Source organism: Chloroflexota bacterium (assembly GCA_009840625.1).
GTDB lineage: Bacteria > Chloroflexota > UBA11872 > UBA11872 > VXNJ01 > VXNJ01.
In genome coordinates this window covers 1-115,343 of record VXNJ01000009.1, presented here as the reverse complement: position 1 = coordinate 115,343, position 115,343 = coordinate 1, and the positions used below count along the sequence as shown (strand labels likewise).

Genomic DNA, 115,343 nt, shown 5'->3' with positions numbered 1-115,343 from the left:
ACCCAAGCGCTTCACCAGCCCTGCGCGCCGGTGCGGGGTAAATGACTGATCAGGCGCCGTTAAAGACGTGGGGGTACTTGAGCCCGTTGCCGGTGGAGAGCAGCACGACCCGCTCGTCGGCGTCGATGGCACCGGAGTCGAGCAGGGACTTGAGCGCCGGCAGCAAAGCCGCCGCTTCCGGGCAAAGCAGCAGCCCTTCGCGTTCGGCCATTTCCCGCACGGCCCCGGCCAGTTCCGAGTCTTCGACCGAAATCGCGACCCCGCCAGTCTCCTTGATGATCCGCAGCACCAGGCGATGGCCGTAGGGCAGCGGAACCAACAAGCCGGCCGCCAGGGTGTAGGGGGACTCGGGGGCCTGGGCGGTGCTGTGACCGGCCTCGTAGGCGGTCACGATCGGGTCGCAGCCGCTGGCCTGAACGGCCACCAGGCGCGGCATTTTTCGCCCCGTTAGCCAACCCAGACGGGCCATTTCGAGGGCCGCCTTCCAAATTCCGATCAGTCCCACGCCGCCGCCGGTCGGGTACAGGACGACATCCGGCATCTGCCAGCCGAAGAATTCGGCCAGCTCGTACCCCATCGTCTTCTTGCCCTCGATCCGGTAGGGCTCCTTAAGGGTCGATCCCTCGAACCACCCGTTGGCGGCGGCCCGTTCGGACATGAGCTTCCCGGCGACTGAGATCGGGCCGTCTACCTCGACCACTTCGGCACCGTAGGCGCGGCACTCGGCTTTTATCGGGTCGGGGGTGAAGCGCGGCATCGCCACGTGGGCGGCTATCCCGGCCGGCGCTGCGTACGCGGCCAGGGCGCTGCCGGCGTTGCCGGCAGTCCCCATGGCGATGTCGCGGATTCCAAGTTCGCGGGCCCGTGAGTAGGCGGCGGCAGCTCCGCGGGCCTTGAACGTTCCGGTGGGGTTGGACCCCTCGTCCTTCAGCCAGAGTTCCTTGAGGCCCAGTTCGCCTGCAATCCGGCGCAGCCGCAGGGTGGGGGTCGATCCCTCGCCGAGATCGACGATGTTGGCCTCTCGGCGGACCGGCAGGACCTCGCGGTAGCGCCACATCCCGCGCGGGCGGCGCGAGATTTCGGTGCGGTCGAGCCCCGAATCTTCGAGAGCGTACTCGGCCAGCCACGATCCGCCGCAGTCCGGACAGACCGTCTGCACGCGGTCGGCCTCGCCCTGACGACCGCATTCGCAGCAGACAAGGTGCGAGAGCAGTGACCCGGTTTCTATCGACCCTGCTCCCGCAAGCTGGCCAGGACCGGCAAGGGATTCGGATCGGCCCAGGCCTGGTAGAAAACGGCCCGGTCGGCCGCAAGATCGCCGGTCAGATCGGCGCCCTGGCCGAAACCGCGGACCAGAAGGTCGCGACCGTCGAATTGCTCCTCGGCGTAGTCGGCGAAAAACTTTTCCAACATCCGGCGCATCGAGGCAATCCGCGCCTGCTGGTCGGGGTGGTAGAAGAGATTGCTTCGCTCGCCGGGATCCTCCTGCAGGTCGAAGAGTTCGCAGGGGCCGAAGTCATAGCGGTGGATGTATTTCCAGCGCCGGGTGCGGATCATGCGCGTCCCGCCGAACTCGTCGAAGACCACCACCGCGGCATGATCGTCGGGCTCATCGCCCTGCAGCGCGGCCGCCAGGCTCTTGCCCGGAAGGTTCACTCCCGCCGGGATCGGCAGCCCCAGGTAATCGAGCAGTGTCGGGTACATGTCGTAGTTGGAGTGGAGGCCTTCGAACACCCGGCCGGGCTCGATCGTGCCGGGCTGGGAGAAGATGCAGGGCACCTTAACCGAGGTCTCGTACATGTTGAAGGGGAAGGTTCCGTTTCCTTTCCCCCAGACCCCGTGGTGGCCGAAATTGAACCCGTTGTCGGAGCAGAAGACCACCAAGGTGCGTTCGCGCAGGCCCAGTTCCTCGAGCGTGTCGATGATCCTGCCCACGGCAAGGTCCATAGCGGTCACGGCCGCAAAGTAGCCCTTCAGCATTTCGCGGCCGCCCTTAAATTCCGTCGGCGACCCGGCCATCCAGGGATGCGGCTCCTCCTGCGGGCAGGACTCAAACGGGCAGTCGTCGTAGGAATCGACGATCTCCTGTGGATGCCCGTACCACGGGCTGTGGGGGGCGGTGTAGTGCACGGAAGCGTAGAAGGGGGCGTCGCCCTGCGCGCTGGCCCGGATGAATTCAATCGCGTCGTCGGTGAAGATGTCGCTCGCGTATCCCGGCGCGATGTGGCGTTCGCCGTCGCGCACCATCTCCGGGTCGATGTAGGACCCGCCGCCGAAACGGCGGAGGTTGTGGCGCGCGAAGCCGTGGCGGGGAAGTTCCTGCTCGCCAAGGTGCCATTTACCCGATAGCGAGCATGAATAACCATTGGCCGCCATCACGTCCACGTAGGTGGTGCGCCCCGACAGCAGCGCCGGGGGCATCTCGTTGCTGGCGTCGCCCCGAACCCAGTCATGCACGCCGTGCTGGGAGTTGATCAGGCCGGTCAGGTATGTGGCCCGCGACGGCGAGCACACCGGTGAGGCCACGAAGAAATTCTCCAGGCGAACCCCCGAGGCCGCCAGGCGGTCGAGATTGGGAGTGCGAATTTCGTCGTTGCCGTAGCACCCCAGCGCCCAGGTTGCCTGGTCGTCGGTGAGGATGAAAACCACGTTGTCGTTAGCGGGCATGAGTCCTCGGCGCCGAAATGCGGATCAATGCAGATTTTTCCATATGCGCAATCCCCGTATGGGGCCCAATCACGTTAGCGCCGGCTAAATCGGCTTAAACCACTGCTAAGTCCCTTGCCGGTTTAACCGGGCAACATCTGACAAGTGGAAAACGCGGCGGAGGGCGCGGCAGGAGCCGGGTATTTGCCGCCGCGAAGAGATCGGAAAACTCCATCAAGCGACGGGAGCAGGAGTGAGCAAGCAGGACGCTGGACGGGGCCTCGGGCCGCTGTCGGAGGACATGCTGGATGGGCTGAACCAGCAGATATCAAACGAATTTGCAGCCGAATTTGCATACCTGGCGATGGCCGGTTGGTTCGACAACGAGAGCCTGCTCGGTTGCTCAGCGTTCATGGAGGCGCAGGCTGCCGAAGAACGGGGCCACGCGTTGCGGCTCTATGAATACGTCCTGGATCGGAACGGCCGGATCGTGATCGGCCCTGTCGCGGCCGTGTACGGCGACTTCAGCGGCGCGGTCGATGCCTTTCGCACCGCTTTAAGCAATGAAGAAGGCGTTTCCGAGTCCATAAAGCGGCTGCACCAGATGGCGCTGGACGAGGGTGACAGCCCGACCGCCGTTTTTCTGGAATGGTTCCTGACCGAACAGGTGGAAGAGGAAAAGACGTTCGACGATATCGTCCGCCGGTTCGAACTGGCCGGCGACAACGCGGCGGCGCTGCTGGTGCTGGATATCGAGTTGGGCGGCAAGGCCGGCGGGGAGGACTAGTCCGGAGCGGCGCCGGAGTCCGCGTCGCTCGGCGCCGACGCGCTCGGATCGCGCATGAAGCGCACCGCCAGGATGCGCGGGCCGCTGGTGCGGGTCACCATCACCAGCCAGCCGCGGTAGGAAAAGAACGCGCCTTCGTCGGGGATCGCCGACAGCTGATTGATCACGAAACCCGCGACGGTGTCGAACTCGCCCTCGGGAAGCTCCAGATCCAGCGCTTCGGCAAGTTCGCTGGCGCGGGTCAATCCGGTTGCGGTCCAGTTGCCGTCGTCGAGTTGCCGCAGATCGGCCGAATCGTCGGCCGACTGGTCGGCGAGGTCCCCCACCAGTGCCACTGCCAGGTCCTCGGTGGTGACCAGCCCGGCAGCGTCGCCGTGTTCATCGACCACGAGCAGCATCTCGGTTGCCGAAGCGCGCATCATGGCCGGGAGTTGGGCGACCGGTGCGTTCTCGAACACTGCCGGCAATTGCGAGATTGCCGGACGCGGTAGCGGAGCGCCCCAGTCACGGGCGCTGAGCCGATAGAGGTCGACTACGTCGACCAGTCCGACGATGTTGTCGGCGTCGCCTTCCCAGAGCGGGAAGCGTGAATAGCCGCTGCGTTGCGCCATGCGGGCCAGCTGCATGGGCGTGGACGAAACGGCGGCCGCGACCATCTGCGGTCGCGGCGTCATCGCCTCGCGCACGCGCATACCGGAAAAGGTAAGCGCCCGCTCAAGCATTTCCAGTTCGGGTTCGTCCAGTTGGCCCTCGGCGCTCAGGTCGGCCACGATGAATTCCAGGTCATCGCGCGAATAGGCGATATCGACTTCGTCTTCGGGTTCGATACCGAACATTCGCACCACCAGGTTGGCGGCCCCGTTCAGGACCCAGATGATCGGGCGAACTGCGTTGGCGAAGAACCGGAAGGCCACCGCCAGGGCCAACGCCACCCCGGTCGGGCGGGTCAGCGCCACGTTCTTGGGCAGAATTTCGCCGAACACCATGTGCAGGGCGGTGACCAGGGCCAGCGCGGTTGGCAGCGCGATGAGGTGCAACGTCGCCGGCTCCAGTTCCCATACCTGGCCGATCGCAAGCTCCAGGAGAAAGGCCACCGCCGGCTCGGCCACGAACCCCAGCGCGATCGATGCGACGGTGATCCCCAGCTGGGCACCGGCCAGCATCAGGGAGAGCTCCTTGGCCGATTTCTGGGCCATGCGTCCGGCCCAGGACCCGCGCTGGGCCAATTCGGCCAGGCGCGGCCGATCGGCGGTGGTGACCGCAAATTCGGCCGCCACGTAAAACGCGTTAAGGCAAAGCAGCGCCGCCGCCAGGACCAGGGCCAGGATCGGGTCGATCACGGCGCCACCGGCGGAGTCACCGCCACCCTTGTGATCTGCATTCCGTTGGTGGCCAGCACCTCGAATCGCCAGGCGCGGTATTCGAGGACGTCGCCGGCCGCCGGAATGCGCTGGAATTCCATTAGCAGGAACCCGGCCAGGGTCTCGTAGGGACCGGGCGGAAGGGTGAAACCGGCCGCCTGTTCGCACTCCAAAGCCGTCGCCAACCCGTCCAGGCGGACGGTTCGTCGGGCCAGTCCGTCCGAGGAACCGGCGCGCCCGATGAGCAGCGGCAGCAGCGCGTCCTCGATGGTCAGGACGCCGGCCATGACGCCGTGTTCGTCCAAGGCCACGGCCATCGGGTTCTGCTGGCGACGCATTCGCAGCAGGACCGAGTAGACGGGCGCGGTCGGCGGGGTCGCCAGGATCGGCTGCATGTAGAGACGGACCGGAAAACTGGCCAGGTCGTGGCGGGCGATCGAAAGCAACGCCCTTGCCGTTACAACCCCAAGGACTTCTTCGCTGCCCCGCATCAGCACCGGTATGCGCGCCACGCCGTGCTGGCTCACGACCCGAGCCAAGTCGGCCATCGTGGCATTGTCGGGGAGCGAAATGACATTGCTGCGCGGGGTGAAAACATCCCGCACCAGCAGCGAGTCAAAGGCCACCACCGCCTCGGCGAAACGAGACGTGCTAGAGGGCAGCGAGCCGGCCCGCGAGGACCAGCGGATCGCCCGCAGCAGGTCGGCGGAATTGCGGACCCCGGCCAGCTCATCGGATGGCTCCATCCCGACCACCCGAATGCACAAATTGGCCAGGTAGTTCAGCAGCCAAACCAGCGGCCGGGTCAGGCGGTTCGACAGGCCCAGCAGCGGGGCCAGCAGCAACGTCATCTGCACTGGCCGGGCCAGGGCGAAGTTCTTCGGCACCAGTTCGCCCATGACCATCTGAATGAATGAAAGCAGCACCAGCACGGCCAGCGACCCGATCGCGAAGGTGGCCCCGGAACCGGCGCCGATTCCGGCCTCGCCGAGATATTTCTCGAGCGCAGGGGCAAAAAGCAGTTCGGCGACGAACCCAAGCGCCAGCGAAGTCACGGTGATGCCGAGCTGGGCCCCGGAGAGTTCGTAGGCCAGGTTGCGAAGTCGCGCGGTGGCGCTGCCGGCGCGGCGGTCACCGTCTTCGGCACGCTGCTCAATGCGGTAGCGGTTCACCGCGATGAGTGCGAACTGGGCTCCGGCGTACACGCCATTGACGGCAATTAGCAACAGCGCCAGGGTGACGCCGACGATGATCTCTATTGGCGAACCGCCCTGCTCAGGTGCCGGACCAAGAGTGAAAAGCCAATTTGACTGGCCCAAATTCTCGCCTCGCGCCGAACCCCCGGCCCAAAAAGCCAAAATCGGTGGCGACCCTGACCCCGATCGGTTTCCGTATGCCCAAGCGCCCCAACATCCTCTGGTATTGCTCCGATCAGCAGCGCTTCGACACCATCGAAGGACTCAACAACGAACACATACACACGCCGCGGTTGAAACGGTTCATGGACACTGCGGTCACGTTCACCCACGCGCATTGCCAGACCCAGATTTGCACTCCCAGCCGGGCCAGTTTTCTCACCGGCATGTACCCGAGCGCGCTCGGGGTTCTGGGCAACGGTAATCCCTACTTTCCGCCGGAACACTCCTCTCGCCTGATCACGCGGGTGCTGGCCGGGGAGGGCTTCGACGTCGGCAACGTCGGCAAGCTGCACCTGGCCGGCGCCGGCGGCGGCGCCGAGCAGCGTACCGACGACGGCTACCGCTACTTCCAGTATTCGCACTCGCACAAGGGCCCGGACCTGCCTTTCCACGACTATGCCGACTGGATCCGTTTGCAAGGCAGCGATCCGGCCGGGTTGATACCCGGCGATTGGGGCGGCCAGGCCAGTTACCGGCGCGGTGCCGAAGTCAAGTCTTTCGGAGGCCTTTTCGAGCCGACCGCCGAAGCCGACAACGTTCCCCCTCACCTGCACCAGACCCATTGGTGCACCGAAAAAGGGATCGAATTCATCAACGCCAACCGCAACGTCGACCAGCCCTGGATGCTGACGTTGAACCCGTTCGATCCCCACGCGCCGTTCGACGCCCCCTACGAGTACTACCGGCGCTACGATCCGGACGAGCTCCCGGGTGCCCACTTCCGCGAATCGGACATCGCCCACCAGCAGCGTCTGGTCGACGCAGGGATCGATTTCCAGTCCAAGCCAAAGCATCCACGCGAATGGGACCACCGCAAGGTCCAGGCTTCCTACTACGCCATGATCGAGCAGATCGATCACGAATTCGGCCGCCTGCTGGACCACCTGGAAGCAATCGGCGAGCGCGATAACACGATCGTGATCTTCACCTCCGATCACGGCGAGGCGCTCTGCGACCACGGCATGATCCTCAAGGGCTGCCGATTCTTCGAGGGCCTGGTCCGCGTGCCGCTGATGATCTCCTGGCCGGGCCGCTTCGCCGGGGACAAGATCTGCGAAGGCCTGGTCGAGCTGACCGACCTGGTCCCCACCCTCTACGAGGCGCTGGGGATGGAGGTCCCCTATCACGTGCAGGGCAAGTCGCTGCTGCCGGTGCTTGAGGGCGCGGACGATGGACGCGACCATCGCGACTACGTTCGGACCGAGTTCTACGGGGCGATCAACCACGCCGACCAGACCCACGCGACCATGTACCGCACCCGCCGCTGGAAGCTGGTCACCTACCACGGCAAGGACGTGTGCGAGCTCTACGACCTGGAGTCCGACCCCTGGGAGCACGAGGACCTCTCGCGCGACCCCGCACACGCCGCGGTCCTGCAGCGGCTGTTGCGCGAGGCCTACGACGCGCAGGCCTATGCCCGGACCAACCCGGTGCCGAGAACCTTCTCCTTCTAACCGGGCATTCGGCGGCGGTCCAGCATGCTCAGGATCGAACACGCGCACAAGCGGTTCGGCCGGATCCACGCCCTGCGCGGCGTGGACCTCGAGGCCGGCGCCGGGAGAGTCCTCGGGCTGCTGGGACCGAACGGGTCCGGCAAGACCACCGCGATGCGCGCGATCTTCGACCTTGTGTCCCTGGACCGGGGCCGGGTCACCTGGCGGGATCGGCCGATCGGCCGGCGGCAGCTGCAGCGCTTCGGCTACATGCCGGAGAACCGCGGCCTCTATCCGCGCGCCAAGGTGGGCGAGCAGCTAATCTACCTGGGCCGGCTGCGCGGAATGGACCGCGAGTCGGCCGCCGCCGCGGCCGGCGACTGGCTGGCGCGGCTGGGGCTGGCCGACCGTTCGGATACCCCGCTCGAGAACCTCTCCAACGGCAACCAGCAGCGGATTCAGCTGGCCGCGGCCCTGCTGCACGACCCCGAGCTGGTGGTCCTGGACGAACCGTTCGCCGGACTCGATCCGCTGGCCACCGAAACGCTTTCCGAACTGGTGCGCGATCGCGCCGCCGCCGGCGCGGTGGTGATCTTCTCGTCCCACCAGCTCGACCTGGTCCAGGACCTGGTAGACGACGTTGCGATCGTTGACGCCGGCCACCTGCTTCGATTCGGCCCGGTCGATCGGATCCGATCCGCATCGGCCTACCGGCGCCTGCGGGTCGAGCTGGCTGAACCGGCCGGGCGCTGGTGGGGCCGGATAGCCGGCGCTGAGCTGGTGGCCGCCGACGAGGGAGCGGTGGGCCTGCGGGTCGGCGCGGACCTGGACCTGGAATCCGCGCTCGCGGCGGCGCTGGAGGCCGGACGGGTGATTGAATTTGCCTACACCCGGCCGTCGCTCTCCGAGGTATTTATGGAAGCGGTGCGCGGACGGGACCTGGACGATGGGTGACCTGCGCGGCATATGGTACGGCGTCCGGGTCGTGGCCGCCTACGAACTCGCGCAGCGCCTGCAGAGCCGGCGTCGACTCGTCACCCTGGCGGTGTTGCTGGCGCTGTTGATCGGCGTGCCGTTCGCCCTGGCGCGGTTCCTGGCCCCGGAGCTGCCGGACGAATTCGAAATCGAGGAACTGGCGGTGGGCCTTTCGGGATCGTCGGCAGTGTTCATGTTCGTGGCCATCACGCTGTTTGCCAGCGACGTGCTCAATTCGGTCGTCGCCGACAAGAGCAACCGCGTGATCGAGGTCCTGCTTTCGAGCCTGCGCCCCTATCAGCTCATGGCCGGCAAGATCCTAGGCGTCGGAGCGTACGGTCTAGTCAGCTTTTCGGTCCTGGTGGGAGCGGTCGCCATCTCGGCCGGCTTGATCGTCCCCTCCAGCCTCGGAATCCGGCTGACCGTCGACGCCGGGTCGGCCTGGATCCTCCTGCTGACGATCTTCTGGTTCGTCGTCGGCTACTTCCTCTTCGCGGCCCTTTACGCCGCGCTGGGGGCCACCGTCTCCAGGATCGAGGACGTGAACCAGGCCGTTCTGCCGGTCACCCTGGTCTCCGTGGTGGTGTACCTTGTCGCCTACATGCTGGTGATCACCCCGCTGGGCGAGACGGGGTGGGGTCGGGCGCTGGCGATGCTGCCGATGCTGTCCCAGTTCGCGGTCCCCGGGCTCGTGCTGAGCGGGGCCCTGTCGTGGCCGCTGGCGCTGCTGGCCGGCGCGATCAACGTCGCCGCCCTGCCGCCGGCGATCTGGTTCGCGGGCCGGGTTTATTCGGGCTCGGCCCTGGCGGTCGGGGCCCGGGTTCCTCTGCTGCGGGCTTGGCGCGGACAAATCGGGCCCGACTGAGCCGAACGCCGGCATTCGCGGATTGGTCGATTTCCGGCCAGGGAATAAGCGCGGCCGAATCGGGAATCAGAATCTCTCCCCGAATGCCCCCGACCGAATCGTAGGGACATTGAGGGGGGCGGGCAGCTGCCAGCACCCGGGAGTCAAAACTTGTAAGCACTAACTGCTGGCCGGGGTCTGCCAGATAGGTCAATGAAGCCATGGCAAGGGCGTCCAGGGTCCGAACCGACACCGGGGATGGTGCCATGGCGCGGCTGAGGACGTACGGGTTCAACTCCAGCAATCCTCCGCCGGGGCGGAAGCCTGGCTGGCTAGGTTGCCACCCCGATCAGGTCACCGGCGTCGTCGAAGGCAAAGCGCTCGGATGACCCGGTTCGCTCGGCGCGACCTTCGGACTCGAGCTGATCGGCGACCGGCTCGCTGGCCCAGAACTCTTCGAGCTCCATCGTGTTGCGGATGCGGGCCATGCGCGGTGTTCCGCGATTGGCCAGACGCGAAGCCGCGCTTACCGCAACTTCCAGGGTCTCGGCATCGGTCGGGAAGTTCATCGGAATTCGCGACCCTGAAACGACCAATGAGGTCGTACCGTTGATGTAGGTCTGGTCCGGGTCCATCGCCTCGACCAGCTTGCCGGAGACGAAGTCGGCCATCCCGATCCCGGTGGCGTTCCCGCCCGACTCCTCGGTCAGGCGCAGCGTCGCCAGGTAGTGGTAGTCGGGCAGTTTTTCGCCGAAACTCTGCAGCCGCCAGAGCCCGACGACGTTCGTGTCCATCCCGGCCCCGGAGATGTTCTTGCCCATTTCGTCGACGACCAGGAGCTGCAGCTGGTCGATCGGCAGGCGCGGCAAGAGGCGCTTGGCCGCAACCAGCAGCCGGCGGTCGGTGGCGTGAAACTGGTCGGGCGCAACCACCTCGCAGTGCGCCGGTTGGTCGTAGGCGTTCTCGACCAGGGCCACGCCCAGCAGCAGGCGGCCGTAGTCGATCGCGACCTGGGCCCCTTCCGGGATGGTCTCCGCCAGACCGGTCTCGTGAATCCGCTCGGCGCCGATCTGCTTGCCGAGTCCGACCGAGGTCATCTTGCAAAGGCCGCTCTCGATCTCGCCCTTGAAGTCGGTGTGCGGCTTGACCCGGCCGATAACTACCACGTGATCGGCGCTGTAGGCGTTGGCGTCGCCGAAGAAGGTCTGCCCGCTGGGACCGCGTCCCAGCTCGATGACTTCCATGGTGGCGCGAACCGGCGCTCCCACGGAAGCCAGGGTTATCCCGTATTCGGCCAGCACCGCCTCCTGGCCGGAAGCGGTTGCCCCTCCGTGGCTGCCCATTGCCGGAACGATGAATGGTTCCAGTCCCGCCCGGTCGAGTTCGCTGACGATGCTGCGAACGACCTTAACGATTGGGGACACGCCCCGGCTGCCGACGCCGATGGCGACCGTTTGACCGGGCATCGCCTCACTGTCGGCGAGCCGGGCGCGCAGCTGTTCGCGCAAGCAGGCTTCCAGGTCGGCGATATGGGCGCCGTCGAGTTGCTGGCGCATCTGGATCAACTGGGGCCATTGCATCGCGGTCAATCCGCCTTCCTCACAAGAAACCGATTAACGGGATCCGACGCCGCGCCGCAATTCGGACTACTGGGACCCTTCGGCCAACACTCTTTCCGGCGGTTCGCGCAGGTCCCAGATTAGTCGCGTCCAACTAAGCATCGTCAGCAGGTAGTGGGTGATGTCGATCTCGTACCAGTAGAAACCGTTGCGCTCGGCCCCCGGGTAGCGGTGGTGGTTGTTGTGCCAACCCTCGCCGAGAGTCAGAAGGGCCAGGAAAAGGTTGTTGCGCGAGTCGTCGTCGGTCTTGAACCTTTGGCTGCCCCACATGTGGGATCCCGAATTGATCATGTAGGTCGTGTGCATCAGGGCAACCGTGCACCAGACGAAGCCGAACACGAAGAACTGCGCGGCGGTCGCGCCGGACCCGGGAAACGCGTACTCGAACCAGAACCCGAACCCGATCACGAAGGCGGCGTAAAAAAGCGCCCCCAGCGGGTAGGCGTTCTCAAGCCAGCGTAGTTCGCGGTATTGCGAGAGGTCCTTGACCCGGTCCCAGCGGGTGTCGTTGCGGTCGTCCTCGGTCAGCCAGCCCACTTGCGCCCACCAGAAACCGCCCTTGCGGGGGGAGTGGACGTCGGACTCGTCGTCCGAATGGGAGTGATGGTGGCGGTGATGGCCGGCCCACCAGAGCGGACCCTTCTGCATCGAAATCGTTCCCAGCAGACCCATCACGAACTGGAACGGGCGCGATGTCTTGAAGCTGCGGTGCGAGAAATAGCGGTGATAGAAACCGGTAATGAAGAAAACCCGCGCCCAGAATGCGAGCAGCGTAAACACCACGACCGGCCAGCTGATGCCGGTGAAAACCGCGCTCAGCACGCTGACGTGCAGCAGGAAGAACGGGAAGTTGCGCTTCCAATACCCCTTCGGTTTGGGACGCGGCTTCCAGAAGAACTTGCGCTTTTGGTAGCTGGCTGGCCCTGCGGACAGCGATTCTTGCGCCATGTTTCCCCTTGAATTACGGCTTGGGAGCAACTTGCCGAGGCGGCGCTGCGGGCGCTGCCCGATTCTAGGTCAGGCCGGCCGGCTGGCCCTTGATTCAGGCTCGCGTGCGCTGCAACAGGAGTTGGACGTCGCGAATTGAACGCGCCTCGAACGCGCCCGCGCACGAGGAGAGGTAGAAATCCCACATCCGGATGAAGCGGTCGTCGAACCCTATTTCGCGGACCTGCGGCAGCACGGCAAGGAACCGCTCCCGCCATTCGAGCAGGGTCCGCACGTAGTGCGGTCCGATCTCGCGTTCGTGCTCGATGCTCAAGTCTCCGCCCGAGCGTTGCAGCGACTCGTCGATCTCGGCTACCGCCGGCAGGATCCCGCCCGGAAATATGTACTTGGAGATCCATCCGGAGGCGCGCAGGGCGTTGTCGCGGCCGGAGTCGGGAATCGCGATGGTCTGCATCAGCATTTGACCGCCGGGCCGCAGAGTGCGCGCGCACACGGCGAAGAATTCGTCCCAATATTCCTTGCCCACCGCCTCGAACATCTCGATCGAGACGATGTGGTCGAATTCGCCGGCGACATCGCGGTAGTCGCAGTATTCAATCGAAATCTGCCCTGACAATCCCGCCGATTCGACCCGCTCGCGGGCCAAGCGCTGCTGCTCGTGCGAAATCGTTATCCCGGTTACGCGGCACCCGCGGGTCCGGGCGGCGTGGATCGCAAACCCGCCCCAGCCGCATCCGATTTCCAGCACGTGGTCGCCGGGACCCAGCCCCAGGCGCTGGCATATGGCTTCGAATTTGCGCGACTGACCGGCCGCCAGGTCGTCACCGGGTTCGAATATCGCGCATGAATAGGCCAGGGTGTCCGCGTCCAGGAATAACCGGAAGAATTCGTTGCCCAGGTCGTAATGGGCGTGAATGTTCTTCTCGCTGCCGGCGCGCGAATTAGCGCGGCGGCGGTGCCGGGCCAGATCGATAACGCGCTGGCCAAGTGAGAGCGGTCCGTCGAGCCGCATAGCGGCGGTGTTTTGCAAGGCTGCCGCGATGAGCCCGGGCAGGTCGTCGGTCGACCAATCCCCGTCCATGTAGGACTCGCCGGCCCCGGTCGTGCCGCCCTGAACGATGCGCAGGAACGCCCTCCGGCGATGGACGGTGATTCCGAACTCCCGCCCGCCGGCCGGCCCGAACCGGCGCCGGTCGCCGTCGGGGAGTTCTAGCACCAGCTGCGAACCGCGCCAGCGCGCCAGCGCCCGGCACAGCAGCGATTGGGCCAGGGACTCGAGCAGGTTCATGACGGTGGTTCGGGCAGGTAGAGCGCTTTGAATTTCCGTTCCAGGTATTCGAGCAAAGGCTCGGCCGACAGCTCCTGGCCGAGCTCTTCCCGGGCCAGTTGGGTGGCGTTCCATTTTGACCCGTGGCGGTGGACGTGCTCGCGCATCCAGGAAAGCAGACCGGAGTATTCGCCCCGCCGGCAATCGGAATCGATCGCAGGATCGGAGGAGAGCGCCGCTTCGTAAAGCTGGGCGGCGAGCAGGTTGCCGAGCGTGTACGTGGGGAAATAGCCCATCGCGGCCTGCGACCAGTGAACGTCCTGGAGGCACCCGCGGGCGTCATCGGGAGGGGTGACGCCGAGCATCTCCTGCGACAACTCGGCCCAGCGGTCGGGAACGTCGGCCGCGACCAGGCAACCGGCGATAAGGTCCTGTTCGATCTCGAACCGCAGGATCACGTGCAGGTTGTAGTGGAGCTCGTCGGCCTCGACCCGGATGTGACCGGCCCCGACGCGGTTGACGTCGCGATAGAGCTGTTCGGGGGTTACCGACGCGAAGCGCCCCGGAAAGTGCTCGCGCAAGTTTCGGAGCAGGTGGTCGCTGTAGGGCCGCGAACGCCCGACCAGGTTCTCCCAGAGGCGCGATTGCGACTCGCAGACCACCAGCGATTCGCAGTCGGCCAGCGCGGTGCGCGACAGCGCGACCGGGACCCCCTGCGAATGCATGGCGTGTCCGGCCTCGTGGATTGATGCAAAAAGGGCCATGCCCAGGTAGTCGTCCTCGGTCCGCAGCGTGACCCGGACATCGCCGGCCCCGACCGAGACCGCGAACGGGTGGATCGTGAGGTCCTGGCGCCCGCGCCCGAAGTCGTAGCCCAGCTCCTTTATCACCGCGCGGGTGAGCGCCACCTGCCGGTCGGGGTCGAATTCCCCGTGCAGGACGGTGCGCGGGTCCGAATCGAGTTCCGGCCCGATGTTTTTCAGGAGCGCCGACAGCCGCTGGCGCAAAGGCGCGAACAGCTCGTTGACGCGCGCGGTCGTCATGCCCGGTTCGTAGAGGTCAATCAGCGCGTCGTAGGGGTCGTCTTCGTAACCCAGGTACTCGGCCTTGCGGCGCTGCAGCTCGATCAGGCGCTCGAGGTTCGGCGCGAACAGGGCGAAATCGGATTCGGCGCGGGCGCGACTCCATACGCCGACCGATTCGGAGGCTGCGCGGGCCAGCTCGGCTACGAATTCGCCCGGCAGGCGAATGGCCTGCTGGCGACGGCGATGGGCGACTCGGCTAGCGGCCGCCGAATCATCGTCGGCAGTGTCGGCGGCGGCCTGCAGCAAAGCGCCGTATTCGGCGTCGACGGTCCGCTCGTGGATCAGGGTTTCGATCGTGGCAATCTGGTGACCGCGGGCTTCCAGCCCGCCGGCCGGCATCTTGGTCCGCTGGTCCCAGTAGAGGAGCGAAAGAACGTATCCGAGATCGGCCAGTTCGGCCGAGCGGGCGGCAAGATCCGGGGCGGCGGGATCGTGGGCCATGGTCAATCCAGGTGGGCAGTTGGTGCAGAGGGCCGGGGATCTGCGGCGACCACCGGTCGCGCCGCCGCCGGTCGTGGCTGGAACGCATTGCGCGGACGGCCCACCATTATCTTGAAACATGTGCCCGGGAACGGTGGCCGGGCGACATTGAAGGCGGCGTGCCAATGCTTCTCGGATTCAGGTTTCCCCGGCGCTGGTTTCCGTACCGGCACCGGCCGGGCCAGGCGATGCCGACGCAGATCATGCGGGAGGTTTTTGGCTGGGCGGCGGCGGCCGGATTTTCAGGTTGCGAACTCTCGACCGCCCATCAGGACTTTCCCGGGTTTTCCGACGGCCAACTGGATACCGTGGCCGGTCTATTGGCCGACGCCGGGCTCAAGGCCGCGGCCTACAACCCGGGCGGATTTCGCCTTCACGGGGACGGGGGCGATCCCGCGGCCCGGACGAGGGAGTTGGTCGGGTCGGCCCGGATCGCGGGCCGGTTGGGAGCGCCAACGATCAACTTGACCCTGCCCGGTCCGGGAACCGGCGGCGGTCCGTCCGCCGTCCCGTCCGAGTACCTGGTGGGAGCGCGGCATCCGCTGGGCAGCGGGCGGGGCCGTCCGCCGTCAGAAGCGGCCGCGCTGGCCCTGTCCCTGGGCGAACTGGCCGATGCCTGCGCCGATAGCGGGATCGACGTATCGCTCGAAATACACCAGAACTCCTACATCGAGGACTCGGATGCGGCGCTGTCCCTGCTGGGGCGAATCGACCGTCCCAACGTGGGCCTGAATCCCGACTTGGGAAACATCCTCTGGGCGCGGGCGATTCCTTACGAGAGCCACGAAGAGGCGATCGAGCGTCTGGCCCCGCACGCGATTTACGTGCACATGAAGAACCTGCGGCGGGTTTTCGTGGCCGGGCTCGACCGGGCCGCGTTCGTTAGGACCTCGCTGCTGGAGCGAGGTGACATCGACTGGCGCTGGGCTCTAAGCGTGCTCAACGCCGCCGGGTTCCGAGGGTTCCTGACGTTCGAGGGCGACTACGCCGAAGGCTGGGATTTTCGGCGGGCGATGGAGCGCAATGCCGAATACGTGAGCGGACTGGTCGCCGATCTCGAGTAGGCCCGCCGGCCCTACATTGAGAGCGTCGGGCGGGCGCAGCTAGACGAGGGCGTACAGCTGGCGCACCCGTTCGAATTCGATCGCGGCCGGTCCGCCGGTCGACTCCACCGCGGCCGCACCGGCCGCCGATCCCCAGCGGCAGGCTTCTTCGAGCGGCCGCCCGGCGTTGACTGCAGCCAGCAGGCCGCCCGCGAAAGCGTCCCCGGCGCCGATCGGGTTGCGTTCCTTTACCGGCGCCGCCGCGATACGCTGCGGGTCGCGGCGGCCGGGGCTGTACAGGTCGAGCCCTTCGGCGCCGTGCTTGACGATTACGTGGCCGGGGAAGATTCCGCGAAGGCGGTGCATGCGCATTTCCGGCCGCTCGCCGAGGACCAGGCCCCATTCGTAGCGGGAACCGATCAGCACGTCGACGGCCCGTTCGAGTTCGGCCAGCTCGTTGAAGTTGAGCATGTCGTCGCCGGCCTGGCCGATGTCGAGCGCGACGAGCCCTCCGTGGTCGTGGGCGATGACGGCCAGTTCGATCACGCCGGGGGTTATCGGGCGCGTGACCGATAGATTGAGTCCCGAAAACAGGACCTGGCCGCGGGCCCAGGCGCGCGGGACCGCATCGAGTTCGATGTGCTCGCCGGGAAAGAAAAAGGCCTGCCGCAGTCCTTCGGTGGAGTTTGCGATCACGTGGGTGCCGGTGGACTTGTTGCCGGTAGGGGCGAGTTCCACGTCCCCGTCCGCAAACGCCGACCGCAATGTTTGTCCCAGCAGGTCGACCCCGACCGGGCCGGCCAGCCGGGTGGAGCCGCCGATCGCGGCGCAGGCCAGCGCGGCGTTGCCGGCGGTCCCGGCGGCGATCAGCCGGGCCGGTTCCCGGTGCCAGACGTCCGAACGGGCCGAAAACTCGGCTTCGGCGATCGGAAACCGGTCCAGACCGGTAATCGAAATGTCACAGACCAGCGAGCCGACGCACAGGGCCGGCCTTCCGCTGGCGGGTACCAGCACCGCGCCCTGGCCTTAGCGCACCCCGGGAGCCGTCATCGGCGTCGGGTCCAGCGCCTGGTCCAGTTCCGCCTGGCTCAGGTCGGTCAGCCGGCGGGCGACCTGCGGTATCGACTCGCCGGTCCGCACCGCCTCTTTGGCTATTTCGGCCGCCTTGGCATAACCGATGCGCGGGGCCAGCGCGGTTGCGAGCATGGTGTTGCGCTCGAGCCAGTAGGCGAGCATTTCCTCGTTGGCTTCGAGGCCGGCGACGCAGCGTTCGGCGAACACGTCTGCCCCGCTGGCCAGGATCTGGATCGACTGGCAGAGGTTGAACGCGATCACCGGCATCATGACGTTCAATTCGAGTTGGCCGGCCGCCGCCGCGTGCGTGATAGTCGCGTCGTTGCCGTAGACCTGCAGGCAGATCATGTTCAGGCATTCGGCCATGACCGGATTGACCTTGCCCGGCATGATCGACGATCCGGGCTGTACCGCAGGCAGGCGCAGCTCGTCGAGTCCGGTCCTGGGCCCGGAGCCGAGCAGCCGGAAGTCGTTGGCGATCCGGGTCAGGTCTACCGCCAGGTCGCGCAACGCCCCCGACAGCCGGGCAAAGCGCGCCATCGACTGCATTGAATAGAACAGATTCGCTGACGGTTGCAGCTCCAAGCCGGTGATTTCACCCAGTTCGGCAACGACCGCGCGCTGGTAGCCGGTTTCGGCGTTCAGACCGCTGCCTACCGCGGTGCCGCCGATGCTCAGTTCGGCCGCCGCCGCGGCCGCCCCGGCGATTGCCGGCCGGTGGCGGCGGATCGCTTCGGCGTAGGCGCCGAACTCCTGCCCCAGGCGGACCGGAGTCGCATCCTGCAGGTGGGTCCGTCCGGTCTTTACATAATCGGCCCAATCGGCGGCCCGCGCCGCCAGCTCGTCGGCCAGCTTCTTAAGGGCCTGGTCCAGACCGGGCAGCATTTCCAGCGCCGCCAGGGCGATCGCGGTGGGAATCACGTCGTTGGTGGACTGGGCCATGTTGACGTGGTCGTTTGGGTGTACCGGCGCGTATTCGCCGCGCCGGGCGCCGAGCAGCTCGTTGGCGCGGTTGGCCAGCACCTCGTTGGCGTTCATGTTGTGCGACGTTCCCGCCCCGGCCTGGAAGACGTCGACCACGAACTGGTCGAGGTGCCGTCCCTCTTCCAGCAGCTCGTCGGCGGCGGCGACGATCGCGTCGGCCAGGCGCGGTTCCAGGCGCCCGCTCTGGCGGTGCACCTGCGCGGCGGCTTTCTTGATCGCGACCGTAGCCCGGACGAAAGCGGGATGCGGCGCCAGGCCGGAAATCGGGAAATTGGACCGGGCCCGCTCGGTCTGAATTCCCCACAGGGCCTGATCGTCAACCGCCAGTTCGCCCAGCGGGTCTTTTTCGGTTCGCATACGGTTACGCCAATCCATCCCGGCCAATCAGATTCTGAGGATAGAAGCCGCCGGCGGCGGAATCACGGTGCAAGTTGCCACGCGGCTGCCGGCGCGGGCGATCAGACCGCCAGTCGGACCACCAGCGCGGAGACGAGGAAAAAGGCTATCGCGGCGGCGACCGTGAACCGGTACAGGACCAGGTCGAGACCGCGGCGGGTCGCCCGGAAGCTGTCCGATTGCCCGAATGCCGAGCCCAGCCCGGTGCTGGAGTTCTGCATCAACACGGCGCCGACCACGGACACGGCCAGCAGGATCTGGATTATCTGCAGGACAGATTCCAAGAGGTGACCTCGGTTATTTGACGGGTGCGCAGGGATTCTAGGCCGGCCGGCTGCGCAGCCAGCCGATGCCGTCGTACAGCGCGGCGGGGTCGCCGAATCCCCCGGCTTTGGTGACGATCGGCAGACCGTCGCCGGTGCCCCCGGAAAGGACCGCTCCCGGGATCCCAGGCTGGATTTCTCCGGCAATCGTGATCGAATCGACGGCCAGGTGGTCGACCGCGATCGCCGCAGTCTCGCCGCCGGTCAGCACGAACCCGGTCCGGCCGCCCGCCGCCAGCGCGCCCGCCACCGTTCCGATCCATTCGATGATCCGGGTCACCAGCGACCCGTCGATTGACGAGCCGACGTGCCCGGGATGGGCGATCCAGACCCCGTCGCGGTCCAATTGGCGGCTAGCTTCGGCCAGCGCCCGGCGGGCGGCCCCCGACCGGCCCAGGTCGGGCCGAAACGGCGTCTGGCCCAGCAGGCCGGCAGCGACATCGACCTGCCGCGCGGTCTCGGCGGTAAACGATCCGGCGATCACCGCCACGCGTTCGCAGGCCGGTCGCGGCAGGGGCGCAATTCCCTCGGCGCGACCCGGGTCGAGGTGGTCGGCCAAACCGGCGGAACCGGCCACCAGGCGGTCCAGGCCGGCCAAAGCGGCGGCGGCGGCGATGTTGGCGAGATCGGCGTCGCTGGCCGCGTCCGGCACGATCACCCGGTTGCCGGCCGCGACCTGGTTTTCAAGTTCGCGGGCCAGCTCGGCCGGCTCCATTCGCACCGAATCAAGCGGTATGCCGCCGGCCCGCAACCGGCTGTTACGGGCAATCGATTCGACTATGTCGGCGCCGGCCGTGGTCCGCGGCGGCCTGCCCCCCAATTCCGTAACCACCGTTTCCACGCCGGCGACCAGCAGTCTGCCATTGACCACCGTCCGGCCCTGCCGGGGGTACGCGGGACTGAGGACGCACGCGGCGGCTCCGGTCACCGCGAACATGGCCTCCAGTTCACTGGCCACGTTGCCGCGCATGGTCGAATCGATCTTCTTGTACACGCGCCGCGCCGACCGGCTTGGTCCCCGGGCCAGGTCAAGAACCTTGGCCCGCGCGCTATCGGGATCGTCGGCGCGCGAACGTGATGAGAGAACCAGCACCCCGGAACGGTGGCCGGCCCCCGCCGCGGTCGAAAACACCGTCCGGTGACCGCGTTTGGCGAACTGCAGCCCGCAGTCCATGGCGCCGGTGAAATCGTCGGCGACGACGAGCCACTCATACGCGGTCGTCGGCGCGACGCGGTTTGCTACCGGTCGTTCCTTACCGGATTGGACAGCACGCCGATCCCGCCGATTTCGATGTCCACCACGTCACCGGCAACGATCGGCGCGACGCCGGCCGGAGTGCCGGTCGCGATCACGTCGCCCGGCAGCAGCGTGGCGGTGCGCGAAGCGTCGGCCACCAGGTAGGGCACGTCGAAGATCAGGTCCGAAGTTGAAGCCGACTGCCTAACTTCCCCGTTCACCCGGGTGGCGATCGCCAGGTCGAACGGGTCAAGGTCGGTTTCGATCCAGGGGCCGAACGGGAAGAAGCTGTCGAATCCCTTGCCCCTGAACCACTGCGATTCGCGGCCCTGCCAGTCGCGCGCCGAAACGTCGTTGCCGCAGGTGTAGCCGAGGACGTAGTCGAGAGCTTCCGACTCGGACACGTTGCGCGCCCGCTGGCCGATTACCACCACCAGTTCGCACTCGTGCTCCACGTGGTCCGAAATCTTCGGCAGAAGGATCGGGTCGCCGGGATTGGCGATCGCGGTGTGCGGCTTTAGGAAGAACATCGGAAACTCCGGCGCCGCCATGCCGGTTTCGGCGGCGTGGGCTGCGTAGTTCAAGCCCACGCAGATCACCTTCCGCGGTTCGCAGGGCGCCAGCAGGTCCACCGCCTCCAGCGGGCCAACCGGCCTTCCGGCCGTGCAATCGCCGTAGGGGTCGCCGTCGAGCGCGTGCACGCTCCCGTCGACCAGGGTTCCCCAGGCCGGGCCGTCTGCGGCGCGGTAACGAAGAATTCGCATCTCAGGATTGACCTCCCACCAGGTCCCAAGCGTTCAGGAGTTGCAATGCCGCTTCGCTGGCCCCGTTCGGGTCGGCGGCCAACAGCCCGCCGGCGCAGCCGGGCAGCGTGCGCAGGTATGAGTGCCGGATCGCCGCATTCACCAGGCGGGCTGCGAACCGGTCGTCCTCGGACAACTCGCGGCCGATGACGACGAGCGTGCGCGCGGTGATGTGGCCGAGCAGATGGTACAGATCGGTCTTTGCCAGCGACCGGCTCAATGCCACCGCGCAGTCCCGGTCGGCGGCGGTTGCGATCTCGGCCGCGCGGGCCAATTTGTCGGCGGGAAGGCCGGGATAGAGGTGCTTGCCCAGGTACTGGGACAGCGAGTCCGTTTCCCAGTCGATATCGGCAAGCTCCTCGGTCGCTTTGTCGGCCGGCTCCGAGTCCAGGGTGATGGGGTTGGGTTCGAATAGCACCAGTTTGAACACGAGCGATGGGTAACGGGCGGCCAGGCTTATGGCTACCGAGGCGCCGGCCCCGGATGCAAGCACGCTGCAGCGCTGGATTTCGGCCCCGTTTATCGCGGAGCGGATTTCATCGGCCAGGGCGTGGACGGTGCAGCCGGTCGAAGACTTGTCCGAATTCCCGAAACCGCGCAGGTCGAATCCAAGGACTCGGAACGTTTCGTCGAAGCAGGGCAGGGCTTCCTGCCAGCTGGCGGAGCTGCCTAGGAACGGGTGCAGCAGGATCACCTTGTGGATCCCTTCGGGGTTCTGCTCGGTGTAGAAGTAGCGCGAGCCCCGGCAGCGAATCTCAGGCACCGTCCGGCTCCTCCAGCAATCCGATGAACGGCAGGTTGCGCCACTCCTGGTCGAGGTCGAGGCCGTACCCGATCAGGAAACCGGGTTCGGCCCGGATCCCGACGTAGTCGACGCTGAATCCCGCGTCGTCCCGGATGCGTTCCAGCAGGCAGCAGGTCCGCAGCGACGCTGGACCGAGGGACTTCAGATACGAGACCGTCTGGTCGATGGAATAGGCCGTGTCCGAAATGTCATCGACCACCAGAACGTGGCGCCCGCGGACCGGACCGGTCAGATTCAGGGTCTGCTCCAATACCCCGGAAGACTGGCGGCCGAAATAGCTTTTCTGGGCCAGGAATTCGAGCTGCAGCGGGAAGTCGAGTTTTCGGACCAGGTCGGCCGCGAACATGAATGAGCCCTTGAGAAGCACAACCACTACCGGGTTCAGCTCGGCAAGGTCGGCGGTCAGCTGACCGGCCAATCGCTCGATCGCGGCTTCGATCTGCCGGGCCGAGTAGCGAACGCCGACCCTATCGCCGTATCCGCGACTCAATCCTTTTAGCGCCCCTGGCCGAACCGCTGCGCCAGCGCGCGGGCAATGTCGGCGGTCAAGCGTTCTGCCCAGGCCGCCCCGCGCTCGAATTGCGCGATCGGGTTCACGACTTTCTCCTCGACTACCGATTCGATCCGGGCCGAGGCGTTCTCGACGGTGCGGCGGTGGCGCCGCAGACTGCGCCGCGTAAGGGCGGTCGCTTCAACGATCGAAACCGAGGCGATCACCGCCACAACCGACAAGGCCACCAGCAACACAAGCTGGATGGCGACCAGGATGATTAGCGCGACGCTGGCCGCGTCGGACATTATTCGCGACTACGCGGACGGCGCTGGCGGCGGGCGAATCGCGACCTGATCATGGCCTCGGCGTCGTTGGCTGCCTGCTCGGCATTTGACTTAAACGTCGCCAACCGTTCACCGACTTCGCTGACCGAGCGGCCGCGCCGCACACCCAGCATCACAGCCGCCAATACATTCCCGAGGACGAACCCGATCAGTCCGCCCAACATTGCGTACAACATAGGTTTTCACCGGTTCATCTCCGGCGGAGAAAAATGCCAAGTACTTGCTGCAGCGCGGTGGTGGATAGGATCGTCCGCAATGCCGATCCGGCCCGCGATTCGACCGTCGTATTGACGACCGATTCGAGCGTGGACGCGGTTTCTGCCAGGCTTTCGACTATCGGCAAAAGCTCGCGTCGGAGCATGTTGACGAAACGCCAAAGGACGGCGACCGTGATCAAGGCGGTCAGTGTCGAGAGCACGGCAACTGCCGCGAGCACGATCACCGCCGCGTCTCTGACCTCGCCCAACGTCAAGTTGGCGACCCCCGTCCAATTCGTTTGATCCACCGGCGCAATACCAGCTTGTACAGCGCCGGCCGCAGCCTTGTCCAGGCTGTCTCCACTCGGTGCCTGTCCGCCGGGTTCAGGCCACCGGGGCCGTAGATCGACCTTGCGTAGTGCTGGGCGATAACTTCTGGCGGGCGTAGTCCGGGGGCGTCTTCCCAGGGGCCGTCAAGAGTCGCTGATTCGACCAAATCGGCCACCTGTATGGCAGATTCCAGCGGAGTTTTGGCCGCCGAAAAATTATATCCGCCCCGCCCGGCCAGTCCGAGCATGGAGCGGTAGATGGAGGCGGTTCGCGAAGCCGACGACTGCAATCGCGACCGCAGCCAAAGCCCGATCGGAATCACCAACGCAAATCCTGCCACGCTGGCCCCCACCGCGATCACGACCGGAAGGACCGCGCCCAACTGGGTGGTAAGGCGCTGCAAAAGGAACTCGTCCTCCGGCGCCAGCTCTTCAAAGTCCTCGAACTCAAGGCTGTCCAGGAGATCCGAAAAGTCGATTTCCGACGGGTTTTCAATTACCGGGTTTGCCGCACCGACATCGGTGCCGAGGCGGGCCACCGGGGCGCGGTACCCCGACGGCTCGAAGGGAACCCAGCCGTACCCGGGGAAAAATACCTCGGCCCACGTGTGGACTTCTTCGGGCCCCGCCACCCAGGCGGCGGCCTCCTCGTCGAAAAGCCCGGTGACGTAACCGGTCGCCAGGCGCGACGGGAGGCCGTTCAGCCGCGCCAGGATCGCCATCGCGGTGGCCGCGTACTCGGCGTGACCGCGGCGATATTCGAACAGGTAAAGGTCGACGACGTCGTCGCCGAGCGACGGCGGCGGAAGATCGATCGCGAACGGATAGCGCCGCAGGAAGAATTCGATGCCCTGGGCGGTGTCGAAATTGTTCTGCCCGGACGCGCCGAACCGATTGGCGAGCTCCCGGACCCGCGGGCTCACATCCGGAATCTGCAGATAGCGGTCGATCCAACCCGGGTAAACGCTCGGCGAATCGGCCAGCTGATCGGGCGTGGCCGCCGAAATGGTCGACTCGGCCGAGTAGGCCAGCCGTTGTCCGACCCGGCGGGTGGCGCGGATTGTGGAGAACTCGGTCAGCTCACCGTGCTCGGGACTCTGTACCAGGTACGGGCGGTTGACCGAGACCGCATCGCCGGGTATGTAGAGGATCGAGGAATCTGAGTTGTAGATTTCGAAATTGGCCTGGACGGCCACCCGCGCGGCCGACTCGACGACTTCGCTGATCCGTTCGTCCGGCGCCAGGGTCGTCAATTTGTTGGCGGTGTTTTCCCAGCGATCGCCCAGGAACCGGTCGTAGGTGGAGCCGCGCCAGTAGTAGGGCCGGGTGGACCGGACGATCAGCAGGGCGCTGCGCGAGAAGGGCAACGAGGCGCCCACTGAGAACGACTGCTGGCCCGAAAACGCCGAGATCGAAGAAGGATTGGACACGCCCGAGAAGAGCCGGGTCGTGGCGGCCTCGACGTCGCTCCAACCCTCGCCCAGGTAATTCCAGAACGCCGTTGCCAAAGGGTTGGCGGTAGCCCGCGGCAGAACTACCGAGATTCCGACCGCCAGCACGATCGCGACCAGTGAAAGGGCGGCCATGTTCACCTGCAGCTCGGGGGCGTACTCGGTCCGCCTCGCCTCCCAGCGTCGCGTAAGCGAGCGCATGTTTACCAGGACCATCAGCAAGAGGAGGGCCACCACGAATACGACGAACGGCATCCGTACCGGTCCCAGATACGTCGTGTTGATCGCCAGCGTGATCCCGGCCGGCAAGGCCGCCAGCGCGGCCGATCGGCGGCGCAGGATTCCCCAGGCGGCAAAGTAACCCATACCCCAGGCGCTGGTTGCCATCCAGAAGACGAACACCTCGTTGTCGGCCGAAGGAGTCAGGTTCACCAGCGCTTCGAACCAGTCCAGCAAGCGCAGCCAGAGCTCCGATCCGAAACCGACGCTGGTGGTTATCGCCCCCAGCAGCGGTTGCGGACCCGGAGTTTCGCCCTCCACGGTCGCTTGCAGCCATTCCCAGGTGCCGGCGCTCATCTGGCTGAAGCTCGGCCAGAGTTCGGTCGGTCCCGGAAAAACCTCGGCCGCGACCACGAAGCTTGCCGCAACGCCGGTCAGGACCCCCAGGGCCAGCACCACCGGTCCGGGGGCGCGGGTCCGGCAGGCCGCCGCCCCGATGGCCAGTCCCAGAATCGCCAGCGGGAACATCACGAACGTTTTTTCGACCCAGCGCGCGTCGTGGACGGCGTAGACCGGCGCCAGCACCACCGCGATCGCCAGCAGGGCCGGCAGCCAGTCGATCCCGCGCTGACGCAGCCCGGACTGGTCGAAACTGCTGGTCATAGTCGACACCGCCGTTCAGCCGCCGGCGACCATCGTCGCCGGAACTCCGGGCGGGGGCTCAAAGTCCGGCCTGATGCTGGCAAATTCCTGACCCGCCCGCAGCGTCCGGATTCCTATTCCCGACAGCGCCGCCAGACTCACCAGGTCGGCCGCGGTGGCAGGACCGCCGAAGCTGTGGGCGTCGATGTGGACCGCGGTGCAGTTGATACGGCGGCGGGTGAGCTGCCCCAGGGCGCTTATCCACTCGGGGTCGCCGTCAGAGGAAATCGCCACAATCGAGACGCCCGGCGCCAAGCCCTGGCCCAACTCGGACAGGGTCAGCGGAAAAACCTCGCGTCCGTGCGCCCGCAGGACCGCCAGGTGCTCGAGGATGCGCCAGAGTTGCTGCGGACCTTTCTGAGGCTCAAGCACGACCCGCTGATCGCCGCGCGCGGCCAGGCCGACGGCGCGCCCGGCGCGGATCTGCTGGTAGGCGACCGCGGTGGCTACGATCACCGCCAGTTCCTCGGTCGTATCGGCACCGCGCCCGGCCAGGACAGCGCGGTTCAAGTCCAGTGCGATCCAGACGCTGGCGGCCGGTTCCAGGTCGAATTCCTTGACGGTTATCTGGCCGCGGCGTGCGGTCGAGAGCCAGTGGATCCGCTTCATGGGATCACCGGGCGCGAAGTCGCGGATGCCGGCCGCGTCGGAGGTGATCTGTTGGGTCCGCGAGGACGAACGCGAAGAGCCGAACTGATGCCCGGCCGGCACCGTCAACTCTGGCATCAAGGCGATCCGCGGATAGACCACGAACGAAGTCACGCGCGGGAAATTGAATTCGGCGGCAAAAATCCCGAACGGGTCGCCGGTGCGCACGACCATCGGCCCCATCGTGAAAATCCCGCGCCGCAGCGCCTTGCCGCTGCTCTGCCAGACCTTGGTCTGGCGGGCGTCGAGGTTTTCGGCGATCGAGGCCGAGTAGCCGGGAAAGTTCGACTGGTCCTCCAGTTCGACCATGAGCACCGGAAGGCGACCCAGATTGGTCAACCGGAATTCCTCGGCCACTTCGTCGCCGGCGAATGCCGCCTTAGTGACCAGCGAACGGGCCATGCGGAGATTGGTTACCGAGCGCGAAACCCAGTACCAGGTCAGCACGACCAGCGCCGCGGTCACGTAGAAGAACCAGTAGACGATCGCCGACGTTGTCACCAGCGCCAGCACGCCCAGCACACCCACCGACAGCAGCGCCAGCGGCCGCAACAAGGTCACGACCGGCCGGTCGGGGCTGAGGATCGCGCGCCGCATCAGGCCTAGAGGTCGACCGTCATCGCGATCTCGTCACAGCGGTCGTATTTGGGGCACTTGTAGCACTCGGTCCATACCTTGTGGGTCAGCGAATCGCGTTCGGAGACTGTAAACCCCAGACGTTCGAAGAATCCGGGCTGCAGGGTCAGCGTGAAAGCCTGTCGGATTCCCAGCGAGCGAGCTTCGTCAAGGCAGCGCTCAACCAGCTCGCGGCCAAGTCCCCGGCCCTGCCAGGAATCGGCAACCGCCAGCGCCCGCACCTCGGCCGTATCCGGGGGCATGAGGTGGAGCGCGGCCACGCCGACCAGTTCGTCCCCGTCGAATGCCACCTTGTAGTCGCGCAGGTTTTCGATGATGTCGGCGATCGGGCGGGGCAACATCTGATCGGCGCGCGCGAACGGTTCGATCAGGCGCGAAATCGCGCCGGCGTCGAACAGGGTGGCAGCCCTGATCAGGGCGGGAGCTTGAGACTCGGTCAACTGGGCCATCGGCGGAACCTGAAAATCGGCTGCGGCGGTGCCAGATTTTCACACCCTGACGGAATCCGGCCGGCGCTCGCCCAACTAGCATTTGCTTTGGAGAGTTGACCGCCGGTCCGGGGGATCGGACGCGCCCAGGTACATGAGTCACCCCAGCTACCACGACGAATTGCTGAATCCCGAACAGCTCGAAGCGGTGCGCCACGTCGACGGCCCGATGATGATTCTGGCCGGGGCGGGGTCGGGCAAGACCCGGGTCATCACCCACCGCGCCGCTTACCTGGTCGGCGGACTGGGGATTGCGCCGGAGCGGGTCCTGGCGGTCACCTTCACCAACAAGGCCGCCTCCGAAATGCGCGAGCGCGCAGTAGCGCTGGGGGGATCGATCCTGCACGCGGCCCAGATCTCCACGTTCCACCGCCTGGGGGTCCGCCTGCTGCGCCGTTTCGGGGAGCGGATCGGGATAGATCCGAACTTCTCCATAGCCGACGCCGACGACCAGCGCAGTGTTTTAAAGCACGTCCTGGCGCGGCGCGGACTCGACAAGGCCGGCCTGGGCCGCAACGTCGAGAGCCACATCATCGCCAGCATCGCCCGCGCCAAGGACGAGTTGGCCGATCCGCTGGAGCACTACGCGGCGACTGTCGACTTCCGCCTCGAGCCGGAGCTTTTCGGCGACATTGCGTCCGACTACGAACGCGAGCTGGCTGCCTCAAACGCGCTCGATTTCGGCGACCTGCTGGCCCGTCCGGTGAGTCTCTTGAGCGAGCATCCGGCCGTCCTTGAGCATCTGCAGGGCCGCTATCTGCACCTGATGGTGGACGAATACCAGGACGTCAACCAGGCCCAGGACACCCTCATGGGGATGCTCGCGGGCGCCCACTCGAATCTGGTGGTGGTCGGCGACGACGACCAGTGCATCTACACCTGGCGCGGCGCCAACGTGGACCTGATCCTGGGATTTGCCGACCGCTATCCGGGTGCCCGGGTGGTGCGCCTGACCCGCAACTACCGTTCATCGGGAAACATCCTGGAGTGCGCCAACGGGCTGGCCGGGGGCATGAACCGCCGCCATGAAAAAGAGCTCTGGACGCAGCGCCCGTCCGGGCAAAAGATCACGGTCATCGAAGCCTCCGACACCGAAGACGAGGCCGAGGAAATCGCCCGCGAGATCGCCCGGCTCACCAACCAGGGCATTCCGGCCCAGCAAATCGCCATCCTCTACCGCGTCAACTCCCAGTCGCGGGAGCTGGAGACCGAGTTGCGGCGGTTCAACATCGCCTACGTGGTGCGCGGAGCCCCGGAGTTCTACCAGCGGCGCGAAATCAAGGACCTTATCGCCTACCTGCGGTTGCTGTACCGCGACGCGGACCTGATTTCCTGGCGGCGGGTGCTCAACACGCCACCCCGCGGGATCGGGCCGGGAACGCGCGAGCAATTGGAGTCGCTGCGCGCCGATCTGGGACTGCCGGTGGGTCAGCTGATATCACTTTTGGCCAGCCAGGACCCCGACCTGCCCCCCAACGGTCTGACTTCCCGCGGACGCGGCGCGCTCGTTCGGCTGTCGGACGTGATCGAATCGCTCCGCCGGGACGCCGCGGCGGTTTCGTTGCCCGAGTTGCTGATGGCGGTGCTCGAGCGGACCGGCTACCAGCGTTACCTGACCGAGGACGATCGGGGCGAGGATCGGCTCGAGAACGTGCGTTCCCTGCTGGACAGTCTGGCGGTATATGCCGGGCTCGAACCGGCCGAGGCCCTCGGCCAGTTCCTTGAAGACGTGGCCTTGATCGCCGGCGGCGACGACGCCGCCGGAGTGGGCGCCGAACGGGTGGAGCTGATGACCCTGCATCGCGCCAAGGGCCTTGAGTACGACTGCGTCTTCGTTTGCGGTTTCGTGGACGGGCTGATACCGCACCTGCGCAGTCTGGACCGTGACGTCGACGAGGAACGGCGCCTAGCCTACGTGGGCATGACCCGGGCCCGCAACCGCCTGTATCTTTCTTACTCGGCCCGGGCACGTCGGTACTGGGGACAGCAATCTCAGGACCCCTCGCGGTTCCTTGTCGACCTGCCCGCCGACCTGCTCGAGTACCGGGCCACCGAGAGCTACGGGCACGGCGTTGGCATGGAGTTGTTCGCCCTCCGCCGGAGCCCCAGATTCGAGCCGCCGCCGCCGGTCGATCCCGACCCGCAGTTTGCGCCCGGCCAGGAGGTGCAACACGCCACCTTCGGCACCGGAGTAGTCCTGGAGTCCCAGATCGCGCGCGGTGAGGAGATCGTCAAGGTCCGATTCGACACCGGCGAGACCAAGAAACTGGCCGCCGCATACGCCCGCCTGGTCCCGGTCGCCGCCGCCGAATCCGGCTGAATCCGGCGCGGAGTCCGGGCGCCCGGAGCCTATACCGAAAGCAGTTCCCGCAGCTCGTCCTCGCTGAGGATCGCCACCCCCAACTCCCGGGCCCGGGTCAGCTTGGAACCGGGTTTGTCACCGGCCACCAGGTAATCCGTGTTATTGCTCACCGATCCGGTCACCTTGCCGCCCGCGGAACGGATTTGCTCCCTTGCTTGGCGGCGCGTCATCTGGGAAAGCGCGCCAGTCAGAACAAACGTCTTGCCGGCGACTTCGGGGGACGCCGATGCCTGGGATGGCTCGGGGTCTTTTAGGCGCAGCCCGGCCTGGCGTAGTTCTTCGATCAACGCCCGGTTGCCGGGATCCTCGAAAAAGGCCGCCACCGAAGCTGCGATGAGCGGGCCGATCTCGTCGACCGCCGCCAGCTCCTCGGTCGAGGCACCGGCGATCGCGTCGAGATCGCGGTAGTGCTGGGCGAGCAGTTCGGCGGTTCGTTCCCCGACGTGGCGTATTCCCAGCCCGTAAAGCAGGCGCTGCAACGGGGCTTGCTTGGATCGCTCCAGCCCGTTGACTACCCGGGCGGCCGATTTCTCACCGAGCCTGATGGGGTTGGGAATCCGCGCAAGTTCTGCGACTTCCAGGCGGAACAGGTCGGATGGCCGGCCGACGAGCCCTCGTTCGACTAGGTGACGTGCGAGCACGCCGCCAATTCCGGCTACCGCCCCCGGCAAATCGCCAGCGGGCCTGGTAAGGCGCTCAATAAAGGAGTGCAGGCGCCGAGAGTCCCAGACCGGGCCTTCGGCGGAGGGCGGCCCGGACCGCCGATCGCCGACGGAGTTGAACGGGGGGCCGGACGTTTCGAGGTCGCGAACGAGAGTTTGATTTGAAGGGTCGTTGAAGAACGACTGCAACGAGTTCTCCTGTCGTTCGTTGACGCAACCGCTTGCCTCGAGGGCTTCGCGCGTTACCGCGGCAAGCTGACCGATTCCCGAGTGCGTTCGACCAATCGCGGCGGCCACGGATGGACCGACGCTCGGGATGTTGAGCGCGTACAAGACCCTGCCCAGGTCGATTCGATCGCGGGCGGCGGCGAGTTCGTCGATCAGCGACTCGGCAGCATCCTCAGCCAACAGGAACGAATCCTTCTCGAGGTTGGCCAGCAACAGGGGGTCGAGCCGGTACAGGTCCGCCAGTCCGCGGACGTGGCCGGCATCGACCAATTCCTCTACCAGCCACTCGCCCAGGCCGTCGATGTCCATTGCCGCCCGGTGACCGAAATGCAGGATCGATTGCTTGAGCCGGGCCGGGCAACGTGCGTTCGGGCAGCGCCATACCACTTCGCCTTCGGGCCGCTCCAGGGCGGTTGAGCACACCGGACAGGCGCTTGGAACCGGAATCTCGTTGCGATCCGGACCGTGCCTGATTACCCGCAGCACCTTCGGGATCACGTCGCCCGACCGCTCGACCAGGACCCTGTCGCCGATCTGCAATCCGAGGCGTTCGATCTCGTCGAAGTTGTGCAGGGTCGCACGCGCCACAGTGACTCCGCCGATTCGTGTCGGCTTCAGGTGCGCGCGCGGCGTGACCGCGCCGGTTCGCCCAACCTGCAGATCCACGTCCTCGATGATCGTTTCGGCTTGCTGTGCCAGCGGCTTGGCGGCAATTGCCCAGCGCGGCGCCTTGGCGGTCGCGCCCAGCTGCCGCTGGTCCTGGGTCGAATCGACCTTGAAGACCAGGCCGTCGATCTCGTATTCCAGCGACTCCCGCCGGTCCATCCAGCGATCGCGGAATTCGCGCAGGCCTTCAAGCCCCTCGAGTTGCTGGCGATGCGGATTTATCTTGAATCCCAGTTCCTCCATCAAATCCAAGCTCTGCCAGTGCGATTCACCCCAGGGCTGGCCATAAACCAGCAGCGAGTATCCATAGAAGTCCAATCGACGACCCGCGGTGACCGCGGGGTCGAGCATGCGCAGCGTGCCGGCGGCGGCATTCCGCGGATTGGCGAAAACATGCCCGCCCTCGGCTGCTTGGCGCCGGTTGAGCGTCGCGAACGCGGTCTTGGGCATCACCACTTCGCCGCGCACTTCGAAGCCGCGGTCGATCCCTGAGTCGGATAGCAGTCTGCGATCGACCGTCAGCGGCAGCGAGCGTAGCGTTCGCGCGTTGGGGGTTATCACCTCGCCCGATATTCCGTCGCCGCGGGTCAACGCCAGCGCCAGCCGTCCCTCGGCGTAGCGCACCGCCATCGAGACTCCGTCGAGTTTTAGTTCGCCGACATAGGAGACCACCCTGCGATCGGCGCCTTCCCGGACCCGGCGATCGAATTCGGCCAGCTCGTCATCGTCGAACGCGTTGTCGAGACTGAGCATCACCGACGAGTGCTCGGCTTTTTCGACTCCCGGGCGCGGAGCACCGCCGACCCGGCGGGTAGGTGAATCGGGGGTTGCCAGCTCGGGGAATTCCTCTTCCAACTCCAGCAGCTGGCGCAGCATCCGATCGAATTCGGCATCACCAATTTCAGGGCGGTCGAGAACGTAGTAGAGGCGTTCGTGCCGGACCAATTCGCTGCGCAACCGGGCGATCTTTTCGGCGACCTCGCCGGAGTCTGGTTCGGCGGAAGGATCGGCTGCGTTCACTTTGTTGGGCTGCCCCGGTACCTGGTCGAGCGGCGACAAATCGGGTCGCATCGCGCGCTTAGATTTTCCCTTTGCCGGTCACCGGTAAGGAATTCTGCCGGCCCTCATCATCGCTTTGGTTCGCGGCCCGTGCTCAGCGAACCCCAAATATCCGTTCGGCCGGCATTTGCGTCGATGAAGTCAATTGCCCGGCCGCCGGGGAGCGACCGGGAGGCCGAGCGGACCGGGCGGCAAAAACGTTCCGTGGCGGTCGCTTCGCGCCCCGGTGCGCGGCATTTATGAAGTGGTCAGGGCGATATCGCGTCCGCGATCAGGGCCGTGTATGCGTCCTGGCCGACCTCGGTCAGATGGACGTGGTCCCCTTCGAGCCAGTCCGGTCGGTCGCCGCTGATCGTGTGCCAGTCGATGAACCTGACCTTGCTCCAATCGGCAGTGGGAGCGAGTTGATCGTTCACGAACGATTCCCAGGAGCGGGGCGCGCGAATGTTCAAAACGACCAGGCGGTCCAATCCGATGCTCAGGCGGCGCAGCTCATCGAGCTGGGCGGGATCAAAGACTCCGTTCGTTCCGAGGTGCAATACGACCACTTCGGAGCGCTCGGCCGGAGGCTTGGCCACTTCGGCCCGAATCCGGGCGACCCCTTCCGGGAACTGGGCCGACTGGGCGGCTTCGACGCGAATCTGCGGAAACTCCGCCAGCAGATTGTCGGCAGCGCCCAGCATCACCGAGTCACCGATCGCCAGGACGCGCTCCCAGGCGGCCGGATCCTGCGCGACCGGTCGGGCCGGAGCGGTGCCCGGCTGGTACCGGATCGAAATCAGGTTGCTGGTAAAGGCCGCGATCTGACCGCTGGCCGGCGTATCCGGCGGCGATTCCTGCTGCTCCCGATTGGCAATCGCGATCGGCGGGCCGGACGGGGTCGCAGATTCCCCGGCGGGCCGATCGCGGACGGACTGTTGCTCCGGCGTTCGATGCCCCGCCGCGGCGCCCGGTTCGTCAACGCCGGCTGCCGCCGGTACCGAGTCGGGTGCGAACTCCAACGCCGTGAAGGTGGTGTCCGGGAGTGATTCGCGGTGTCCGGCCGCGGCGATTGCGCCGAAGGTGGCCAGGAGCACCAGGCAAATCGAAGATGCGACCACGCCCGGAAACTCCGAACCAAAGCCGGCGCGGGTTCGCCGTATCATTCGCCGCAACCCGGGCAACGCGGGCCCCCGCGCTGGCGCGATCTCCCGGCGCAGCGGGACTTCGACCAGGCGGAAAGAGAATTCCGCCAGCGCAACCAACAGCACCAGTCGCAACAGGGTGTCGAACGGCTCCGACAACTCCGCTCCGGCCAGCGCCGCGGGCGCCGGCAGCAACAGCAACGGCCAATGCCAGAGGTAGATGCCGTAGGAGCGCCGGCCGAGCCAGCGCAACGGCCGCCAGCTCAGGGAGCGGACCATGGCGTTTTCTTCGGTCGTGGCGACTACGACGGCCAGCCCGGTCAGGATCGCGACCCCCAGGTAGCCGCCGCGGTAGAGGAATCCGTCCCACTCGTGCAGCAAAGACATTGCCGCAAGGATTCCGATCAGCGCCACCGAGCCGGCCAGGGTCAGAACGACCCGGTTTGCGGGCACGGTCTGAGGCCGGGCGCGCACGAGGACGGCTAGAGCCGAACCCACCGCCAACCCGAACGCGTGCGTGTCTGTGCCGAAGTAGATCCGCGAAACGTCGGTGAACGGGACGTAAAGCATCCCCATGAGCAGCGCCGAGGCGGCCGCCAGAACCAGGGCCAGGATCCCAACTGCGCGGCGTCCGCCCAGGCGCAGCGCTACGACGACGACCAGCGGCCAGACCAGGTAGAACTGCTCTTCGACCGCGAGCGACCACAGATGCGTGCCCAGCGACGGTTGCCACTGGGCGAAGTACGGTACGTCGCGCAGGATGAAGTCCCAGTTGGTGACGAACACCAGTGCGAACCGCACGTCCTGGACGAAGCGAGGCAGCAGGTCCGGCGCTGCCAGCAGCAGGTAGGCGGCCACGCCCGCCAGCATCAGCAGCAATGCGGGCAAAAGCCGCGCCGCGCGCCGCCGCCAGAAACCGGCGAGCGAAATTGCGCCGCTGCTTTCGCTCTCGCGCAGCAGCAGGGTGGTGATCAGGAATCCCGAGATGACGAAGAAGACGTCGACGCCCAGGAATCCGGCCGGCAGCCAGGCGGCGCCGGCGTGAAACGCCACCACGGCCAGGACGGCTAGGGCCCGCAGCCCGTCGAGCGCGGGCCAGTAGCGCGGTGAGGGGCTTGCAGGGGTCATCTTCGGCGCGCCGTCCTGGCGCGGACGCGGTTCCCGGTCTCTAGGTCAGGCCGGCGTAGTCTGGAGTTGCCGCATTCGTTCGGTGGCGGCCACCATATTCCGCAATGCTGGTTCGACTTCCTCCCAACTTCTGGTTTTGAGTCCGCAGTCGGGGTTCACCCATAGCTGTTCGGGCCGCAGGTGCTCTAGCGCGGCCTGCAGTCGCCGCTCCATCTCGTCCGTCGACGGGATGCGCGGCGAATGGATGTCGTAGACGCCTGGCCCGATCTCGTTCGGGTAGTCGAACTCGACGAAGGATTCGAGCAATTCCATGTTTGACCGCGAGGCCTCGATCGAGATCACGTCGGCGTCGAGGGCGGCGATCGCTTCGATGATGTTGTTGAACTCCGAGTAGCACATGTGGGTGTGGATCTGGGTCGAATCGGCCGCCCCGGATGATGCCAACCGAAAGCACTCGACCGCCCAGCGCAGGTAGTCGGCGTGCTCGGCCGCGCGCAGCGGCAGGCCCTCGCGCAGGGCCGGCTCGTCGAGCTGGATCACCGAAATGCCGGCCGCTTCCAGGTCGGCGACCTCGTCGCGCAGCGCCAGCGCCAGTTGCTGGCAGGTCCGCTCGCGCGGCTGGTCGTCGCGCACGAACGACCACATCAGGATCGTCACCGGCGCGGTGAGCATGCCCTTGACCGGTCGCTTGGTGAGCGATTGGGCGTATTCGGACCAGCGGGTCGTCATCGGCTCGGGGCGCCATACGTCGCCGAAGATCAACGGCGGCCGCACGCAGCGGGTGCCGTAGCTCTGAACCCAGCCGTTGCCGGTGAACGTGATTCCTTCGAGCTGCTCGCCGAAGTACTCGACCATGTCGGTGCGTTCGAATTCACCGTGCACCAGCACGTCGATGTCCAGGTCCTCCTGGATCCTGATGGTGCGGGCGATCTCGGTGCGCAGGAAGTCTTCGTACTGGGCCAGCGTCTGGCGGCCGCGGCGGTACGCCTGCCGCTCTCGGCGGACTTGACCGGACTGCGGGAAAGAGCCGATTGTCGTGGTCGGTAGCGGGCGCAGGTTCAGGTGATCGCGCTGCGCGCCGGATCGCTCCAGATAGGGGGAGCGTCGACGGACCATGTCTTCGGTGATGCCGGCCAGGCGCTCGGCCACGGCGGCATTGTGAATCCGCCCCGAGCTTGCCCGCGAACGCTGCGCGGCGCGGGCGCCGGCGAAGGTTCCTTCGTGGCCCGGACGCCCGTTCATTGAACCGGCGACCGCGGCGATCTCGCCCAGCTTCTGTCTGGCGAACGCCAACCACTGCTTTAGTTCTTCGTCCAGTCCGGTCTCGTTGTCTAAATCCACCGGGCAGTGCAGCAGCGAGCAGGAGGATGCGATCAGCACGCGCTCGGCGCCGAGTTCGGCGACCGCTACGCCCGCGCGCTCCCGGACCCGATCCAAGTCGGCGCGCCAGACGTTGCGTCCGTCGACCAGACCCAGCGAAAGGCTCCAGCCGTTGGCCTTGGCGGCCGCGACCGCCGGTTCGAGTTGATCCGGCGCGCGCACCAAGTCGACGTGCAGGGTCCCCAGCGACAGGCCGTCCAGCAGGGACAGGTTCTCGTTCAGCGCACCGAAGTAGGTTCCCAGTACGATGCTCGGACCGGTGGCAGCGAGCCGGCGGTAGGCGGTCCGGAACGCGTCGGCCGCGGTCGGGTCCAGGTCGGTCACCAGGACCGGCTCGTGCAATTGGACCTGATCGACACCGTCGCGGTCCAATTCCCTGAGCAGTTCATCGTAGACCGGTAGCAATTTGTCGAGCAGGTCGAGCGGGTTGGAGTCGTCGACCGATTTGCTGAGCAACAGGTAGGTGACCGGCCCGATCAGCACCGGCGTCGTCTTTATCCCCAGGGCGAGTGCTTCGGCAAATTCCGAACGCGGCTTGGTCGAGTCGAGCGCGAACTCCTGGTCGCGCGCGAGTTCGGGCACCACGTAGTGGTAGTTGGTGTCGAACCATTTGGTCAGATCGCAGGCGTGCACGTCGCCCTGCGGGCCCTGGTATCCGCGCGCCATCGCAAAGTACACGTCGAGCGGGCTGAGGCCCGCCAGACTTCTGAACCGCTCCGGCACCGCTCCGACCATTTCGGTGGTGGCGAGAACCTGGTCGTAGAGCGTGAAATCGTTGCTGGGAATCAGATCGATACCGGCGTCGCGATGGCTCTCCCAGACATAACGGCGCAATTCGGCGGCTTTGTCCCGGAGTTCATCGGCGCTCAGCCGGCCGCTCCAGTAACGCTCGACGGCGCGCTTAAGTTCGCGCTTGGGCCCGATTCGCGGGTAACCCAAGCTCAAGCTTCTGATCATGAAATTGGCCTGAACGGGGCGTTTTCTGAAGGGCCTGGGAGCCGGTCGCGGAAGGCCGGATCCGTTGGCCGCAGAAATTCTATTTGAGTTTTGGTACTTTCCGCACGGGGGCGGGTCAGTCAAGCGGCAGGTTCGGCAGCGCCGCCTGAACCCGCTGGCGCTCCGATCCGGCCCAGCTCTGGGCGGACTCAACCTGGGCCCGCACCTGGACCGGGGCAGTCCCACCGGGCGAAGTCCGCGCCCGGACCGCCCAGCCGGGATCCAGCCGCTCAAGCGCCCGCTCATCGAAGTTTTGGTCGATGGACCGCAGGGTCTTAAGGTCAACCGACGCCAGGTCACGGCCCTGTCGTTCGAGTTCGGCGACCAGGGCTCCGACTGCGGAATGGGCGCGGTCGAAGGGCACCCCTTTGCCGACCAGATAGTCGGCCAGATCGGTGGCCGCCGACGCCCCCATCGCGGCGATTTCGGCGAGCCGATCGGAGCGGAAATGCAGATTGGCGACCAAGCCGGTCATTGCCAGCAGGCCGGCTAGGGTATCGTCCTCGGCTCCGTAGACCGCCTGCTTGTCTTCCTGCAGGTCCAGGTTGTAAGCCAGCGGCAGCGACTTTAGGGTCGCTTGGAAACCGGCCAGCCGGCCGATCGCGGTTCCGGCCCGACCCCGCACCAGTTCGGCCACGTCGGGGTTCTTTTTCTGCGGCATGATGCTGGATCCGGTTGCCCAGGCGTCGGGCAGCACAACCGCCGCAAACGGCTGCGAGGCCCAGATTACGATTTCTTCGGCCAGCCGCGAGAGGTTGACCGCCGCCAGGCTGCAAAGCTGCAGGAATTCGACCACGAAATCCCGGTTGGCTACCGCGTCGACGCTGTTGTTGCAGGTCCGCCGGAAACCGAGCCGCCGGGCGACGTATTCGGGGTCGATCGGGAACGAGGTGCCGGCCATCGCGCCGGCGCCGAGCGGCAGTTCAGAGGCCGAGTCCAGGCCGAACGCGCAGCGCCGGCAGACTCGCCGCAGCGCCTCTGCGTGGGCGAGCAGATGGTGGGCCAGGAGAATCGGCTGTCCGACCTGCAGATGGGTCATCCCGGGTGCAATCGTGTCACCCTGTTCACCGGCCCGCCCCACCAGCGCCTCGAAGAGGTCCAGCGAGGCTTCCCAAATGTCGGTGGTGGCCCGCCGGACGTATAGCTTGAAGGCCGTGGCGACCTGGTCGTTGCGCGAGCGCGCCGTCCGGAGATGACCGGCGCTGGGGCCGACCGCCTCTCCCAGGAGCCGCTCGACCAGCGCGTGAATGTCTTCGTCACCGCCGTCGACGGGAACCCCGTTGGCGGCGAAGTCCGCCGCGATCCCGCGCAGGCCGGCGACCACCGATTCGGATTCAGCCGGATCCACGATCCCGCAGCGACCGAGCATTTCGACGTGCGCAACCGCGACCGCAAGCTCCTCGCGCCAGAACCGCGCGTCGCGGCCGAGCGAAGAGGTAAACGCCATCGCGGCGCTGCCTCCGCCGGCGCCCAATCTTCCTGCCCAGAGACTCAAGCCAGGTTCGTCCTCCGCCGCTTAAGGCAGCGGCATTTGCCGGCGGTCCAAATCCCCGGCACCACTTGTAGCCTAGATTGTCGGCGCTGGCGGGCGACAGCGTCGGTGCCCGGTCGAGTCTTAGTTGCCCCCGGGTGGTAGGAGCTTTTCGCCCCCGGCGCCGAGTTGGAGCTGCGCCTGGGTCTGCTGACTGAGGCCGTGCAGCTTTATGAAACCGACGGCGGCGTTGTGGTCGAAGCTGTCGTCGGCGCCGTAGGTGGCCAGTTCCGGACGGTAGAGCGAGTCCTCGGAACTGCGCCCGGTAACGGTGGCGTGTCCCTTGTGCAGCCGCATCCGCACCGATCCGGTGACCTTCTCCTGGTTGGAGCCGAGGAAAGCGGCCAGGTCGCGGTGCAGTCCGGAGAACCAGAGCCCGTCGTAGACCATTCGCGCGTATTCGGCCGAGACTTGCGCCTTAAAGCGCATCTGGTCGCGGGACAAAGTCATCGTCTCCAGCGCGTAGTGCGCCCGGTGCAGAATCTCGGCCGCCGGCATCTCATAAATCTCACGCGACTTGATGCCGATCAGGCGGTTCTCGATATGGTCGGCCCGACCGATCCCGTGCCTTCCCCCGATCTCATGCAGGCGCGTAATCAGCTGCACCCCGTCCATCTCCTCGCCGTCGAGTGATACCGGGACGCCGGCCTTGAACCCGATCTCCAGATCGAGGGGCTGGTCCGGGGCATCCGCGGGGTCGGTGGTCCAGAGCCAGACGTCGTTGGGCGGCTCGTGCCAAGCGTCCTCGAGCACGCCCGACTCGATACTGCGGCCCCACAGGTTCTCGTCGGTCGAATAGGGGCTCTCGACCGTCACCGGAATATCGAGGCCGCGGGCGGTGGCGTATTCGATCTCCTGGTCGCGGTTCATGCTCCATTCCCGGATCGGGGCGATGATGCGCAGATTTGGATCCAGGGTGCCAATTGAAACGTCGAACCGCACTTGGTCGTTGCCCTTGCCGGTGGATCCGTGCGCGACCGCCACCGCGCCGACCTTGTGGGCGGTTTCCACTAGCAGCCAGGCGATCAACGGGCGCCCCAGCGCGGTCGCCAGGTAATAGGCGTCCTCGTACTTGGCCCCGGCCTGCAGCGACGGAAATACAAATCGTTCGACGAAAAGCGCCCGCGCGTCCTCAACGTGGGCCTCGATTGCGCCGTTGGACAGCGCGCGTTCTGGGACCCCTTCTAGCTCGCGGCCCTGGCCCAGGTCGATGGTGAGGGCGATCACGTCGAGGTCGTAGTTCTCCTTGATCCAAGGGATCGCCACCGACGTGTCGAGTCCGCCCGAATAGGCCAGGACTACCTTTTCCATAACCTGGTCCCGGAGTTGGCGGTCAGGCGCCGATGGACTCGGCGATGATCGACAGGGCGTTGTCGATTTCGTCGTCGGTGACCGTGAGCGGCGGAACCATCCGGATCGCGGCCGCGGCCACTTTTACAACGATCAGTCCGTTATCGCGCGCATTGGCGACGACGTGGTCGGCCAGCTCGGGGGATTCGAGTTCGAATCCCTGCAACAACCCGACGCCGCGGACGTCGACGACCTTGCCGCTGGGCCGCATGGCGTTCAGCCCGGCCACAAGCTGGTCGCCCCGCTCGCGGACGTGCTCGAGCAGCCCGGTATAGCGGATTGCCTGCATCACGACCCGTCCGGCGGCGCACATCGCCGGTGAACCGCCGAAGGTGTTCCCATGATCGCCGGGCCGCAGGGTCTGGGCGTGCTCCTTAAAGAGCACCGCTCCCAGCGGGAATCCGCCTCCGAGGCCTTTGGCCAGGCAGATAAGGTCCGGTTCAACGCCCCAGTGCTCGAATCCGTAGACGTAGCCCAGGCGCCCGATCCCGGTCTGCACCTCGTCGAAGATGAGCAGCAGGCCGTTGCGGTCGCAGATTTCGCGCAACCCGGCCAGGTACCCGTCCTGCGCCGGCCAGACGCCGCCCTCGGCCTGGATCGGTTCGACCATGATTGCGCATGTATCGTCGCCCACCGCCGCTGCGATGGCGTCAAGGTCATTGAAATCGACCTGTTTGAAGCCCGCCGGCATGGGCGCGAAGGGGACCTGGTAGGCAGGCGTACCGGTCGCCGCCGTCATCGCCAGGGTCCGCCCGTGAAAGCCGCGGGCGGCGGTGATTACCTCGAAAGCGCCGTCGCGTTGATCGCGGCCGAATTTGCGCGCCGCCTTGACCGCGGTTTCGGTCGACTCGGCTCCGCTGTTGGTGAAGAAAACGCGATCGAAGGGCGATTCGTCGAGCAGAAGTTGAGCCAGTTCAATCTGCGGCACGCTGTAGTAGAGATTGGAAACCGTTACCAGCTGGCGGGCCTGGTCGGCGACTGCGTCGGCGATATCTGAATTGGCATGGCCGAGGCAGCATACCGCAATCCCGGCGACAAAGTCGAGGTATTCGCGACCCTCGGTGTCCCAAACGCGGGTACCCTCACCGCGGACCAGGGTCATTGGGGGGCGCACGAAACACTGCGCGTAGTACTTGTCGGCGAGCGCTTGCCAGTCCATGTCGAAAAGAGCCCGGGGTGCTGGGAATGGGGCGTGGATCGGCCCTGAGAGCCGAGAAGGATTTTAGTGGGGAAAAATTGCCCGCTTACCGGCGGGGCCAATGGACCGGGCCGAAACCCGACCGGATGTGGCGGCTGAAGCGATCGCGACCGGGCGCGAAAGGGCCATTTGGGCAATAGACTCTTGATTGCGATCGGCAATCGATCGTCCGGCTCAGTACCAATTGACAGGCCCAAACTCCGTATGCGGGCAACGATCATCAATGCGACCAGCTACTTTGGTCTCGAACTGGTGCGGCTGCTGAGCACACACCCGGCGTTCAAGATCCATGAACTTACCGCCCGCAGTCACGCCGGCCGATCGTTCGGTGACGTTTTCCCGCACGCTCGGACCTTCGACGGCGGGAGGGCTGCGGAGATTCGGCTGGTCGCGACTGAGGAAGTCGGGCTGGACACCGAGGTGGTTTTCTCATGCCTGCCACATATGGCTTCAGCGGAAGTCCTGGCGCCATTCATGCAGGCCGGGGTGCGGGCGATCGACGTGAGCGCCGACCTGCGGCTGACTTCGGCAGACGACTATCAAACCTATTACGGCCACCCGCATCCCCGGCCGGACCTGCTGGGCGATGCGGTCTATGGACTACCCGAGCTGCACCGCGAAGAGATTGCTGCGGCGCGGGCGGTCGGCAATCCCGGTTGCTATCCCACCGCGGCCATCCTGTCGGCGGCGCCCGCGCTCGCCGCGGGGTTGATCGAGCCGGACATCGTCTTTGATGCCAAGTCCGGAATATCCGGCGCCGGACGGTCGCTAAAGCTCGACAGCCACTATTCGGAAGTGACCGAGAGCATCCACCCTTATGGCGTCGACGGGCACCGGCACGCAGCGGAGATGATCCAGGAACTGGAGCTGATCGCGGCGCGAGAAGTGGCGGTCACGTTCATCCCTCACCTGACGCCCATGATCCGGGGCATCCTCTCAACCGGTTATGCCCGCCTAACCCGACCGGCGAAACCGGCAGAAATAGACGACCTCTACCGCGATTTCTACGCCGACGCGCCGTTCACGCTGGCGTTGGATCAGCCTCCTCGCAGCAAATGGGTTGCCGGCTCAAACTACTGCGCCGTGCATGCCCGCCCCAGCCCCGACGGACGGAGGCTGATGATGTTCGGAGTGGTCGACAACCTCGTGAAGGGCGCGGCCGGCCAAGCATTGCAGAACGCCAACCTGATGGCCGGTTTCGACGAACGGTGCGGCCTTGAAGTGGCGCCGGCTTACCCCTAACGCCGGCCTCGGTCGGGCGGTCCAAAGCCGCCCCCGGCGAAGATCTACGGGTCGGGAAATCTTTGTCCCCGCGCGGTGTCGTGGGCGGCCATAGGATGCGCAGGGCTCGGGTAATTGGATTGAAATGCGCCGGCCGGTCCGGACTATCAGCCGGTGCCGCCTCGCGCCCAAAACGATCTGCAATCGCCGGCCGGCGGCAGTCTCGCCGCCAAGTACGCGACGCGAGCCCGATTGCCGCGACTTTGGCGGCAAATGTTAGGGCAAGGTCGGAAACCTCGGTTAAGAGCCCTGACAAGGGGTTGTCCGCAGCTTCGCGCCAAATCCGAAATTGCAGACGGCAGGGGCTTTTCGCAGGGGCAAAATTAACTGACTCAGCGGGGTTCTGCCGATCCTTGGCCGGAGATCGCCAGAGTCGGGCCGGGAATCGGGCAACCCCCGCGTCGGTTGGTCGAGACCACGGCCCCGGCCGGCGGACCGAATTCTTCTCGAAATCATGCGAAAAGGGATCCAAATGTCCAAAGGAGTATGCGCGCCGCTCGGCTTTATCGCCGGCGGTCACACCTGCGGAATAAAGCCGTCCGGGGAACCCGACCTGGCCGTGCTCCTGGCGACCGAAGGTCCCGCCACGGTGGCGGGGGTTTTCACCCGGAACCGCTTCGCCGCCCCCAGTGTTCGCTACAACCGGGCGATCGTCGGCCGCGGGCAGGCGCGCGCGATCGTGACGAATTCCGGGATCGCAAATGCTGCGACCGGTCAACCCGGATTCGACAACACCATGGAACTGGCCCGCCTGACCGGCGAGCGATTCCAGATTCCACCCGACCAGGTCCTGGTCTGCTCCACCGGCATCATCGGCGTGCAATTGCCGATGGAAAAACTGGCCACCGGCGTGGCTGCCATTTCAGTCGGTCGCGAAGGCGGCCGGGCCGCGGCCGGGGCAATCATGACCACCGACGCCGGCCCCAAGTTGGGCCAGCATACCCTCGCCGTGGGCGGCGGGCAGGTGACGATCGGGGCGATGTGCAAGGGCGCGGGCATGATCCACCCAAACATGGCCACGATGCTGGCCTACATGACCACGGACGCGGCAATTGGCCGCGACGTGCTGCAGCAGCTGACCACCGAAATCGCCGAAGAGACTTTCAATGCCGTCAGCATCGACGGCGACTCCTCGACCAACGATTCGCTGCTGGTGCTCTCTTCCGGGGCGAGCGGAATCGAACTGGCTCCCGGTCACCCCGATTGGCCGAAATTCCGCTCCGCGTTCCGGGACCTGGCCTGGGAGATGGCCGAATCCATCGTGGCCGGCGGAGAGGGCGTCAACCAGGTGTTCGTTGTTCAGGTGAACGGTGCTTCCTCGCAGGAGCAGGCGCGCTTGATCGCGCGCACGATCACAACTTCGATGCTGGTGAAAACGGCCGTGCGCGGGGCCGATCCCAATTTCGGCCGCATCCTTTGCGCGGCCGGATATTCCGGTGCCGAGTTCGACCCCGAGCGGATGGATCTCCACCTGGGAGAAGTCCAGACGATGCGCAAGGGCCTGCCGATCGATTTCGATCCCGAGCAGGCGTCGGCGGTGCTGGCCCGGCCGCGCTCGACCATAACCCTAGATCTGCACTCCGGCGTCTTCGGGGCGCGGGCGGTCGGTTGCGACCTGAGCGCCGAGTACGTTGCCTTCAATTCCGAGTACACGACTTAAGTGAACAAGCCGGCTGCCCGGCCCGCGCCGTTGGTAATCAAGGTCGGCGGCGGCGACGAACTGGACCTGCCCGATCTTTGCGGCCAGATAAAGCGTTTGCGCAACCACCACCCGGTCGTTATCGTGCACGGCGGCGGCCGCGCGCTGAGCGCCGAGTTGGATCGGTCCGGCGTCCGGACTCGGTTTGTCGACGGCCTGCGTTACACCGACGAACAGGTGCTGGAAGCGGCGATCAAGGTTTTCTGCGGCACGGTCGGCAAGGAGATCGTTCGCGCCCTGTCCCGGACCGGAGTAGCGGCGGCCGGGATTTCCGGAATCGATGGCGGCTCGGTAAGGGTCTCCCCCGAACCCAGCGGACGGTTGGGCCGGGTGGGCCAGGTTGAAGCGGTTGAAACCGGATTGATTGACGCCCTGCTCGCGGCCCGGATCACTCCGGTGGTGGCGCCGCTGGGGCTGGACGCCCGCGGGCAGGTCTACAACGTCAACGCCGACTCAATTGCCGGCGCGGTTGCGCGCGCGCTCGGAGCCGGGGCGCTGGTATTTGTGTCCAACGTGCCCGGCGTGTTGGACCGCGAAGGCCGCACCGTGAAACTGGTTACTCCTCAGATTGCCGCGGAATTGCAGCGATCGGGGGCGGTCGACGGCGGGATGATTCCGAAGCTGCAGTCGGCGTTGGAATTGCTTGACCACGTCGGGTCGGTCCACATCGTCGACGGCGCCCGCGCCGGGTCTATCGAAAACGCCCTGGTTGGTGGCCAGGGCGGCACGCGGTTCGCCGCTGCTGGCTCGTGAGGGAGAGGCAATGATCGAACCGGGCAAATTGGTCAGGGTGAAGGTTGGCGATCTGACCTTGAACGCAGAACTCTACCGATCGGATGCTGCAGAGGACTTCTGGGAGTCCCTGCCGCAGTCCGGCACGGTAAACCGATGGGGGCAGGAGGTGTACGCTGCAATTCCATTGCAGCTCGAACCCACCGCTGAAGACCGGGAGGTGGTGTTCGTGGGCGAGCTGGCTTACTGGCCGCCGGGTTCGGCGCTGTGCGTTTTCTGGGGGCCGACCCCGGCCAGCCGCAGCCCGGAGGAGATCCGGGCCGCCAGCAAGGTGATCCCGCTGGGACGGTTGCGAATCGTCCCTACGCCCGACCTTGACTCCAGCCAGGCGGGTGACACGATCACCGTGGAGCGCGCCGAATAGAGTCCGCCGGCGCCCCTTCGGAACGGGGCCGGCACGTAGCGCGGGCAGCCCTGTTGCTGAGCGCAATGTTCCTGCTTTCGCGCCTGCTGGGGTTCGTCCGCCAGGCGGTCATCAATGGGCAAATCGGACTGGGGCCGGAGGCTGACGCCTGGTTTGCGGCGTTTCGGATCCCCGACACGCTGTTCACGCTGTTTGCCGGCGGGGCGCTCATCTCGGCATTTATCCCGGTTTTTGCCGGGCTGCGCGGCGAGGATCGCGCCGCGGACCGGCGCCGCCTTTTCTCCGGTGTACTCAACCTGCTGGGGATGGTGATGATCGGCGGCTCGCTCCTGGCGGCGCTGTTCGCCCCGGCGCTGATGTCGGTCATGGTCCCGGGATTCGATCCGGCAACCCGCGACCTGGCCACCGAGGCCACCCGCTACTTGATGCTCTCCCCGCTGCTGCTGGGAATCTCGGCGGTCTTCAAGGGCGCCCTGCACGCCGAGCGCGACTTCCTACTGCCCGCTGTCGGCCCCCTGCTCTACAACGCCGGGGTGATCGCCGGCGCCCTGCTGCTGGTCGAACCGTTGGGCATCATCGGCCTGGCCTGGGGCACAATCGCCGGCGCGCTGCTGCATCTTTTGATCCAGGTTCCAGGGCTGCGCCGCGCCGGACTCGGCTGGCGACCGGCGCTGGCGGTGCGCGGCCCGGGCCGGCGGGTGGTCGAGCTGATGCTCCCGCGCCTTGGCGGATTCGCAGTGATCCAGTTGAGCTTTTTTTTCATCAACTACCTGGCCTCGCTGCAGGGGCCGTCGGGCGTGGCGGCGTTTGCCAACGCCTGGATGCTGCTGCTCTTTCCGCTTGGAATCCTGGCGATTCCCTACGCCGAGGCGGTCCTGCCGGAGTTCTCGGACCTGAGCGCCCGCGGAGACCGGGAGGGACTGGCTCGGGCGACTTCCGATTCGCTTTCCTATGTGATTTTTGCGACCCTGCCGGCGGGCCTGGTGATGATCGTCACCGGCGAACCCCTGGTCAGGGTGTTGTTCGAACGGGGCGCATTCGATGCTGCCGCCAGCGCGGCGACTGCGGTCGTGCTGGCCGCCCTGGCGGTAGGTCTGGTCGGCCATGCCGCGGCTGAAATCCTCACCCGGGTCTACTACTCCCGCCAGGACACACGCCGGCCGGTGCTGATCATTTCCGCCAGCCTGCTGCTGCACATGCTTGTCTCCTGGGCGCTCTCGGGACCGTTCGCAGTAGCCGGAATCGCCCTGGGAGTCTCGATCGGAATCCTGGTCGAGGTTGTGGTCCTGTATCTGTGGCTGCGGCGGCTGGGTCTTGACATCTCGTTGGGGACGGGCACGCTGCGCGTGTTCGGCGCCAGCCTGCTGGCGGCCGCGCTCGCCTGGCTGGGGAGCGAATTGCTGGGCTCGGTCGGGCCCACTCCGCCGATCTATGCCGCCGGCATGCTGCTGGTCTTGGGACTGGCCGTGGGCGCCTATCTCGGCGCCACCCTGGCGATGGGATTGGAGCAGCCGCGGACCCTGCTGCAAATGCTGCGGTCGCGGTTGGGACCGGTCGCGCCCGCGGGTTAGGCGCACCTAGAATCGCTGGCCAACCTACCCCCAAGGGCGTCGCCTGCGCATGATTGCGCCCGCCAGAATCCGCAATTTCTGCATCATCGCCCACATCGACCACGGCAAGTCGACCCTGGCCGACCGCATGCTGGAACTGACCGGCCAGGTCGATCAGCGCCAGATGCGCGAGCAGCTGCTGGACTCGCTGGATCTTGAACGCGAACACGGGATCACGATCAAGGCCACCCCGGTGACCATGCACTGGACGACCGGTCGGGAACAGTTCCAGCTGAATCTGATCGACACGCCCGGACACGTCGACTTCGCCTACGAGGTCTCGCGCGCAATGGCGGCCTGCGAAGGCGCGCTGCTGCTGGTGGATGCCTCCCAGGGCATCGAAGCCCAGACCATCGCCAACCTCTACCAGGCGCTGGAGCTGGGGTTGGAGATCATCCCGGTCATCAACAAGATCGACATGCCGGCGGCCCAACCACAGGCGGCCCGCGAGGCGATCGTGGAATTGATGGGAGTAGAGCCGGACGACATCCTTGCGGTTTCGGCCAAGCACGGCACCGGGGTGCGCGAACTGCTCGGACAGGTGATAGCCAGGGTCCCACCCCCCGACGGGATCGCCGAATCTCCCCCGCGCGCACTGGTATTCGACTCAAATTACGACCGGCACCGCGGAGTCCTGACCCACGTGCGAGTCGTCGACGGCCGGTTGGCGGCCGGCGATCGCATCCACCTGCCCGGTTCCGGCAACCGATTCGAGATAGTGGAGGTCGGAACATTCGCCCCGCAGATGCAAGCGGCCGAATCGCTCAATTCGGGCCAGGTGGGCTACGTGGCCACCGGCCTGAAGGGCGGATTCGAATTCGTCGTCGGGGACACCCTGCTCGCCGCCGGCGCCCCCGATTCGCAGCCGCTGCCCGGCTACGCTCCGCCCCGGCCGATGGTGTTCGCGGGAATCTATCCCCAGGATCCCGGCGACTATCCGGCGCTGCGGCGGGCGCTGGACCTGCTGCGCCTGAATGATTCATCGCTGACCTTCGAACCCGAGGAATCGGGGGCTCTGGGGTTCGGATTCCGGGTTGGATTCCTGGGTCTCCTGCACCTGAACATCGTCCGCGAACGGCTGGAGCGCGACAACGACCTGACCCTGATCGTGACCAACCCCGGGGTGCAGTTCAGGGTTCTTACCCGCAGCGGCCGCCGGGTGCTGGTGGACGGGCCCGGGGCAATGCCCGAGAGCAACCGGATCGCCGAGGTCACCGAGCCCTGGGTTGAACTCTCGATCGTGACGCCGGGCAGCTACCTGGGTCCGCTGATGGAGCTGGTACGGCTGGCGCGGGGCAGCGTGGACAAAGTCGAGACCATTGATGCCGGGCGAGTACTGATGACCGCCCAGGCCCCGCTCTCGGAAATCCTGGTCGACTTCTACGACCGGCTCAAATCCTCCACCCGCGGCTACGCCTCGCTGGACTACCACGTCGTCGATTTCAGGCCGGTCGAAGTCCAGGTGGTCGACATCCTGGTGAACGGTGTACGGGTCGACGCCCTCTCCTCGATCCTGCACCGCCAACGGGCCCGCCGCGATGCGCTGGAAATCCTCTCCCGGCTGCGCAAGGTGATTCCCCGCCAGCTGTTTCAGGTGGCGCTGCAGGCCTCGGTCGGCGGCAAGGTCATCGCGCGCGAGACCATTCCGGCCCTGCGCAAGGACGTCCTGGCCAAGTGTTATGGCGGGGACGTTACCCGCAAGCGCAAGCTGCTGAAGAAGCAGGCCGAGGGGAAGAAGCGGATGAAGATGGTGGGGCAGGTGGAGATCCCGCAGGCTGCGTTCACGACCGTCCTGGAAAGGTGACCGACTGGCGGCTGTCGGGGTTCGCCGACGAGGCGTACACCGCCCTGGGCGAACAGCTGATCTTCTTGGCCGGTCTCGGCATTGAACGCATCGAATTCCGTCACTTTGAACGCGCCGGCAAGCGCTGCTCCATCTCCGAATCGACATCCACCGAAAGGCGGCGATTGGGTCGCCAGCTGCGCAGCGCGGACATCTCCTGCCGGTGCGTGGCCACTCCGGTGGGCAAAGCCCCGGTCGACGGAGACTTTTCGATCCAGCAGAAACAGTTGGCCAACGGACTGGCGGCGGCGATGGAATTCGACTGCCCGACAGTGCGGATATTCGGATTCCAAGCGCGCTCGGCCGGCGATCATCCCGAGTGTGTCGGCAATCTTTCCCGCCTGTGCGAACAGGCCTTGCGCGATGCGCCCGGGGTCACGCTGCTGCTGGAAAACGAACGCGATGTGTTCGGCGAAACTCCCGAGCAGATCCTTGCGGCGCTCGATCTAGTCGGTGCCGAAAACCTCGGCTTCGTCTGCGACCCGGCCAATTTCGCGGCGGTCGGGGTCGACCCGCCGGCCGCCGTAAGGCAGCTTTGCGACCACATTGCCGCCGTGCACGTGAAGGACCGCGGGAAGGATGACGACATGGTCCTGCCCGGTCAGGGGCAGTGCAACTGGCCGCAGATCCTGGCCGATCTGGGCGGACACCATCGCGCGATGGATCTTGCCCTTGAGCCGCACCTGGACGTGGCCGAAATGCACTTCGGCAACACCACACCGTCGGGGTTTGCAGCGGCCAAGGACGCGCTGGAGGCAATCCTCGCGGGGATTGATTGACGGTCGCGGGGACGCCCGGCACCAGGTCAGATGACAACGGCCCTGACCGGACGAATTCGGGTCGCCAGGGCGGCCAGACCGGATGCCGACCGGGCGCGCGCTAAACCATCGTGAGTAGCCTCTTAGGGTGCGCCCTGGCACCGCGATCAGGCGTAGGCAACGCCGCAGGTTAGAGGATCGTGCAGCTTCGCAAACTATCCCACGGGTTGAAGACCGCGTACCGCGGGTCGGACGTCCACGGTCGCGTCAAGCGGTTCGACGAGTGGATGGAACGGGCGAACGCAGAGTCTTCCGGCCCGACGGGCTACGACCATGCCGGTACCGTCCAGGAGTATTACGACCTTTGCAGCGAGCTCATGGTGTTCGGCTGGGGCGAATCCCTCCACTTCGCGCCGCTTTCGCCGAAGGAGAGCCTGGAGGAGTCCCAGATCCGGCACCAGCGGCTGATGATGGCCAAGCTCGAATTGCGCGAAGGCATGTCGGTGATCGACGTCGGTTGCGGGATCGGCGGCCCGATGCGCCGCGTGGTCCGGGAGACCGGCGTCAGGGCGGTCGGGATCAACAAAAGCGAAATCCAGCTGGAGACGGCCGAATCGCTGAACGCCGAAGCCGGACTCGGCCACATGATCGACTTGCTCTCATGCAGCTTCATGGACATGGACTCCATTGCGGACGGCGCATTCGACCGGGGATACGCGATCGAATCGACGTGCCACGCCCCAGACAAGGCGGGCGCGTTCGCCGAGATCTACCGGGTGCTCAAGCCCGGCGCCCTCTTCTGGGGACAGGAGATGTGCCTGACGGACGTGTTTGATCCCGGCGACGATCGGCACCGGGCCCTCAAGAAGGACCTGATGCACGGCATCGCGCTCAATGAAATCGCGACGATGGGCGAAGTGGACCGGGCGCTCGAAAAGGCTGGCTTCGAGATCATTGAAGCGTCGGATCGGGCCGTCGACGAGAACAGTCCGGCCACGCCGTGGTACCGGCCCATGGAATCGCCGGGCAGCACGCTGGACAACGCCCTGCGCAGGATTCCGCTGGGCCGCAAGGTGATGATCGGGGCGTCCCGGCTGGCCGAATCGCTGGGGATGTTTCCCAAGGGATCCGCGGAAGTCATCGCGCTGCTGGACCGCACCGCCAACGCCTACGTCGCGGGCGGCAAAACCGGGATATTTACGCCGCTTTACTGCTTTCTGGCCCGCAAGCCGCTGTAGATCCTCGCCGACGCGGGCTCCCGCCCGCCGCGCACCGGGCGCGCAATTGAAGTGTTGGCCCGGTTGCCCGGCGACCAAATTCCAATTTCCGGCGAGTGAATTGGGCCCCGGACTGGCTGCAGGCGGGTTCGCCGGCCCGTCGCTACCTCCGCCGCAGACTCAATTCGGCCCAGACTTTTTCGGCATCGACTCCGCGGTGGGCAAGCGCGACCAATGCGAAGAAGATCAGGTCCGAGATCTCGCTGGCGAGCCTTTCGTCGGATTCCTCGCGGGCCGCGATGCTGGCCTCGGTAGCCTCCTCGATAAGCTTGCGGGCGATGTAGGGCCAGCCGCGCCGCAGGCACTCCGCGACGTAGGAATCGGGCGGCATTTCCTTCTGGCGCTGCGCGATAACCGCGATCACCTGGTCGATGATCTCCACGCCCGGACGCTCGCTCAAGATGGGACCTTTCGCAGGGGGCGGTAAAAGCAACTCTGGTTGCCGGTGTGGCAGGTCGGCCCGGTGGGATCGACCAGCAGCAACAGGCAATTTTCCTCGCAGTTGACGTAAATGGAGCGGAGCGCGAGCGTGTTGCCCGACGTGGCGCCCTTGCGCCAGAGCTCCTGGCGGCTGCGCGAGAAGAACCAGACCTGGCCCGATTCCAGGGTCCGGTCCAGCGACTCGCGGTTCATGTACCCCACCATCCGGACCTCTCGGGTGGCCTCGTCTTGGATTACCGCCGGCAGCAGGCCGGCGTCATCCCAGCGCAGCAGGTCCGGGTCCAGTGATTCAGTTGGCTGGTGCATGATCAATTCGCATCGGATTGCCGCGTTCGGCGAGGTATTCCTTGGCCTGGGCAATCGTAAACACTTTGTAGTGAAAGATCGAAGCGGCCAGCACGGCGTGAGCGCCGCCAGTGGCCAGTGCCTCGTGTAGGTGCTCGAGGGTTCCCGCGCCGCCGGACGCCACCACCGGGACCGGTACCCGCCGGGTCAGTTCGGCCAGTTGCTCGTTGTCGTACCCGTCGCGGGTACCGTCGGCGTCGATGCTGTTGAGGACGATTTCGCCGGCCCCCAGTTCCACCCCGCGCTCGGCCCACTCGAGGGTGTCGATGCCGGTGTTGGTGCGGCCGCCGTGCGTCCAGACTTCCCACCCGCCGCCGGCTTTGCGCCGTGAATCGATGGAAAGCACGATGCACTGGCTGCCGAACCTGTCGGCACCCTCGCTGACCAGCCTTTCACGTTCGACCGCGGCGGTGTTGACGGAAACCTTGTCGGCACCGGCGCGGAGCAGTTCATACATGTCAGCGGTGCTGCGCACGCCCCCGCCGGCGGTCAGCGGGATGAAAACCTGCTCGGCCACTGCCCGCATCATTCCGAGGGTTATGTCGCGACCCTCGGCGGACGCCGAAATGTCGTAGAAAACGAGTTCGTCGGCTCCGGTCTGGTCGTAATATGACGCCAGTTCAACCGGGTCGCCGGCGTCGCGGTCGGCCGAGAAACGCACCCCACGCACGTTGCGGCCGTTCTTAACGTCCAGGCAGGGGATGATCCGCCGGGTCAGCACTCGGCCGCTCCGGCCGCTTTCGTCAGCGCCGCGCGCAGGTCCACGCGTCCGTCGTAGAGCGCCCGGCCGATGATCAGCCCGGCCGCGCCGGCTGCGGACGCGGCGGTCACGTCCGACAGGGCCGCGACCCCGCCACTGGCGATCACCGGGATCTCGACCGCGCCGCACACCTGGGCAAGCCGATCGGTGTTTATCCCGCCGAGCATGCCATCGCGGTCAATGTCCGTATAGATGATCGCCGCCGCCCCCTGGCGCTCGCAGGCGCGGGCCAGGTCCACTGCGTCGGTGCCGGCGTCGCGCGCCCAGCCGCGGGTGGCCGCAACCCCGTCGCGGGCGTCGATCCCAACTGCGATCTGACCCGGGAACTGCCGGCAGGCGGCCTGAAAAAGCGCCGGGTCCTCGACCGCCGCGGTGCCCAGCACCACCCGATCGGCGCCTCCCGCGATCGCCGATTCGACCGCCTCGATTCGGCGCAATCCCCCGCCGAGCTGGAGCTGCGCCGGCAGCTCGGCGATCGCGGCTACCGCGGCGCGGTTGGTCGGGGTCCCGCTGCGGGCCCCGTCCAGGTCCACGACATGCAGCCATTCGGCGCCCTGGTCGATCCAGTTGCGGGCCGCTTCGGCGGGTGAGTCGTAGAAGACGACCTCACGCGCAAAGTCGCCCTGGTGCAGGCGCACGGCGCGTCCGCCGCGGATGTCGACGGCCGGATAGATGATCACCGCTGACCCCGGAAGCGCCTTATCGCTGTCCGCAGATGCGGGCGAAATTTCGATACAGCATAAGTCCGTTCGCGCCGCTTTTCTCGGGGTGGAACTGGGTGGCGAAGACCAGGTCCCGGCCCAGCACGCTCATGAACTCCAGACCGTACTCGGTGGTGGCCGCGCAGTAATCGGCCTCGGCGGCGTCGGCGTAGTAGGAATGGACGAAGTAGAAGTTGGTGCCGTCGGGAACCCCGTCGAGGAGAGCGCATGGGTTTCGCCGCCGCACCTGGTTCCAGCCCATGTGGGGCACGTGCAGTCCGGGCGGAAAACGCCGCACCCGGCCCGGAAACAGGCCCAGGCAGGGAGTGCCGTCATTCTCCTCGGAGTGCTCCAGCAGGGCCTGTAGCCCCATACATACACCCAGGAACGGGCGGCCGCCGGACAGGTAATCGCGAACCGCGGCATCCAGGCCCCGCGCGCGCAGGCCGTCCATCGTATCCAGGGCGGCCCCCACCCCGGGCAGCACGACCCCGGCGGCTCCGGCGACCACGGCGGGATCCTCGGTCAGGGTGAATTCGGCGCCGACAAAGCCCAGCGCCCGCTCGACGCTGCGGATGTTTCCGGAGCCGTAGTCGACCAGGGCTAGCATGGCCGGCTTCGGCCCTTTGGAATCAGAGCTGACTTAGCGCGTTGCGCGCCAGCGAGATGCGCTCCTCGCGCGCGGCCGCAAATCTGCGAATCCCCTCAAGAATCGATTCGGGATCCAGACGCGACTCGGCGATCACGTCGGCCTCGGTTCCGCCGGTGCGCCAGCGGTCATCGAAGTCGGAGCTGAGCGCGTACTGTTCGGCGAATGGACCGAGGTTGGAGAGGGGCGGAACGCGCTTGGTCATGGTGGTCACGAAAGTGCAGTCGAAGCGGTCGGCGTCGGACAGGATCCGCTGCTGGTATTCGGGGTCCTGCAGGCGGAGCAGGTCCTCGGAGATGACCGCCACGATCCGGACGTTGATCCCTTCGTCCTCAAGCTGCGGTATGACCGAGACAAGGTTGTTGGTCGACGAGGACCCCTGGACGTAGACGGTCCCCTGGGGCGGGGCGGCCGGATCGAAATCACGGATCACGTAGGCGCCGCGGCCGGCCGCCAGCACGTCGGTGTCAGCGAATCCGGCCCGGTCGGCGACCAGGAAATCGGGGCGGGCGACGTGTATTACGATCACCCCGGCTTCCTTCTGGCGCGCGGCGTGGTGCACGGCGGCAAAGTATCCGGGAGCCACGTCGTTGTAGTCCCAGAAGTAGAGATTGATGATCTGTCCGCGCGGGAACATGGTCCACACCTGCGGCGCAAAAATCCCGAAGTGGGTACGGGCGTCGGCGGCGGTCTCCGGCCCCGAGTGACCGGCCAGCACGGTGAGCACGCCGTTGGCGAACGGCGAGTCCTGGTTCTGCTGGGAGAAGACCCGCACCGGCGTGTACATGAGCGGTGTGAACGCGCCGTAGGTGCCGGTCAGGCCCCAGACCCCGGCGTGACGGTCCGGGTCCGCCGACAGCGACTGGGACACCAGGCCGGCGATCGTGCCGGCGTTGCCGGCTTCCTCGATCCCCGCCCGCAGGCGAGTCCCGCCGGGGTTGGTCTCGGCGTCGTATTCGTGGGTGAAGTGGGCGTTTTCGACGTTTATCGAGTCGGAGAGGTCGGCTGCGATCGTGATGAACCGGTTGTCGGTCACATAGTTGAGCCACTTGCCCAGCTCGGAGATCGCGCGGCGCGTGCCGGCCTTCTCGCCGGCGTTGCGGAACAGGCGGATCTGGGACTCGACTCCTGCGGAACTGACGGTGATTTCATCGCGGGGCAGGTTCTCCGGCGCCAGACGCTCGTCTTGGAACGGGTCCTTGTCGAGATTGATGCGGGCGGGCATCTCGTCGGGCAATGCCCCGCCGATTGCGACCAGACGCTCGGCCAACCACGCGCCGAGACCGCCGTCCAGGACCGAGAGCACGGTGTCGACGTTGGTCTTGAATTCGATCAGGCGGTCGCGCTCGGAGCCCGGCACGCCATCGTGTATTCCGGCAAATTCGACCCCGTAGCGCTGCTCGAATGAGCTGGCCAGGGCCAGGAAGTAGGGGCTGTTCATGGCCAGGGTGTAAGGGTGCGAGGCGGCGTCGACGATCTGGTCGTGACCGTTGATCCGGCCGTCTACCGCGCCCGGCCACCATCCTTTTAGGGTGCGCCCGATGGTGATCATCGGCCGCCGGTCCGAGATGTCCCAGTCCTCCATGGCCTTGAGCGCCGCAACGACCTGGTCCAGCTCATTGCCGTTTTCGAGGGTGAGGACGTTCCAGCCGTAGGAGGCCCACTGCTGGGGCAGGCTGTAATCGGTGTACTTGGCGTCGATAACGCCGTCCAGCAGCGAATCGTCGATTCCGGCGTTGTTGAAGGAATTCATCACCCGCAGCCGCTTGCCCACTTTCTGGGCCAGGGCGATCGTCTTGATTTCCTGGGCGTGACCCTCGGTCAGGGCCATTTCGCCTTCGAAAACGATCGTCTTGCGCTCGGCCGGGGAGCCGGCGAAATCCCAGAACATGGCCTTGCCGGCCGAAGTCGAAAACCCGATTCCGGAGGGGCCGCCGTTGACGTCGTTGGTCATGTCGGTGGTCTCGGCGTGGCCGGCCAGGGCGCGGATGCCGCGCCCCTTGGCCTGGGCGAACAGGGGGTGATCGGTCAGGCCGTTTTCTTCCAGGATGGTGGCCAGGGCTCCGGCTCCGCGCCGGAAGCCGATCGCGTCGACGGACAGCATGTTCTGCCCCGGATCGGTCTCGAATCGCTCGTCGCCGGTGGCCGCGCGCTGGCGTTCGAGGGCTTCGCAGAGAACGATCCAGAGCGCATAGCAGGTGGGGATGCAGTGTCCGCCGGCGAGCATGAAGTTGTCGGCGTTGGGGTGCTTGGGATGCCGCAGGTCGTAGGCCAGCCCGCCCAGCTCCGGGCCGACCAGGTGGACCGCCACGTTGTAGGGCGTGTAGGCGAGCGGTCCGCCGAAATGTCCGGTCTGCGAGTAGTTGCCGAGCAGCACCAGCAGCATGGAAGTCAGAAACGCGGTGTCTTCCAGTTGCCGGCGGCCGTAATCGGGGACTTCAACGTTCAGTTGCTTGGCGCGACCGGCCCCGGCCAGCGAACCGACCTTCACCGAGCGCGTTGCGGTGCTGGATGTTGCCATTTCTATCCCATTCAGTCGGGCACCGTGCGCGGCCAGGAGATCTGGAGGAGGACGGCACGGTGTTCACCCTTCAAACGCCCAAATCATGTTAATTGAATTTGGGGAGTCTCGATTAGGGCGCCGCCAATCCAATTAACCTAAGTGGTTGCCATGCACCCCTTGACCGGCGCCGGGACTGATCAACCAATTTCGATAGCCACCGCCATCCGGCGTCTGCTGGTTCCGCTCTACCTGCCCGCCTTTTTCTTCTTCGTGGGCGTCGGGATGCTGGTACCCACCCTGCCGCTCCTGCTGGCCGAGTTCGGGGTCAGCTACACCGCGATCGCGGTCGGGGTGGCGGTGGTTTCGGTCGGCACCATACTGTTCAATCTGCCGGCCGGGGTTTTGCTGGGGCGCTTCTCGAACCGGGTGGTCACGACGGTTGGGGCGCTGGTGATGCTGGCCACGACGCTTCCGCTGGTGGTAGCCGACGAATTCACCCAGGTGCTGCTTTTGCGGCTGGTTTTTGGCTGCGGACTTTCGATGGTCTTCCTCTCCCGGGTCACCCTCCTGGGCGAGGCGGTCGATGTCGAACACCGCGGGCGCGCCACCGCCGTGCTGGGCGGGACGATGCGGATTTCGCGCTTCTTCCTGGGGCCGGCCTTGGTTGGACTATTCGGTGCCTTCCTGGACCTTAGGGCGCTCTTCGCGGTCGCGGCCGCGTTCCAGGCGGTGGCGGCAGTGGCGTCCTGGTTCGGGCAGCGCGGCGAGGAGGAACTGCGCCGCACCGAGACCCCCCGAACAAACGTGTTCCAGGGGCTCGACGTGGCCCGCGTATATCTGCAGCCGCGGGTCGCGATCGCGTCGGCGGGAGCTTTTCTGGGGCAGTTCACGCGCGCCGCGCGGCTGGCGATCATTCCCTTTTTCGGCGCCTTCGTGCTGGATCTTGACGCGTCTGCGATCGGCTACATCACCGCCGTCGGCGGCGCGCTCGACATGGTCTTCTTCCCGCTCGCCGGCTGGATGATGGACCGCCTGGGCCGCAAGTTCTGTTCGGTCCCTTCATTTACGGTGATGGGCCTGGGGATGTTCCTGGTCGCGGTTTCCGACACCTGGATGCTGCTGCTGATCGCGTCGGCGGTGCTGGGAATCGGCAACGGCCTGGGGTCCGGCGCGTTGATGACCCTGGGAGTCGATCTTTCGCCGCCCGACCGGATCAGCGAATTCCTCGGAGCCTGGCGCGCGATCGGGGAGGTCGGCGAGCTATCCGGCAGCGTCCTGCCCGGTCAGTTCGGCGACAGCGTGGGTTTTGAGAACGGCTCCATGATCCTGGGCGCGATTGGGCTGTTTGGGGGTTTGCTCATACTCCTGTTCGTGCCCGAAACCCTTAAGAAGTCGCCCGCGCGCGTGCAAAAATCCGCCTGAGCGCCCGAATCGGGCGACCCCGAAGTAACCGCAACCGGAGGGCGCAGTGAGTTGGGAATTTGAAGTCCTCGAGGAGGGCTATACCCTGGCCGAGGGACCGGCCTGGGACGGACGGCAGCTGCTGTTTGCCGACATAAACAACAGCCGGATCATGGTCTTTGACCCTGGAACCGGCCGCTCCCGACCCTGGCACGAGGACACCGCGCGCACCAACGGACTGCTTTTCGATCACGATGGCCAGCTCTACGGCTGCAGCCAGAACCGCGGCGCCATCTGCCGATTCCGGGCTGGCGGCGAATACGACCTGCTGACCGACGGATTCGAAGGCCGGCGGCTCAACAGTCCCAACGACATGGCATTCGACGCCAAGGGCCGGATCTGGTTTACCGATCCCCGTTACGACGACCTTTCGCCGCCGCGGGAACTCGACCACCAATCCGTTTACCGCCTCGACCCGCAGGAAGGCGACGGGTGGTCGATCGAGCGGGTCACGTTCGATACCACCCGGCCCAACGGGATCCTGGTCTCGCCCGATCAGAGTGAGCTGTTCGTCTCAAATGCCGGCAAGGACGATGGCGAGCCGCGCGAACTGCGCGCCTATCCGATCCTGGCCGACGGATCGCTGGGCCGGATGCGGATCGTGCACAATTTCTTCCCTTACCGGGCCATCGACGGGATGTGCTGGGACAGCGAGGGCAACATCGTCGCTACCGCCGGTACGGCCGGTCAAGGTCCGGGACCGATGATTTACGTGTTCGCGCGCACCGGACGGATCCTCGAGACCCACCCGGTCCCCAGGGACATGCCCACCAACTGCACCTTCGGCGGGCCCGATCTGACCGATCTCTATGTGACAACCGGCACCGGCGCGCTGTTGCGGGCGCGGACCGGGCGGCGCGGCGACCTGCGGTTCCCAGCCGCCTGAGCGGCCGGATCCAGGGCGCGGATCACGCTATGCAGCAACTGGGAGTCTCCAATTGGGGGATGCCGCAGATCGGGTTCGAACCTTTCGCACGGTTTGCCCACGAATTGGGGTTCGCCGGAATCGAGTTGACCGTTCTCGGTAACTGGTCGACCCGAATGGAGGACATCACGCCGGTCGATGTACGCACTTGGCGGGAGCTGATTACCGAGCTTGGCTTGGAACTGCCGGCGATCGCGTCGCATTCACCGTTGCTGGAAGTGGACGAAGAGACCCTGCAAAGCGGTTACCGGCGCCTGCTGGGCGCGATCGAACTCGCGCGGGAGCTCGTTCCCGGTCGTCCGCCCGCGATCAACACGACCATCGGTGGTTCGGTCGGTGATTGGGAAGGGAAACGCCAGCAGGCACTGGATCGACTCGGGCCGGTCCTTGAAGCGGCCCGCAGTGCGGGCGTCGACATCGCCCTTGAACCGCACGTCGGCTCGGCCCTGCACACCCCCCAACAGACCGCCTGGGTGCTTGAGCAATTGGGCCGGGAGAACCTCGGAGTCAATTTCGACTATTCCCATTTCCTGGCCCAGGACATCGACCTGCAAGAGTCAGTCGACTTGCTGGCGGGCGATACCTTACACACGCACTTGAAGGGGGTTCGCGGTCGCTGGCCGGATCACGAGTTTCTGGTCCCGGGCGAAGACGAATACGACTATGCCGAAGAGCTGCGGCTAATGCAGGCGGCCGGCTACCGCGGATTCCAGACCCTGGAAGTTTCGGTGATGGTCCAGCGCAGATCCGGCTACGATCCGTTCGAAAGCGCGCGGTTGGGGCACACAACCCTTGCCCGGGCCATTATCGAGGCCGGCCTTTAAACGACCGGTTAACCGGTTTGTTCGGAATTTGGACCGGGGGACTGAACCCACGGTTGGGTCTCCCCTGCTGACGCGGGTCGCGCCTTGATCGTGTTCATCGGTAGCCCGGCGGGTCGAACCACCGGCGGCCAGGGGCTGCGGGGAAGCCACACCACCGGTCACCTGGCCACCCTCAGCGAACCCGCGCTGCGCGGGTCCAAATACCTGTTGGCGGGCTTTTTGCTGGCCGCGCTTTGGCTGGTCGCGCCCTCTGCAGGGGTGCCCGCCGGCCCGAGCGCCGCGGCTGACACCGGGGCGGAGGTGACCCTCACGCTGCTGCACAACAACGACGGCGAGTCGGCGCTTTTGGAACAAATAAACGTATTCGGCCCGGAAGGCGAGCGTGAATCGGTCGCGGTCGGCAGCATAGCCGCCTACAAGGCGGTCGTTGATCGCGAAACGGCACTGGCGCGATCCGCCGGCAATGCGGTCATCAACGTCTACGCCGGCGACGCCTACCTGGCCGGGGCGAATCTCCTGTGCGGCAGACGCGAGGGCAATCCGCTGTTTGACGCGATCGCCCAGCAGGCGATCGACTACGACGCCCACGTCATCGGCAACCACGAGTTCGATTCCGGCCCCGACCTGTTCGAGCGGTTCGTGCGCGCGCTCGGGCCGCATCCTTTTCTCAGCGCCAATCTCGACTTTGCGGCCGAACCCGGATTCGGAGACCTCATCGACGATGACGGATTGATATCCGGTGCCGACCTGGAAGCACCGGTAATTGGACGGTCGATGGTCGTTGACGACCAGCCCACCGGTGCCCGCTTCGGGTTGATCGGAGCGACCACGCCCTCGCTGCCCCAGGTTTCGGTCCCGCGCGACGTCGCCGTCACGCCCGACCTCGCCTCGACCGCCGGCGCCGTGCAAGCCGAAGTCGATCGGCTCCTGGCACTCGGCGTGAACAGGATCATCTTCGTCAGCCACCTGCAGAGCATCGCCAATGACGTCGAGCTGGTCGGGCAGTTGCGCGGCGTCGACGTTGCCGTGGCCGGAGGGGGCGGCGAATTGCTGACCAACCCGGAAGTGGCCGACTCGTTACAGGTCCTGCCGGGAGAGAGCGCCGAGGCCGACGCGACTTACCCGTTCGAGGTGCTCGATGCCGACGGCCGGACCGTGTATGTCGTGACCACGACCGGCAATTACCGTTACCTGGGACGCCTCGACGTGAAATTTGACGCGGCGGGGGAGGTGTCGCGGGTGGTCGGTGAAGAAAGCTACCCGCGTCCGGTCAGGCCAGCGGATTCTGGTTCAGATGACGGCGCGGTGGCCAAGGACGTCGGTCTCGTTGCAGCGGTCGAGCTGCCGCTGCGCGATTGCCTGAGCGAATTGGCGGCGGTCAAGGTCGCGTCGACCGAGGTGTTGCTGGAGCATTCGCGGGAAGCGGTTCGCTCCCGCGAAACCAATACCGCAAACCTGGTGGTCGATGCCTTCGTCGACAGCTTCGAGCGCCACGGGGCCGCAAACGGGGTTCCCGACAGCGCCTGGTCCAACCCGGTGATCGGTTTGCAGAACGGCGGCGGAATCCGCCAGACCGGCGGCGAATTCCTGCCGGTAGACGGCTCCGTGCCGGGCCCGATCTACCTGGTGGGCCTGCTCGACCTGCTGCCGTTCGGCAATTCGATCGTTGTGATCCCGGACGTGCGCGCCGCCAGTCTAAAAGACGCGTTCGAGCTTTCAGTGTCGCGCCACCCCGAACCAAACGGCGGTTTCCTGCACGTGGCCGGGATCTCGGTCACCTACGACCCCGGGCGCGAACCCGGTTCACGGGTTCGTTCACTCACCCTGGCCAACGGCGATGCGATAGTGAACGCCGGCGCCGTGATCGCGGAGGCGCCGCGGTTGACCGTGGTCACGAATTCGTTCGTGGCGGGTGGCGGCAACGGGTACGAGATGCTGGCCGGGTACCCCGGGCAGGTGCAACTGCCAGTCAGCGACTTCGAAGCGCTGCTCGGCTATCTCGAACATCTGGGCAACGTCTCGGCCGGGGACGCCCGATACGCCGCCTCCGGAGACGGGCGAATCCGGTTCGCCGAGACGCCACTGGCCCCTGCCGCCGTTGAATCCGGCCAAGCACAGGAACCGACCCCCGCTCCCTCGAGCGCTGTCAAGTCAGACCGGCAAGACTCGGCGCCGTCGCCAGGCCCCTCGAACGGCGCGCAGATCGCCCTGGCCGTCGCCATAGTCCCGTTGCTGGCCGTGTTCCTGATCGCCGCCGCTTGGTGGATTGGGCGCCCCCGAGAAAGGCCGAGTCGCGGTCGCGGCTGACCGGCGCCAGCTGCGCCGCGTTCGTTGAAACCCACCCCGAGCTTCGAATGCTGCTCCACCCGATGGGGGCGGGTCGAACCTGGTACAACCACAGTCGAAAAATCTGGCGACGCGGAATCGGGTTGCACTTGGTGCTCGATGCCGGATGCAACGTCGGCAATCCGGAACAAGGGTCTGACCAGCCGGAAGAAGACTCTACCGTGGACCGGAGGCCATACGCGTGCCGACCAATCCCGCCCGATACGTTAATTCGATCGCCGCACCGACTCAGGGCTGGGTGAATGTGATCGTTGCAGAATCGGACGCGGGCTGCCGGCGTTTGCCGGCGTGGCTGGCTCGGCCCCCGCAACACGGAGGCATCCAATGACTGGCATCGATCGACCGACCGGCCCCCAAGTCTGGCTGCAGGGAGACCCTGAAGAGCTGCGCGACATGATGCCGCTCGGGATTGCCGGCCTGGTGACCAACAACCTGATCCTGCGCGACATGGCCCAGAAATACAAAGACCTTCGAACTCTCCTTGATCGTTACCTGGAACTCGAGCCCAATTCGCTCGTCGTGGAGGTGGACGGCGACACCTACGACGAGTTCCTCTATGCAGCCGAAGTGGCCAGCTCAATCTCGGAGAAAGTGATCGTCAAGGTAGTCACCAAGCCGGTCGGATTGCGCGCCCTGGCGACGCTTCGGTCGCGCGGCGTGCGCACGATGGCCACGACCGTCTTTTCGCTAAACCAAGCCGTGATTATGGCCGCGGCAGGCGCCAGTTGGATCGCGCCGTTCGTGGGGCCGACCCACGCCGGCGGCAATGATGCCTTCGCATTGGTAAAGCAGATCGCAGATGCCTTCAGCGGCCGCCCCAATCCTCCCGCCATCATGGGCGGCATCATCCGCGACCCGGCCCACGCCCACCTGGCCTACTCGGCCGGCGCCGACGCCATCGTCACGTTTCCGAACGTGTACTGGGACATGCTCAAACACTCCGGGTCCGACGAGTGGAACAAGACGTTCAGGGATGCGTGGGCGGAAATGGAGGATCGCGGTCAGCTGAGCGGGTTCCTGACCGGGTAGGAGGTCGCCTCCCGGATCCGGTTCGCCCCGCTGCGGACCGATGCCAAACGGCCGCGCCGGCGGCTGGAACGGTTAGCGCCCGACCCCCAACTCGCCGGTGACGGCGCTGGCCGGAAGACTGGTCTGACCGGTCAGGTACCGGTCGATGCCACGCGCCGCGTCGCGGCCGTGGGCGATCGCCCAGACCACTAGCGACATTCCGCGGTGTACGTCGCCGCAGGCGAACACCCCCGGCGTGGTCGTCATCATCTGGTCATCAATTGCCACCATGCCGCGGGCGTCGAATCCCACCCCCAGTTGTCCGAGCAGGCTCTCGCCGTGCGCGCCGGCGAAACCGATCGCCACCAGCACCAGGTCGACATCGATCGAGAACTCGGTGCCCGGCATCCGGATCATCCGGGGACGGCCGCGCTGGTCCTTCTCACCCCAGGCCAGCCGGATCGCTTCGAGCGCGGTCACCTGGTTGTCTTTTCCGACCAGCCGCTGCGCCAGAACGTTGAAGTTGCGGATCCCACCCTCGTGGTGGGCGGGGGTCGTGCGGGTGCGCAAAATCGCCGGCCAGTACGGCCAGGGATTGTCGGGGGCCCGCTGCTCGGGCCACTCGTGGATGTCGAACTGGTGGATTTCGGCCGCGCCCTGGCGGATGGCGGTGCCCAGGCAGTCGGCGGCGGTGTCGCCGCCCCCGATGATCACCACCTTCTTGTCGCGGGCGGTCACGAACTCAGAATCGGGGATCTCTTGCCCCAGGTTGCGGCGGATCTGCTGGCAGAGATAGTCCATCGCGTAGACGACCCCGTCCATGTCGTAACCGGGGATGGTGAACGAGCGCGGGTAGTTGGCCCCGGTGGCCAGGCAGATCGCATCGAAGCGGGCGCGCAGTTCTTCACCGGAAATGTCGGTGCCGACGTTGACCCCGGTCTCAAACTTGACGCCTTCCTGTTCGAGCTGGTCGACCCGGCGGAAGACAACGTCCTTCTCCAGCTTGAAGTCCGGGATGCCCAGGGTCAGCAGCCCGCCCGGGTACTCATCGCGCTCGTACACGACCACCCGGTGCCCGCAGCGGTTCAGCTGTTGCGCCGCCGCCAGTCCGGCCGGCCCGGAGCCGATGACCGCGATACTGAACCCGGTCCGTTCGCTGGGCGGTTCGGGCCGGATGAACCCGTTCTCAAAACCCCAGTCGGCGATCTCGCGTTCGATGTGCTCGATCGTCACCGGGTCCGCATTGATCGCCAGCACGCAGGACTCTTCGCACGGCGCCGGACAGATGCGTCCGGTAAATTCCGGGAAATTGTTGGTCGAGTGCAGGACCTTAAGCGCATCACCCCAGCGCTGCCCGTATACGTGGCGGTTAAAGTCCGGAATCTTGTTCCCCAGCGGGCAGGCGGTATGGCAGAACGGAATGCCGCAACCCATGCAGCGCGACGCCTGCCGCGACGATTCATGCGGATCGCGTTCCAGGTAGATGTCGCGCCAGTCGCCGACGCGAGCATCTATCCCCCGCTGCGGGATTCCCCGCCGCGGGTGGCTCAGGAATCCGGAGGGGTCAACCGTGATGGACAAGCTCCATGGCGGCGCGTTCCTCGTCTTCGCTGCGGGCCGCGCGCTCGGCCAGCACGCGCTTGTAATCGCGCGGCATCACCTTGACGAAACCCGCGGCCAGGTCGTCGAAATCCTCCAGCAGTTCGCGCGCGGGGTTGCTGCCGGTGCGCCTGAGATGCTCCTCAAGAAGGCCCTTGATCGCCTGCAGGTCCTGTCCGTCGGGTGTTTCCAGGTCGACCAGTTCGGTATTGCAGCGTCCCCCGGCAAGGCGATTCTCGGGGTCGAGAACGTAGGCGATGCCGCCGCTCATTCCGGCGGCGAAATTGCGACCGGTGGGGCCGATCACGACCACCACGCCGCCGGTCATGTACTCGCAGCCGTGGTCGCCGACCCCCTCGACCACCGCGGCCGCGCCCGAATTGCGCACCGCGAACCGCTCGCCGGCCTGTCCGCGCACGAACGTCCTGCCGCCGGTGGCGCCGTAGAGCACCACATTGCCGACGATGATGTTGTCCTCGGGCAAAAAGCCGGCGTTGTGCGGCGGGCGGATGGTGATGGTCCCGCCGGCCATGCCCTTGCCGAAATAGTCGTTGGCGTCGCCGACGATGCGGGCGTCGATGCCGGGGGCCAGGAAGGCTCCGAAACTCTGCCCGCAGGAGCCGCTCAGATCCAGCCGGATGGTCTCGGCCGGCAGTCCCTCGCCGCCGTAGCGGCGCGCAATCTCGCCCGAGAGCATGGTCAGGAGGGTTCGGTTGGAGTTGCGCACCGCGAATCGGGCGCGCACCGGCCGGCACTCCTCCAGGGCGGGGGCGGCGGTCCGGATGATTTCGTTGTCCAATGCATGATTGAGGCCGTGCTGCTGGGCAAACATCCGAAAGTGGCCAACGTCGTCAGGTACTTCGGGTTGGTGGAGCAGACGGGAAAGGTCGACCCGCGACGTCTTGGAGAGTCCGACGTCCTGCCGCGGGGTCAGCAGATCGGCCCGCCCGATCATTTCGTCGACCTTGCGGATGCCTAGCGCGGCCATGATTTCGCGCAGATGGCGCGCGATCATGAAGAAGTAATTGACGACTGCCTCGGGCCGGCCGGCGAACCGCGCCCGTAGAACCGGATCCTGGGTGGCGACCCCGACCGAACAGGTGTTCAGGTGGCACTTGCGCAACATGATGCAACCCAGCGTCACCAGCGGCAGGGTCGAGAATCCGAACTCTTCCGCGCCGAGCAGGCAGGCGATCGCCACGTCCCGCCCGGTTCGCAACTGGCCGTCGGTCTGGACCACGATCCGCGACCGCAGGTCGTTGGCCAGCAGCACCTGGTGGGTCTCGGCCAGTCCCAGCTCCCACGGTAGCCCGGCATGTTTGATCGATGACCAGGGTGAGGCCCCGGTCCCGCCCGAGTCGCCGGAGATCAGGACCACGTCGCCGAATCCCTTGGCCACACCGGCGGCGATGGTCCCCACCCCGACCGCGGCCACCAGCTTGACGTTGATCCGCGAGTAGGGGTTCACGTTCTTGAGGTCGTGGATCAGCTGGGCCAGGTCTTCGATCGAGTAGATGTCGTGGTGCGGCGGCGGCGAAATCAGCTCCACGCCCGGTGTCGAGTGGCGGATCCAGCCGATGTATTCGTCCACCTTGCGCCCCGGCAGCTGGCCTCCTTCGCCGGGCTTGGATCCCTGGGCCATCTTGATCTGCAGGTCCGTTGCATTGACAAGGTAATCGGTGGTGACTCCGAAACGGCCGGAGGCCACCTGTTTTATCGAGCTGTTGCGCCAAGATCCGTCCGGGTCAGGCTTGTACCGGCGGTGGTCCTCGCCACCCTCGCCGGTGTTGGACTTTGCCCCGATCGAGTTCATCGCCACCGCCAGCGCCTCGTGCGCCTCCTTGGAAATGGCGCCCAGCGATATCGCGCCGGTGGCAAACCGCTGTACGATCTGTTCCTCGGGCTCGACCGCCTCGAGCGGGATCGGATCTTCGGCCCAGCGGAAATCCAACAGTCCGCGCAGGGTGGTGGCGCGGCGGTCTTCGATTTCGCATTGAGCGGCGAATTCCTGGTAGGTCGGATAGCTGTTCGCCCCGGTCGCCTTCTGCAGCAGAGCCACGGTGGCCGGATTGAGCATGTGCCGCTCGCCGTCGCGGTACCACTGGAAATACCCGCCCGGATCGAGCTCGAGGCTTCCCGCCAGGCCGCCGTTCTGCGGGTAGGCCGCGAGCTGGCGCCGGGCGTAGTCTGCCTGCAGTTCGTCGATCGAAATCCCGCCGATGCGAGTCGGAGTCCAGTTGAAGTAGCGGTCGACGAATTCCTGGGAGAGCCCGACCGCTTCGAAGATCTGGGCACCCTGATAGCTGCGCGCGGTCGAAATGCCCATCTTGGACATGATTTTGAGAACGCCTTTTTCCAAGGCCTTGACATATTTGGCGAGGGCATCGTCGGGCGAATGCGAATTGAGCTCGCCGGCCGCGCCGAGGGCGCGGATCGAATCGAACGCCAGGTAAGGGCAGACTGCCTGGGCACCGTAACCGAGCAGACAGGCCACGGAATGGACATCGAGGGCTTCGCCGGTGTCGGAAATGAGCCCGCAGGCTAGGCGTTGCCCGGAACGGATGAGGTGGTGATGGACTCCTGCCACGGCCAGCAGGGCGGGCATCGGCGCCCGGACCGAGTCGGCCGCGCGGTCCGATAGCACCAGGATCGTGCACCCGTCGGCCAGGGCGGAATCCACCTGGTCGAACAGATCGTCCATCGCCCGGGCAAGCGCGCCCGGGGAGTCGACCGGTCCGTAGAGGGTGTCCAGAGTGCGGGTTTTCAGCCCCGGCCGGTCAAGCGCCCCGACCCGGGTAAGGGTGTCCTCGCCGACAACGACCGAATCCAGGTGCAGCAGGCGGCACTGTTCGGGACCGTCGGCCAGGATGTTGCCGTGCGCTCCCAGCAGGGTGTCGATCGCGGTGACCAGTTCTTCGCGGATGGCATCGACCGGCGGGTTGGACACCTGGGCGAACAGTTGCTTGAAGTAGTTGAACAGCGGCTGCGGCTGCTCGGAAAAGACAGCCAGCGGGGTATCAAGGCCCATCGATCCGATCGGTTCGGCGCCGGCCAGCCCCATGGGTTGCAGGATCGCGGTCAAATCCTCGAACGTGTAGCCAAACGCGCGCTGCCGGCGGCGCAGTTCCGGTTCCGAAGGAGTGGATTCCGGGAGAAGCCGCGGCAACGACTCCCCGTCCAGAAGGTTCTCCTCAAGCCAGCTGCCATAAGGATTGGCCCCGGAAAGTTCGTCCTTGACCGCCCGGTCGTTGACGATCCCCTCGCCGTCGGGGTCTATAAGGAGGATCTGGCCCGGGGCCAGGCGCCCGCGTGAGCGCACGTTGGCAATGTCCAGGTCCAGAACCCCGGTCTCCGAGGCCAGTACCAGGCGACCGTCCCAGGTTTCGGTGTAGCGGAAAGGCCGGAATCCGTTGCGGTCCAAGAGAGCGGCGATACGTCGCCCATCGGTCGTAACCAGCAGCGCCGGTCCGTCCCAGGGTTCCATCAGGCAGGCGTGATAGCGATAGAAATCGCGCATCTGCGGCGGAATCGACGCGTGGCGCTCCCAGGCCTCGGGAACCATCATCAGCATCGCCTGGGTGAGCGGTCGCCCGGAGCGGACCAGCAGCTCCACGACGTTGTCGAAAGCGGCGGTGTCGGAGGAATTGGGGGTAACGATCGGAAAGAGCTCGTCGCCCAGGTCGCGGTAATCGGGGTGATCAAGGACCGCCTCGCGCGCCGCCATCCAGTTCACGTTGCCGCGGAAGGTGTTGATTTCACCGTTGTGGACCGTCATCCGATAGGGGTGCGCCAGGCGCCAGGATCCGAGCGTGTTGGTCGAGAACCGCGAATGCACGATGGCGAACTGCGCCAGCATGCGCGGGTCGTCGAGGTCGGGGAAGAAGCGCCGCGTCTGGGTCGAGATGAGCATGCCCTTGTAGACGGTGGTAAGCACCGACAGGCTGCAGATGAAAAACGTCTCGGGATCGGTCAACCCCAGCCGCCCGGCGCGGGCTTCGACCAGTTTGCGGGTGATGAAGAGTTGCCGCTCGGCAACGTCGGGGTCGGCCAGCTGGGCGTCGGGCAGGGCGATGAACACCTGCTCGATCCCGGGCAGCCTTTCGCGGGCCAGCCGGCCGAGGTGACCGCGGCGGATGGGGACCTGGCGCCAGCCCAGGATCTTCTGGCCCCTTTCAAGGGCGACCTCGGCGACCAGTTCGCGGCAGGCGTCGGCCTCGGCTTCCTCGGCGGGCAGAAATACGGACCCGACTCCGTAGCGGCCGGCCGGCGGCAGATTGATGCCGACGGCTTTGGCGCTGGGCCGGAAGAACTCGTCGGAAATCGGCAGCAGAATGCCGGAGCCGTCACCGGTCAGGGGGTCGGCGTTCTTGGCCCCCCGGTGGGCCAGGTTTTCGAGGATCGTCAGGGCGTCGCTGACCAGGCCGTGGGTGCGCCTGCCTTTGAGGTCGGCAATGGCGCCGACGCCGCAGTTGGCGTGTTCGAACGCCGGATCCCAGAGACCCGGATGGCGGCGGTTGGCGGTGCTGGTCAATTTGGCCAATCAAACCCGCATGGCGAGGGATTCAGAGAAGTTGTGCCGTGGCCGACGCCGCCCGTTCCCCGCACCGTCGCGGGGAAAGGAATTTTAGGCGGTGCCGCGGGGGCGGCCCCCTAGGAGACCATCGGCGCGCGGCCGACCGGGTTTTCGATGTAGTCCTGCAGGGCCTGCGCGCGTCTCGGATGGCGCAGCTTGCGTATGGCCTTGCTCTCGATCTGCCGGATCCGTTCCCGGGTAACGTCGAACCGCTGGCCCACTTCTTCCAGGGTCCAGGTGCGCCCGTCGCCGATCCCGAACCGCAGCATGATCACATTGCGTTCGCGCTCGTCTAGTTCACGCAGCACGCGCAGCACCGCGTCCTGAAGGTTGCGGTGGGCGGCGGCGTCCGCCGGTGTCACGATCGACTGGTCTTCGATAAAGTCGCCCAGGTGGCTGTCCTCGTCTTCGCCGATCGGCGTATCGAGCGAGACCGGTTGCTGGGCCACCTTGCGAATCTCGACCACCTTCTCGACGGTGATGCCGAGCGCGTCGGCCAGTTCCTCGTGGGTCGGCTCGTGGCCGTTCTCCTGCAGCAGTTCGCGGGTCTTGCGGATCAGTTTGTTGATCGTCTCGACCATGTGCACCGGAATGCGGATCGTGCGGGCTTGGTCGGCGATGGAGCGGGTAATGGCCTGCCTGATCCACCAGGTCGCGTAGGTCGAGAACTTGTAGCCGCGCCGGTAGTCGAACTTCTCTACCGCGCGCACCAGGCCGATGTTGCCTTCCTGGATCAGGTCGAGCAGCGACATCCCCCGGCCGGTGTATTTCTTGGCGACCGACACCACCAGGCGCAGGTTCGACTTGATGAGCCGCTCGCGGGCCCGCATGCTGCCGGCCTCCATCTGCCGCGCGAGCTTGACCTCTTCGCGCGCGGTCAGCAGGTTGGCGCGTCCGATTTCGCGCAGGTACATCCGGACCGGATCTTCGAGCGATCCGGTCGAGGAAGGGGTCGGCGCCACATTCGTGGGGACGGTTTCGCGCTGCTCGGTCGCCGCCCGCGGCGTTTCTGGCTCCAGACCCTCGGAGAGGATTTTGACGCCCTCGCTCATCAGGCGCTGGTACAGGTCGTCGACCTGGTCCATCTCTTCCTCGACTTCCGGGATTACCTCCAGGATGTCGTCATAGGTGACGTAACCGTCGCGCTTGCCCTTGGTCACCAGGGCTTCCATTTCCGACGACAGCTCCGAGGAGATTTCGATTTCGTCGGCTTCGGGCGGCTGGGCGCGGACCTCGATGTGCTCGGCGGTCAGTTCCCTGTGGAGCTTGTGGGCGGTCCCGAACTTGTCGATGTCGACGTCGGGAAAGACCTCGAAAAGCTCGGCGTGGGTGACCCAGCCGCGTTCCTGCCACTGCGCCAGCAGGGTTTCGAATGGAACTTCTTCAGGTTGCGAATTGGGGACGTCGGGCGGGGCAGGCGACTGGTTGTTCTGGTTGTCCGGAACGGGTTCGGGCCCTGCCGCGGCCCCGTTGGCTCCGGATGTCTTCGACTTGCCTTTTACCTTGGTCGCCAAATTACTCTCCGCTCCCGACGCGTCCGCCGCACTTTCCAGGTCCATTTGCTCGCCGTTTAGAGCTTTATCCCAAGCGGGTTCAAACGGCCGCAATCAACCCTGTGCGGTGGGCGTCCAAATCCCACGCAATACTTCTCTCCACCAGAGAGGCGACCATCACCACGTCGTCGGAGTGGGTCGAAAGGATTCTAGGTCGAAATTGACAACCTGTTGATCTGCTTGTCAATTTCCTGGCGTTGTCGGACCAGGTCGCTCATTGTCAAACGCGCCTGGTGTTGGACTTGTGGGTTGGTTTCATCGTTCGCCACAAGCGACGCGCGAGTGGCTTCCGCCAACAGCCATCTCTTCCGAACTTCCAAAACTAATCGAGAAATGTCAGCCTTTAGTTGTTCGCTGGATTCGACACTTGGCCTAGACGAGTTCAACCTATCCAGGTGGTCAAGGTATTCGCGCCCCTGCTCACCCAGCTGGCGACCGAGATGGTCATTGGCTGGTTCGGATGAATGCAGACGCACTAGAACCTCAAACGCCGTACGAGCTGCGGCCCCTTCGAGCGCTGCCAGCGGCAATTCGAAATGCCCAAGAGCATGGCGCAGCGACGAGGGATTACGCATCGCTAGGGCGCACAATTGATCTTCGATCGGTACCCCAACGAGTTTCTCGGTGCTTGCTGGGGCCCCCATCTCCTCGGTCGATCCGCCCCTGGAGCGCCGGAGGAGTTCGGCCTCGATGGCTGGTACGGGCATTAACAATCTCTCGGCCAGGGCGGAGATGTAATCAGATCGCGTGACCGGATCACCGCGGATCAATCGGCTCAAGTATTTGAGTCCCTCTTCTAAGGCCCGAGTTCGTCCGCGCCGGGTGTTAGTTTCAGCCGACGCCATGATCTCATCGAACAAGTACGCAGAAAGAGGGGCCGCGCCCGCAAGCAAGCTTTGCCAGCGGTGAGGATCGGAGTTGATGACATCGTCCGGATCTTGACCCTGCGGCATTGGGGCGATCTTGATTTCGGCATTCAACTGACCTTCTTGCCAAACGAGGGGGCCCAGGAATTCGTCCATTCGTTCCAGGTTGCGCCGCCCGGCCGCCCGACCGGCGGCGTCTCCGTCCATGCAAATGACGATTTGCTCAACGCTCCCAACAATCTGGCTGAATTGTGGTTGAGTGAGCGTCGTCCCCATCGCGGCGACGACGTTTTCGAACCCGGCCGCGTGAGCGGCGATCACGTCGGTGTAACCCTCTACTACGACCGCCTGCCGCTGCCGCCTGAGCGCAGTACGGGCCAGATCCAGTCCGTACAAGAGGCTGCTCTTGTCGAATATTTCGGTGGTGCTGGTGTTTACGTACTTCGCCGGATCGTTTCCGAGCGTCCGGCCGCCAAAGCCGCGCACCGAGCCATTTTGGTGTCGAATTGGAAACATCAGCCGGGCGCGGAAGGCGTCGTAGAGGTTTTCGCGCTGTCCCTCGCGCACCAGCCCGGCCGCCAGCAGGGTCTGCGGTGCGATGCCCTGGCCGGTCAACGCCGACAGCAGGCCGTCCCAGGATTCGGGAGCCAGCCCGAGCCTGAACCGGGTTTGGATTTCGGACCCGATTCCGCGCCGGCGCAGGTAGTCGCGCGCGGCCTGTCCGTGTTGGTGCTGCTGGAGTTGTTGCTCGTAATGCCGGCTGGCGGCCTCAACCGCCCCAATGAGCGAGTTGATGTATTCGCGCCGTGCCGGATCGCCGCCGCGCGGGGCGAGCCTCACGCCGGTCTCCTCAGCCAGCCGCACCAGGGCCTCGCGGAAGGTCAGGTTTTCCATCTTCATCAGGAAGGTGAACGCGTCTCCGGCCTCGCCGCAGCCGAAGCACTTGTAGTTACCTGAATCCAGAAACACGAAGAACGACGGGGTGCGCTCGTCGTGAAAGGGGCAGCGGCCGCGCAGATGCTGGCCGGAGCGTTGCAATTGAACGTGCCGCCCGACCAACCCCTCTATTGAAAGGCGGGCCTTGATCTCATCGATTTCGCCGGCCATTGGCTATCGGCATCCCCTTCCTTGACCTCTAATTTTGGTAACTTTCGGACCCGGAATCGGAAATGCCGGCGCTTCCTTCCGAGGTATTGCAATTAGAAATGGCCGCGCGGGCGTATCGTCCATACTTGCCATATCCGGGCGATTTGGAGGGCACCAAATGGGGCGAGATTTCGGGTCTTATCTGCTCAGCGAGGAAGAGCGCGAGAGATTCGAGCGCGATGGCTATATTCGCTTCCCTGGAGCCCTTGACGCGGAGCTGAACGCGAGATGCGTTGCGGCTGTCGACCGCGCCTGGGCCGAGGGCTTTGAGGGCGACCTGCGGCTCGATAAGTCGATTACGCAACGGTTCAACCTGCTCGGATTCATTGGCCACGATCGGCTTTTCTTCGACCTGGTCTGCTACGAGCGGATCCTGCCCAAGATGCTTGGGATTCTGGGCTGGAACATCTACCTGTATCACTCCCACATGACCGTTTCCGGGCGCGAAAGCGGGACTTACGACCCCGGGGGATCGACTTGGGGATGGCACCAGGATTCGGGTCAGCTGAACAATGACCTAGAAACCGATCCGCGTCCCCGGATCTCGGTCAAGGTCGCCTATTTCCTTACCGACGTGTCCGAACCGGGCCGCGGCAACTTCTGGGTTGTTCCGGGCTCGCACCTGCGCAACCGGATCGAACTTCCGCCGGGTGGCCGGGGCCAGCCCGAGGGAGCAGTTCCGGTACTCGCCGAACCCGGCGACGCGGTGGTGTTTGACCGGCGACTCTGGCATTCGGCGACCCCCAACTACTCGGACATTACCCGCAAGGTCCTCTTCTACGGGTACGGTTACCGCTGGCTTCATGCCCGCGACGAAATGATCTATCCGCCCGAGTGGTTCGAGCAGGCCGACCCCATCATGCGGCAGATGCTCGGGTTCTCGTCCAGCAACCACGGACGGACCTCGCCCAGCCCCGAGGACGTGCCACTGCGGGCCTGGATGGAAAAGCACGCTCCTCAATTAACCAGCGCGTGAGGCACGGCCGTCAAGGCGGCCGGGATACCGCCGCGCCGAGTCCGCCGACCGGAAACTCGACGCTGCTGATTCGCAAGGGGCGCCGGAGCGATGTCGATCGGGCGGCTCCCCTGCTGTACGAATCTTCAGAGCCAATGGCGGCGGCGGCATTCGGGCTGGGCGACACCCGCTGCGCCCTGCGCGCGGTGGAGCGGATGTACCTGCTACGCGGGAACCTCTTTGCCTGGGACGCTTGCGACGTGGCCGAAATCGACGGCCGCGTCGTCGGAGTACTGGCCAGTTGCCGGATCGGTGAAATGCGCGGCCGCAATTTGGCCACGATCGTGCCTTTATTGAGAAGCCTTGGGCCGCTCAGGTCGCTGGCGCTGCTGCGCCGCGGTCTCATTCCCACCGGCCTCGGACCGCGCTCGATGGTGCCGCGCGCGCTGCGCCGGCGCGGGGAACCGCCAATGGTGAATCTGGCCGCTTCCTCAGGTCATTACGTCAATGCGCTGGCGGTCGCCGATAAATACCGCCGGCTCGGCATCGCTCGAAGATTGGTCGGCCGCGCACACGCGGCGGCGAGCGCCGAAGCCCCCGGTTCGATGGTCGTGAACGTATTCGAGTTCAATGCCGCGGCCCGTGATTTCTACCGCGGACTCGGTTACCGGGAAGTGCGCCGCTTCGAACCGAAGAATCCGGAATTCACAGGGACTTCCGCGGCGATACTGACCCTCCAGGCCGACTTGCCCGGTCCAAAAGGTCGGCCGGCGCTCAGCTAGACGTCGCGGGCCAGGTCGATCCCCACCGCCTGCGCGGCGGCCAGCCGGGCGACCGGCACCCGATAGGGTGAACAGCTAACGTAATCGAGCCCGATCTCTTCGCAGAACGCGATCGATTCCGGGTCGCCGCCGTGCTCGCCGCAGATTCCGATCTCGATATCCGGGCGGGCGGCCCGGCCGGCGTTGCTGCCGAGCCGCATGAGTTCGCCGACGCCGATAGCGTCGAGCACCTGGAACGGGTTGCGCGGCAGGATCTGGTCCTCGACGTACTGGAGCAGGAATTTGCCTTCGGCGTCGTCGCGCGAGATGCCGTAGGTGGTTTGGGTCAGGTCGTTGGTGCCGTAGCTGAAGAATTCGGCCACCTCAGCGATCTCGCCGGCCGTAAGGCAGGCTCGCGGGACCTCCATCATGGTGCCGAACTTGTACGACGGCGACCGACCGCGTTCGCTGGCCACCGCCTCAGCGGTCTTGCGCAGGTTGGCCTCGACGGTGCGCAATTCGTTGATGTGCCCGATTAGCGGGATCATGATCTCGGGGTGGGCGTCGACGCCTTCTTCCTCAAGTTGGATGGCGGCCTCGACGATCGCCCGCACCTGCATCTCGTAGATCTCGGGGTAGACGATTCCGAGGCGGCATCCGCGCAACCCGAGCATCGGGTTCTCCTCGTGCAGGTCGCCAACGCGGCGGACCTTTCGCTCGGCGGCGGCCAGTTCGGCCGGTTCGGCGCCGCTGTCGCGAAGCTCCTCGAGTTCTTCTTCGACCCCGGACAGGAATTCATGCAGGGGCGGATCCAGCAGCCGGATCACGACCGGCAGCGACGCCATTGCCTTGAGAATCCCGTAGAAGTCGGCGCGCTGAATGGGCAGCAATCGGGTCAGGGCGGCGCGGCGGTCGGTTTCGTTTTCGGCCAGGATCATGTCCTGGAAGATCGGCAGGCGGTCTTCCTCGCGGAACATGTGCTCCGTCCGGCAGAGCCCGATTCCCTGGGCGCCGAAATCGCGCGCCTGGGCTGCTTCCTGAGGGGTGTCGGCGTTGGTCCAAACCTGCAGCCGCCGCTGCCCGTCGGCCCAGCCAAGCAGGGTCTCCAGCTCGGGGGTAATCTGGCCGGGAATCAGCGGCGCTTCGCCGAGGATCACGTTGCCGGTTGAGCCGTCCACGGTGATCGTGTCGCCGGCGTCCACCTGCGTCGATCCGGCCTGGAACCGGGCGGTTTCCAGATCAATCCGCAGCTGCTCGCAACCGACCACCGCCGGCAGTCCAAGGGCGCGGGCCACGATCGCGGCGTGCGAGGTGGCCCCGCCGCGCGCTGTCAGGATTGCCCTTGCGACCGCCATCCCGTGGAAGTCGTCCGGGGACGTCTCGGGGCGAACCAGGATCACGTCCTCGCCGGCGCGACCGCGTTCGGCGGCCTCATCGGCGTCGAATACGACCCGGCCCACGGCGGCGCCGGGAGACGCGTTCAGGCCCACGGCAACCGGTTCCACCGCGACGGTTGGGTCAATCTGGGGATGCAGGTGGGCGTCGACCTGGGCCGGTTCTACCCGCGCCAGCGCGGTGGCGCGGTCGATGATGCCTTCGTCGGCCATGTCGACCGCGATCTTGACCGCGGCCCGTGGACTGCGTTTGCCGGCCCGCGTCTGCAGCATCCAGAGCCGGCCTTCCTCGATCGTGAATTCCAGGTCCTGCATGTCGCCGTAGTGCCGCTCCAGCCGTTCGGCGTTGGCCTCGAACTGGGCATAGACCTCGGGTAACTGGTCGGCCAGGGTGGCGATCTGGGCCGGCGTACGAACTCCGGCGACCACGTCCTCGCCCTGGGCGTTGAGCAGGTACTCACCGAAGAGCTCGCGATCGCCGGTCACCGAATTGCGCGTGAAGGCAACTCCGGTCCCCGAGTTCTCGCCCATGTTGCCGAAGACCATCGTCTGCACGTTCACGGCCGTGCCCCAATCGTGCGGGAGGCCGTGGAAGTTGCGGTAGTCGACTGCGCGCCGTCCGTGCCAGGAGTTGAAAACTGCCCGGATCGCCCCGTGCAGCTGGTCCATCGGGTCCTCGGGAAACGCGATGCCGGTCTCGGCTTCTATCAGTTGCTTGAAGTCGTCGGCGACCGCGCTCCAATCGGCGGCGCCAAGTTCTGCGTCTTCGGTCTTGCCGAGGCGGTCCTTGTGGCCCTGGATGACGTGCTCAAATCGCCGGCTTTCCAGACCCAGAACGATCGAACCGTAGCCCTGCACGAAGCGACGGTAGGAATCGTAGGCGAACCGGGACTGCCCGCTGCGCTCTTGCAGACCTTTGAGGGTGGCCTGCGAGAGACCCAGGTTCAGAACCGTGTCCATCATCCCCGGCATGGAGACCCTGGCACCCGAGCGGACCGAGACCAGCAGCGGGTTGGCGGGATCGCCGAATCGTTTGCCGGTTTCGCTTTCCACTGCGCGCAGGGCGGAATCGATCTGATCCTCGAGGCCCTCCGGAAACTGGCCCGAGCCGTCAAAGTAAGCCCGGCAGGCGTCGGTGGTGATCGTGAACCCCGGGGGTACCGGCATGCCGGACCGGGTCATTTCGGCGACTCCCGCTCCCTTGCCGCCCAGCAGGTTGCGCATGGACTGGTCGCCTTCGTTGAAGAGATAGACCCATTTGGTCGATTGGGACATGCGAAAACTCCGGGGCAGTCGGGGTGGCGGCGGAAGGGGCGGCGGTGCCGGGCGAACGCGTGGGCTGCGAGGCTTTGGCCGGCGTCCGGCCCAAGGTGAGCGGAAAATTTTATGGGCAGCCGGGTTCGAACCGCCAAGGCCCGCATAATCGGTTGAAGCGGCCGATCCCGCCGGGCGGGAACTGGCAAATGGCCGCCCGCGTCCTGCTCGGAAGGTTTCATTTGCGGATCAACCGCGGCCTTGCTGCCATCCTTCCGGCGCACTTCGGGATCGACTTCATCACCTTTGCGGTCAACATCCTTTTCCCGCTGCTGGCGACGAAGCTGGACCTGAATTTCACCCAGGTTGGCATAGCGGCCGGCCTGCACATCGCCGCAAACGGGCTCTCACAACCGGTGTTCGGGCTGCTGGGAGACCGGATCGGGAGCCGCCGACTGCTGGCGGGCGGGATATTCGTGCAGGGCCTATTCATCGGCCTGGCCGCGCAGGCACCGACCTACTGGCTGCTGCTGGCGTTTCTACTGGTTTCGGCGCTGGCTTCAGGTGCCTTCCACGCCCTCGGGCTAGAGGCGGCCAACCGCTCCTCCACAACCGGGAAAGGATCGGCGGTCGGGCTTTTCTTCCTGGCCGGCAACACCGGATTCGCGGTCTCGCCGGTGGTCACCGGGTTTTTCGTCGAATCGGCCGACCTGGGGCTCAGTTTCCCGCTTTACCTGATCGGGTTCTCGGCCTTGACGACGAGTTGGTTCCTGCTGCTCACGCGCGCCGGCAAACGTCGTTCGGCGTCCGCCCGGCCCTCCGATGCCGCCCCGCCAGCGGGTGGGGTGCTCTACCGACTGCTGGCGCCGCTGGCGGCGATGTCGGTGTTCCGCGGCCTCACTTTCGGCGCCGCACCGGTCTTCGTTCCGTTCGCTTTCCTGGAAAGCGGGGCCTCGCTTACGATCGCCGGGCTGGCGCTCTCGGTTTTTTCAGCCGGCGCCGCCACCGGCGTGTTCGGCGGCGGCTGGCTCTCCGACCGCCTGGGGGCCAAGGCGGTCATGGCGCTGCCGCTGTTGCTGGGAACGCCCCTTTTCATGCTGATGGTCGTCGACATCGGGTCGCCGCTCTCATTCGTGGCCGCGTATCTGGTGGGATTCACGGTCCAGACGCCGCAGACCCCCAGCGTGGTGATGGTCCAGCAGGCGATGGCTTCGCGCATGGGAGCGGCATCCGGATTGGCGCTGGGCTTCATCTTCTCTATCCAGGCGGTCGGTCAGGCGGCGACCGGGGTACTCGCCGACGAGTTCGGGCTGCAGCTGGCGCTGGTGGCAATCGGATTCATGCCGGTCCTCGGGTTCTTCTGCACGCTGGCCGTCCCCGGACCGATGCTGGAACGCAATCCGTGGGCCAAATCGGCCGCCGTCACGCCCTGAAAACGCCCTTCCCGGAAGGCAATTGACGGCCCGCCCAGAGTGCCCCCAAAAATAGAATTGCGGTGGCGGCGCGGGCTCGGCTGGGTGCGATTCATGCCTTCGGGCCTGGACCAATTAGGGGGGTGTGCATGAACGCGGCTACTAAGCAACTTGACCGTTTCTTCGGTCTCGCCGAGATGGGATCTTCGGTCCGCGTCGAAATTGTGGCCGGAATCACCACTTTCCTGGCGATGAGCTACATCATCGCGGTCAATCCGGCGATCCTTTCGGCCGCCGGTATTCCTCCGGTGGCGGCGGCTTTTGCCACCTGCCTGGTGGCCGGACTGGGCACCATCGCGATGGGACTCATAGCCCGCATGCCACTGGCGTTGGCCCCGGGCATGGGACTGAACGCGTTCTTCGCATTCACCGTGGTTGGCGGCATGGGCCTTACCTGGCAGGAAGCGCTCGGCGTGGTGTTCATCTCCGGCGTCGTGTTCGTGGTGCTGACCATCGCCGGCATCAGACAAGCCCTGGTGCGCATGATGCCGCGCGAACTGCTGCCCGCGATCGGGGCCGGCATCGGACTTTTCCTGCTCATGATCGGTCTGCGCAACGGCGGGATCGTGCAAGCACTAGAGGCCACGATCATCACCCGCGGCGATTGGGGCGACCCCAAGGCCCTGCTGACGATCGCCACCGTGGTGATCATTGCCGCATTGCTTTCGCGCGGACTCAGAGCCGGAATCCTGGTCGGGATCGTGGTGGCCACCATCGTTTCGATTCCTCTGGGCCTAAACGCCGAGCCGGCGTCCGACGGCAGCTGGACGGACGGTCTATTCGCGCTGGACATCGGCGGCGCGCTGCAGGTCGGGTTCCTCGACATCATCTTCGCGATGCTTTTCGTTGACTTCTTCGACTCCCTGGGAACGGTGATCGGGCTGATCCGCAGGGCCAAGCTGGAGGACGAAACCGGCAACGTGCCCCGACTGGGTCGGATCCTGGCGGTGGACGGTGCGTCCACCATCGCCGGGGCCCTGGCCGGCACCTCGACCGTTACCACCTACATCGAGAGCGCGGCCGGCATCTCGGCCGGCGGCCGGACCGGTCTCACCGCGGTCGTGGTCGGCGTGCTTTTCCTGCTTGCGCTGCCGCTGGCGGCGCTGGTGGCGATCGTGCCCGAATCGGCGGTCGCCGCGGCGCTGGTGATCATCGCCGCGACCACGGTCGGCCTGGTGCGTGAAATCGAATGGGACGACCTCGATACGGCGGTACCGGCATTGGTGACGATGGCCGGAATGCCGCTGACGTTCTCAATCGCCGACGGCCTGGCGATGGGTCTGGTGAGTTACTCGGCGCTCAAGATCCTGCGCGGCAAGGGCCTGGAAGTGTCCTGGCTGGTGCACGTGCTGGCCGTTGTCTTCATCGCCCGCTACATATTCATTGCCTGAACTGACCGGCTGACCAAAAGCAACCGGCCGCCGCGCCCGCGGCGGCCGGTTGTCGCCAAAGGTAGGGGATAAACGTTCCCTGGCGAACCGCTGTAGCAAAAACAAGGGAGGTTCGGGCGGCATCGCCGCCGCCAAAGCGGCGCCCATAGCCGATCCGCCTCCGGTTCTGATCGATCGAGCAGACACAAGCGGGCTCTGTTGTGAGGACGTGCTGATCAAGCCGTCTCGGCGTTTGCGCCGGAGGCCGCTCCGGTCCTGCGCGCCGACCCGGACGGCTTGGTCTACAAATACGGAAAGTTGGGCGAATTGACCACGCGGCGTAGCGCCAAAGCCGGATCGGGAGGGAGGGCGGCAGCCGCTGACTCATCGATGTCGGCGCCGAGCCCCGGGCGATCGGGCACCACCAACTGCCCCCGGTCAATCTCGATCGGGTGGGTCAGAAGCTGGTTGTAGCGTTCCCGGTAGGGTTCGAAGAATTCCTGGATTGCAAAGTTCGGGGTGCTGGCGTCCAGGTGGATCGAGGACAGGGTCGAAAGCGGACCGCCAGCGTTGTGCGGTTGGACTCCGACGTAGTACGTTTCGGCCATGGTGGCGATTTTCTTTAGCTCGCTGATCCCGCCGGCGTGGCATATGTCAGGCTGGATGATTCGCACGCAGTTGCGCTCCAGCAGCGGCCTGAAGTCCCAGCGCGAGAGCAGCCGCTCGCCGCAGGCGATCGGCACCCGCACCGCCCGGGCCACCTCGGCCATCGCGTCCGGGTTGTCGTGCAGGATCGGTTCCTCGTAGAAGAACGGGTTGAATTCTTCCAGCCGCTGGCCGACCCGCACCGCCGAAACCACGTTGAATCGACCGTGCGCCTCGATGCATAGGTCAACGTCCGGGCCGACCGCGTCGCGGACTGCCGCGATGTTCTCGAAAGCGGTTTCCTCGACCTCGCGCGAGAGCATCTGCGTCGCGCCGGTGAATGGGTCCCACTTTAGGGCGTCGAAACCCAGCTCGACCATGGCCAGTGCGTCCCGGGCGTAACCCTGGGGGTCGGCCCCGATCTTGAACCAGGAATTGGCGTAGGTCCGCAGTCGGTCGCGGACCTTGCCGCCGAGCAACTCGTAGACCGGTACCCCGAGGGCCTTGCCCTTGATGTCCCAGAGGGCCTGATCGATTCCGGACAGCGCCGACATGCTGACCGCACCTCCGCTCCAGAAGGCGCCGCGGTGCACGTCGACCCAGATCTTTTCGATTTGCATCGGATCGCGCCCGCGGAGCCCCTCGCCCAGTTCCGCAATCTCCGTCTGGACCGAGGTCTCGCGGTTCTCGAGGCTGGCCTCGCCCCATCCGGTTATCCCGGCGTCGGTTTCGACCTTGACGAACAACCAGTTGGCGTGACCGCCGGCGGTGGCGATGGTGGTGATGTCGCTGATCTGCATTGGGCAAATTCCCGCCTGGATGATGCTGGGCCGATCCAATCAATCTATTGGATTGCTCGCCCGGCCCCCAGCCGTTGCCGCAGCGCCTGGCGCAACGCCAGCAGCGCAAATCGAGGCAGGACCCGCTGCCGACGCCACCGCCAGGGCTCGCGCACGAGCCGATAGAGCCATTCCATGCCGATGCGCCGCACCAGCCGGGGGGCCCGCCTGATCCGGCCGGAGATTAGGTCGAAGGATCCGCCCACCCCGACCACGACCCGCGCCCCGGTCTTTGCCATATGGGTACTGATCCACATCTCCTGCCGCGGCGTCCCGAACGCAACCAGCAACAAGTGCGCGCCCGACTCGCGGACCGCCAGGCAGATCGCCGCGGTCCGCTCCGCGGGATCGTCCGGTTCGGCGGTGCCGGCGATTGTGAGCCCGGGGTGATCGCGGAGGAGGTTGGCGGCGGCTTGCGCCGCGGCCCCGGATCGGCCGCCGAGCAGGTACACCGGATGGCCGCCGGCGGCGCAGATGCGACAGAGTTCCGGAATCAGGTCCACACCGGGCAGGCGCTGCGGGCGCTGCCGTCCGCAAAGCCGCGCCGCCGCCAACAGGCCCGCGCCGTCGACCAGGTTCAGATCGGCGTTCGCCAGTGTCTCCGCGAACTCGGGGTCGGAACGCGCTGCCATGACGAATTCGGGATTGACCGTAAAAACCGCCCGCGGCTCTCGACCGTGCAGCCAGCCGCGGATCCAGGCCAGCGCCAATCCGCGCCCGCAATCGGCCAGCGGGACGCCCAGTACCGCTACCCGCGCCGGCCGGGGAGCCGCCTCAGGCACCGGCCAATTCCAGCGCTTCCGCAATTACCCGATCCGGCTCCAGCCAGGCCATGCAGAGCCGGTCGCCGAAGGGGCATTCCGGCGGAGCTCGCTGGTCGTAGCAGGGAGCGCAGCCAATCCCGATGGCCAGCGCCCGCCCGTCGCCGCGCGGTCGGTAGCGTCCGGGATCGGTCGGCCCGAACAACCCGAGCGTAGGGACCCCGAGCAAAGAGGCCAGATGGATCGGCATGCTGTCGACGCCGACCACCAGGCGGGCCTGGGAAATCACCGCCGCAAGTTGCCCGAGCGAGAGTTTTCCGGCCAGGTTCACAATCTGCGGGCGGTTGGCGCAGATGCCATTTGCCAGTTCGACTTCGCCTTCGGCCCCTACGACCAGCGGATTAAGGCCCCGCCTCGCCAGCTCCATGGCCAACCGGGTCCAGCTCGCCGACGGCCAGGCTTTGGCCGAACCGGAACGCGTCCCTGGACACAGCACCGCGCCGCCGGCCAGTCCCGCAGGCGTCGGTTCGGCGGGGACCAGCACGGGTTGCGGCGCGTCGGGATTGGCGCCGTCCACCAGGGTCAGCAGGTGATCGATTTCGTGTTCACCCGGCCGGATGCGCCGCTCGCGGTCGGCACCGGGCCAGCCCCGCCCATCGGCGATCCGGTGCCGGGCCAGCGAGAGCGACACCACCGCGCGCGCCAGGGGACCGTAGGCCGAAACCGCGATGTCGAACCGCGCCCGGCGCAGCCGGGCCAGCAGCCGAGCTCCGGATCGCCATCCGCCGGGATCGGACAGGGCGCGAATGTGGGTCAACCCGGGCAGATCGCATTCGATGACCTCGTCCACCGCCGGCGACAGCCGCAACAGCTCGCCGGCGCCGCGGGAGGCCAGGAAGGTGATGTGCAGGCCGGGATGGGCCCGCTTCAAGGCGGCCGCCGCCGGCAGGGTCAGCAGGCAGTCGCCGAGCAGGTCGAGACGCACGATCAGGGCCTTGCGCGGGCTCTCCGGGTAGGGCCAGGGTGTCGCATCGGGGGCGGCTGGCAGGCGGCGCACCCGCCGCTCGGCCGCCGCCGCCGCGCCGGCGATCGGGAGCAGGATCGACCGCAGGACACCCTTGCAGAAACGCCGCAGGCGGCCCCGCGAGGGTAGCGGCGTCACCGGCCGAGGCCGAGCAATGCGCCGTCCGGGCGCAGCTGGATCGACCCCTGGGATGTTCACGGAGCGGTTGCGATCGGGATCGGCTCCCGGTATCCGGCCAAACCCTTAGCTTCTGATCGGGCGGCCGCGGCCACGTGCATGCTGCCGGTGGCAACGACCAATCCTTCTACGCCGGCGGCCGCGCCGGCCCCGGCGAATGCCGCCGGCACGTCGGGATAGGTGGCCGGACGTCCGAACCCGATCGTCCCCGCCAGCACCTCCGGCGAAGTGGCCCGGGGGTGTTTTGCGGCGCACAGGTGCAGTCCGGCGATCCGGCCTCGCCAACTCTCGAGAAGGTCCGATGCCGGCTTGTCGGTGGAACATCCGAAAACTAACTGCACGTTCCGATCGCCGAACCGGTCGCCGACAAATTCGGCCAGGTGCTCCATGGCCCTCGCGGTGTGGCCGCCGTCGACCACCAGCGGCGGGCGACCGGCGATTACTTCGCAACGGGCCGGCAGCGAGGTTTCGGCCATCCGGGGGAGGATATTGGCCCGGTCAGACGTGGAATCGTGCAGCGCGAGAGCCTTGAGCGCCAGCGCGGCGCTGGCAGCCAGTTGCGGGGCCCTGATCAACCGTTGCGCGGCGGCGATTTCGGGCGGCCCGACGATGTGCAGCAGCGCGTCCTGGGCGCGGCAGCGCTCGGCGATTACGCGCGTCGCCGCTGGGGCCTGTGGGGCGCTGACCACCACCGATCCGGGTTTTATGATGGCGGCCTTTTCGGCTGCGATCCGGGCAAGCCCAGGGCCCAGGATCCGGGCATGTTCCAGCTCGATCGGAGTGAGCAGTACCGCGGCCGGCGCGGAAAGCACGTTGGATGCGTCCAGGCGCCCGCCCAGCCCGGTTTCGATCACCGCGAACCTGGCGCCGCGGCGCTGGAACCAATCGAACGCCATCACCGTGGTGAGCTCATAAGTTGTCGCCGGTCCCAGATCCGGACCTTGCTGCCGGCTGGCGTCCTCGTACTGAAGGACCCGTTCGAATACGGCCGCGAACTCGGTACCGGATATGGGGCCGGAGCCGAGTTGGAGCCGCTCGCGGTAGGTGTGGAGATGCGGCTGGGTGTAGAGCCCGGCGCAATACCCGAGTCCTGAGAGCGCGGCGGCCAGGTACATGGCTGTAGAGCCTTTGCCGGTGCTGCCGGCAATGTGAAAGCAGCAGAGCTCATCCTGAGGGTCGCCGGCGACAGCGAGCATCGCCCGGGCGCGCTGCGGCCCCATGTTCGGATCACCGCCGCCCGACCAAAACCCCGGACCACGCTCCGGGTCCGAGCGCGCGTAGAGCCGCTCGAGTGCGCCCTTGTAATTCACGCGGGTTCGCTCCCCCGGCGCCGATCGGCCGCCACCCGAGCGCGCGTCCGAAACGGTTCCAGCGGTTCGGTGGAGGCCAGGCTTGCGGCAAGTTCGGCCACCGACTTGCCCAGTCCGGGCACGACCAGTTGCGGGCAAAGGTCGGCGAGCGGTTCGCAGACAAACCGTCGCCGCGCCAGCTGCGGGTGCGGGATCTGCAGATCGGGCGTGCTGACCACCACCCCGCCGAGGACGAGTATGTCGATGTCGATCAGCCGTTCGCCCCAGCGTCGCGTGGGCCGGCGCCCCAGCTGCTCTTCGATCGTCTTCACCCGCCGCAGCAACTCGCCCGGCGTTCCCGACCAGCACCCGCGGCAGCAGCAGTTCAGGAAACTCGGCTGGTCGACGACGCCCCAGGGAGGCGACTCGTAAACCGCGGAATGAACCACGTCGCCCAATTGCGATTCCAACAACTCCAGGGCGGCGAGTAGCTGCCCGTAGCGATCACCCTGGTTGCTGCCTAGTCCCAGGTATACAGGTCGTGGATACATCGCCTTTGCGCCGCTGATGCCTGACGATTGCCGCCGGCAAATTTTGTCCGACCGGGATTGGCCGGACTGCTGTAGGTACAGCCAAGTCAACAATCTAGGCGGAGCATTTACCGGGATGATCGATTTGATCGCAAATGGGTCAATGGCCCCCGCGGACGGTTCCCGGCCGCGGGCTCGCCCATCCGACCGGTTCCGCCGCCGGCCGTCGCCCGCCTGGGGTCTGGTCCTGCTGCTGGCGGCCGTGCCGCTGCGCACCCTGCTGGCGGTGCGCACCGAGGTGGCCGACATCACGATCACCGAGTTTGCGCTGCCCCTCGCGGTGGCCTGGACGCTTCTGTTCCGGCGCCGGGGCAGAGCCTATGTCCCTCTGCAGATCTCGCTGTGGATCTGCCTGGCCCTGTACGGCGCGGCTTCGGTGCTGTGGGCCCCGCAGGTGGGCCCAGTGGTCAAGGAATTTGCCAAGTGGACCGAGTTGATCGTGGCGATGCTGCTGGCCTGCGATTTGGCCCGCGACCGCAGGGACCTGAAAACCCTGCTGCTGGGGGCGGCCGGCGTGTTCGCCCTGGAGATTGTCCTGGCGCTGACCCTGTTGGCGAGCGGCGAGGGCGTGGTGCAGACGGCGGTTCCGCGCCTGCTGGGGAGCTTCGGTCAACCGAATCCATTCGGATCTTTCATGGCAATGAGCTTCGCCTTTGCTTTGCCGGCCGCGCTATCGACCGGCAAAAGGACCCGCTGGATCGGTATTGCGGTGGCGAGCTGCGCCCTGGCCGGAGCGCTTTTTTCGTTCTCACGCGGGGCTTGGCTCTCGATCGCCGGCATCAGCGCGATGGCCCTGCTGCTGACGTACCCGCAACTGCGCCACCAGATCCTGCGCCCGATCACGGCGGCCGCTTTGGGGTTGGTTGTCGCGGCCGGGTTGTTGGCTCTGCTGGTGATGGCGCAACCGCCGGCCGAGCCGACCGGACTGCTCGAGGGATCGATCCGCCCGCGCGACGTGGTCGCCAATCCGAACGAACAGAGTTTTTCCATCGACCAGCGGGTGGGCTTCTGGCTGGCGGCGACCCGGATGACGCTGGACAACCCGGTCGGCGGGGTTGGCCTTGGCAATTTTGACGAGGCCTACCCCCGTTACATGGTCTCGCCGTGGTTCGAATCACTGGGCCATGCCCACAACCTGATCTTGGTGCTGGCCAGCGAAACCGGACTTCTGGGCCTCGCCTTGTTTGCAGCCGCCTTGCTCACCAGCCTGGCGCCGGCGGCGCGCAGGCTATTTCGCCCGGAATCGGATTGGATAGATATCGGTACTGCCTGTCTGCTGGCGGCTTTTCTGTTGCACGGCCTGGTCGACTACATGCTGGTCGGCGGACTGGGGATCATCCTGGGGATTGTCATCGGGATCGGGCTCTGCCCGCCGGGTCGGAGCGGCCGAAATTGATCCGGGTCGGATTCGACGCCACCGCCGCCGCGTGGCAGGGCGCCGGAATTGGAAGGGCGGCCAGGTCGCTGTTGCTGGCGATGCTGCGGCGTCGCGAACCGGACATCGAATGGGTCGTTTTTTACCTGGGGCAGCGAATCGCTCGCGGCTTCGAGGAGTCCCTGGCCGACCACGGCGTGATCCCGTCGCTGATTCCGGTATCCCCGCGACTCGGGTTCTTCATCTGGCAGCGCATGCGCGCCCCAATACCGGTGGAGCTGTTCACCGGGAGGCTGGACCTGCTTCATTCGCCGGACTTTGTGTTGCCGTATTCGTTCGCCCGCCGGCGGGTATTGACGATTCACGACCTGACCTACCTGACCCACCCGCACACCGCCGAACCGCGATTGCGCGAGCGGCTGGACCGGGCGGTGCGACGCAGCATCGAAATTGCCGACCGCGTCCATTGCGTTTCCGCACATACCGCCGCCGCCGTCGGCGACCTGCTCGGCTACGATGCCGACCGCATCGATGTCATCTACAACGGGCTGGACGAGAAACTGGCGAAGCCGCCGACTCAGGACGAATTGGATCGCCTTGATGAACTTCAATTGCCGGAACGCTTCGTGCTCAGCGTCGGCACCCTTCAGCCGCGCAAAAACATGCTGCGAACGGTTCGAGCGGTAGCCCAATTGCGCTCGCGCGGGCATGACGTGGGCCTGGTGCACGTCGGCGCGACCGGCTGGATCTCCGACCAGGATCTGGCCAGTATTGACCGGTTTGGAGAGGGATTCCTGGTGCGCCTGGGGAGCATAGACGACGGTTTGCTGCGGGCACTCTATGTGCGGGCCCAGGCCCTGGCGGCCGTATCCGAAGCCGAAGGATTCCTGTTGCCCATCATCGAAGCGATGGCGCATTCCGTGCCGGTGGTAACGGCCAACGCTTCCTGCATGCCGGAGATCGCGGGCGGGGCGGCCCTGTTGGTGGACCCTTTTGACGTGGAGGCTATCGCCGATGCGCTCGCAGAGGCCCTTGAACCCGGCACCGACCGCGATCTCCGGCTAGGCGCCGGGGTCGCCCGGGCCCGCGAATTCGACTGGGATCGGGCGGCGCGGGAGACCCTGGCCAGCTATCGAAGCGCGCTGAACTGAAATTTCCGGCCGGCGCGGCCGTTCGCTAGCCGCCGGCGCAATCGCGCAGGAATCGGTGGCGCTGCTGGTGGAATCGCTCGGCCAGCGGTGATTGCCTGGAATCGAAGGCATGCGCAGCGCCGGGATAGATCTGGATTTCGGCGGGATTGCCGGCCGCTATCCAGCGGGCGTACATGAACAACGAGTCGTCCAGCAGCGGATCGGCTGTACCCACGCTGAACAACGCGGGCGGCAGGCCGTGCAGCGGGGCATGCAGCGGGGAGAGGTCCGGATCAGCGGGATCGATTTCCCGGCCCCCGAGGAAATGGCCCACGAACCAGGGCATGTTGGCGGCGTTTATCACCAGGCTGTCGGCCCCGATGTGGGTCCGGGAAGGGCAGGCGCCCGAGAAATCAAACGCCCCGTAAACGAAATCGGCTCCCGACCAGGCCGTGAAACCGTGCCGGTCACGCATCCGCAGGACAGTTACCGCGGAGAGGTGCGCGCCGGCCGATTCGCCGCCGATTACCAGGCAGTCGGTCCCGAATCGGGGGCGGGAATTCTCGACCAGCCAGCGGGCGGCCGCCTCGCAGTCGTCCGGCCCAGCCGGGTAGGGATGCTCCGGCGCCAGCCGGTATTCAACGCTGATAACGGCCAGGTTGGTCTCCCGGGCCATCCGCCAGAGCGCCTCGTCCTGGAGGTCGTAGCCGCCCAGCACCCAGCCCCCTCCGTGGATGTGCAGGTATGCGCCGGCGCACTCCCGGGGTATGAAGGCCCGCAACGGGATTTCACCCGACGGTCCGGCGCAGGTCAACTCGCAGGCGTTGTCCAGCGCAACCGGCGGCGGTTTGCCGGGACGGCCTTCGCGCTCGGCGCCGCGCACCTCGGCCGGATCGAATTCGGTGATCGGCGGCACGGCGGAAATCTCCGCGCCCAGCCGGGCATTGAATGCGGTCATCTCCGGGCTGACCGCGTCGGGCCTGAACAAGCGTGGATCTAATGGCATCGGTGCATTCCGCACGGTGAGCGTAGACGTTGGAATTTTCCGTTCAATTTCGCCAGTTTTCTTGGATTTAGTTGGAAATCGCCAGCCGTACAAGGGGGCTTATATACATAACCAACCATCGGCCAGCCAGAATACATTTACGCTGCCTCGCCGGCAGCCGCGGGGAAAACCCCACCCGCGAGGGCCTTGTAAAGGATGTTCAAGGCCGCATTGTGGTCGCGGTCTAAGTCCAGACCGCAACCGCATACGTGCCTTCTTTCCTTAAGGCCCTTTTTGACCATCGCCCCGCAGGATGAGCAGCGCTGCGATGTGTACCGGGGATCGACGAATACCAGCTCTCTACCGGCGCTCTCGGCCTTATAGATCAACTGTTGAGTGATCCGTCCCCAGGTTTGCTCCAATATCGCGCGGTTAAGACCGCGCTTCCTTGCTCCGTCCGACCTGGTCAACTTCGGCTTGTCAAGGTCCTCAAGCGCGATGAACCCGAATCTTCGCACCAGGTCGGTGGTGATCTCATGGCACCGGTTGCGGTCCCTGACCCTTGCCCGGTCGTGGGCGTTGGCCAGGACCCGGCGCCGCTTCTGAAACCTGTTGCTGCCCTTCTCGCACGCCGACAGCCTCCGCTGCTTGCGGGCGATGTCTTCTCGGTCTGGTCGGCGGCGTTCAATCTTCTCGCCCTCGCTGGTGGTAATGCGGCTCAGTACGCCCATGTCCAGCCCGACCCCGGAGCTGCTTTTCGGCAAAGGTTCCAACTCCACCGCGTAAGTCAGGCACACCGATGGCCGGCGTCCCCGGAAGGTAACGCGGATGGTCTTTAAGTTCGCTGCCGGCGGCAGTGACCGCTTGGTCCTGAGCCTTACCACCGGCAGGCCCTTGATCCGGACCGCATAGCCGAGACCATCGAGCCTGACCATCGCCGGAGTCGGCTGCTCGATCTGGACGGTGCGGTAGCGGTGGTAAGGTTTGAACCTGGGAAAACCGGGTTCCTCTCCTGCCTGGCACCGGCGGTAGAAGGCCTTGCGGGCTTCTTCCATCCGGATCAGCACTCCGCGCCCGACGTCTACCGACACGGAGCCCCAGAAAGGATCTGAGTTGCGGGTCACCGTGAATGCTTTCATCCGCTCGAACAGCGAATCGCTCTTGCCAGTCTCCTTGTACTGCTGGCGCCACAGCTGCAGTTCGGCGTTGTAGAGGTCGGTGCATTCGGCCAGCACCTGATTGAGGCGCTGGCAGCCGCGGCGCGAGAGGTAGCCGCGTTGCTGGTAGGTTCGGAAGGTCTCCGACATCAGTCCCTGTATCAGAGTTGTACATATGCCGTTATGGGGGCGTAAGTATATACGCTTTGCTAGATCATGTGCTAGAGACTGCCGGCGGCAGTGTATGAGGGGACTCGTCTAGTCGTCCACATAAGCCCCCGTACAATCGGGCGACCTGTAGCAATCGCCTGCCAGACAGGCGCGAAACGATCGCCGCCGCCGTGGCCGGGCGTCCTCGGGTGAATGCAGGATCGTTGCGACTTGGGGGTGGCCAATAACCGTGGCCGAAGAACTTTCCCAGTACGCGGTTCTCGCGTTGTCCACCTACGTTCTCGGTTCCATCCCTTTCGCCTACGTGTGGACGCGCGTCTTCGCACACGCCGACCTCCGGCGGGTAGGCACCGGCAACGCGTCGATATACAGTTCGTTCTTCAACGGTGGCTACCGGCCGGCCGTCATGACGTTCGCCAGCAACTGCGCGGTCGGTCTGCTGGCGGTCCATATTTCCCACACGTTCTTGCCGGGCGACCGGGCCGCCCTCATGATCGGCATCGGCGGCGCGACCAGCGGGGCACTTTGGCCGCTATTTACCCGGTTCCGCGGCGGCAGCCGGGGAACCACCGTGGTCGGCTGGTGCGTGTTCTTCCTCGACTTCTATCTGGGCCGGGCCTTCCCGGTTATCCCGGCCATCACCTTGGGGATCTGGGCAATCGCGCTGCTTACCAGGCGACGCACGTTTTTTGCGACCTCGGTCACCTACCGCCTGTTTCCCTTCGTTTTCGCCATCGTCGACCGGTCGTGGGAGTTGTTTATCGGGGCCGCCGTGCTCTCAGTCCTTCTGCAGCTAAAGCACCAGGAGAAATACGACGACAGCACGCTATACGGAGTAGGTCGCCGTATCGGCGTAAACAAGAGCTAGCGCGCCGACTTCCGGCGCGCGCCATGCCCGCGCAATGCACATCCTTCTGAACGGGCAGTTTGCCGGACAGCGCGCCACCGGTTCGGGTCAGTATTTCGAAAACCTCTGCGCCGCGCTGCGCCGCGCGGCCCCGGACTGCAGAGTGGAGGCCGCGCGGCCGCCCCAGCGCCTGGGCGCGCGTCTTGACAAACTCTGGTGGGAGCAGGTTGGCTGGCCGCTTACGGTGCTGCAACGCGATCCCGATGTCTGCCACGTTCCCTACTTCAGCGGGCCATTGCTGGGCCGCATCGACGTGGTCACGATCCACGACTTGATCGGGTTCGCGATTCCCGAGTATTCGGCCGATCCGCGCTGGCGGGCCTATCTGCAGTTGATGGCCCGGGCGGTCAAACGGGCCCGTCTGGTGATCGCCGATTCGCAGGCCGCGGCCGACGACATCGTTCACTACCTGCAGATCCGGCGCGAGCAGGTACGGGTCATCCATCTCGGCGTCCACCCGGCACCGAAGATCAGCCGCGCGGAAACCGACGTGCACCTGGCCGATCTTGGTATCCGGCGCCCGTATTGCATCTATCTGGGTTCTGGCGACGTTCGCAAGAACATAGCGATCGCCATCATGGCCCTGGCGCAGATCGATGCCGCGGACCGCCCGCAGTTGGTGGTCGCCGGATCGGTGCCCAACGCGGGAACCGATCTGCTACCCGACCATGCCGCGCTGGCGGGGGCGCTGGGGGTGGACGATTGGGTGGTCTTCACCGGGCCGGTTAGCGAGGCCCGCAAGCACGCCCTTTACGCCGGCGCAAGGATGCTGCTCGCGCCCTCGCGCTACGAAGGATTCGGTCTTGAACCGCTCGAGGCGATGGCGCACGGGGTGCCGGTCATTGCCGCCGCCTGCAGCGCCACTCCGGAGGTCACCGGCGGCGCCGCCTTGCTGTTGCCGCCCGATGATCCTGGGCAATGGGCCGAGGCGATCCGGGTGCTGGGCTCGGACCCGATTGCCCGCGCCGAACTGATCGACGCCGGCGCCGCCCGCGCCGCCGAGCTCAGCTGGCTGCACACCGCCCAGCAAACCCTGTCGGTTTACCGGGAACTGGCATGAAGGTACTGCTCCTCTCAAAAGCTTTCCTGGCGCGCGAGTACCGCAAGAAGCTGACCGCTCTGTCCGCCCAGCCCGGCCTCGATGTCGCCGCCGTTGGGCCGCGTCACTGGGGTGAAGGTCAGGAGCGGCAGGAACACGAGCCGGGCGACCCGGACGGATACCGGTTTTACTTCTTGGACTGTCGCTTTAACGGGCGTTTTCACCTGCACCATTTCCCGGGGCTCGGTCGCCTGCTGGACCGGCTCCGTCCGGACCTCTTGCACATTGACGAGGAGCCCTACAACCTGGCCGCCGGGTTGGCCGCTTTCGCCGCGCGCCGGCGTCGAATTCCCAGCCTGTTTTTCGCTTGGCAGAACCTGCTGCGGCGCTACCCGCCGCCGTTTTCGCTGGTCGAGCGCTATTGCTACCGCACCTGCGGCGCTATTGCCGGCACCGAGCAGGCGGCCCGGGTGCTGCGCACGAAGGGGTTCGCTGGCCCACTGGCGACCATTCCGCAGTTCGGAATCGACCCGGAAACGTTTTCATCCGCCGGCGGCGGGGCAGCGGCCGGCGAAGAACTGGTGGTCGGCTACGCCGGCCGACTGGTGCCGGAGAAGGGATTGACCACGCTGCTGCAGGCCGCGGCGATGCTCGATCCGGCGCCGCGCCTGCGCTTCGCCGGCACCGGGCCGCTGGTCGGTGAATTGCGCCGCGCCGGCACGGACGGGCCGCTGGCCGGCCGGATAGAGATCCTGGGCCGATTCGATTCGGGCCAAATGCCCGAATTCCTCAACTCCGTCCAGGTGTTGGTGCTGCCCTCGCTGGATCGGTCCAATTGGATGGAACAGTTCGGCAGGGTGCTGGTTGAGGCCATGGCTTGCGAGCGGGTAGTCGTCGGTTCGGATTCGGGCGCCATCCCGCTGGTCATTGGCGAAGCCGGACTGATCGTCCCGCAGGCCGACCCCGGGGCATTGGCCCGGTCACTGGATCGACTACGCTCGCCCGGCCTGCGCAGCCATTACGGGAGGGCCGGCCGGCGCCGGGTACTGGACAACTTCACCCACGTCAGCGTTGCCGAAGCCAGCGCCAGCTTCTACGCCAGGTTCCTTGACGACCGCGGCCGGAGCTAGGCGGCCAAAAGTGGATAATCGCGGCAGATAACAACCGGGGCCTGCAGGGCCTCCACGATGACACTCTCGCCTCCGATTCAACAACAGAATCCCTCGGCCCGCATCACCGGGCGGCGCCCGGTCCGTCCGGCGCCTGCGGCGGCGCGTCATCGCGACCGACATCGAGGAATACCCCATGTCTTTGCTAGACAACTGGGTCGCGATCGTCTTCCTGATCGCGGCAGTGGCATTGATCGCGCTCGCCGGCGGATACCTGCTGCAGATGCTCATTGCGCGCCGCCAGGCGGACGTATTCGCACTAAATCTTGAATCCGAACTCGCCAAGGTTGAGCAAAAACAGCGCGAGCTGATTGCCGAGGCGACCAACCAGGCCAACGCGCTCCGCAAAAACGTCGAAAAGCAGGCCAGCGACCAGCGGGGAGAAATCCGGCAGCGCAACCGCGAGGCCAAGCGGCGCGAGCAGCGGCTGGACCGCCGCTCCGAGAATCTCGAAAAGCGCGAACAGGAATTGCTGCGACGCGAGTCGGACCTGGCCGAGCAGCAGAAGCAGTTGAGCGAGCGCCAGGCGGATCACGCTGTCCGCCTGGAAGAGGTTGCCCAGTTGACCCACGCCCAGGCCCGAACCCAGCTGATGGAGAAGGTGACCGAGGAATCTCGCGAACTGGCCGATCAGATCGTGCGCGGGGCCGAAGAGCAGGCCCGGCAGGAAGCCGATCTCCGGGCGCGCTGGCTGGTTTCCAACAGCCTTCAGCGGGTGGCTTCCGCGGTAACCCAGAGCTCAACCACGTCGGCCGTGAAGCTCCCCGGCGATGAGTCCAAGGGCCAGATCATCGGTCGCGAAGGACGCAACATCAGGGCGTTCGAAGCCATCACCGGGGTGGATCTCCTGATCGACGACACCCCCGAGACCGTGACTCTCTCCTCGCACGACCCGATTCGGCGCGAAATCGCCCGCCGCACGCTCTCGAGCCTGATCGAGGACGGTCGCGTCCACCCGGTCAGCATCGAACAGCATTTCAACCGCGCCCGCGTAGCGGTCCGCAAGTCAATCCGCGAAGCCGGCGAACGCGCGTGCTTCGAAGCCAAGGTGCCCAAGCTGCACCAGGAGCTGGTGCTCCTGCTCGGCCAGCTCAATTACCGGCAGAGTTACGGTCAGAACGTGCTTTCGCACTCGGTCGAGGTTGCCCACCTGGCCGGCGTGCTGGCCGGCGAAATGGGCGCCGACAGCAAGGTTGCCCGGGCCGGCGGCCTGCTGCACGACGTCGGCAAGGCGCTTTCGCACGAAGTGGATGGCAAGCATGCCCAGATCGGCGCTCAGCGCTGCCGCCGGTACGGGGTGGACGAGTCGATCGCGCACTCCATCGAAGCCCATCACTTCGACGTCTATCCGGCGTCGGCGGAAGCCTTCGTTGTCGCGGCCGCGGACGCGATTTCCTCATCGCGGCCGGGAGCCCGGCGCGAAACCAGCGAACTGTTCATCAAGCGATTGGAAGCTTTGGAGCAGATCGCCAATTCGCATGATGGAGTGGTCAATTCCTTCGCCCTGCAAGCCGGGCGCGAATTGCGGATCGCGGTCGATCCAGGGGATGTGGACGAGCTGGGCGCGCTGCGGATCGCGCGCGAAATTGCTGCCGAAGTCGAGGCCGAAATGACCAATCCGGGGCAGGTGCGGGTGACAGTAATCAGAGAAACCCGTGCGGTCGAAGTGGCCAACTGATGCCACGAGGCTGGGCCTGGCTGATGCTTTTCGAAGCCGGTTGCCGCCTGACGAACATGGTCCCCTGGGCGATCAAGCGTCCGGTCGTCAATCTGATCGCTCATATCGTCTTCCGCCTGTCGGCGAAGATGCGCGCGTCGACAAGTTCCAACATGGCCGTCATGCTCGGGGCCGCGGCCGGTGACGATACGGTCCGTCGCCTGGCCCGCCGGTCGATCGAGAACTTCCTGTTGCAGGCCCTCTCGATGGCCGAAGCCTACCTGGCCCCGCCGGTCGAGCTGCATCGCCAGTTGCACTTTTATTCGCCGATGGCGCGCCAGCGCGCCCATCACATCGCCTACAACGGGCCGGTTATCGTTGCCACCTGCCATTTCGGGACCTGGGATGCCGCCGCCTCCTGGGGCGCCTCGCTGTCCGAGATCCACGTCGTCCAGGAATCGTTTGCCAACCCCGGCATGACCGAGGTGTTTCGGCGTCTGCGCGTTCATCTGGGCATGAAATCATTGGACATGCGTCGTGATATCCGGCAGATGTTCTCTGTCCTGCGGAAAGGCGGCCGGGTGGCGATCCTGGTCGATCGGCCGCTGGAGCAGGGCGGGGTCCCGGTCACTTGGTTCGGGCGGATCACCCGCTTGCCGGCCGGGGTCGCCAAGCTGGCGATACGCACCAACGCCGAGATTGTCCCTCTGGTCGTCTACCGGGGCGGTTCGGGTCAGGCGATCCTGCGCGTCGCCGAATCGATCATCCCTGACCGGTCGGCGCCCCGCGAGGCCGAGGTGAAACGACTGTTGCAGGCCACCGTCGCCAGTCTCGAGCGCCTCATTCGCACGGCCCCGGACCAGTGGTACCAGTTCCGCACCTTCTGGCCGGCGTCCGAGTGCTGACCCCGGTCCAACGGCTGTGATCGAGTCGCCTAGTCGCCCGGCCGACCCGGAGCGCCTGCGCGTATGCCTCGTCTCGCCGTACGATTTCGCGGTGCCGGGCGGGGTCGGCGCCCACATCTCGAACCTGGCACGGATCTTCAGGCGGCGCGGTCACTTCGTCAAGATCATGGCCCCGAGCTCGGCGCCGGTGGGCAACCTGGACACCCCGGGCGTGGTCGGGATCTCGCGCACGATCGTACCGGTCCGCAGCAACGGATCCATCGCGCGACTGGCGCTTTCGCCGCGGATGCGGCCGGCGATCGAGCGCGAGCTCGCTGAGGACGGCGGATTCGACGTCGTCCACATCCACGAGCCGATGGCACCGGTGTTGCCGCTCCAGGTGCTGCGGCTCTCCAGCGCCATAAACATCGGGACTTTCCACGCCACCCGCAAGACTTCGACCGTCTACCGTGCCTACAAACCGTTGCTGGAGGGATTCCACAGACGCCTGGACGGCAAGATAGCCGTTTCGGTCGCCGCCAGAGACTTCGTCTGGCGGGCGTTCCCTGGCGAGTACCGGATCATCCCCAACGGAATCGACCCGGAGTGGTTCGGGACCCCGGCCGAACCGATCGCCGAAATGGCCGGTTCGCGCCCGGCGATCATGTTTCTCGGCCGTATGGAAAAACGTAAGGGCCTGCCGCTGCTGCTGGATGCGATGGCTACGGTGCGACGTCTGCGTCCCGACGCGCGACTGGTGGTGGTCGGTGCCTACGACCAGGGCCAACTGCAGCGGGCGCGCCGGCGCCTGCAGCGGGCCGGTATCCAGGACACGATCTTCACCGGCCGCGTCTCCGAAGACGAAAAGCGCGCGTATCTGCAGTCGGCCGACATTTTGGTGGCGCCGGCCCAGGGTTCGGCGCGCGAGAGCCAGGGGATAGTGCTCATGGAAGGCATGGCCGCCGGAACTCCGGTGGTCGCTTCGGACATCCCCGGATACCGGACGGTTTCACCCGACGGAAGCGCGGTCCTCTACTGCGCTCCCGATGACAAACGCGCCCTGGCCCGTGGGATTCTGCGCCTGCTGCAGCACCCGGGCACCGCCGACCGCTTCCGGCGCGCCGGTCGCCAACGGGTCAACGATTTCTCCTGGGAGGTCGTGGCTACCCGGGTGTACGACTACTATGTCGAACTCCTGCGCGCCCGCTCGCGCATCCAATCCGAAAACCTGGGACCCACTGCCGGCAGGGCGATCGGGAATTGAGCTGGTCCCGGCTGCAGGAGCGGTTCAGAAAGCTGATGACGGGTCTGGCCCGGATCGTGGACCGCACGCCTTTGACGCCCAACTCGATCACGATTTTCGGATCGGCCCTCAATCTGGTCCCGGCCTTGCTGATCGCGTTCGATTACCACCTCTGGGCCGGCATAGTCCTTCTCCCGGCGACGGCGCTGGATTCGCTCGATGGCGCGCTGGCCCGACTGCAAGGCAGTGCCAGCCGGTTTGGGGCGTTTCTGGATTCCGTGCTCGACCGCTACGTAGAGATTTTTTTCTTCGCAGGACTCTCCTGGCACTATGCCCAGTCATCCGGGCACTGGGGGGTATTCGGATCGCTGCTGGCAATCAGCGGTTCGTTGATGGTCAGCTATTGCCGCGCCCGCGCCGAGGGTTTGGGGCTGGAATGCAAAGTCGGCTTTCTGCAGCGTCCCGAACGGTTGCTCATTCTCGGACTCTCCCTGGTGGCGGCGGCCGTGGTTGCCGACTGGATCCTGTTGGCGGCGGTCTGGGTCCTGGCCGCGGTGACCAATTTCACCGCCCTGCAGCGGATCCAGCACGTACGCCGCAGCACCGGCTGAACCGGCGCCGGTTCAGCGGCCGGTGCCGGCCAGTTCGGCCACGTCCGGCCCGAACATCCGCTTGCGAACCTTCTGCCAGTTGGACGCGATTCGCGCCAACGGCGATGCGCGCCGGGTGTTCAGGCGCGCATCCTGCATGGCGGCGAGGAACTGCTGCGGTCCGTCGAATTCGGGAATTTCCTGCCAGCTGTTGCCGACTTCTCCACGCGTGTGGGCGTCCGATCCCACTGCGGGAATCTTGCCGTTGCGCAGGCACAATTCCGAAGCCCGGCGGTTGCGGTCCGGTTTGATTACCCGCGAATTGAATACCTCGACCATGTCCAGCAGCGGAACGACCGCATCCAGCTGATCGGCCGCGAGCGTGCTGTTGCGGTCCCGGTCGAGCGGGTGCGGGATCGAAACTACCCCGCCCTGGTCGCGGATGCGCGCGATCGTCTCAATCGGCGGCAGACGCGGCGGGATCCACTCCTTGAGGAAGTAGGCCAGCAACTCACCGCGGTCGGTACGAATTTCCTCGCCCACGATCACATCGACTATCCCGCAATCGCGGGCCTCGAAAGCGCCGCCGATCTGGTTGTGGTCGGTGACCGCCAGGACGTCAATCCCGGCATCGCGGGCGGCTTGACATAAATCGCGAGGACTGACCCCGCAGTCACCCGACCACCAGGTGTGCGCGTGGAGCTCCACGCGCACCAGGTCAGCCACCGCTGACCGGCGGAATCAAGGCGAATTCATCGCCATCGCTAAGTGGTTCGGAATCGTTGACGAATTGACAGTTGAGCGCCAGCCGCAACGACCCCTTCAGTTCGCCGACACCGGGATGGTCGATGCCAATGCGGCGAAAAAGCAGCCCCGTCGTGGCGCCCGGTTCAAGGTCGAAGATCTCCTCGCGCAGTCCGACGATTTCCGCCAATTGGGCAAAGTAGAGCACCCGCACTTTCAACGCGGTTCGCTACCGGCCATGCCCTGGTCCCCGCCGGCCAGGTTTTCGGCGCCCAGCTGGCTGTATTCGGCGGCGTTGCGCCGCATGTAGTCGATCTGCTCGGGCCGGACCTGGCCAACGACCTTGGCCGGTACCCCAAGCAGCAGCGATGCGGGCGGGCAGGTGGTGTTCTGAGTCACGAGCGCGTTGGCACCCACCACCGCTCGCTCGCCGATGCGCGACCCGTCCAGGACCGTCGAGCCCATCCCGATCAGTGCGCCGTCCTCGATGGTTGCGCTGTGCACTATGGCGCCATGACCCACGGTTACGTTGCGGCCGATCACGACCGGCTGCCCATGTTCGATGTGCAGGACCGCGCCGTCCTGGATGTTGGATCCGGCGCCGACCGAAATCGGCTCGTGGTCGGCCCGGATTACCGCGTTGTACCAGACGGTGACCCCCCGCTCGAGGGTTACCTGGCCGACGATTACGGCGCCCGGCGCCACCCACGCTTCCGGATCGATCTGGGGAACGTGCCCGCGGAAGGGAACGATTACCGGTCCGGTGCCGCCGCCGGGCTCGGGGACCGGTCCGGGCCGTCGCGTACCGGCTTCCAATTCACGCAGGATCGCTTCTTCGTTCAGGGCCCGCACGTATACGCTGTCGAGGGTTTCGGGAGGACGCAGGATCAGGTAAAGGACCACTCCGGCCGGGCCTAGGACCGCGACCAGCAGCGTCGCGAACAGGCGTACGTAGATGTCGAGCGTTCGCCCGCGGACATCGTTGAACGCCCAGAAGATGGCTGCCACCCACACCGCCGCGGCGAAGGCGCCCAGCAGCGCGATGACTATTGCCAGAAAGGAGCCGAATTGCTCCAAGTTCGCAGGCCTCTTAGCGGTTGGGTTGCAACTATTCGGGGATTGCCAGCACCGGCCGCGAAAATTCTAGGGGGCTTGGCGTCAAATGCCGATGGCGGCCAGCGCTTCGCGCACCAGCGTGTCATCGACGGAATGACCGGCGCTGGCCGTCCCCAGCTCCTCCAGCAGCACCCAGCGTGGGCGTCCGCCGGCCGACTTCTTGTCCGCCTGCATCGCTGTCACGACTTCGGTGGCCGCAAAGCCCGAAGCCGCAAGTTCGATGCCGCAGGCCTTAAGTAACGCGTTCTGACGTTCCAGCTCGTCGTTTCCGAGGCCGGTGAGCTTGGTCGAGATGTATCCGGCGGCGGCCATCCCGATCGCGACCGCTTCGCCGTGACGGTGACGGCGATATTGGCCGAGGGTTTCGATCGCGTGCCCGACCGTGTGGCCGTAATTGAGCACTGCCCGCAGCCCGCGGTCGAAGGGGTCGTTGACAACAACCTCGGACTTGATGCGCACCGAATTTCGCACCGCCAGTTCCAGCATTTCCGGATCGCGGAGGTCGAACGGGGCCCGTTCGAGTTCGGCCAGATAGGCAGCGTCGCGGATTAATCCGTGTTTGATCGCCTCCACCCACCCGGAGGCAAGGTCGCGCTGCGGCAGGGTTTGCAGGGTCAGGGTGTCCAGGAGCGAGAGCACCGGATTGTGGAATGCGCCGACCATGTTCTTGCCGCCGGGCAGGTCGACCGCGACCTTGCCGCCGATGCTGGAATCAACCTGGGCGAGCAGGGTGGTAGCCACCTGCGCCCAGGCAATACCGCGTCCCCAAGTGGCGGCCACGAATCCGGCCAGGTCTCCCACCACGCCGCCGCCGAGGGCCACTATCAGGTCTGAGCGCTCGGCGCGACAACGGAGCAGCCACTGCCACAGCTGCTCGGCGGCGGCCACTGATTTGCTCTCCTCGCCGGCCGGGACCGTCCGGCGCCAAACACGCCATCCTGCTTCCTCGAGCGCGCTTGCGACGCGGTCCCCGTAATGGGCGTCGACTGATTCGTCCCCGATCAGGAACGCGGCGGCGGGCTCCACCCCGCGCAGCGCCAGCTCCCTTCCGAGGTCGTCCAGGATTCCCTGCCCGATGGCCACGTACTCGGGTGTGTACCCGTCAGGCTGGGTCAGCATCGAGCATCTCCCTGATGTTCATTGCGAGGCGGCGCGGTTCGGTACCGTCAACGTCCAGACTGTGGTGCGCCGACTCGTATATCGGCCGGCGGCGCTTGAGCAGGCTGTCGAGCTTCTTGGTGAGACTGCCTTCCCCGCCCAGCATCGGACGCCCCTCGGTGCCGAGCTGAGTCGCCAAGCGAGAGGCGCAGGTCCGCGGGCGCGCTCGCAGGTAAACGACCGCACCGCTGCCCAGCATAACTTCGGCCAGACAGCCGTTGGCCATCTGCCCCCCGCCGGTCGCGACGACGACCCGGCAGGCCTCGGCGGCGCGGGCCGCAATCGACCGTTCCATCTCGCGAAAGTGGTCTTCGCCGAGGACATCGAATATCTCGGGTATATCCATCCCTGCCAGGTTCCTGATTTCCTGGTCAGAATCCAAGACGCGCCAGTCCAGCAGGGCCGCCAGTTCACGGGCGACGGTCGACTTGCCGGATCCGGAAAGGCCGACCAGCCAGATGCGCGACGGACGGTTCGCTTGCTTCACAGCGCCCGCTCGCAGGCGCGTCGCATCGCCGCCCTGTCCGGGTCGCGACCGGTCCAGATCGAGAAGCTGGCCGCACCCTGCAGGACAAGCATTGTCAGGCCGTCGATGGTGCGGGCGCCGCTTTTGCGGGCGTCAGCGAGCAGCGGGGTCTCCACCGGACGGTAGACCATGTCGAACACCACGTGGTGGCGGCCCAGACAGCCTTCCGGCAGGGGCGAACGGCCGGCCGCCGGACCGCCGGTCATCCCCATGCTGGAGGCGTTGACAATCAGCGTGGCGGCTCGCGCCGCTTCGGCGCCGGCCGGGTCGTCCAGGGAGAGAACGCGGGCACCCGGCGACAACTCGGCGGCCAGCGCCCGGGCATTGGCCGGGGTCCGGTTCAAGATCGTCAGGCGATCGAATTCCGAAAGGGCCAGCAGCGCCGCCCGGGCCGCACCGCCCGCCCCGATCAACACGGCCGGGGCGTCGGACCCGACTCGGGCAGAGTCGATGATCTCGCGCATGGCGGTGATATCGGTATTGCCGGCGCGGATCCGCCCCTCGCGGCACCAGAGCGTGTTCGCGGCTCCGATCCGAACGGCCAGCGGGTCCGGATTGTCGGCCAGTTCCAGCGCGGCGACCTTGTGCGGAATGGTCACGTTGAACCCGTTCCAACGGCCGCTGCGCAGTTCGTCTAGCCGACTTTCCAGCTCTTGGGGGAGCACCGAAAGCGCTTCGTAACTGGCGGCAAGGCCGGCGCCGGCGAACGCAGCCTCATGCATGGGCGGCGAAAGCGAATGACCGATCGGGTAGCCAAGTACGGCGAATCGCACGGTCAGGCTGCGCAGACCCGGCCTAGCTCGTCAAAGAACCCGGGGTAGGAGATGTTCACCGCGGCCGCATCGTCGATCCGGCTTTCCCCGCCGGCGATGCTCGCGGCCACTGCCATCGCCATCGCGACCCGGTGGTCGCCGTGTGAATCCAGCCGCGCCCCGCTCAGCGGCGTGGGACCCTCGATTACCATCCCGTCGGGCAACTCTTCGATACGGGCGCCCATGGCCGCCAGGTTACTGACCGTAGCCGAGATTCGGTCGGTCTCCTTCACGCGGAGCTCACCGGCGTCGCGGATCCTCGTGGTGCCTTCGGCCTGGGTGGCGGCCACCGCCAGCACCGGAATTTCGTCAATGAGGATCGGAATCTCGGCGCCGCCGATTTCGGTCGCGCTGAGGGACGAACTGTCCACCGCCAGGGTTCCTGACGGCTCGGCCCCGGCGGGGTTGGGATCGATCGCAATCTTGGCCCCCATGCGTTTCAGGACGGAGAGCGTGCCGGCGCGGGTCGGGTTGATGCCGACGTTGGCGATCTCCAGGCTCGCATCGGGGTGGCTGGCGCCCAGCACGAGCCAGAACGCGGCCGAAGAAAAATCCCCCGGCACGTCCACGTCGATCGTCTCCAGCCGCTGGCCGCCCTCGATCGCCAGCTCGGCGCCATCAATCTCAAGTCCAGCGCCCATCGCCGCGAGCATGATTTCGGTGTGATCGCGCGACCGGGCCGGTTGCCTGATTCGAGTGACGCCGTCAGCGTTGAGACCGGCGATAAGCAGCGCGCTCTTAACCTGCGCCGACGCGACCGGAACGTCGATTTGGGTCCCGGACAGCGAGGCCGGAAGGACCGCCAACGGGGCCAGTTCTCCGCCGCCGCGGCCAAATATCCGGGCCCCCATGCGGCGCAACGGGCCGGCCACGCGGCCCATCGGACGGGCCGAGAGCGAATCGTCTCCGACCACCACCGCGAACCGGCCGCATCCGGCCAGCAGTCCCAGCAGCAGCCGCATCGTGGTGCCTGAATTTCCGCAATCGAGGGGGCTCGCAGGCTCGTCGAAACCATCTACGCCGGGGCTGTCGATGACAAGCTGGTCACCATCCCGGAGCACGCTTACCCCCAGGCCCTGCAGACAGGCGATGCTGGAGCGGCAGTCTCCACCGAGCCCGGCACCGCGAACCCGCGCGCCGCCCCGGGCCAGGGCGTTCAGCAGCAGAGACCGGTGGGTTATCGACTTATCGCCCGGCACCTGTATGCGGCCCCGCACGGCCGAGGCCGAATTTATGGCCGAAGCCATCCCCGGATGAGGCAATTTCATTCTCAAGCGGCGGCTAACGCCGGTTCGCGCAACGGCCGACCCAGCGCATCGGACATTTGCCGGAGCCGTCGCATCGCCTGTTCGAAATTGGCGAACGTGAGACTCTGCGGGCCGTCGCAGATGGCATGGTCGGGCTCGGGGTGCACTTCGAGCATTGCTCCGTCGGCGCCGGCCGCCACGCCGGCCAGGGTCATTGCTTCCACCAGGTACCACTTGCCGGTCCCGTGCGCCGGGTCGACGATCACCGGCAGGTGCGAGAGGCGCTTGGCCATGGCGATGGCGGAAATGTCCTGGGTCGCGCGGGTGGATGTCTCGAAGGTGCGGATTCCACGCTCGCAGAGCAGCACCTTGGGATTGCCGGCGGCCAAGACGTATTCGGCCGAGAGCAACCATTCTTCGATCGTGCTCGAAGGACCGCGCTTGACCATCACCGGCAGCCCGCTCTGTCCGGCTTCGCGCAACAGCGGGAAGTTTTGTGAGTTGCGGGCGCCGATTTGCAGGATGTCGGTGAATTGGGAGACCTGTTCGACGAGACCCGGTTCCATCACCTCGGTGATAGTCGGAATCGAGAACTCCTCGGACGCCTCGCGCAGGAGTTCGAGGCCCTCGGTGGCCATACCCTGGAAGCTGTACGGTGACGTCCGCGGCTTGAACGCACCGCCGCGCAGAACGCAGGCACCGGCCGCCTTCACCGCCTTGGCGGTCGAAAACAGCTGCTCGCGTGACTCGATGGTGCAGGGGCCGGCGATCATCGTGACGCCGGGACCCCCGAACTGGGCCGAACCGACTTCGAATTCGGTGTCGGTGCGGCCGTCGCCGCGGCCGGCCAGGGTGTAGGGCCGCCCGATCCGCAATACCCGGTCGACACCGGAAAACACCGCCATCTGTTCCCGGAATTCTTCGGTCGGCGACCCGATCACGCCGATCACGGTCAGGGTGGAGCCTTCGATTCGGTGCGGCTTGAGGCCTTCCTCGCGGATACGTTCCTCAATCCGCTCGATTCCACTGGCCGGAGTGCCGACCTTGGTGACGATTACCATTTCCGATTTCTCTTTACTGCTGGGGTTGGTTTCGAATGTTGGCTGGGCTTCAAAAAGAAAAAAGCAGAGGGGTTACCTCTGCTGGCCGGTGTAGTGGGTCGGGTGCTACATGCGCGGGCCGACCGGATACACCGGCCTGATAAACGCGAAATAGGAGCAGGTCAATAGCAATTTGGATCCGATTCGCCGGCGCCTTGCAATAGCGCTTCCGATCAACTCACCGTTATTGTATGAGGCTTACGTATCCGGCCGGCGGTTTCCGGGAAATTGCGCCGAGCCGGGCGCGGCCGCGGGGTATACGTCCCGGCGTTGGGACATACTGGCGCCTGGTACGGGGGATATTGCAAGCCCCAACCGGTGAATTCGGCGGCCGGTGTGTTTTCGCAACCGGTGCCGGCAATACCCGCTCAGCGACCATCGCGTCAGCATCGGCCCCGGTGATTGCCGGTCCGGTCCAACCACAAGACCGTAGTCCGGGCCGGTTGCCGCTAGGAGTCGGTCGAGTCGCCGTAGGTGGCGGCGTCGGACCACATCTGCATTGCCGCGGCCACCGGTTCGGTCTGCCCCAGCACGGCGTCCATGACAAGCTCCTGACAGCGATGTTCCCACGGCTGGAACCAGGGTTGCCACAAGAAGTCGACCGGCGCCGCCTGCTCCAGGACTGAATTCAGGACCGCCGGATCCACCCAACGCCGAAAGTGCGCGCTGACCGAGGAATCTCTCAAGAGGCCGGGATAGGCGGGCGGCAGGCTGCCGGAAAGGGCGAAATGTCGCGGCCCCCAAAACTCGCCGGATTTGTCGATGGAACCCAGGTGGACCGCCAGTCGCGCCCCCGCCGGATGGGGTTGCGGGCGACTGGCGAGGGCAAAAGCCGGAGTCCAGCAGACGCTGCGCCGGCCCGGCCCGGATACGCCGGGAAGCGGGGCAAATGCGATCGGCGCCCCGGCCGACTGCAGACGCGGTCCGCTGTAGGCGCCCACTATTGCAAACGCACAGTCCCCATCCGCCAGGCGGTCGTAGTCGGGCCGTTCGATTCCGGGATCGAGGGTTCCGTCCTCGACCACCATCGCCCGGAGCGCATCCAGCACCGCCGCCGCCTCGGAGACGCCCGCCTCGGTCTGTTCAAACGACACCGCCGCCGCCTTGAGCAATCCCCACCAGGGCAGATTGGCGTTGGCCTTCGGCGCGAGGTTGATGCTGACGGGGCTGCGCAACGAATGTCGAGCCTGCAGTTCCCTGGCGAATCCGGCAAGTTCTTCGAGCGTCTCCGGCACCCTGCCGCCGACCCGGCCCAAGTGGGCCGAGTTGTAGGCCAGAAACATCGCGTCGTGATAGTGCGGGACTCCCCAAGGAACGCCGTCGGGGTCAAAGGTGCCCGCCCGCGCGCCGGCGTAGAGCAACGCCGGCAACTGTTCGAACAATTCGTCATTGCCGAAACCGGCCAGCAGGCCCGCGTGGCGCCAGCGGCCAATCTGGCCTTCCCGCACCCGGACCACGTCCGGCGCCGAGGCAGTCGCCAGCCGCGCCTCCAGGACCGCGGTGAAGTCGCCTTCGACCTTCTCCCAGCGCGCCAGCAGGCTGGGGTTCTGGCGGGTGAATTCCACCAGCACCGGTCGGGCGATCTCGGAATCGCCCGGAGAGGCGACCAGAAGCGGCGCAATGTTGGGGTCGCCGATGGTCGGCCCGGCGGGCTCCGGGGTTGGACCGGACGGCGCATCGGATACCGGCCGGCAGGCGGCGGGCAAAAGCCCTGCAAGCCCGGCGCCCAGCACCCGGCGACGTGTCAGCATCCGGTTTCGACGGATCATCGCGGGAATTTTATTGGCGCGCCAGCCGCTTAATCAACCGAATGTCATAAAAGTTGACATCTACACGCTCAACAAGTACACTATTTGCACAGTAAGAAAGTGATAGCCTCCCTGACTCCTGATTCGATGCCCCAAGACGCGCTGGAAGTTGACGCCGAGGGCGTCACCGGTGCGACCGAACTGCCGGTCGTGGTTCTATCCGAGCAGGTGGCGTTCCCGCGCATCTCGCAGCCGCTGCAGGTTACCGACCCGGCTTCATTGTGGGCTCTGGAGCGCCTACGCGACGGGGCTCAAAACGTGCTACTGCTGCAATCTGCCGGCGACGCCCAAGACGCCGACTTGTACACCGTCGGGACCGTTTGCGCGCTCGTCCGCCAATACCTGATCCCATCCGGCGGCTACTCGGCACTTTTCAAGGGCCAGGAACGGGCCCAGGTTCTGGCCACCGAGCGCGATGGCGACGGCCTGGTGGCGATGATCACGCCGCTGAACGAGTCGATGCGCAACGGTCCCGAACTGGAGGCACTGCGGCGCACGCTGTCGACGCAGATTCACGAGTACGCCGAAAAGAGCAACCAGGTGGCGCCCGAAGTCGTCTCGCTGGCCCGGCGGATTACCCATGCCGGATATCTGGCCGACTTGGCCGCCGCCAAGCTGGTCGAGGATCCCGAGCACCAGCAGCAATTGCTGGAAGAACTCGACGTATACGAGCGAATGTTCGCGGTCACCGCTCTCCTGAACGGTTGGATCCGCACGCTGGACGTGCGTTCCTCGATCCAGAGCCAGATCCAGGAGGGCATCGAATCCGCGCAACGGAATTTCTACCTGAAAGAGCAGCTTCGCACGATTCAGCGCGAGTTGGGCATCGCCAACGCGGTTGGTGACGAACGCGAGGAACTGCTGGAGGCAATCGCCGGTTCAAACATGCCGGAAACAGTCCGCGTCCGCGCGACCAAGGAGATCGAAAGGCTGGAAGGGATATCGCCGGCCTCGCCCGAACTGGCGGTCGTGCGCAATTACATCGACACCCTCCTGGACCTCCCGTGGCCACCGGCCCAGAGCCGGCGGCGGCGGGTCGGGCTGAAGTCCGCGCGCCGGGTCCTTGACCGCCACCACTTCGGATTGGAGAAGGTCAAGAAACGGGTTGTCGAGTACCTCGCGGTCCGATCCCTGACCGACGAATCGCAGAGCCCAATCCTCTGCCTAGTGGGGCCCCCGGGAGTCGGCAAGACCAGCCTGGGGCGCGCGATCGCGCAGGCGGTGCGTCGTCGCTACATCCGGGTTTCATTGGGCGGCGTCCGCGACGAGGCCGAAATCCGCGGTCACCGGCGCACCTATGTGGGCGCCTTGCCGGGCCGGATCATCCAGGGCATGGCGCGCGCCGGAGCGGTCGACCCGGTTTTCGTGCTTGACGAGGTCGACAAGATCGGGCGCGACTTCCGCGGCGACCCGTCGTCGGCGCTGTTGGAGGCGCTTGACCCGGAGCACAACCGCAACTTTTCCGATCACTACCTGGAAGTTGGCTACGACCTCTCGAAAGTCATGTTCCTGCTGACCGCCAACAACGAATGGGGTATCCCTCCCACACTGCGCGACCGGCTCGAAATAATCCGCCTGGAAGGCTATACCGCCCGCGAAAAGATGGCGATTGCCAAGGGCCACCTGGTCCCGCGCCAGCTCAAGGATCACGGCCTGGCCGCGTCCGGCAAGACCCGCCTGCGATTCAGCGACGAGGCCCTGGCCGCGATCGTGCAGCGCTACACCCGCGAAGCGGGCGTACGCGAGCTGGAGCGCCGGATCGCGGCGGTCTGCCGCAAGGTCGCGCGCCGCCGCGCGGCCAGCGAACCGGCCCACCGCGTGGTGCGGATCGCCGACTTGCGCGAACTGCTGGGGCCGGCGCCGTACACGGACCGCGGCGAAGACACGAGCGACCGCGTCGGCGTTGTAAACGGTCTGGCGGTGACCGCCCACGGCGGGGAATTGCTCCCGGTTGAGGCCGCCTGGTCGCGCGGCAAGCGCGAATTCCTCTGCACCGGCAATCTGGGCGACGTCATGACTGAATCTGCCCACGCGGCGCTTTCATACGTGACCCGGCATGCCGGCAGGCTCGGATTCCAGCCCAACGTGCTCACCGACGCGTTCGTGCACCTGCACGTGCCGGAAGGCGCGGTCCCCAAGGACGGTCCTTCGGCCGGCATTGCGATGGGAACCGCGTTGGCGTCGGCGTTTCTGGGCCGCAGCGTACGCGGCGACCTGGCCATGACCGGCGAGGTGACCATCCAAGGCCGGGTGCTGCCGATCGGCGGCGTAAAGGAAAAGGTGCTTGCGGCGCAGCGCCATGGAATTCGGGAGGTAATCCTGCCTTCCGAGAACCGCTCCGAAGTCGGCGAAATCCCGGCCGACGTGCGCCGCAAATTCAAGTTCACGTTCGTCGATTCGATGGACCAAGTCCTGGCGGCGGCATTGAGTTCGTCGCCGTATTCGGATCGCCGCACCCATTGACCAAAGTCCAAACCCTGTCCCTTCGGCCAAGACCAAGAGGACGCATCAGAAAGGCACCTAGCAGATGGCCAAAGTTGTCGGAATAGACCTGGGCACCACCAACTCGGTGGTCGCGTTCATGGAAGCCGGGCAACCGACCGTAATCACCAACGTGGAGGGGGCCCGGACCACGCCGTCGGTGGTGGCCTATTCCAAGAACGGCGAACGCCTCGTCGGACAGCTGGCCCGACGCCAGAGCGTGCTGAATCCGGCCAACACCATTTACTCGGCCAAGCGATTCGTCGGACGCCGCTTCGACGAAGTTGACTCCGAGCGTGAACAGGTCTCGTTCGAGATCGTTGACGGCAAGGGTAACGAGGCCCGAATTCGGATCCCGCAGCTAAACAGCGACGTGACTCCCGAAGAGATCTCGGCGATGGTCCTGCAGAAGCTGAAGGCCGACGCCGAGGAGTATCTGGGCGAGGAGGTCAAGCAGGCGGTGATCACGGTCCCGGCGTACTTCAACGACAGTCAGCGCCAGGCGACCAAGAATGCCGGCACCATCGCCGGGCTGGACGTGCTGCGGATCATCAACGAACCGACTGCAGCCTCGCTGGCTTACGGTCTTGAGAAGAAGTCCGCCGAAACCATCTTGGTCTGGGACCTTGGCGGCGGGACTTTTGACGTGTCGGTGCTCGAGGTCGGCGACGGAGTCTTTGAGGTCAAGGCCACCAACGGTGATACCCACCTTGGTGGCGACGACTACGACCAGCGCATCGTCGCCCACCTCGTCGACGAGTTCAAGCGCGATCAAGGGATTGACCTGCGCTCGGACCCGCAGGCCCTGCAGCGCCTGGTGGAAGCGGCCGAAAAAGCAAAGATCGAACTCTCCACGACCCCGCAAACCGAGATCAACCTTCCGTTCATCACCGCCGACCAGACCGGTCCCAAGCACCTTGCGGTTACCCTGCGCCGGTCGCGCTTTGAGGAGTTGGTCGGCGATCTCAACCGCCGCATGGTGGATCCGTTTCGCAAGGTACTGCGCGACGCCGGGATCACCCCCGAGCAGGTCGACGAAATCGTCATGGTGGGCGGATCCACGCGCATGCCGGCGGTCCAAGACCTGGTCAAGGAACTCACCGGCAAAGAGCCCAATCGATCAGTCAATCCCGACGAGGTCGTCGCGATCGGGGCCGCGATCCAGGCCGGAATAATCACCGGCGATGTCCGCGACGTGGTCCTGCTCGACGTGACGCCGCTTTCGCTGGGTCTGGAGACGCTGGGATCGGTGAAGACGACCCTGATCGAGCGCAACACCACGATCCCGACTTCCAAGTCCGAGATCTTCTCGACCGCCGAGGACGGCCAGACCGCGGTCGACATCCACATCCTGCAGGGCGAGCGCGCCATGGCCGCCGACAACATGACCCTGGGCCGGTTCCGGCTCGAGGGGATTCCGCCGGCCCCGCGTGGAGTTCCGCAGATCGAGGTCACATTCGACATCGACGTGAACGGGATCGTAAACGTCAAGGCCAAGGACACCGGCACCGGCAAGGAGCAGAAAATCACGATTACGGCGTCGACCAACCTGGACAAGGACCAGATCGACGCCCTGGTGCAGGATGCCGAGCGACACGCCAGCGAGGACCGCGACCGACGCGAATTGGCCGATTTGCGAAATCAGGCCGACGCCGCCGCCTACCAAGTCGAGCGGCTGGTCAATGAGCACAGCGACCAGCTCTCGGACGAGGAAAAAAGCGAGATTGAGAGCCAGATAGCCGAGCTGCGCGGGCTGCTTGACCAGGACGCGCCCGATCTGGCCGAACTGCGCCGGCGCACCGAGGAGCTCAGCCAGCGCCAGCTGGAGATCGGCCAGCGCGTCTACCAGACTGGCGCCAACGGCCAGGCCGGTCCAGACGGTGCGGACGATGCCGCCGCCGATGCCGATGACGTCGTCGACGCGGAGTTCTCGGCAGCCGACGACGAAGGGAAGTGAGCGTGGTCTCCGAGTCCGCCCCCAGGCCGTCGCCGGAATCCCCCGACCACGCTTGCGGAGTCGATGAGCTGCAGAACCAGATCCTGCGGTTGCAGGCCGACCTGGAGAATCTGCGGCGGCGCTCGGAGCGTCGTCGCCAGGAAGCGGTAGCGGGTGCCCGGCAGGAATTGCTGTCCGGGTTGTTGCCGGTGCTAGACAACCTCGAGCGGGCGCTGCAGGCGGCTGCCGATCCGGACGATCAGCTCGCTGTCGGCATTGGAATGGTGCGCACCCAGTTGCTGGAAACTCTGGGCCGGGCCGGGTTGGAAGCCGTCCCGGCGGCGGGGCATTTCGACCCGCGATTGCACGAGGTGGTGGCCTGCCTGCCCAGCGACGAAGTTGACGAGGGCCAAATCGTGGCCGTGGTCCGGACTGGATACCGGGCCGACGGGGTCGTCCTGCGGCCCGCACAGGTCCAGGTGGCGGGACCGCCCCAGCAAGGCGGAACCTAACCGTGGAGTACCGCGATTACTACAAGATTCTTGAGCTCGACCGCTCGGCTGACGCCGACGCGATCAAACGCGCCTACCGGCGACTGGCGCGCAAGTACCACCCCGACGTCAATCCCGGGGACCCCAAGGCGGAGACCCGTTTCAAGGAAATCAACGAGGCCCACCAAGTCCTCTCCGATCCGGAGAAGAAGGCCCGCTACGACCGATTCGGTTCGGCCTACCGCCAGCACGGCTCGTTCGAGGCGGCCATGCGCCAGGCCGGTTTCGGGGGCCCCGGCTTCGGCGGGCACGGGCCGATGGGCGGCGCCGGGTTCTCCGATTTCTTCGAGCAGCTCTTCGGCAGTTTTGGCGCCGCCGCCGGCGCCCGGGGCACGCGCCAGTCCGCCGGGGCCCGCGCCGCCGACGTGGCGCACGAAGTCGACGTGACCCTGGAAGAGATCCTCAACGGTTCCCAGCGCATGATTTCGGTCCGGTCGCCGGACGGGATCGGTGGCACCGCCAACCGGCGCCTGCGGGTCAAGATTCCGCCCGGGGTCCGCCCCGGGGCGCGGATCCGCCTGGCCGGCGAAGGCGGCGTGCGTCCGGACGGCACTCGCGGCGATCTATTCCTGAAGGTCAGGGTGCTCGATCACCCCAGCATGCGCCGCAACGGGGTAAATCTCGAGACCGATATTTCAATCCCGATGACGGCGGCGGCCCTGGGCACGCGCGCAGTGGTGTCGACGCTGGGCGGCGAAAAGCTGCGGGTCCGGGTGCCGCCCGAGGTATCTCAGGGCGCGCGCCTGCGGCTGCGCGGCAAGGGGCTGCCGCAAATGGGCAAAGGCGAGCGGGGAGACCTGTTCGTGAAAGTGAACGTGACCACTCCCAAGGGGCTGGATGGCCAGCAGCGGGATCTGATCCGGGACCTGGCGAAGCTGCGCGGGGAGGATCTGGAGGCAAGCAATGGCAGATGACCGGCGCGGCCGGCGCGGGCCGCGCGACGACAACGACGTGAAAGGGTTCTTCATCGGGGTGGTCGCCAAGATGACCGGCACCCATCCGCAGACCCTGCGCCACTACGAGCGCGTCGGGCTGGTGAATCCCATTCGGTCCGACGGATCGGTGCGAATGTATTCGATGCGCGACGTGCAGCGCGTGCGGCGGATACGTGAATTGACCCAGGACGAGGGGGCCAACCTGTCGGGGGTCGAAATCATCCTCGAGCTGCACGACCGCGTCGAGGAGATGCGCCGCCGGCATCGGATCGAACTCGATGAGCAGGCCCTTGCCCATCGGCGCGAGGTCAACCAGCTTCACAACGAGATAGCGCGCCTCAAGCGGATCCTGCGGCGCGCCACGCAGTGACCGGGCCAATTAGCCGCGGGTGATTCAGAAAGTCCATTGAGTAAACGGGAATAGACAAATGACAGATGCCGGGTTTGGGCGGCTCACCGAAAAAGCCCAGGAAGTAATCGTCGGCGCGAATCAGATCATGAGCGACCTCGGACACACGCAGTTCGACGCCGAGCACATCCTCCTGGCGCTGCTTGAGACGCGCGAGTCTTCGGCGGTTCGGATCCTGCAGAGGATGCGCATTAACCCGGATTTCGTGCGCTCGCGGGTCAACGGGGTGCTGGATCGCAAGCCAAAGGTGGCTTCTGCCGAGCGCCGCTCTGATTCGGCCGTGGAACAGATATTCATCACGCCGCGCGCCAAGCAGCTGCTCGACCGCGCCGCCGCCGAGGCGGACAGCCTGCGCGACAGTTACATTTCGACCGAACACCTATTTCTGGCCATCCTGGCCCTGCGCGATGCCGACGCGGCCAAGATACTGCTTGAACTGGGTTGCACCCGGCAGAAGACTCTGGCCGCGATTCGCGAAATCCGCGGTTCTCAGGACGCCTCGTCCAAGACCGCCGAATCCCGCTACGCCGCGCTGGACCGCTACAGCACCGACCTCACCGCCCTGGCCCGGCGCGGCCAAATCGACCCGGTCGTGGGTCGCGAGGTCGAAATCGACCGCGTCATGCGGATCCTCTCGCGCCGGACCAAGAACAACCCAGTCCTGATCGGGGAACCGGGGGTGGGCAAGACCGCGATCGTCGAGGGCCTGGCCCAGCGCATCGTCGACGGCCACGTTCCCGAACTGCTGGCCAGTCGGCGCGTACTCGCCCTAGACATCGGCCAGATGCTGGCCGGTTCCAAGTTCCGCGGCGAGTTCGAAGACCGGCTCAAGTCGGTCATCGAAGAGGTGATCAATTCGCGCGGCAACATCATCCTGTTCATCGACGAACTGCACAACGTCGTTGGGGCCGGTTCGGCTGAAGGCGCGATCGACGCCGCAAATCTGCTCAAGCCCGCTCTGGCGCGCGGTGAGCTGCAGGCCGTGGGAGCGACCACGCTGGATGAATTCCGGCGCCACATCGAGCGCGACAAGGCCCTGGCGCGCCGCTTCCAGCAGGTCTACGTCGACCAGCCGGACGTTGACGGAACGGTCGACATCCTGCGCGGCCTGCGACCCAAGTACGAGAACCATCACCGACTCAAGATCTCCGATGACGCGCTAGAGCAGGCGGCGCGGCTCTCCAACCGCTACATAACCGACCGGTTCCTGCCGGACAAGGCGATCGACCTGATGGACGAAGCGGCGGCGAAATTGCGCCTGCAGATCTTCAATATGCCGGAAGACCTGCACGCGCTTGATGGGCGTTTGCGCGAACTGGAGGGTTTGGAGGAGGAGGCCTGGCAAAACCGCGAGTACGAGTCGGCCGCCAATTACAAGTCCGAATCGATCCGGTTGCGCGACGAACTGACCGAAAAACGGGCCGGTTGGTTAAGCGAACACAACATCTCCGAGACCGTAGGGGCGGACGACATCGCCTCGGTAGTGTCCGAGGCGACCGGGGTTCCGGTGGCGGCGATGCTGGAGGGCGATATGCAAAAGCTCCTGCGCATCGAGGAGGAGATCCATCGCCGCCTGATCGGCCAGGACGAGGCCGTCACCGCCGTCGCCGATGCCCTGCGCCGTTCACGCTCCGGGCTCTCCGATCCCAATCGGCCGATGGGCTCGTTCATATTCCTGGGGCCGACCGGCGTGGGCAAGACCGAGCTTTCCCGGCAGCTGGCGCAGTTCATGTTCGACGACCCTGACGCGATGGTCCGCGTGGACATGACCGAATACGGCGAGCGCCACACCGTCTCCCGCCTGATCGGCGCTCCGCCCGGGTACGTCGGCTACGGGGAGGGTGGTCAGCTTTCCGAGACCGTTCGGCGTCGGCCCTACCAAGTCATCCTTTTTGACGAGATCGAGAAGGCCCACCCCGAGGTAATCAATACCTTGCTGCAGGTGCTCGACGCCGGTCGGCTGACCGACGGCCAGGGCCGAACGGTCGATTTCCGCAACACCATCCTGATCATGACCTCCAACGTCGGGGCGGCCGATCTGGTCCGGCGCGATCGGGTCGGATTCGGAACCGAAACCGACGGCGAAGGCCCCGATCACGCGGAAATGCGGACCTCCCTGCTGGGCCGGCTCCGCCGGCACTTCCCTCCGGAGTTCCTGAACCGAATCGACGAGGTGATCATCTTCCGCTCGCTGACCCGGGCCGAGGTTGGCTCGGTGATCGACGTGCAACTGGGCGACCTGCGCGAGCGCCTGGCGTCCCAGGGAGTCGAACTGGAGATCTCTGCGGCGGCCCGCGAATTGCTGCTGGAAGAAGGTTGGGATCCGGAATACGGTGCCCGTCCGATGGCCCGGACGATCAGGCGCAGGATCGAGAACCCGGCCGCCAGAATGCTTCTCGGAGGCGAGCTGGCTCCCGATCAGGAGCTACTCGTCGACGCCGAGTCCGGCCGCTTCAAATACCTGGCCCGCCAGCGGGCCGGCGCGGCCGTCTAACCGGGCCGCCGCCAAACCGGAAAAATCTAGCCGAGGGCGGCCAGCGCCTCTTCCTCGTCGCGGCGGTCGGGGGCCGGATTGTGGACCTTGTAGACGATCCGGCCATCCTCGTCGATTACCACCGTCACGCGTTCATTGAAACCGGTCTCGCTGTTGTAGGCCCCGTAGGCTTCGCCGGCGGCGTGGTCAGGGAAGTCCGAGAGCAGCGTAATTGAATCGTCGAGTCCGATCGCGTCGGCGAACGCCCCGACGGCGAAGAAGCTGTCGACCGATACGCCCAGAACCCTGGCCCCGGCGGCCTTGATGCGGTCGGCCTTGGCGTTGTAATCGGTCAATTCGTTCTGGCAGATCCCCGAAAAAGCGAGCGGATAGAAGACCACTATCACCTTCTGGCCCTTGAAGTCGGACAGCCGCACCGTATCGCCGGCGCCGTTGAGGAGTTCGAAATCGGGGGCCAGGTCACCGACATTTAAAGACATAATTCCAACCTTGAATTCCGGGTGCGGGTTCGCTCGCTGGCCAGAATTCTATGCCGCTGCCCGCTTGCCGTCAGTAGTGATCGGCCTCCCAGAGGACCCAGCCGTCCTCAGGGAAAACGGCCTCCAGCTGCGCGCGCGAGTCAACTCGCAAATTACCTTTTTGCAGCGCCGCGGCGCTGCCCGGGCAGCCGAACACGAGCGCCAGGAACTCGCCTTCCGAAAGGTCCACCACCGGTGCGTCTTCGACTGCCGGTCCGAAGACCGCCTGGGCCGAAGGGAAGCTGAGCGAGCGCACCTGGCCGGCGACATTCAAATTAACGGGCGGCGAGGTGACCGCGACTGTGCGGCGTCGCAGGGATAGGTGCGGGCCGACCGCGGCCAGCAGGCCGTCCAGGTTGTTGATCCGAAACATCAGCCCTTCACCGCGCCGGATCTCCACCGCGGTCAGCTGTTCGATCCCGCGCACGAACGGTGCCCTCGGGGAAACCCGGCCCCTGACCTGACCCAATCCGTCGGCGTGGGCCTGCTGCAGCAGGCGGGCCGCGCCGGCGCGGCCGCCCCCGCGGCCCCGGGCCCCCGGGGGGCGGCCCGGGCGGGCCGGGGGCTAGCGCCCGGAAGGCACAAAAGCCAGGGACTTATAAACATCAGAAACGGCCCACGGAAATA

At 66.0% G+C, this 115,343-nt stretch carries 93 protein-coding genes; 38 read left to right on the top strand and 55 right to left on the bottom strand.

Features of this window, described 5'->3' with window-relative positions; genetic code table 11:
- Window positions 1-49: 49 nt before the first annotated feature.
- Together F4X41_06215 and F4X41_06210 are read right to left on the bottom strand one after the other, a co-directional pair.
- The gene (locus tag F4X41_06215; GenBank protein ID MYB16615.1) at window positions 50-1,228 is read right to left on the bottom strand and encodes a threonine synthase; all 1,179 of its coding nucleotides are present in this window, start codon (window positions 1,226-1,228) and stop codon (window positions 50-52) included.
- Window positions 1,225-2,667: a sulfatase-like hydrolase/transferase gene (locus F4X41_06210; protein ID MYB16614.1), complete on the bottom strand. Its 1,443-nt coding sequence runs from the start codon at window positions 2,665-2,667 to the stop codon at window positions 1,225-1,227. Before F4X41_06210 ends, F4X41_06215 begins: the two co-directional genes overlap by 4 nt.
- Window positions 2,668-2,899: 232 nt before the next feature.
- Here F4X41_06210 and F4X41_06205 point away from each other — a divergent pair, with 232 nt between their 5' ends.
- Window positions 2,900-3,433, top strand: a complete 534-nt coding sequence (locus F4X41_06205) for a ferritin (GenBank protein MYB16613.1) — start codon at window positions 2,900-2,902, stop codon at window positions 3,431-3,433.
- Here the strand turns inward: F4X41_06205 and F4X41_06200 are convergent.
- Both F4X41_06200 and F4X41_06195 read right to left on the bottom strand, forming a co-directional pair.
- On the bottom strand, window positions 3,430-4,962 hold the full coding sequence (locus tag F4X41_06200) for an HlyC/CorC family transporter (GenBank protein ID MYB16612.1): 1,533 nt from the start codon (window positions 4,960-4,962) through the stop codon (window positions 3,430-3,432). The genes F4X41_06205 and F4X41_06200 overlap by 4 nt on opposite strands.
- Window positions 4,770-6,113, bottom strand: coding sequence for an HlyC/CorC family transporter (locus F4X41_06195; protein ID MYB16611.1), 1,344 nt, complete (start codon window positions 6,111-6,113; stop codon window positions 4,770-4,772). The genes F4X41_06200 and F4X41_06195 overlap by 193 nt, the downstream gene beginning before the upstream one ends.
- Window positions 6,114-6,187: 74 nt before the next feature.
- Between F4X41_06195 and F4X41_06190 the strand changes: the two genes are divergently transcribed.
- Genes F4X41_06190 through F4X41_06180 form a run of 3 tightly spaced genes read left to right on the top strand, consistent with a single transcriptional unit; the run spans window position 6,188 to window position 9,485 of the window.
- Window positions 6,188-7,666, top strand: coding sequence for a sulfatase-like hydrolase/transferase (locus tag F4X41_06190; GenBank protein ID MYB16610.1), 1,479 nt, complete (start codon window positions 6,188-6,190; stop codon window positions 7,664-7,666).
- 24 nt (window positions 7,667-7,690) lie between these two features.
- Window positions 7,691-8,599, top strand: a complete 909-nt coding sequence (locus F4X41_06185) for an ATP-binding cassette domain-containing protein (GenBank protein ID MYB16609.1) — start codon at window positions 7,691-7,693, stop codon at window positions 8,597-8,599.
- Window positions 8,592-9,485 (top strand): ABC transporter permease, encoded by an 894-nt coding sequence (locus tag F4X41_06180; GenBank protein ID MYB16608.1) that lies wholly within the window; start codon window positions 8,592-8,594, stop codon window positions 9,483-9,485. Before F4X41_06185 ends, F4X41_06180 begins: the two co-directional genes overlap by 8 nt.
- A gap of 311 nt (window positions 9,486-9,796) precedes the next feature.
- Here the strand turns inward: F4X41_06180 and F4X41_06175 are convergent, their stop codons facing one another.
- The 4 genes from F4X41_06175 to F4X41_06160 all read right to left on the bottom strand — a co-directional run bounded on the left by F4X41_06175 (window position 9,797) and on the right by F4X41_06160 (window position 14,989).
- Window positions 9,797-11,053 carry a hypothetical protein gene (locus F4X41_06175; protein ID MYB16607.1) on the bottom strand — a complete coding sequence of 419 codons (1,257 nt, stop codon included), beginning with the start codon at window positions 11,051-11,053 and terminating at the stop codon, window positions 9,797-9,799.
- A 57-nt stretch (window positions 11,054-11,110) separates the two neighbouring features.
- Window positions 11,111-12,031, bottom strand: coding sequence for an acyl-CoA desaturase (locus F4X41_06170; GenBank protein MYB16606.1), 921 nt, complete (start codon window positions 12,029-12,031; stop codon window positions 11,111-11,113).
- Window positions 12,032-12,125: 94 nt separating this feature from the next.
- A complete protein-coding gene (locus F4X41_06165) occupies window positions 12,126-13,433 on the bottom strand; it encodes a class I SAM-dependent methyltransferase (protein ID MYB16605.1) in 1,308 nt (435 codons plus the stop codon).
- Complete coding sequence (locus F4X41_06160) at window positions 13,316-14,989, bottom strand: carboxypeptidase M32 (GenBank protein ID MYB16604.1); 1,674 nt, start codon at window positions 14,987-14,989, stop codon at window positions 13,316-13,318. The genes F4X41_06165 and F4X41_06160 overlap by 118 nt, the downstream gene beginning before the upstream one ends.
- On the opposite strand from F4X41_06160, the gene F4X41_06155 reads away from it, so the two are divergent.
- Window positions 14,989-15,927, top strand: a complete 939-nt coding sequence (locus tag F4X41_06155) for a sugar phosphate isomerase/epimerase (protein ID MYB16603.1) — start codon at window positions 14,989-14,991, stop codon at window positions 15,925-15,927. The genes F4X41_06160 and F4X41_06155 overlap by 1 nt on opposite strands.
- A gap of 39 nt (window positions 15,928-15,966) precedes the next feature.
- On the opposite strand, the gene F4X41_06150 is transcribed toward F4X41_06155, so the two are convergent.
- The 12 genes from F4X41_06150 to F4X41_06095 form a co-directional block, all read right to left on the bottom strand.
- Complete coding sequence (locus F4X41_06150; GenBank protein ID MYB16602.1) at window positions 15,967-16,920, bottom strand: carbohydrate kinase family protein; 954 nt, start codon at window positions 16,918-16,920, stop codon at window positions 15,967-15,969.
- A 12-nt stretch (window positions 16,921-16,932) separates the two neighbouring features.
- Window positions 16,933-18,321: an aspartate ammonia-lyase gene (locus F4X41_06145; protein ID MYB16601.1), complete on the bottom strand. Its 1,389-nt coding sequence runs from the start codon at window positions 18,319-18,321 to the stop codon at window positions 16,933-16,935.
- A gap of 101 nt (window positions 18,322-18,422) precedes the next feature.
- Window positions 18,423-18,830 (bottom strand): preprotein translocase subunit SecG, encoded by a 408-nt coding sequence (gene secG, locus F4X41_06140; GenBank protein MYB16600.1) that lies wholly within the window; start codon window positions 18,828-18,830, stop codon window positions 18,423-18,425.
- Complete coding sequence (locus F4X41_06135; protein ID MYB16599.1) at window positions 18,682-19,857, bottom strand: four-carbon acid sugar kinase family protein; 1,176 nt, start codon at window positions 19,855-19,857, stop codon at window positions 18,682-18,684. Before F4X41_06135 ends, secG begins: the two co-directional genes overlap by 149 nt.
- A 65-nt stretch (window positions 19,858-19,922) precedes the next feature.
- On the bottom strand, window positions 19,923-20,684 hold the full coding sequence (locus tag F4X41_06130; protein MYB16598.1) for a DUF2437 domain-containing protein: 762 nt from the start codon (window positions 20,682-20,684) through the stop codon (window positions 19,923-19,925).
- 1 nt (window position 20,685) lies between these two features.
- On the bottom strand, window positions 20,686-21,486 hold the full coding sequence (locus F4X41_06125; protein ID MYB16597.1) for an alpha/beta hydrolase: 801 nt from the start codon (window positions 21,484-21,486) through the stop codon (window positions 20,686-20,688).
- Window positions 21,479-22,147 (bottom strand): hypoxanthine phosphoribosyltransferase, encoded by a 669-nt coding sequence (locus F4X41_06120; protein MYB16596.1) that lies wholly within the window; start codon window positions 22,145-22,147, stop codon window positions 21,479-21,481. The genes F4X41_06125 and F4X41_06120 overlap by 8 nt, the downstream gene beginning before the upstream one ends.
- Before the next feature lie 178 nt (window positions 22,148-22,325).
- Window positions 22,326-22,541, bottom strand: a complete 216-nt coding sequence (locus F4X41_06115) for a hypothetical protein (protein MYB16595.1) — start codon at window positions 22,539-22,541, stop codon at window positions 22,326-22,328.
- Between the two features lie 14 nt (window positions 22,542-22,555).
- Complete coding sequence (locus F4X41_06110) at window positions 22,556-22,831, bottom strand: hypothetical protein (protein MYB16594.1); 276 nt, start codon at window positions 22,829-22,831, stop codon at window positions 22,556-22,558.
- 2 nt (window positions 22,832-22,833) lie between these two features.
- Complete coding sequence (locus F4X41_06105; protein MYB16593.1) at window positions 22,834-25,224, bottom strand: transglutaminase domain-containing protein; 2,391 nt, start codon at window positions 25,222-25,224, stop codon at window positions 22,834-22,836.
- 15 nt (window positions 25,225-25,239) lie between these two features.
- Window positions 25,240-26,508, bottom strand: coding sequence for a DUF58 domain-containing protein (locus tag F4X41_06100; protein MYB16592.1), 1,269 nt, complete (start codon window positions 26,506-26,508; stop codon window positions 25,240-25,242).
- Between the two features lie 5 nt (window positions 26,509-26,513).
- Entirely contained in the window at window positions 26,514-26,996 is a 483-nt protein-coding gene (locus F4X41_06095) for an N-acetyltransferase (GenBank protein ID MYB16591.1), read from the bottom strand.
- 133 nt (window positions 26,997-27,129) lie between these two features.
- On the opposite strand from F4X41_06095, the gene F4X41_06090 reads away from it, so the two are divergent.
- Window positions 27,130-29,355, top strand: a complete 2,226-nt coding sequence (locus F4X41_06090) for an AAA family ATPase (protein ID MYB16590.1) — start codon at window positions 27,130-27,132, stop codon at window positions 29,353-29,355.
- 29 nt (window positions 29,356-29,384) lie between these two features.
- Here F4X41_06090 and ligA read toward each other — a convergent pair whose 3' ends face one another.
- The 6 genes from ligA to F4X41_06060 form a co-directional block, all read right to left on the bottom strand.
- Entirely contained in the window at window positions 29,385-32,024 is a 2,640-nt protein-coding gene (ligA, locus tag F4X41_06085; GenBank protein ID MYB16589.1) for an NAD-dependent DNA ligase LigA, read from the bottom strand.
- Window positions 32,025-32,260: 236 nt separating this feature from the next.
- Window positions 32,261-34,264, bottom strand: coding sequence for an acyltransferase family protein (locus F4X41_06080; GenBank protein MYB16588.1), 2,004 nt, complete (start codon window positions 34,262-34,264; stop codon window positions 32,261-32,263).
- 45 nt (window positions 34,265-34,309) lie between these two features.
- On the bottom strand, window positions 34,310-36,601 hold the full coding sequence (gene metE, locus F4X41_06075) for a 5-methyltetrahydropteroyltriglutamate--homocysteine S-methyltransferase (protein ID MYB16587.1): 2,292 nt from the start codon (window positions 36,599-36,601) through the stop codon (window positions 34,310-34,312).
- A gap of 115 nt (window positions 36,602-36,716) precedes the next feature.
- Window positions 36,717-38,087: an argininosuccinate lyase gene (gene argH, locus F4X41_06070; GenBank protein MYB16586.1), complete on the bottom strand. Its 1,371-nt coding sequence runs from the start codon at window positions 38,085-38,087 to the stop codon at window positions 36,717-36,719.
- Window positions 38,088-38,255: 168 nt separating this feature from the next.
- Window positions 38,256-39,482: an argininosuccinate synthase gene (locus F4X41_06065; protein MYB16585.1), complete on the bottom strand. Its 1,227-nt coding sequence runs from the start codon at window positions 39,480-39,482 to the stop codon at window positions 38,256-38,258.
- A 22-nt stretch (window positions 39,483-39,504) separates the two neighbouring features.
- Entirely contained in the window at window positions 39,505-40,680 is a 1,176-nt protein-coding gene (locus F4X41_06060; GenBank protein ID MYB16584.1) for an aspartate aminotransferase family protein, read from the bottom strand.
- Between the two features lie 243 nt (window positions 40,681-40,923).
- Here F4X41_06060 and F4X41_06055 point away from each other — a divergent pair, with 243 nt between their 5' ends.
- The 8 genes from F4X41_06055 (at window position 40,924) to F4X41_06020 (ending at window position 50,304) form a co-directional block, all read left to right on the top strand.
- Window positions 40,924-41,961, top strand: a complete 1,038-nt coding sequence (locus F4X41_06055) for an N-acetyl-gamma-glutamyl-phosphate reductase (protein MYB16583.1) — start codon at window positions 40,924-40,926, stop codon at window positions 41,959-41,961.
- A 493-nt stretch (window positions 41,962-42,454) separates the two neighbouring features.
- Window positions 42,455-43,660, top strand: coding sequence for a bifunctional glutamate N-acetyltransferase/amino-acid acetyltransferase ArgJ (argJ, locus tag F4X41_06050; protein ID MYB16582.1), 1,206 nt, complete (start codon window positions 42,455-42,457; stop codon window positions 43,658-43,660).
- Window positions 43,661-44,452 (top strand): acetylglutamate kinase, encoded by a 792-nt coding sequence (gene argB / locus F4X41_06045; protein MYB16581.1) that lies wholly within the window; start codon window positions 43,661-43,663, stop codon window positions 44,450-44,452. It begins immediately after the preceding gene.
- A 10-nt stretch (window positions 44,453-44,462) separates the two neighbouring features.
- Window positions 44,463-44,855, top strand: coding sequence for a hypothetical protein (locus F4X41_06040; GenBank protein ID MYB16580.1), 393 nt, complete (start codon window positions 44,463-44,465; stop codon window positions 44,853-44,855).
- 53 nt (window positions 44,856-44,908) lie between these two features.
- On the top strand, window positions 44,909-46,426 hold the full coding sequence (gene murJ, locus F4X41_06035; GenBank protein MYB16579.1) for a murein biosynthesis integral membrane protein MurJ: 1,518 nt from the start codon (window positions 44,909-44,911) through the stop codon (window positions 46,424-46,426).
- 49 nt (window positions 46,427-46,475) lie between these two features.
- Window positions 46,476-48,269 carry an elongation factor 4 gene (lepA, locus tag F4X41_06030; protein MYB16578.1) on the top strand — a complete coding sequence of 598 codons (1,794 nt, stop codon included), beginning with the start codon at window positions 46,476-46,478 and terminating at the stop codon, window positions 48,267-48,269.
- Entirely contained in the window at window positions 48,266-49,087 is an 822-nt protein-coding gene (locus F4X41_06025; protein MYB16577.1) for a sugar phosphate isomerase/epimerase, read from the top strand. Before lepA ends, F4X41_06025 begins: the two co-directional genes overlap by 4 nt.
- 206 nt (window positions 49,088-49,293) lie before the next feature.
- Window positions 49,294-50,304: a methyltransferase domain-containing protein gene (locus F4X41_06020; protein ID MYB16576.1), complete on the top strand. Its 1,011-nt coding sequence runs from the start codon at window positions 49,294-49,296 to the stop codon at window positions 50,302-50,304.
- 142 nt (window positions 50,305-50,446) lie between these two features.
- Here the strand turns inward: F4X41_06020 and hisE are convergent, their stop codons facing one another.
- From hisE to F4X41_05990, 6 genes are read right to left on the bottom strand one after another with little or no spacing between them, the layout of a single operon-like run.
- The gene (gene hisE, locus F4X41_06015; GenBank protein MYB16575.1) at window positions 50,447-50,743 is read right to left on the bottom strand and encodes a phosphoribosyl-ATP diphosphatase; all 297 of its coding nucleotides are present in this window, start codon (window positions 50,741-50,743) and stop codon (window positions 50,447-50,449) included.
- Window positions 50,740-51,090: a phosphoribosyl-AMP cyclohydrolase gene (gene hisI, locus F4X41_06010; GenBank protein MYB16574.1), complete on the bottom strand. Its 351-nt coding sequence runs from the start codon at window positions 51,088-51,090 to the stop codon at window positions 50,740-50,742. The genes hisE and hisI overlap by 4 nt, the downstream gene beginning before the upstream one ends.
- Window positions 51,074-51,850 (bottom strand): imidazole glycerol phosphate synthase subunit HisF, encoded by a 777-nt coding sequence (hisF, locus tag F4X41_06005; protein ID MYB16573.1) that lies wholly within the window; start codon window positions 51,848-51,850, stop codon window positions 51,074-51,076. The genes hisI and hisF overlap by 17 nt, the downstream gene beginning before the upstream one ends.
- The gene (hisA, locus tag F4X41_06000) at window positions 51,844-52,569 is read right to left on the bottom strand and encodes a 1-(5-phosphoribosyl)-5-[(5-phosphoribosylamino)methylideneamino]imidazole-4-carboxamide isomerase (protein ID MYB16572.1); all 726 of its coding nucleotides are present in this window, start codon (window positions 52,567-52,569) and stop codon (window positions 51,844-51,846) included. Before hisA ends, hisF begins: the two co-directional genes overlap by 7 nt.
- A 19-nt stretch (window positions 52,570-52,588) precedes the next feature.
- Window positions 52,589-53,200: an imidazole glycerol phosphate synthase subunit HisH gene (gene hisH, locus F4X41_05995; protein ID MYB16571.1), complete on the bottom strand. Its 612-nt coding sequence runs from the start codon at window positions 53,198-53,200 to the stop codon at window positions 52,589-52,591.
- A gap of 22 nt (window positions 53,201-53,222) precedes the next feature.
- Window positions 53,223-55,760 carry a hypothetical protein gene (locus F4X41_05990; GenBank protein ID MYB16570.1) on the bottom strand — a complete coding sequence of 846 codons (2,538 nt, stop codon included), beginning with the start codon at window positions 55,758-55,760 and terminating at the stop codon, window positions 53,223-53,225.
- Between the two features lie 150 nt (window positions 55,761-55,910).
- Here F4X41_05990 and F4X41_05985 point away from each other — a divergent pair, with 150 nt between their 5' ends.
- From F4X41_05985 to F4X41_05965, 5 genes are all read left to right on the top strand, one after another.
- Window positions 55,911-57,164, top strand: a complete 1,254-nt coding sequence (locus tag F4X41_05985; protein MYB16569.1) for an MFS transporter — start codon at window positions 55,911-55,913, stop codon at window positions 57,162-57,164.
- A gap of 46 nt (window positions 57,165-57,210) precedes the next feature.
- A complete protein-coding gene (locus tag F4X41_05980; protein MYB16568.1) occupies window positions 57,211-58,089 on the top strand; it encodes an SMP-30/gluconolactonase/LRE family protein in 879 nt (292 codons plus the stop codon).
- Window positions 58,090-58,118: 29 nt separating this feature from the next.
- Entirely contained in the window at window positions 58,119-58,952 is an 834-nt protein-coding gene (locus F4X41_05975) for a sugar phosphate isomerase/epimerase (GenBank protein ID MYB16567.1), read from the top strand.
- 84 nt (window positions 58,953-59,036) lie between these two features.
- Window positions 59,037-61,259, top strand: coding sequence for a hypothetical protein (locus tag F4X41_05970; protein MYB16566.1), 2,223 nt, complete (start codon window positions 59,037-59,039; stop codon window positions 61,257-61,259).
- A gap of 363 nt (window positions 61,260-61,622) precedes the next feature.
- On the top strand, window positions 61,623-62,327 hold the full coding sequence (locus tag F4X41_05965; GenBank protein ID MYB16565.1) for a hypothetical protein: 705 nt from the start codon (window positions 61,623-61,625) through the stop codon (window positions 62,325-62,327).
- 72 nt (window positions 62,328-62,399) lie between these two features.
- On the opposite strand, the gene F4X41_05960 is transcribed toward F4X41_05965, so the two are convergent.
- The 4 genes from F4X41_05960 to dnaG all read right to left on the bottom strand — a co-directional run bounded on the left by F4X41_05960 (window position 62,400) and on the right by dnaG (window position 72,004).
- Window positions 62,400-63,881, bottom strand: coding sequence for a glutamate synthase subunit beta (locus F4X41_05960; GenBank protein ID MYB16564.1), 1,482 nt, complete (start codon window positions 63,879-63,881; stop codon window positions 62,400-62,402).
- Entirely contained in the window at window positions 63,871-68,436 is a 4,566-nt protein-coding gene (gene gltB, locus F4X41_05955; GenBank protein MYB16563.1) for a glutamate synthase large subunit, read from the bottom strand. The genes F4X41_05960 and gltB overlap by 11 nt, the downstream gene beginning before the upstream one ends.
- Before the next feature lie 119 nt (window positions 68,437-68,555).
- The gene (rpoD, locus tag F4X41_05950; protein MYB16562.1) at window positions 68,556-69,650 is read right to left on the bottom strand and encodes an RNA polymerase sigma factor RpoD; all 1,095 of its coding nucleotides are present in this window, start codon (window positions 69,648-69,650) and stop codon (window positions 68,556-68,558) included.
- Window positions 69,651-70,180: 530 nt separating this feature from the next.
- Window positions 70,181-72,004, bottom strand: a complete 1,824-nt coding sequence (gene dnaG, locus F4X41_05945) for a DNA primase (protein ID MYB16561.1) — start codon at window positions 72,002-72,004, stop codon at window positions 70,181-70,183.
- A 157-nt stretch (window positions 72,005-72,161) separates the two neighbouring features.
- Here dnaG and F4X41_05940 point away from each other — a divergent pair, with 157 nt between their 5' ends.
- Window positions 72,162-73,019, top strand: coding sequence for a phytanoyl-CoA dioxygenase family protein (locus tag F4X41_05940; GenBank protein ID MYB16560.1), 858 nt, complete (start codon window positions 72,162-72,164; stop codon window positions 73,017-73,019).
- Between the two features lie 134 nt (window positions 73,020-73,153).
- The gene (locus F4X41_05935) at window positions 73,154-73,780 is read left to right on the top strand and encodes a GNAT family N-acetyltransferase (GenBank protein MYB16559.1); all 627 of its coding nucleotides are present in this window, start codon (window positions 73,154-73,156) and stop codon (window positions 73,778-73,780) included.
- Here the strand turns inward: F4X41_05935 and F4X41_05930 are convergent.
- Window positions 73,777-76,428 carry a pyruvate, phosphate dikinase gene (locus F4X41_05930; GenBank protein ID MYB16558.1) on the bottom strand — a complete coding sequence of 884 codons (2,652 nt, stop codon included), beginning with the start codon at window positions 76,426-76,428 and terminating at the stop codon, window positions 73,777-73,779. The two genes, F4X41_05935 and F4X41_05930, sit on opposite strands and share 4 nt — an antisense overlap.
- Window positions 76,429-76,616: 188 nt before the next feature.
- On the opposite strand from F4X41_05930, the gene F4X41_05925 reads away from it, so the two are divergent.
- Together F4X41_05925 and F4X41_05920 are read left to right on the top strand one after the other, a co-directional pair.
- On the top strand, window positions 76,617-77,840 hold the full coding sequence (locus F4X41_05925; protein ID MYB16557.1) for an MFS transporter: 1,224 nt from the start codon (window positions 76,617-76,619) through the stop codon (window positions 77,838-77,840).
- A 128-nt stretch (window positions 77,841-77,968) separates the two neighbouring features.
- The gene (locus tag F4X41_05920; protein MYB16556.1) at window positions 77,969-79,270 is read left to right on the top strand and encodes an NCS2 family permease; all 1,302 of its coding nucleotides are present in this window, start codon (window positions 77,969-77,971) and stop codon (window positions 79,268-79,270) included.
- Window positions 79,271-79,551: 281 nt separating this feature from the next.
- On the opposite strand, the gene dgoD is transcribed toward F4X41_05920, so the two are convergent.
- From dgoD to folK, 5 genes are read right to left on the bottom strand one after another with little or no spacing between them, the layout of a single operon-like run.
- On the bottom strand, window positions 79,552-80,694 hold the full coding sequence (gene dgoD, locus F4X41_05915) for a galactonate dehydratase (protein ID MYB16555.1): 1,143 nt from the start codon (window positions 80,692-80,694) through the stop codon (window positions 79,552-79,554).
- A gap of 44 nt (window positions 80,695-80,738) precedes the next feature.
- A complete protein-coding gene (locus tag F4X41_05910) occupies window positions 80,739-81,515 on the bottom strand; it encodes a WecB/TagA/CpsF family glycosyltransferase (GenBank protein MYB16554.1) in 777 nt (258 codons plus the stop codon).
- The gene (locus F4X41_05905) at window positions 81,508-82,749 is read right to left on the bottom strand and encodes a glycosyltransferase family 9 protein (GenBank protein MYB16553.1); all 1,242 of its coding nucleotides are present in this window, start codon (window positions 82,747-82,749) and stop codon (window positions 81,508-81,510) included. The genes F4X41_05910 and F4X41_05905 overlap by 8 nt, the downstream gene beginning before the upstream one ends.
- Window positions 82,713-84,005, bottom strand: a complete 1,293-nt coding sequence (locus F4X41_05900; protein ID MYB16552.1) for a hypothetical protein — start codon at window positions 84,003-84,005, stop codon at window positions 82,713-82,715. The genes F4X41_05905 and F4X41_05900 overlap by 37 nt, the downstream gene beginning before the upstream one ends.
- Window positions 84,002-84,823 (bottom strand): 2-amino-4-hydroxy-6-hydroxymethyldihydropteridine diphosphokinase, encoded by an 822-nt coding sequence (gene folK / locus F4X41_05895; protein MYB16551.1) that lies wholly within the window; start codon window positions 84,821-84,823, stop codon window positions 84,002-84,004. The genes F4X41_05900 and folK overlap by 4 nt, the downstream gene beginning before the upstream one ends.
- Here folK and F4X41_05890 point away from each other — a divergent pair.
- The gene (locus F4X41_05890) at window positions 84,552-85,970 is read left to right on the top strand and encodes a hypothetical protein (protein ID MYB16550.1); all 1,419 of its coding nucleotides are present in this window, start codon (window positions 84,552-84,554) and stop codon (window positions 85,968-85,970) included. The genes folK and F4X41_05890 overlap by 272 nt on opposite strands.
- Window positions 85,967-87,100: a glycosyltransferase family 4 protein gene (locus F4X41_05885; GenBank protein MYB16549.1), complete on the top strand. Its 1,134-nt coding sequence runs from the start codon at window positions 85,967-85,969 to the stop codon at window positions 87,098-87,100. The genes F4X41_05890 and F4X41_05885 overlap by 4 nt, the downstream gene beginning before the upstream one ends.
- Before the next feature lie 25 nt (window positions 87,101-87,125).
- On the opposite strand, the gene F4X41_05880 is transcribed toward F4X41_05885, so the two are convergent.
- Together F4X41_05880 and F4X41_05875 are read right to left on the bottom strand one after the other, a co-directional pair.
- Window positions 87,126-88,085, bottom strand: a complete 960-nt coding sequence (locus F4X41_05880) for an alpha/beta hydrolase (GenBank protein ID MYB16548.1) — start codon at window positions 88,083-88,085, stop codon at window positions 87,126-87,128.
- A gap of 137 nt (window positions 88,086-88,222) precedes the next feature.
- The gene (locus F4X41_05875) at window positions 88,223-89,371 is read right to left on the bottom strand and encodes an IS200/IS605 family element transposase accessory protein TnpB (GenBank protein ID MYB16547.1); all 1,149 of its coding nucleotides are present in this window, start codon (window positions 89,369-89,371) and stop codon (window positions 88,223-88,225) included.
- A 220-nt stretch (window positions 89,372-89,591) separates the two neighbouring features.
- On the opposite strand from F4X41_05875, the gene F4X41_05870 reads away from it, so the two are divergent.
- The 7 genes from F4X41_05870 to F4X41_05840 all read left to right on the top strand — a co-directional run bounded on the left by F4X41_05870 (window position 89,592) and on the right by F4X41_05840 (window position 96,902).
- Window positions 89,592-90,260, top strand: a complete 669-nt coding sequence (locus F4X41_05870; GenBank protein ID MYB16546.1) for a glycerol-3-phosphate acyltransferase — start codon at window positions 89,592-89,594, stop codon at window positions 90,258-90,260.
- 34 nt (window positions 90,261-90,294) lie between these two features.
- A complete protein-coding gene (locus F4X41_05865; GenBank protein ID MYB16545.1) occupies window positions 90,295-91,359 on the top strand; it encodes a glycosyltransferase family 4 protein in 1,065 nt (354 codons plus the stop codon).
- Window positions 91,218-92,468 carry a glycosyltransferase family 4 protein gene (locus F4X41_05860; GenBank protein MYB16544.1) on the top strand — a complete coding sequence of 417 codons (1,251 nt, stop codon included), beginning with the start codon at window positions 91,218-91,220 and terminating at the stop codon, window positions 92,466-92,468. Before F4X41_05865 ends, F4X41_05860 begins: the two co-directional genes overlap by 142 nt.
- Before the next feature lie 175 nt (window positions 92,469-92,643).
- Entirely contained in the window at window positions 92,644-94,185 is a 1,542-nt protein-coding gene (gene rny / locus F4X41_05855; protein ID MYB16543.1) for a ribonuclease Y, read from the top strand.
- Window positions 94,185-95,069 carry a lysophospholipid acyltransferase family protein gene (locus F4X41_05850; protein ID MYB16542.1) on the top strand — a complete coding sequence of 295 codons (885 nt, stop codon included), beginning with the start codon at window positions 94,185-94,187 and terminating at the stop codon, window positions 95,067-95,069. Before rny ends, F4X41_05850 begins: the two co-directional genes overlap by 1 nt.
- Before the next feature lie 16 nt (window positions 95,070-95,085).
- A complete protein-coding gene (locus F4X41_05845) occupies window positions 95,086-96,312 on the top strand; it encodes a glycosyltransferase family 4 protein (GenBank protein ID MYB16541.1) in 1,227 nt (408 codons plus the stop codon).
- Entirely contained in the window at window positions 96,309-96,902 is a 594-nt protein-coding gene (locus F4X41_05840; protein ID MYB16540.1) for a CDP-alcohol phosphatidyltransferase family protein, read from the top strand. Before F4X41_05845 ends, F4X41_05840 begins: the two co-directional genes overlap by 4 nt.
- A gap of 12 nt (window positions 96,903-96,914) precedes the next feature.
- On the opposite strand, the gene F4X41_05835 is transcribed toward F4X41_05840, so the two are convergent.
- From F4X41_05835 to F4X41_05795, 9 genes are all read right to left on the bottom strand, one after another.
- The gene (locus F4X41_05835) at window positions 96,915-97,607 is read right to left on the bottom strand and encodes a PHP domain-containing protein (GenBank protein ID MYB16539.1); all 693 of its coding nucleotides are present in this window, start codon (window positions 97,605-97,607) and stop codon (window positions 96,915-96,917) included.
- Window positions 97,600-97,845 (bottom strand): MoaD/ThiS family protein, encoded by a 246-nt coding sequence (locus F4X41_05830; GenBank protein MYB16538.1) that lies wholly within the window; start codon window positions 97,843-97,845, stop codon window positions 97,600-97,602. The genes F4X41_05835 and F4X41_05830 overlap by 8 nt, the downstream gene beginning before the upstream one ends.
- A complete protein-coding gene (locus F4X41_05825) occupies window positions 97,842-98,378 on the bottom strand; it encodes a gamma carbonic anhydrase family protein (GenBank protein ID MYB16537.1) in 537 nt (178 codons plus the stop codon). The genes F4X41_05830 and F4X41_05825 overlap by 4 nt, the downstream gene beginning before the upstream one ends.
- A gap of 405 nt (window positions 98,379-98,783) precedes the next feature.
- Window positions 98,784-99,860, bottom strand: a complete 1,077-nt coding sequence (gene aroB / locus F4X41_05820; GenBank protein MYB16536.1) for a 3-dehydroquinate synthase — start codon at window positions 99,858-99,860, stop codon at window positions 98,784-98,786.
- A complete protein-coding gene (locus F4X41_05815) occupies window positions 99,844-100,443 on the bottom strand; it encodes an AAA family ATPase (protein MYB16535.1) in 600 nt (199 codons plus the stop codon). Before F4X41_05815 ends, aroB begins: the two co-directional genes overlap by 17 nt.
- Entirely contained in the window at window positions 100,383-101,198 is an 816-nt protein-coding gene (gene aroE / locus F4X41_05810; GenBank protein MYB16534.1) for a shikimate dehydrogenase, read from the bottom strand. Before aroE ends, F4X41_05815 begins: the two co-directional genes overlap by 61 nt.
- Before the next feature lie 2 nt (window positions 101,199-101,200).
- Entirely contained in the window at window positions 101,201-102,484 is a 1,284-nt protein-coding gene (gene aroA, locus F4X41_05805) for a 3-phosphoshikimate 1-carboxyvinyltransferase (GenBank protein MYB16533.1), read from the bottom strand.
- Window positions 102,485-102,507: 23 nt separating this feature from the next.
- A complete protein-coding gene (aroF, locus tag F4X41_05800; protein ID MYB16532.1) occupies window positions 102,508-103,545 on the bottom strand; it encodes a 3-deoxy-7-phosphoheptulonate synthase in 1,038 nt (345 codons plus the stop codon).
- 488 nt (window positions 103,546-104,033) lie between these two features.
- A complete protein-coding gene (locus tag F4X41_05795; protein ID MYB16531.1) occupies window positions 104,034-105,353 on the bottom strand; it encodes an extracellular solute-binding protein in 1,320 nt (439 codons plus the stop codon).
- A gap of 126 nt (window positions 105,354-105,479) precedes the next feature.
- Between F4X41_05795 and lon the strand changes: the two genes are divergently transcribed.
- The 6 genes from lon to F4X41_05765 all read left to right on the top strand — a co-directional run bounded on the left by lon (window position 105,480) and on the right by F4X41_05765 (window position 114,198).
- Entirely contained in the window at window positions 105,480-107,855 is a 2,376-nt protein-coding gene (lon, locus tag F4X41_05790) for an endopeptidase La (GenBank protein ID MYB16530.1), read from the top strand.
- 64 nt (window positions 107,856-107,919) lie between these two features.
- Window positions 107,920-109,830 (top strand): molecular chaperone DnaK, encoded by a 1,911-nt coding sequence (gene dnaK / locus F4X41_05785; GenBank protein MYB16529.1) that lies wholly within the window; start codon window positions 107,920-107,922, stop codon window positions 109,828-109,830.
- Window positions 109,827-110,321 carry a nucleotide exchange factor GrpE gene (locus F4X41_05780; GenBank protein MYB16528.1) on the top strand — a complete coding sequence of 165 codons (495 nt, stop codon included), beginning with the start codon at window positions 109,827-109,829 and terminating at the stop codon, window positions 110,319-110,321. The genes dnaK and F4X41_05780 overlap by 4 nt, the downstream gene beginning before the upstream one ends.
- Complete coding sequence (locus F4X41_05775; GenBank protein ID MYB16527.1) at window positions 110,246-111,274, top strand: J domain-containing protein; 1,029 nt, start codon at window positions 110,246-110,248, stop codon at window positions 111,272-111,274. Before F4X41_05780 ends, F4X41_05775 begins: the two co-directional genes overlap by 76 nt.
- A complete protein-coding gene (locus tag F4X41_05770; protein MYB16526.1) occupies window positions 111,264-111,665 on the top strand; it encodes a MerR family transcriptional regulator in 402 nt (133 codons plus the stop codon). The genes F4X41_05775 and F4X41_05770 overlap by 11 nt, the downstream gene beginning before the upstream one ends.
- A gap of 58 nt (window positions 111,666-111,723) precedes the next feature.
- Entirely contained in the window at window positions 111,724-114,198 is a 2,475-nt protein-coding gene (locus tag F4X41_05765; GenBank protein ID MYB16525.1) for an AAA domain-containing protein, read from the top strand.
- A gap of 26 nt (window positions 114,199-114,224) precedes the next feature.
- On the opposite strand, the gene F4X41_05760 is transcribed toward F4X41_05765, so the two are convergent.
- A complete protein-coding gene (locus F4X41_05760) occupies window positions 114,225-114,677 on the bottom strand; it encodes a redoxin domain-containing protein (protein MYB16524.1) in 453 nt (150 codons plus the stop codon).
- Between the two features lie 70 nt (window positions 114,678-114,747).
- Complete coding sequence (locus F4X41_05755) at window positions 114,748-115,143, bottom strand: hypothetical protein (GenBank protein ID MYB16523.1); 396 nt, start codon at window positions 115,141-115,143, stop codon at window positions 114,748-114,750.
- Between the last annotated feature and the right edge of the window lie 200 nt (window positions 115,144-115,343).

Coding starts and splice junctions, on each gene's coding strand:
- F4X41_05920 (MYB16556.1), top strand. CDS start 77,969: ATGAACGCGGCTACTAAGCAACTTGACCGTTTCTTCGGTCTCGCCGAG.
- rpoD (MYB16562.1), bottom strand. CDS start 69,650: ATGGAAGCCCTGGTGACCAAGGGCAAGCGCGACGGTTACGTCACCTAT.
- F4X41_06090 (MYB16590.1), top strand. CDS start 27,130: ATGAGTCACCCCAGCTACCACGACGAATTGCTGAATCCCGAACAGCTC.
- F4X41_05925 (MYB16557.1), top strand. CDS start 76,617: ATGGCCGCCCGCGTCCTGCTCGGAAGGTTTCATTTGCGGATCAACCGC.
- F4X41_05880 (MYB16548.1), bottom strand. CDS start 88,085: ATGCCATTAGATCCACGCTTGTTCAGGCCCGACGCGGTCAGCCCGGAG.
- F4X41_05850 (MYB16542.1), top strand. CDS start 94,185: ATGCCACGAGGCTGGGCCTGGCTGATGCTTTTCGAAGCCGGTTGCCGC.
- F4X41_06170 (MYB16606.1), bottom strand. CDS start 12,031: ATGGCGCAAGAATCGCTGTCCGCAGGGCCAGCCAGCTACCAAAAGCGC.
- F4X41_05760 (MYB16524.1), bottom strand. CDS start 114,677: ATGTCTTTAAATGTCGGTGACCTGGCCCCCGATTTCGAACTCCTCAAC.
- dgoD (MYB16555.1), bottom strand. CDS start 80,694: ATGCAGATCAGCGACATCACCACCATCGCCACCGCCGGCGGTCACGCC.
- F4X41_05860 (MYB16544.1), top strand. CDS start 91,218: ATGGGCCGAGGCGATCCGGGTGCTGGGCTCGGACCCGATTGCCCGCGC.
- hisI (MYB16574.1), bottom strand. CDS start 51,090: ATGCACCAGCCAACTGAATCACTGGACCCGGACCTGCTGCGCTGGGAT.
- F4X41_06080 (MYB16588.1), bottom strand. CDS start 34,264: ATGACCCCTGCAAGCCCCTCACCGCGCTACTGGCCCGCGCTCGACGGG.
- F4X41_05930 (MYB16558.1), bottom strand. CDS start 76,428: ATGTCCCAATCGACCAAATGGGTCTATCTCTTCAACGAAGGCGACCAG.
- folK (MYB16551.1), bottom strand. CDS start 84,823: ATGTCGGCCACCTCGGTGCGCACCGCCAGCAGGGTGCGCAGCGGCACG.
- F4X41_05765 (MYB16525.1), top strand. CDS start 111,724: ATGACAGATGCCGGGTTTGGGCGGCTCACCGAAAAAGCCCAGGAAGTA.
- F4X41_05990 (MYB16570.1), bottom strand. CDS start 55,760: ATGGCAACATCCAGCACCGCAACGCGCTCGGTGAAGGTCGGTTCGCTG.
- dnaG (MYB16561.1), bottom strand. CDS start 72,004: ATGGCCGGCGAAATCGATGAGATCAAGGCCCGCCTTTCAATAGAGGGG.
- F4X41_06185 (MYB16609.1), top strand. CDS start 7,691: ATGCTCAGGATCGAACACGCGCACAAGCGGTTCGGCCGGATCCACGCC.
- F4X41_06105 (MYB16593.1), bottom strand. CDS start 25,224: ATGACCAGCAGTTTCGACCAGTCCGGGCTGCGTCAGCGCGGGATCGAC.
- F4X41_06065 (MYB16585.1), bottom strand. CDS start 39,482: ATGGAAAAGGTAGTCCTGGCCTATTCGGGCGGACTCGACACGTCGGTG.
- F4X41_06210 (MYB16614.1), bottom strand. CDS start 2,667: ATGCCCGCTAACGACAACGTGGTTTTCATCCTCACCGACGACCAGGCA.
- F4X41_05985 (MYB16569.1), top strand. CDS start 55,911: ATGCACCCCTTGACCGGCGCCGGGACTGATCAACCAATTTCGATAGCC.
- ligA (MYB16589.1), bottom strand. CDS start 32,024: ATGCGACCCGATTTGTCGCCGCTCGACCAGGTACCGGGGCAGCCCAAC.
- hisH (MYB16571.1), bottom strand. CDS start 53,200: ATGCTAGCCCTGGTCGACTACGGCTCCGGAAACATCCGCAGCGTCGAG.
- F4X41_05965 (MYB16565.1), top strand. CDS start 61,623: ATGACTGGCATCGATCGACCGACCGGCCCCCAAGTCTGGCTGCAGGGA.
- F4X41_06180 (MYB16608.1), top strand. CDS start 8,592: ATGGGTGACCTGCGCGGCATATGGTACGGCGTCCGGGTCGTGGCCGCC.
- F4X41_06190 (MYB16610.1), top strand. CDS start 6,188: ATGCCCAAGCGCCCCAACATCCTCTGGTATTGCTCCGATCAGCAGCGC.
- F4X41_06155 (MYB16603.1), top strand. CDS start 14,989: ATGCTTCTCGGATTCAGGTTTCCCCGGCGCTGGTTTCCGTACCGGCAC.
- F4X41_06165 (MYB16605.1), bottom strand. CDS start 13,433: ATGGAACGCCACCCAACTGGCCCGGGAAGAGCTCGGCCAGGAGCTGTC.
- aroF (MYB16532.1), bottom strand. CDS start 103,545: ATGGTAATCGTCACCAAGGTCGGCACTCCGGCCAGTGGAATCGAGCGG.
- F4X41_06100 (MYB16592.1), bottom strand. CDS start 26,508: ATGCGGCGCGCGATCCTCAGCCCCGACCGGCCGGTCGTGACCTTGTTG.
- F4X41_06130 (MYB16598.1), bottom strand. CDS start 20,684: ATGCGAATTCTTCGTTACCGCGCCGCAGACGGCCCGGCCTGGGGAACC.
- argJ (MYB16582.1), top strand. CDS start 42,455: ATGCGAAAAGGGATCCAAATGTCCAAAGGAGTATGCGCGCCGCTCGGC.
- F4X41_06095 (MYB16591.1), bottom strand. CDS start 26,996: ATGGCCCAGTTGACCGAGTCTCAAGCTCCCGCCCTGATCAGGGCTGCC.
- lon (MYB16530.1), top strand. CDS start 105,480: ATGCCCCAAGACGCGCTGGAAGTTGACGCCGAGGGCGTCACCGGTGCG.
- F4X41_06060 (MYB16584.1), bottom strand. CDS start 40,680: ATGGACTGGCAAGCGCTCGCCGACAAGTACTACGCGCAGTGTTTCGTG.
- F4X41_05975 (MYB16567.1), top strand. CDS start 58,119: ATGCAGCAACTGGGAGTCTCCAATTGGGGGATGCCGCAGATCGGGTTC.
- F4X41_05865 (MYB16545.1), top strand. CDS start 90,295: ATGCACATCCTTCTGAACGGGCAGTTTGCCGGACAGCGCGCCACCGGT.
- dnaK (MYB16529.1), top strand. CDS start 107,920: ATGGCCAAAGTTGTCGGAATAGACCTGGGCACCACCAACTCGGTGGTC.
- F4X41_05795 (MYB16531.1), bottom strand. CDS start 105,353: ATGATCCGTCGAAACCGGATGCTGACACGTCGCCGGGTGCTGGGCGCC.
- F4X41_05935 (MYB16559.1), top strand. CDS start 73,154: ATGGCGGCGGCGGCATTCGGGCTGGGCGACACCCGCTGCGCCCTGCGC.
- lepA (MYB16578.1), top strand. CDS start 46,476: ATGATTGCGCCCGCCAGAATCCGCAATTTCTGCATCATCGCCCACATC.
- F4X41_05890 (MYB16550.1), top strand. CDS start 84,552: ATGCCTGACGATTGCCGCCGGCAAATTTTGTCCGACCGGGATTGGCCG.
- aroA (MYB16533.1), bottom strand. CDS start 102,484: ATGGCTTCGGCCATAAATTCGGCCTCGGCCGTGCGGGGCCGCATACAG.
- F4X41_05940 (MYB16560.1), top strand. CDS start 72,162: ATGGGGCGAGATTTCGGGTCTTATCTGCTCAGCGAGGAAGAGCGCGAG.
- F4X41_06145 (MYB16601.1), bottom strand. CDS start 18,321: ATGCGAACCGAAAAAGACCCGCTGGGCGAACTGGCGGTTGACGATCAG.
- argH (MYB16586.1), bottom strand. CDS start 38,087: ATGGCGTTTACCTCTTCGCTCGGCCGCGACGCGCGGTTCTGGCGCGAG.
- F4X41_06115 (MYB16595.1), bottom strand. CDS start 22,541: ATGTTGTACGCAATGTTGGGCGGACTGATCGGGTTCGTCCTCGGGAAT.
- F4X41_05770 (MYB16526.1), top strand. CDS start 111,264: ATGGCAGATGACCGGCGCGGCCGGCGCGGGCCGCGCGACGACAACGAC.
- F4X41_06040 (MYB16580.1), top strand. CDS start 44,463: ATGATCGAACCGGGCAAATTGGTCAGGGTGAAGGTTGGCGATCTGACC.
- metE (MYB16587.1), bottom strand. CDS start 36,601: ATGATCAGAAGCTTGAGCTTGGGTTACCCGCGAATCGGGCCCAAGCGC.
- F4X41_06055 (MYB16583.1), top strand. CDS start 40,924: ATGCGGGCAACGATCATCAATGCGACCAGCTACTTTGGTCTCGAACTG.
- F4X41_05875 (MYB16547.1), bottom strand. CDS start 89,371: ATGTCGGAGACCTTCCGAACCTACCAGCAACGCGGCTACCTCTCGCGC.
- rny (MYB16543.1), top strand. CDS start 92,644: ATGTCTTTGCTAGACAACTGGGTCGCGATCGTCTTCCTGATCGCGGCA.
- F4X41_06135 (MYB16599.1), bottom strand. CDS start 19,857: ATGGACTGCGGGCTGCAGTTCGCCAAACGCGGTCACCGGACGGTGTTT.
- aroB (MYB16536.1), bottom strand. CDS start 99,860: ATGCTGACCCAGCCTGACGGGTACACACCCGAGTACGTGGCCATCGGG.